Origin of the sequence: Bradyrhizobium sp. 195 (genome assembly GCF_023101665.1) — a bacterium.
In the GTDB taxonomy this organism is placed as follows: Bacteria; Pseudomonadota; Alphaproteobacteria; order Rhizobiales; family Xanthobacteraceae; genus Bradyrhizobium.
The window spans coordinates 6,082,504-6,192,523 of sequence record NZ_CP082161.1 but is presented as its reverse complement, the minus strand read 5'-3'; the positions used below and the strand labels follow the sequence as shown (position 1 = coordinate 6,192,523).

117 protein-coding genes and 2 pseudogenes (1 of these 119 cut by a window edge) are annotated in these 110,020 nt (G+C 64.1%); 53 read left to right on the top strand and 66 right to left on the bottom strand.

Annotated features, from left to right (window positions below; genetic code table 11):
- From hutI to IVB26_RS29020, 4 genes and pseudogenes are all read left to right on the top strand, one after another.
- Positions 1-187 carry the 3' end of an imidazolonepropionase gene (gene hutI, locus IVB26_RS29035; RefSeq protein WP_247968508.1) on the top strand. The gene continues 1,028 nt to the left of window position 1, outside the view, so 187 of the gene's 1,215 nt are visible here — the last part of the coding sequence; its start codon lies beyond the left edge, outside the window; it ends in the stop codon at positions 185-187.
- The gene (hutH, locus tag IVB26_RS29030) at positions 184-1,743 is read left to right on the top strand and encodes a histidine ammonia-lyase (protein ID WP_247968507.1); all 1,560 of its coding nucleotides are present in this window, start codon (positions 184-186) and stop codon (positions 1,741-1,743) included. The genes hutI and hutH overlap by 4 nt, the downstream gene beginning before the upstream one ends.
- A gap of 9 nt (positions 1,744-1,752) precedes the next feature.
- Complete coding sequence (hutU, locus tag IVB26_RS29025; protein ID WP_247968506.1) at positions 1,753-3,423, top strand: urocanate hydratase; 1,671 nt, start codon at positions 1,753-1,755, stop codon at positions 3,421-3,423.
- Between the two features lie 179 nt (positions 3,424-3,602).
- A pseudogene (locus tag IVB26_RS29020) lies at positions 3,603-4,239 on the top strand (ABC transporter ATP-binding protein); the annotation flags it as partial.
- A gap of 2 nt (positions 4,240-4,241) precedes the next feature.
- Here IVB26_RS29020 and IVB26_RS29015 read toward each other — a convergent pair.
- The 3 genes from IVB26_RS29015 to IVB26_RS29005 form a co-directional block, all read right to left on the bottom strand.
- Entirely contained in the window at positions 4,242-6,251 is a 2,010-nt protein-coding gene (locus tag IVB26_RS29015; RefSeq protein ID WP_247968505.1) for a putative bifunctional diguanylate cyclase/phosphodiesterase, read from the bottom strand.
- A 310-nt stretch (positions 6,252-6,561) separates the two neighbouring features.
- Positions 6,562-6,843 (bottom strand): Plug domain-containing protein, encoded by a 282-nt coding sequence (locus IVB26_RS29010; protein ID WP_247968504.1) that lies wholly within the window; start codon positions 6,841-6,843, stop codon positions 6,562-6,564.
- Positions 6,844-6,906: 63 nt separating this feature from the next.
- Positions 6,907-7,968, bottom strand: a complete 1,062-nt coding sequence (locus tag IVB26_RS29005; protein WP_346732836.1) for a hypothetical protein — start codon at positions 7,966-7,968, stop codon at positions 6,907-6,909.
- A 402-nt stretch (positions 7,969-8,370) separates the two neighbouring features.
- Here IVB26_RS29005 and IVB26_RS29000 point away from each other — a divergent pair, with 402 nt between their 5' ends.
- Complete coding sequence (locus IVB26_RS29000) at positions 8,371-8,706, top strand: hypothetical protein (RefSeq protein ID WP_247968502.1); 336 nt, start codon at positions 8,371-8,373, stop codon at positions 8,704-8,706.
- Between the two features lie 81 nt (positions 8,707-8,787).
- Here the strand turns inward: IVB26_RS29000 and IVB26_RS28995 are convergent, their stop codons facing one another.
- Positions 8,788-9,087 (bottom strand): hypothetical protein, encoded by a 300-nt coding sequence (locus IVB26_RS28995; RefSeq protein WP_247328424.1) that lies wholly within the window; start codon positions 9,085-9,087, stop codon positions 8,788-8,790.
- Positions 9,088-9,249: 162 nt separating this feature from the next.
- On the opposite strand from IVB26_RS28995, the gene IVB26_RS28990 reads away from it, so the two are divergent.
- Entirely contained in the window at positions 9,250-10,059 is an 810-nt protein-coding gene (locus tag IVB26_RS28990; protein WP_247968501.1) for an ABC transporter substrate-binding protein, read from the top strand.
- On the opposite strand, the gene IVB26_RS28985 is transcribed toward IVB26_RS28990, so the two are convergent.
- The 3 genes from IVB26_RS28985 to pstS form a co-directional block, all read right to left on the bottom strand.
- The gene (locus IVB26_RS28985) at positions 10,033-10,731 is read right to left on the bottom strand and encodes an ABC transporter permease (protein WP_247968500.1); all 699 of its coding nucleotides are present in this window, start codon (positions 10,729-10,731) and stop codon (positions 10,033-10,035) included. The genes IVB26_RS28990 and IVB26_RS28985 overlap by 27 nt on opposite strands.
- Before the next feature lie 239 nt (positions 10,732-10,970).
- Positions 10,971-11,393 carry a type 2 periplasmic-binding domain-containing protein gene (locus IVB26_RS42965; protein WP_253075760.1) on the bottom strand — a complete coding sequence of 141 codons (423 nt, stop codon included), beginning with the start codon at positions 11,391-11,393 and terminating at the stop codon, positions 10,971-10,973.
- A 37-nt stretch (positions 11,394-11,430) separates the two neighbouring features.
- Positions 11,431-12,027, bottom strand: coding sequence for a phosphate ABC transporter substrate-binding protein PstS (pstS, locus tag IVB26_RS42960; protein WP_253075746.1), 597 nt, complete (start codon positions 12,025-12,027; stop codon positions 11,431-11,433).
- Between the two features lie 400 nt (positions 12,028-12,427).
- Here pstS and IVB26_RS28975 point away from each other — a divergent pair, with 400 nt between their 5' ends.
- Both IVB26_RS28975 and IVB26_RS28970 read left to right on the top strand, forming a co-directional pair.
- Positions 12,428-13,279 carry a 3-hydroxybutyryl-CoA dehydrogenase gene (locus IVB26_RS28975; RefSeq protein WP_247968499.1) on the top strand — a complete coding sequence of 284 codons (852 nt, stop codon included), beginning with the start codon at positions 12,428-12,430 and terminating at the stop codon, positions 13,277-13,279.
- Between the two features lie 269 nt (positions 13,280-13,548).
- Entirely contained in the window at positions 13,549-14,013 is a 465-nt protein-coding gene (locus IVB26_RS28970; RefSeq protein ID WP_247968498.1) for a group III truncated hemoglobin, read from the top strand.
- A gap of 25 nt (positions 14,014-14,038) precedes the next feature.
- On the opposite strand, the gene IVB26_RS28965 is transcribed toward IVB26_RS28970, so the two are convergent.
- Complete coding sequence (locus IVB26_RS28965) at positions 14,039-14,191, bottom strand: hypothetical protein (protein ID WP_247968497.1); 153 nt, start codon at positions 14,189-14,191, stop codon at positions 14,039-14,041.
- 85 nt (positions 14,192-14,276) lie between these two features.
- On the opposite strand from IVB26_RS28965, the gene IVB26_RS28960 reads away from it, so the two are divergent.
- Entirely contained in the window at positions 14,277-14,927 is a 651-nt protein-coding gene (locus IVB26_RS28960; protein WP_247968496.1) for a QcrA and Rieske domain-containing protein, read from the top strand.
- Positions 14,928-15,057: 130 nt separating this feature from the next.
- Entirely contained in the window at positions 15,058-16,785 is a 1,728-nt protein-coding gene (locus IVB26_RS28955) for a methanol/ethanol family PQQ-dependent dehydrogenase (RefSeq protein WP_247973295.1), read from the top strand.
- A gap of 311 nt (positions 16,786-17,096) precedes the next feature.
- On the opposite strand, the gene IVB26_RS28950 is transcribed toward IVB26_RS28955, so the two are convergent.
- The 7 genes from IVB26_RS28950 to xoxF5 form a co-directional block, all read right to left on the bottom strand.
- Complete coding sequence (locus IVB26_RS28950) at positions 17,097-17,357, bottom strand: hypothetical protein (protein WP_247968495.1); 261 nt, start codon at positions 17,355-17,357, stop codon at positions 17,097-17,099.
- 54 nt (positions 17,358-17,411) lie between these two features.
- A complete protein-coding gene (locus IVB26_RS28945) occupies positions 17,412-19,724 on the bottom strand; it encodes a xanthine dehydrogenase family protein molybdopterin-binding subunit (RefSeq protein WP_247968494.1) in 2,313 nt (770 codons plus the stop codon).
- A 1-nt stretch (position 19,725) separates the two neighbouring features.
- The gene (locus IVB26_RS28940; RefSeq protein WP_247968493.1) at positions 19,726-20,178 is read right to left on the bottom strand and encodes a (2Fe-2S)-binding protein; all 453 of its coding nucleotides are present in this window, start codon (positions 20,176-20,178) and stop codon (positions 19,726-19,728) included.
- Between the two features lie 648 nt (positions 20,179-20,826).
- A complete protein-coding gene (gene gfa, locus IVB26_RS28935) occupies positions 20,827-21,390 on the bottom strand; it encodes an S-(hydroxymethyl)glutathione synthase (RefSeq protein WP_247968492.1) in 564 nt (187 codons plus the stop codon).
- 33 nt (positions 21,391-21,423) lie between these two features.
- A complete protein-coding gene (locus IVB26_RS28930) occupies positions 21,424-22,533 on the bottom strand; it encodes an S-(hydroxymethyl)glutathione dehydrogenase/class III alcohol dehydrogenase (RefSeq protein ID WP_246918087.1) in 1,110 nt (369 codons plus the stop codon).
- A gap of 64 nt (positions 22,534-22,597) precedes the next feature.
- Positions 22,598-23,128 (bottom strand): c-type cytochrome, methanol metabolism-related, encoded by a 531-nt coding sequence (locus tag IVB26_RS28925; RefSeq protein ID WP_247968491.1) that lies wholly within the window; start codon positions 23,126-23,128, stop codon positions 22,598-22,600.
- A 71-nt stretch (positions 23,129-23,199) separates the two neighbouring features.
- The gene (xoxF5, locus tag IVB26_RS28920) at positions 23,200-25,005 is read right to left on the bottom strand and encodes a lanthanide-dependent methanol dehydrogenase XoxF5 (protein ID WP_247973294.1); all 1,806 of its coding nucleotides are present in this window, start codon (positions 25,003-25,005) and stop codon (positions 23,200-23,202) included.
- A gap of 513 nt (positions 25,006-25,518) precedes the next feature.
- Between xoxF5 and IVB26_RS28915 the strand changes: the two genes are divergently transcribed.
- Positions 25,519-26,487, top strand: coding sequence for a helix-turn-helix domain-containing protein (locus IVB26_RS28915; protein WP_246918083.1), 969 nt, complete (start codon positions 25,519-25,521; stop codon positions 26,485-26,487).
- A 64-nt stretch (positions 26,488-26,551) separates the two neighbouring features.
- Here IVB26_RS28915 and IVB26_RS28910 read toward each other — a convergent pair whose 3' ends face one another.
- From IVB26_RS28910 to IVB26_RS28885, 6 genes are all read right to left on the bottom strand, one after another.
- The gene (locus IVB26_RS28910) at positions 26,552-26,977 is read right to left on the bottom strand and encodes a hypothetical protein (RefSeq protein WP_247968490.1); all 426 of its coding nucleotides are present in this window, start codon (positions 26,975-26,977) and stop codon (positions 26,552-26,554) included.
- 126 nt (positions 26,978-27,103) lie between these two features.
- The gene (locus IVB26_RS28905) at positions 27,104-28,105 is read right to left on the bottom strand and encodes a Bug family tripartite tricarboxylate transporter substrate binding protein (protein ID WP_247968489.1); all 1,002 of its coding nucleotides are present in this window, start codon (positions 28,103-28,105) and stop codon (positions 27,104-27,106) included.
- 108 nt (positions 28,106-28,213) lie between these two features.
- Positions 28,214-29,227, bottom strand: a complete 1,014-nt coding sequence (locus IVB26_RS28900; RefSeq protein ID WP_247968488.1) for an FUSC family protein — start codon at positions 29,225-29,227, stop codon at positions 28,214-28,216.
- Between the two features lie 263 nt (positions 29,228-29,490).
- Complete coding sequence (locus tag IVB26_RS28895) at positions 29,491-30,420, bottom strand: type 2 periplasmic-binding domain-containing protein (protein ID WP_247968487.1); 930 nt, start codon at positions 30,418-30,420, stop codon at positions 29,491-29,493.
- The gene (locus IVB26_RS28890; protein ID WP_458309294.1) at positions 30,417-30,761 is read right to left on the bottom strand and encodes a c-type cytochrome; all 345 of its coding nucleotides are present in this window, start codon (positions 30,759-30,761) and stop codon (positions 30,417-30,419) included. Before IVB26_RS28890 ends, IVB26_RS28895 begins: the two co-directional genes overlap by 4 nt.
- Positions 30,762-30,784: 23 nt before the next feature.
- Positions 30,785-32,449 carry a methanol/ethanol family PQQ-dependent dehydrogenase gene (locus IVB26_RS28885; RefSeq protein WP_247968486.1) on the bottom strand — a complete coding sequence of 555 codons (1,665 nt, stop codon included), beginning with the start codon at positions 32,447-32,449 and terminating at the stop codon, positions 30,785-30,787.
- A gap of 343 nt (positions 32,450-32,792) precedes the next feature.
- Here IVB26_RS28885 and IVB26_RS28880 point away from each other — a divergent pair, with 343 nt between their 5' ends.
- The 5 genes from IVB26_RS28880 (at position 32,793) to IVB26_RS28860 (ending at position 35,235) form a co-directional block, all read left to right on the top strand.
- Positions 32,793-33,185: an EF-hand domain-containing protein gene (locus IVB26_RS28880; RefSeq protein ID WP_247968485.1), complete on the top strand. Its 393-nt coding sequence runs from the start codon at positions 32,793-32,795 to the stop codon at positions 33,183-33,185.
- Between the two features lie 141 nt (positions 33,186-33,326).
- Complete coding sequence (locus IVB26_RS28875; RefSeq protein WP_247968484.1) at positions 33,327-33,656, top strand: hypothetical protein; 330 nt, start codon at positions 33,327-33,329, stop codon at positions 33,654-33,656.
- A 228-nt stretch (positions 33,657-33,884) separates the two neighbouring features.
- Complete coding sequence (gene pqqA, locus IVB26_RS28870) at positions 33,885-33,965, top strand: pyrroloquinoline quinone precursor peptide PqqA (RefSeq protein ID WP_008562446.1); 81 nt, start codon at positions 33,885-33,887, stop codon at positions 33,963-33,965.
- 24 nt (positions 33,966-33,989) lie between these two features.
- Complete coding sequence (locus tag IVB26_RS28865; protein ID WP_247968483.1) at positions 33,990-34,895, top strand: hypothetical protein; 906 nt, start codon at positions 33,990-33,992, stop codon at positions 34,893-34,895.
- Positions 34,896-35,025: 130 nt separating this feature from the next.
- Complete coding sequence (locus IVB26_RS28860; protein ID WP_247968482.1) at positions 35,026-35,235, top strand: hypothetical protein; 210 nt, start codon at positions 35,026-35,028, stop codon at positions 35,233-35,235.
- Positions 35,236-35,244: 9 nt separating this feature from the next.
- Here the strand turns inward: IVB26_RS28860 and IVB26_RS28855 are convergent, their stop codons facing one another.
- From IVB26_RS28855 to IVB26_RS28835, 5 genes are read right to left on the bottom strand one after another with little or no spacing between them, the layout of a single operon-like run.
- A complete protein-coding gene (locus tag IVB26_RS28855; RefSeq protein ID WP_247968481.1) occupies positions 35,245-35,592 on the bottom strand; it encodes a hypothetical protein in 348 nt (115 codons plus the stop codon).
- Positions 35,593-35,618: 26 nt separating this feature from the next.
- Positions 35,619-36,413, bottom strand: a complete 795-nt coding sequence (locus IVB26_RS28850; RefSeq protein ID WP_247968480.1) for a pentapeptide repeat-containing protein — start codon at positions 36,411-36,413, stop codon at positions 35,619-35,621.
- 48 nt (positions 36,414-36,461) lie between these two features.
- The gene (locus IVB26_RS28845) at positions 36,462-37,202 is read right to left on the bottom strand and encodes an ABC transporter ATP-binding protein (RefSeq protein WP_247968479.1); all 741 of its coding nucleotides are present in this window, start codon (positions 37,200-37,202) and stop codon (positions 36,462-36,464) included.
- Positions 37,192-37,929, bottom strand: coding sequence for an ABC transporter permease (locus tag IVB26_RS28840; protein ID WP_247968478.1), 738 nt, complete (start codon positions 37,927-37,929; stop codon positions 37,192-37,194). The genes IVB26_RS28845 and IVB26_RS28840 overlap by 11 nt, the downstream gene beginning before the upstream one ends.
- A 1-nt stretch (position 37,930) precedes the next feature.
- A complete protein-coding gene (locus IVB26_RS28835; RefSeq protein ID WP_247973292.1) occupies positions 37,931-38,929 on the bottom strand; it encodes an ABC transporter substrate-binding protein in 999 nt (332 codons plus the stop codon).
- Positions 38,930-39,016: 87 nt separating this feature from the next.
- Here IVB26_RS28835 and IVB26_RS28830 point away from each other — a divergent pair, with 87 nt between their 5' ends.
- Positions 39,017-39,376 (top strand): hypothetical protein, encoded by a 360-nt coding sequence (locus IVB26_RS28830; protein WP_166468550.1) that lies wholly within the window; start codon positions 39,017-39,019, stop codon positions 39,374-39,376.
- A gap of 185 nt (positions 39,377-39,561) precedes the next feature.
- On the opposite strand, the gene IVB26_RS28825 is transcribed toward IVB26_RS28830, so the two are convergent.
- Together IVB26_RS28825 and IVB26_RS28820 are read right to left on the bottom strand one after the other, a co-directional pair.
- Complete coding sequence (locus IVB26_RS28825; protein ID WP_247968477.1) at positions 39,562-40,380, bottom strand: quinoprotein dehydrogenase-associated SoxYZ-like carrier; 819 nt, start codon at positions 40,378-40,380, stop codon at positions 39,562-39,564.
- 54 nt (positions 40,381-40,434) lie between these two features.
- Positions 40,435-41,361, bottom strand: coding sequence for a quinoprotein relay system zinc metallohydrolase 2 (locus tag IVB26_RS28820; protein WP_247968476.1), 927 nt, complete (start codon positions 41,359-41,361; stop codon positions 40,435-40,437).
- Positions 41,362-41,482: 121 nt separating this feature from the next.
- Between IVB26_RS28820 and IVB26_RS28815 the strand changes: the two genes are divergently transcribed.
- Positions 41,483-42,364, top strand: a complete 882-nt coding sequence (locus IVB26_RS28815) for a substrate-binding domain-containing protein (RefSeq protein ID WP_247968475.1) — start codon at positions 41,483-41,485, stop codon at positions 42,362-42,364.
- 10 nt (positions 42,365-42,374) lie between these two features.
- A complete protein-coding gene (locus tag IVB26_RS28810) occupies positions 42,375-42,932 on the top strand; it encodes a PQQ-dependent catabolism-associated CXXCW motif protein (protein WP_247968474.1) in 558 nt (185 codons plus the stop codon).
- A gap of 223 nt (positions 42,933-43,155) precedes the next feature.
- Here IVB26_RS28810 and IVB26_RS28805 read toward each other — a convergent pair whose 3' ends face one another.
- The 6 genes from IVB26_RS28805 to IVB26_RS28780 all read right to left on the bottom strand — a co-directional run bounded on the left by IVB26_RS28805 (position 43,156) and on the right by IVB26_RS28780 (position 48,169).
- Positions 43,156-43,455: a copper-binding protein gene (locus IVB26_RS28805; RefSeq protein WP_246918049.1), complete on the bottom strand. Its 300-nt coding sequence runs from the start codon at positions 43,453-43,455 to the stop codon at positions 43,156-43,158.
- Between the two features lie 117 nt (positions 43,456-43,572).
- Positions 43,573-44,181, bottom strand: coding sequence for a hypothetical protein (locus IVB26_RS28800; protein ID WP_247968473.1), 609 nt, complete (start codon positions 44,179-44,181; stop codon positions 43,573-43,575).
- The gene (locus tag IVB26_RS28795) at positions 44,178-45,026 is read right to left on the bottom strand and encodes an ABC transporter permease (RefSeq protein WP_247968472.1); all 849 of its coding nucleotides are present in this window, start codon (positions 45,024-45,026) and stop codon (positions 44,178-44,180) included. The genes IVB26_RS28800 and IVB26_RS28795 overlap by 4 nt, the downstream gene beginning before the upstream one ends.
- A complete protein-coding gene (locus IVB26_RS28790) occupies positions 45,023-45,829 on the bottom strand; it encodes an ABC transporter ATP-binding protein (RefSeq protein ID WP_247968471.1) in 807 nt (268 codons plus the stop codon). The genes IVB26_RS28795 and IVB26_RS28790 overlap by 4 nt, the downstream gene beginning before the upstream one ends.
- Positions 45,826-46,764, bottom strand: coding sequence for a YVTN family beta-propeller repeat protein (locus IVB26_RS28785; protein WP_247968470.1), 939 nt, complete (start codon positions 46,762-46,764; stop codon positions 45,826-45,828). The genes IVB26_RS28790 and IVB26_RS28785 overlap by 4 nt, the downstream gene beginning before the upstream one ends.
- Before the next feature lie 223 nt (positions 46,765-46,987).
- On the bottom strand, positions 46,988-48,169 hold the full coding sequence (locus IVB26_RS28780) for an ABC transporter substrate-binding protein (protein ID WP_247968469.1): 1,182 nt from the start codon (positions 48,167-48,169) through the stop codon (positions 46,988-46,990).
- 59 nt (positions 48,170-48,228) lie between these two features.
- Between IVB26_RS28780 and IVB26_RS28775 the strand changes: the two genes are divergently transcribed.
- Positions 48,229-48,801, top strand: coding sequence for a DUF3280 domain-containing protein (locus IVB26_RS28775; protein ID WP_247968468.1), 573 nt, complete (start codon positions 48,229-48,231; stop codon positions 48,799-48,801).
- Positions 48,802-48,988: 187 nt separating this feature from the next.
- On the opposite strand, the gene fghA is transcribed toward IVB26_RS28775, so the two are convergent.
- Together fghA and IVB26_RS28765 are read right to left on the bottom strand one after the other, a co-directional pair.
- Positions 48,989-49,834 carry an S-formylglutathione hydrolase gene (fghA, locus tag IVB26_RS28770; RefSeq protein WP_247968467.1) on the bottom strand — a complete coding sequence of 282 codons (846 nt, stop codon included), beginning with the start codon at positions 49,832-49,834 and terminating at the stop codon, positions 48,989-48,991.
- Positions 49,835-49,907: 73 nt separating this feature from the next.
- A complete protein-coding gene (locus tag IVB26_RS28765) occupies positions 49,908-50,528 on the bottom strand; it encodes a response regulator (RefSeq protein ID WP_157326983.1) in 621 nt (206 codons plus the stop codon).
- Between the two features lie 194 nt (positions 50,529-50,722).
- Between IVB26_RS28765 and IVB26_RS28760 the strand changes: the two genes are divergently transcribed.
- The 5 genes from IVB26_RS28760 (at position 50,723) to IVB26_RS28740 (ending at position 55,999) form a co-directional block, all read left to right on the top strand.
- Positions 50,723-52,081, top strand: a complete 1,359-nt coding sequence (locus tag IVB26_RS28760; RefSeq protein ID WP_247968466.1) for a histidine kinase — start codon at positions 50,723-50,725, stop codon at positions 52,079-52,081.
- Between the two features lie 163 nt (positions 52,082-52,244).
- Positions 52,245-54,716, top strand: coding sequence for a TonB-dependent receptor (locus tag IVB26_RS28755; protein ID WP_247968465.1), 2,472 nt, complete (start codon positions 52,245-52,247; stop codon positions 54,714-54,716).
- Between the two features lie 145 nt (positions 54,717-54,861).
- Complete coding sequence (locus IVB26_RS28750; protein WP_246930364.1) at positions 54,862-55,224, top strand: hypothetical protein; 363 nt, start codon at positions 54,862-54,864, stop codon at positions 55,222-55,224.
- A gap of 140 nt (positions 55,225-55,364) precedes the next feature.
- Positions 55,365-55,532, top strand: coding sequence for a hypothetical protein (locus tag IVB26_RS28745; protein WP_212092075.1), 168 nt, complete (start codon positions 55,365-55,367; stop codon positions 55,530-55,532).
- Positions 55,533-55,591: 59 nt separating this feature from the next.
- Positions 55,592-55,999: a hypothetical protein gene (locus tag IVB26_RS28740; protein ID WP_247968464.1), complete on the top strand. Its 408-nt coding sequence runs from the start codon at positions 55,592-55,594 to the stop codon at positions 55,997-55,999.
- 69 nt (positions 56,000-56,068) lie between these two features.
- Here the strand turns inward: IVB26_RS28740 and IVB26_RS28735 are convergent, their stop codons facing one another.
- Entirely contained in the window at positions 56,069-56,644 is a 576-nt protein-coding gene (locus tag IVB26_RS28735; protein WP_247968463.1) for a YybH family protein, read from the bottom strand.
- Between the two features lie 80 nt (positions 56,645-56,724).
- On the opposite strand from IVB26_RS28735, the pseudogene IVB26_RS28730 reads away from it, so the two are divergent.
- The 4 genes and pseudogenes from IVB26_RS28730 to IVB26_RS28715 all read left to right on the top strand — a co-directional run bounded on the left by IVB26_RS28730 (position 56,725) and on the right by IVB26_RS28715 (position 61,414).
- Positions 56,725-57,679 (top strand): annotated as a pseudogene (locus tag IVB26_RS28730) (LysR family transcriptional regulator).
- A 165-nt stretch (positions 57,680-57,844) separates the two neighbouring features.
- Positions 57,845-59,308: a GH1 family beta-glucosidase gene (locus IVB26_RS28725; protein ID WP_247968462.1), complete on the top strand. Its 1,464-nt coding sequence runs from the start codon at positions 57,845-57,847 to the stop codon at positions 59,306-59,308.
- 225 nt (positions 59,309-59,533) lie between these two features.
- The gene (locus IVB26_RS28720) at positions 59,534-60,766 is read left to right on the top strand and encodes an acetyl-CoA C-acetyltransferase (protein WP_247968461.1); all 1,233 of its coding nucleotides are present in this window, start codon (positions 59,534-59,536) and stop codon (positions 60,764-60,766) included.
- Between the two features lie 345 nt (positions 60,767-61,111).
- Entirely contained in the window at positions 61,112-61,414 is a 303-nt protein-coding gene (locus tag IVB26_RS28715; RefSeq protein ID WP_094891268.1) for an HU family DNA-binding protein, read from the top strand.
- Positions 61,415-61,486: 72 nt separating this feature from the next.
- Here IVB26_RS28715 and IVB26_RS28710 read toward each other — a convergent pair whose 3' ends face one another.
- The 5 genes from IVB26_RS28710 to IVB26_RS28690 all read right to left on the bottom strand — a co-directional run bounded on the left by IVB26_RS28710 (position 61,487) and on the right by IVB26_RS28690 (position 65,457).
- A complete protein-coding gene (locus IVB26_RS28710; RefSeq protein WP_247968460.1) occupies positions 61,487-61,642 on the bottom strand; it encodes a hypothetical protein in 156 nt (51 codons plus the stop codon).
- Positions 61,643-61,647: 5 nt separating this feature from the next.
- A complete protein-coding gene (gene lon / locus IVB26_RS28705; protein ID WP_247968459.1) occupies positions 61,648-64,029 on the bottom strand; it encodes an endopeptidase La in 2,382 nt (793 codons plus the stop codon).
- A gap of 8 nt (positions 64,030-64,037) precedes the next feature.
- Positions 64,038-64,421: an Hsp20/alpha crystallin family protein gene (locus tag IVB26_RS28700; RefSeq protein WP_247328029.1), complete on the bottom strand. Its 384-nt coding sequence runs from the start codon at positions 64,419-64,421 to the stop codon at positions 64,038-64,040.
- A gap of 151 nt (positions 64,422-64,572) precedes the next feature.
- Positions 64,573-65,139 carry a YciE/YciF ferroxidase family protein gene (locus IVB26_RS28695; protein ID WP_247968458.1) on the bottom strand — a complete coding sequence of 189 codons (567 nt, stop codon included), beginning with the start codon at positions 65,137-65,139 and terminating at the stop codon, positions 64,573-64,575.
- A gap of 111 nt (positions 65,140-65,250) precedes the next feature.
- On the bottom strand, positions 65,251-65,457 hold the full coding sequence (locus IVB26_RS28690; protein ID WP_247968457.1) for a hypothetical protein: 207 nt from the start codon (positions 65,455-65,457) through the stop codon (positions 65,251-65,253).
- Between the two features lie 88 nt (positions 65,458-65,545).
- On the opposite strand from IVB26_RS28690, the gene IVB26_RS28685 reads away from it, so the two are divergent.
- The 3 genes from IVB26_RS28685 to IVB26_RS28675 all read left to right on the top strand — a co-directional run bounded on the left by IVB26_RS28685 (position 65,546) and on the right by IVB26_RS28675 (position 68,781).
- The gene (locus IVB26_RS28685; protein ID WP_247968456.1) at positions 65,546-66,172 is read left to right on the top strand and encodes a MarC family protein; all 627 of its coding nucleotides are present in this window, start codon (positions 65,546-65,548) and stop codon (positions 66,170-66,172) included.
- Between the two features lie 161 nt (positions 66,173-66,333).
- Positions 66,334-66,981 (top strand): L-fuculose-phosphate aldolase, encoded by a 648-nt coding sequence (locus tag IVB26_RS28680; RefSeq protein ID WP_247968455.1) that lies wholly within the window; start codon positions 66,334-66,336, stop codon positions 66,979-66,981.
- Between the two features lie 12 nt (positions 66,982-66,993).
- Positions 66,994-68,781: a chloride channel protein gene (locus tag IVB26_RS28675; protein WP_247968454.1), complete on the top strand. Its 1,788-nt coding sequence runs from the start codon at positions 66,994-66,996 to the stop codon at positions 68,779-68,781.
- A gap of 47 nt (positions 68,782-68,828) precedes the next feature.
- Here IVB26_RS28675 and IVB26_RS28670 read toward each other — a convergent pair whose 3' ends face one another.
- Entirely contained in the window at positions 68,829-69,086 is a 258-nt protein-coding gene (locus IVB26_RS28670) for a DUF2798 domain-containing protein (RefSeq protein WP_247327906.1), read from the bottom strand.
- A 314-nt stretch (positions 69,087-69,400) separates the two neighbouring features.
- Between IVB26_RS28670 and IVB26_RS28665 the strand changes: the two genes are divergently transcribed.
- From IVB26_RS28665 to uraD, 5 genes are all read left to right on the top strand, one after another.
- Positions 69,401-69,823 (top strand): hypothetical protein, encoded by a 423-nt coding sequence (locus IVB26_RS28665; protein WP_247968453.1) that lies wholly within the window; start codon positions 69,401-69,403, stop codon positions 69,821-69,823.
- A gap of 1,494 nt (positions 69,824-71,317) precedes the next feature.
- Positions 71,318-71,581, top strand: coding sequence for a hypothetical protein (locus IVB26_RS28660; protein ID WP_247968452.1), 264 nt, complete (start codon positions 71,318-71,320; stop codon positions 71,579-71,581).
- Positions 71,582-71,670: 89 nt separating this feature from the next.
- On the top strand, positions 71,671-72,084 hold the full coding sequence (locus tag IVB26_RS28655; RefSeq protein ID WP_247968451.1) for a DUF3830 family protein: 414 nt from the start codon (positions 71,671-71,673) through the stop codon (positions 72,082-72,084).
- The gene (puuE, locus tag IVB26_RS28650; RefSeq protein WP_247968450.1) at positions 72,085-73,020 is read left to right on the top strand and encodes an allantoinase PuuE; all 936 of its coding nucleotides are present in this window, start codon (positions 72,085-72,087) and stop codon (positions 73,018-73,020) included.
- Between the two features lie 5 nt (positions 73,021-73,025).
- Positions 73,026-73,913 (top strand): 2-oxo-4-hydroxy-4-carboxy-5-ureidoimidazoline decarboxylase, encoded by an 888-nt coding sequence (gene uraD / locus IVB26_RS28645; protein WP_247973291.1) that lies wholly within the window; start codon positions 73,026-73,028, stop codon positions 73,911-73,913.
- Here the strand turns inward: uraD and IVB26_RS28640 are convergent.
- Positions 73,910-76,636, bottom strand: coding sequence for a molybdopterin-dependent oxidoreductase (locus IVB26_RS28640; RefSeq protein WP_247968449.1), 2,727 nt, complete (start codon positions 76,634-76,636; stop codon positions 73,910-73,912). The genes uraD and IVB26_RS28640 overlap by 4 nt on opposite strands.
- Positions 76,633-77,460, bottom strand: coding sequence for an FAD binding domain-containing protein (locus IVB26_RS28635; protein ID WP_247968448.1), 828 nt, complete (start codon positions 77,458-77,460; stop codon positions 76,633-76,635). The genes IVB26_RS28640 and IVB26_RS28635 overlap by 4 nt, the downstream gene beginning before the upstream one ends.
- A gap of 144 nt (positions 77,461-77,604) precedes the next feature.
- Here IVB26_RS28635 and IVB26_RS28630 point away from each other — a divergent pair, with 144 nt between their 5' ends.
- Positions 77,605-78,954, top strand: a complete 1,350-nt coding sequence (locus tag IVB26_RS28630) for an 8-oxoguanine deaminase (RefSeq protein WP_247968447.1) — start codon at positions 77,605-77,607, stop codon at positions 78,952-78,954.
- Between the two features lie 107 nt (positions 78,955-79,061).
- Here IVB26_RS28630 and IVB26_RS28625 read toward each other — a convergent pair whose 3' ends face one another.
- The 4 genes from IVB26_RS28625 to IVB26_RS28610 form a co-directional block, all read right to left on the bottom strand.
- Entirely contained in the window at positions 79,062-80,138 is a 1,077-nt protein-coding gene (locus tag IVB26_RS28625; RefSeq protein WP_247968446.1) for a BMP family ABC transporter substrate-binding protein, read from the bottom strand.
- Between the two features lie 76 nt (positions 80,139-80,214).
- Complete coding sequence (locus IVB26_RS28620; protein ID WP_247968445.1) at positions 80,215-81,132, bottom strand: ABC transporter permease; 918 nt, start codon at positions 81,130-81,132, stop codon at positions 80,215-80,217.
- Entirely contained in the window at positions 81,119-82,210 is a 1,092-nt protein-coding gene (locus tag IVB26_RS28615) for an ABC transporter permease (protein ID WP_247968444.1), read from the bottom strand. Before IVB26_RS28615 ends, IVB26_RS28620 begins: the two co-directional genes overlap by 14 nt.
- Entirely contained in the window at positions 82,194-83,783 is a 1,590-nt protein-coding gene (locus tag IVB26_RS28610; protein WP_458309293.1) for an ABC transporter ATP-binding protein, read from the bottom strand. Before IVB26_RS28610 ends, IVB26_RS28615 begins: the two co-directional genes overlap by 17 nt.
- A gap of 528 nt (positions 83,784-84,311) precedes the next feature.
- On the opposite strand from IVB26_RS28610, the gene IVB26_RS28605 reads away from it, so the two are divergent.
- On the top strand, positions 84,312-85,415 hold the full coding sequence (locus IVB26_RS28605) for a hypothetical protein (protein WP_247968442.1): 1,104 nt from the start codon (positions 84,312-84,314) through the stop codon (positions 85,413-85,415).
- A 179-nt stretch (positions 85,416-85,594) separates the two neighbouring features.
- Here the strand turns inward: IVB26_RS28605 and IVB26_RS28600 are convergent, their stop codons facing one another.
- Positions 85,595-86,077, bottom strand: a complete 483-nt coding sequence (locus IVB26_RS28600; RefSeq protein WP_247968441.1) for a nucleoside deaminase — start codon at positions 86,075-86,077, stop codon at positions 85,595-85,597.
- 221 nt (positions 86,078-86,298) lie between these two features.
- Here IVB26_RS28600 and IVB26_RS28595 point away from each other — a divergent pair, with 221 nt between their 5' ends.
- Positions 86,299-87,672 carry a hypothetical protein gene (locus IVB26_RS28595; protein ID WP_247973290.1) on the top strand — a complete coding sequence of 458 codons (1,374 nt, stop codon included), beginning with the start codon at positions 86,299-86,301 and terminating at the stop codon, positions 87,670-87,672.
- Positions 87,673-87,726: 54 nt separating this feature from the next.
- On the opposite strand, the gene IVB26_RS28590 is transcribed toward IVB26_RS28595, so the two are convergent.
- A complete protein-coding gene (locus tag IVB26_RS28590; protein ID WP_247968440.1) occupies positions 87,727-87,948 on the bottom strand; it encodes a hypothetical protein in 222 nt (73 codons plus the stop codon).
- A gap of 346 nt (positions 87,949-88,294) precedes the next feature.
- Between IVB26_RS28590 and IVB26_RS28585 the strand changes: the two genes are divergently transcribed.
- Positions 88,295-88,477: a hypothetical protein gene (locus tag IVB26_RS28585; RefSeq protein ID WP_247968439.1), complete on the top strand. Its 183-nt coding sequence runs from the start codon at positions 88,295-88,297 to the stop codon at positions 88,475-88,477.
- A 33-nt stretch (positions 88,478-88,510) separates the two neighbouring features.
- On the opposite strand, the gene IVB26_RS28580 is transcribed toward IVB26_RS28585, so the two are convergent.
- The 3 genes from IVB26_RS28580 to IVB26_RS28570 all read right to left on the bottom strand — a co-directional run bounded on the left by IVB26_RS28580 (position 88,511) and on the right by IVB26_RS28570 (position 91,188).
- Complete coding sequence (locus IVB26_RS28580) at positions 88,511-89,887, bottom strand: vWA domain-containing protein (RefSeq protein WP_247968438.1); 1,377 nt, start codon at positions 89,885-89,887, stop codon at positions 88,511-88,513.
- A gap of 5 nt (positions 89,888-89,892) precedes the next feature.
- On the bottom strand, positions 89,893-90,840 hold the full coding sequence (locus IVB26_RS28575; protein WP_247968437.1) for an AAA family ATPase: 948 nt from the start codon (positions 90,838-90,840) through the stop codon (positions 89,893-89,895).
- A gap of 147 nt (positions 90,841-90,987) precedes the next feature.
- The gene (locus tag IVB26_RS28570) at positions 90,988-91,188 is read right to left on the bottom strand and encodes a hypothetical protein (protein ID WP_246930757.1); all 201 of its coding nucleotides are present in this window, start codon (positions 91,186-91,188) and stop codon (positions 90,988-90,990) included.
- 222 nt (positions 91,189-91,410) lie between these two features.
- Between IVB26_RS28570 and IVB26_RS28565 the strand changes: the two genes are divergently transcribed.
- A complete protein-coding gene (locus tag IVB26_RS28565; RefSeq protein ID WP_247968436.1) occupies positions 91,411-92,385 on the top strand; it encodes a quinone oxidoreductase family protein in 975 nt (324 codons plus the stop codon).
- Positions 92,386-92,423: 38 nt separating this feature from the next.
- Here IVB26_RS28565 and IVB26_RS28560 read toward each other — a convergent pair whose 3' ends face one another.
- Both IVB26_RS28560 and IVB26_RS28555 read right to left on the bottom strand, forming a co-directional pair.
- Positions 92,424-92,699: a hypothetical protein gene (locus tag IVB26_RS28560; RefSeq protein WP_247968435.1), complete on the bottom strand. Its 276-nt coding sequence runs from the start codon at positions 92,697-92,699 to the stop codon at positions 92,424-92,426.
- A gap of 108 nt (positions 92,700-92,807) precedes the next feature.
- Positions 92,808-93,416: a S24 family peptidase gene (locus IVB26_RS28555; protein ID WP_247968434.1), complete on the bottom strand. Its 609-nt coding sequence runs from the start codon at positions 93,414-93,416 to the stop codon at positions 92,808-92,810.
- Between the two features lie 166 nt (positions 93,417-93,582).
- Here IVB26_RS28555 and IVB26_RS28550 point away from each other — a divergent pair, with 166 nt between their 5' ends.
- Positions 93,583-94,113 carry a GcrA family cell cycle regulator gene (locus IVB26_RS28550; protein ID WP_247968433.1) on the top strand — a complete coding sequence of 177 codons (531 nt, stop codon included), beginning with the start codon at positions 93,583-93,585 and terminating at the stop codon, positions 94,111-94,113.
- A 46-nt stretch (positions 94,114-94,159) separates the two neighbouring features.
- Positions 94,160-94,735, top strand: coding sequence for a hypothetical protein (locus IVB26_RS28545; RefSeq protein WP_247968432.1), 576 nt, complete (start codon positions 94,160-94,162; stop codon positions 94,733-94,735).
- A 43-nt stretch (positions 94,736-94,778) separates the two neighbouring features.
- Here the strand turns inward: IVB26_RS28545 and IVB26_RS28540 are convergent, their stop codons facing one another.
- Complete coding sequence (locus IVB26_RS28540; protein WP_247968431.1) at positions 94,779-95,135, bottom strand: hypothetical protein; 357 nt, start codon at positions 95,133-95,135, stop codon at positions 94,779-94,781.
- Between the two features lie 114 nt (positions 95,136-95,249).
- Between IVB26_RS28540 and IVB26_RS28535 the strand changes: the two genes are divergently transcribed.
- The 3 genes from IVB26_RS28535 to IVB26_RS28525 all read left to right on the top strand — a co-directional run bounded on the left by IVB26_RS28535 (position 95,250) and on the right by IVB26_RS28525 (position 96,471).
- Positions 95,250-95,390: a hypothetical protein gene (locus IVB26_RS28535; RefSeq protein ID WP_247968430.1), complete on the top strand. Its 141-nt coding sequence runs from the start codon at positions 95,250-95,252 to the stop codon at positions 95,388-95,390.
- Between the two features lie 399 nt (positions 95,391-95,789).
- Positions 95,790-95,975, top strand: coding sequence for a hypothetical protein (locus IVB26_RS28530; RefSeq protein ID WP_247968429.1), 186 nt, complete (start codon positions 95,790-95,792; stop codon positions 95,973-95,975).
- Between the two features lie 154 nt (positions 95,976-96,129).
- A complete protein-coding gene (locus tag IVB26_RS28525; RefSeq protein WP_094891303.1) occupies positions 96,130-96,471 on the top strand; it encodes a phasin in 342 nt (113 codons plus the stop codon).
- 236 nt (positions 96,472-96,707) lie between these two features.
- On the opposite strand, the gene IVB26_RS28520 is transcribed toward IVB26_RS28525, so the two are convergent.
- The 4 genes from IVB26_RS28520 to IVB26_RS28505 form a co-directional block, all read right to left on the bottom strand.
- Entirely contained in the window at positions 96,708-97,025 is a 318-nt protein-coding gene (locus IVB26_RS28520) for a c-type cytochrome (protein WP_247973289.1), read from the bottom strand.
- Between the two features lie 36 nt (positions 97,026-97,061).
- Positions 97,062-97,217 carry a hypothetical protein gene (locus IVB26_RS28515; RefSeq protein WP_247968428.1) on the bottom strand — a complete coding sequence of 52 codons (156 nt, stop codon included), beginning with the start codon at positions 97,215-97,217 and terminating at the stop codon, positions 97,062-97,064.
- Between the two features lie 76 nt (positions 97,218-97,293).
- Entirely contained in the window at positions 97,294-98,124 is an 831-nt protein-coding gene (locus IVB26_RS28510; RefSeq protein ID WP_247968427.1) for an alpha/beta hydrolase, read from the bottom strand.
- Positions 98,125-98,277: 153 nt separating this feature from the next.
- A complete protein-coding gene (locus IVB26_RS28505) occupies positions 98,278-100,074 on the bottom strand; it encodes a ShlB/FhaC/HecB family hemolysin secretion/activation protein (protein WP_247968426.1) in 1,797 nt (598 codons plus the stop codon).
- Positions 100,075-100,204: 130 nt separating this feature from the next.
- Between IVB26_RS28505 and IVB26_RS28500 the strand changes: the two genes are divergently transcribed.
- Positions 100,205-101,452, top strand: a complete 1,248-nt coding sequence (locus tag IVB26_RS28500) for a FecR family protein (protein ID WP_247968425.1) — start codon at positions 100,205-100,207, stop codon at positions 101,450-101,452.
- A 61-nt stretch (positions 101,453-101,513) separates the two neighbouring features.
- The gene (locus tag IVB26_RS28495; protein ID WP_247968424.1) at positions 101,514-104,255 is read left to right on the top strand and encodes an EAL domain-containing protein; all 2,742 of its coding nucleotides are present in this window, start codon (positions 101,514-101,516) and stop codon (positions 104,253-104,255) included.
- A 17-nt stretch (positions 104,256-104,272) separates the two neighbouring features.
- Here IVB26_RS28495 and IVB26_RS28490 read toward each other — a convergent pair whose 3' ends face one another.
- Positions 104,273-104,533: a hypothetical protein gene (locus IVB26_RS28490; RefSeq protein ID WP_247968423.1), complete on the bottom strand. Its 261-nt coding sequence runs from the start codon at positions 104,531-104,533 to the stop codon at positions 104,273-104,275.
- Between the two features lie 258 nt (positions 104,534-104,791).
- On the opposite strand from IVB26_RS28490, the gene rocF reads away from it, so the two are divergent.
- The gene (rocF, locus tag IVB26_RS28485; RefSeq protein WP_246923836.1) at positions 104,792-105,769 is read left to right on the top strand and encodes an arginase; all 978 of its coding nucleotides are present in this window, start codon (positions 104,792-104,794) and stop codon (positions 105,767-105,769) included.
- Between the two features lie 156 nt (positions 105,770-105,925).
- On the top strand, positions 105,926-106,210 hold the full coding sequence (locus IVB26_RS28480; RefSeq protein WP_247968422.1) for a hypothetical protein: 285 nt from the start codon (positions 105,926-105,928) through the stop codon (positions 106,208-106,210).
- Between the two features lie 5 nt (positions 106,211-106,215).
- Here IVB26_RS28480 and IVB26_RS28475 read toward each other — a convergent pair whose 3' ends face one another.
- The 4 genes from IVB26_RS28475 to IVB26_RS28460 all read right to left on the bottom strand — a co-directional run bounded on the left by IVB26_RS28475 (position 106,216) and on the right by IVB26_RS28460 (position 109,099).
- Positions 106,216-107,502 (bottom strand): NRAMP family divalent metal transporter, encoded by a 1,287-nt coding sequence (locus tag IVB26_RS28475; protein WP_247968421.1) that lies wholly within the window; start codon positions 107,500-107,502, stop codon positions 106,216-106,218.
- A 235-nt stretch (positions 107,503-107,737) separates the two neighbouring features.
- Positions 107,738-107,923 carry a hypothetical protein gene (locus IVB26_RS28470; RefSeq protein WP_247327799.1) on the bottom strand — a complete coding sequence of 62 codons (186 nt, stop codon included), beginning with the start codon at positions 107,921-107,923 and terminating at the stop codon, positions 107,738-107,740.
- A 216-nt stretch (positions 107,924-108,139) separates the two neighbouring features.
- Complete coding sequence (locus IVB26_RS28465; RefSeq protein WP_247968420.1) at positions 108,140-108,766, bottom strand: general stress protein; 627 nt, start codon at positions 108,764-108,766, stop codon at positions 108,140-108,142.
- A 12-nt stretch (positions 108,767-108,778) separates the two neighbouring features.
- A complete protein-coding gene (locus IVB26_RS28460; protein ID WP_247968419.1) occupies positions 108,779-109,099 on the bottom strand; it encodes a hypothetical protein in 321 nt (106 codons plus the stop codon).
- Between the two features lie 393 nt (positions 109,100-109,492).
- Here IVB26_RS28460 and IVB26_RS28455 point away from each other — a divergent pair, with 393 nt between their 5' ends.
- Positions 109,493-109,696, top strand: coding sequence for a hypothetical protein (locus IVB26_RS28455; RefSeq protein WP_247968418.1), 204 nt, complete (start codon positions 109,493-109,495; stop codon positions 109,694-109,696).
- 43 nt (positions 109,697-109,739) lie between these two features.
- Positions 109,740-109,874 (top strand): hypothetical protein, encoded by a 135-nt coding sequence (locus IVB26_RS43045; RefSeq protein ID WP_256468877.1) that lies wholly within the window; start codon positions 109,740-109,742, stop codon positions 109,872-109,874.
- Positions 109,875-110,020: the final 146 nt, after the last annotated feature.

Here is a 110,020-nt window from a genome sequence, read left to right as displayed (position 1 = left end):
TGTGGCCGAGTGCCTTGCGGGCGTCACCCGTGAAGGCGCCCGGGCGCTCGGTGTGCTCGATGAAACCGGCACGCTGGAGGCCGGCAAATGGTGCGATCTCGCGGTCTGGGACATCGAGCGGCCCGCTGAACTGGTCTATCGCATCGGCTTTAATCCGCTGCAGCGGCGGGTGTGGAGGGGGCAGTGACGGAGCAGGGCGCAGCGATCGTCGTCAAGCCGGGAATGGTCAGCCTCGACGATCTCGCGTGCGTGCTCGCAGGCGCGCCTGTCGTGCTCGACTCTTCGTTCTGGCCGCGTGTGGAGGCGGCTGCCGAGATCGTCGCGAAGGCGGCGCGGGCTGACGCTCCCGTCTATGGGATCAACACGGGGTTCGGGAAGCTGGCGTCGAAGCGCATTCCGCCGGACCAGACCACGCTGCTCCAGCGCAATCTCATCGTCTCGCATTGCTGCGGCGTCGGCCCCGCAACACCCGAGCCGATCGTTCGCCTGATGATGGCGTTGAAGATCGTCTCGCTTGGGCGCGGCGCCTCCGGTGTGCGCCGCGAGGTGATCGAGCAATTGCAGGGGATGCTGGCGCAGGGCGTCTATCCGCTGGTGCCGCAACAGGGCTCGGTCGGCGCCTCCGGCGATCTTGCGCCGCTGGCGCACATGACGGCAGTGATGATCGGCGAAGGGCAGGCGATCGTTGATGGGAAAACTATATCAGGCACCGAGGCGCTCAAGGTCGCCGGCCTCTCGCCGCTGATACTCGGCCCCAAGGAAGGCCTCGCGCTGATCAACGGGACACAGTTCTCGACCGCCTACGCCATATCAGGCGTGCTGCGTGCCTGCCGCCTGGCGCGGGCCGCGCTCGTGACCGGTGCATTGTCAGTGGATGCGGCGATGGCATCGACGGCGCCGTTCCGTCCCGAAATCCAGGCGTTGCGCGGTCATGCCGGGCAGATCGCAGCGGCGGCGACGCTGACGGCGCTGCTCGAGGGCAGCGACATTCGGCTGTCGCATCTCGACGGCGACGAACGCGTGCAGGATCCCTATTGCCTGCGGTGCCAGCCGCAGGTCGCGGGCGCGGCGCTCGACCTGATTACGCAGGTTGCGCGCACGCTGATCGTCGAGGCCAACGCCGTCACCGACAATCCGCTGGTGCTGGTCGAGAGCGGCGAGATCGTCTCCGGTGGCAATTTCCACGCCGAGCCGGTGGCCTTTGCAGCCGATGCCATCGCCCTGGCGCTGTCCGAGATCGGCGCGATCAGCGAGCGTCGCATTGCGACGCTGGTCGATCCCGCGCTCAATTTCGGCCTGCCGCCGTTCCTCACGCCTGATCCCGGCATCAATTCCGGCTTCATGATCGCCGAGGTGACAGCGGCGGCGCTCTATGCCGAGAACAAGCAGCGCGCTTCTGCCTGTTCGATCGACTCGACACCGACCAGCGCCAACCAGGAAGATCACGTCTCGATGGCGGCGCACGCCGCGCGGCGCCTGTCCGACATGGCCGACAATCTCGCCGCCATTTTGGGCATCGAGCTCCTGGTCGCGGCCCAAGGCATCACCCTGCGCGCGCCGCATGCGACGAGCCTGCCGCTCGCTGCCGTCATCGCCGCGTTGCGCGAGCAGGTGCCTGCACTCGGCGCCGACCGCTATATGGCCGGCGATCTCGCCAAGGCGGCTGCACTGGTCGAGGCCGACGCGTTGCCGGCGATCGCGATCACCGCGCTTCCATCCGATCCGTTTCCGAGACTTGATTGAGAGGTCCGCATGAACCGCCGACTGGACAATGACCGCACCATCCGCGCTCCCCGCGGCAGCGATATCAGCGCCAAGAGCTGGCTGACGGAAGCTCCCTTGCGCATGCTCATGAACAATCTCGATCCTGACGTCGCGGAGCGCCCGAGCGAACTCGTCGTCTATGGCGGGATCGGCCGCGCCGCGCGCGACTGGGAGAGCTTTGACCGGATCGTCGCGGCCTTGCGCAAGCTCGATGGCGACCAGACGCTGCTGGTCCAGTCGGGCAAGCCAGTCGGCGTGTTCCGCACCCATGCCGACGCGCCGCGCGTGCTGATCGCGAACTCCAACATCGTGCCGCACTGGGCGACGCTCGACCATTTCAACGAGCTCGATCGTCAGGGCCTGATGATGTACGGCCAGATGACGGCGGGTTCCTGGATCTATATCGGCAGCCAGGGCATCGTGCAGGGCACCTACGAGACCTTCGTCGAGGTCGGCCGGCGCCATTACGGCGGCAGCCTCGCCGGCAAATGGATTCTCACCGCAGGTCTTGGCGGCATGGGCGGTGCGCAGCCGCTGGCCGCGACCATGGCCGGCGCGTCCATGCTCGCCGTCGAGTGCCAGCCGAGCCGCATCGAGATGCGGCTGCGCACGGGCTATCTCGACCGCCAGGCCGCAACGCTCGACGAGGCGCTCGCGATCATGGCGGAGGCCGCAAGGACAAAGAAGGCCGTCTCGGTCGGCCTGCTCGGCAATGCCGCTGAAATTTTCCCGGAGCTGGTGCGCCGCGGCGTCAAGCCGGACGTCGTCACCGACCAGACCAGCGCGCACGATCCGGTCAACGGATACTTGCCGAAGGGTTGGACGCTCGCCGAGTGGGAAGCTAGGCGCGGCTCCGATCCGAAGGCGGTCGAGCGCGCCTCCAAGATCTCGATGGTCGAGCACGTCCAGGCCATGCTGGACTTCCACGCACAGGGCATTCCGACGCTCGACTACGGCAACAACATCCGCCAGATGGCGCAGGACATGGGCCTGAAGAATGCCTTCGATTTCCCCGGCTTCGTTCCCGCCTATATCCGCCCTCTGTTCTGCCGCGGCGTCGGGCCATTCCGCTGGGCCGCGCTGTCGGGCGATCCCGAGGACATCTTCAAGACCGACGCCAAGGTCAAGGAGCTGATGCCCAACGACAAGCATCTGCACAACTGGCTCGACATGGCGAAGGCGCGCATCAAGTTCCAGGGCCTGCCGGCGCGGATCTGCTGGGTTGGCCTCGGCGACCGTCATCGGCTCGGCCTTGCCTTCAATGAGATGGTGGCGCGCGGCGAATTGAAGGCGCCGATCGTGATCGGCCGCGACCATCTCGACAGCGGCTCGGTGGCGAGCCCCAACCGCGAGACCGAGGCAATGAAAGACGGATCGGACGCGGTGTCCGACTGGCCGCTGCTCAACGCGCTGCTCAATTGTGCGAGCGGTGCGACCTGGGTGTCGCTGCATCACGGAGGCGGTGTCGGCATCGGCTATTCCCAGCATGCGGGCATGGTGATCGTCGCCGATGGCACGCCGGAAGCGGCCAAGCGGATCGAGCGCGTGCTCTGGAACGATCCCGCCACCGGCGTCATGCGCCATGCCGACGCGGGCTACGAGGCCGCGATCGACTGCGCCCGTGACAAGGGGCTCGACCTGCCGAGCCTTGCGAAGTAGCGCGTTGGCCATTTCGAGTACGATGAGTTTTGTGTAGCGCGGACTTCGCCGCGAGCTCGGTCAACCTCTCCCGCTTGCGGGGGAGATCGGCGCGGAGCGCGGGGTGGGGGCTCGAGCGACATTGGGAGTGTTCATTGTGGAGACACCCCCACCCCAGCCCTCCCCCGCAAGCGGGAGAGCAGGTGAAGGAGGGCGAAGTGGTCGCGCTTGTCGGCCGCAATGGTGCCGGAAAGACCACGACCTTGCGGGCGATGATGGGCCTGATGCCGAAGGCGACGGGCCGCGTGCACTTCGCGGGCAGGGAGCTCCTGCCATTGCGCGCCCATCAGCGCTTCCACCTTGGTCTCGCCTACGTGCCCGAGGAGCGACGCATCGTCCCCGGCCTCTCCGTGCGCGAGAACCTCCGGCTCGGCCTCGTCGCAGCCGGCAGCGACATCGAGGAGCGCACGGCGATCGACGATCGCCGAGACCTTTCCGCGCCTGAAGGAGCGCCTCGACCAGGAGGGCGTGACGCTGTCCGGCGGCGAGCAGCAGATGCTGGCGATCGCGCGGGCGCTGATCGGCAGGCCCAAGATGATCCTGCTCGACGAGCCCTCGGAAGGCATCATGCCGGTGCTCGTCGAGGAGATGGGAGTTCTGTTCCGCCGGCGGCGCGACGAGGGCAAGACGCTGCTGCTGGTGGAGCAGAACGTCGAATGGGCGCTGCGGCTCGCCGATCGCGCCGTGATCATCGATCAAGGCGAGGTGGTACATCAGAGCAGCGCTGCGGCGCTGCTCGCGGACAAGGGCATCCAGGAGCGCTACTGCGCGGTGTGACGTCAGGCCACGACCTTGGCCCCGGCGCCGTCGAGGCGAAGTCCTTCCTTGGCCAGATAGTCGCCGATCGCATCGCCCGGCATGGGCTTTGCGAAATAATAGCCCTGGATGAAGTCGCACCCCAGGCGGCGCAGGGTGTCGAGCTGGGCGCGGGTCTCGACGCCCTCGACGACGCAGGCGATCTCCATGTCGTCGCACAGGCCCGTGAGCGACTTGATGATCTTGTAGCTCACCGGATTGTCGTTGATGTCGGAAACGAAGCTGCGGTCGACCTTGATCTTGTCGAGCGGCAGCCGGTGCACATGGCTCAGTGAGGAATAGCCGGTGCCGAAATCGTCCAGCGAAACGCCGCATCCCATCGCCTTCAGCGTCGCGATCGATTGCTGCGCGCGCACGAAGTCGAAAGTGACCGCAGTCTCGGTGATCTCGAAATCGATCCGGTGCGGCGGCAGCCCGCTCTTCTCAATGATGGAAATCAGCGGCAGGATGCCTTCGGCCGCACAGACGTCGTGGGCAGAGAGGTTGAACGACAGGCGGATGTGATCGGGCCAGGTTCTGGCGGTTGCGAGCGCGCGGGCCAGCAGGGCCTGCGTCAGCGGCCGGATCAGGCCGATGCGTTCGGCGGCTGGAATGAAGTCTGCCGGCGAGACCTGGCCGAGACGGGAGCTGTGCCAGCGCGCCAGGACCTCGAAGCCGGCGGTGTGCTCGCTCATGGCGTCCACGATCGGTTGGAACACCAGGTCCATCTCGGTGCTGAAATCGGCGCTGCGAAGCAGATTCTCGATCACGCCGCGGCTGCGGATCTCGGCCTCGAGCTCGTTCGAGAAGATTACGGTGCGGCCGCGAAGATGGCGCTTGGCGTGGTAGAGCGAGTAGTCGGCACATTCATAGAGCGCTTCCGACGTCGTCGCGGAGTCCGGGAACAATGCAAAACCGATCGAGCAGGACAGCCCGGTATGGGCGGTGTCGAGCTGGTAGGGCAGCCTGACCTGATTGCCGATGCGCTCGCCGAGCCGCATCAGGTCCGCGTCCTCGGGATCGCCGCACACGACGAGACCGAACTCGTCGCCGCCGAGCCGGGCCAGCTCCACGCGCTGCGGGCCAAAGCCCTCGCAAACCTCGCGGATGCGCCGGCCCGCTTCGATCAGGACGCGGTCGCCGACCGAGTGGCCATAATTGTCGTTGATCGGCTTGAAGCCATCGAGGTCGATGATCCCGACCGCGACCCGAACGTTCCTGCGCTCGGCGTCGGCAAAGGCGCTGGACAGCTCGGCGAAGAAACGGCGCCGGTTCGGCAGCTCGGTAAGGGAATCGAGATTGGCAAGGCGGAAGTTCTCGTCCGAGAGCGCCTGCGTCGCCGCCTGCTGTGCAAGCAGTGACTTGCGGTTCGCGACGAGATCGGCAAAGTCGCGGTAATAGATGAACAGCACCGTCACCATCGCGCCGGAGACCAGCAGGTTGTTGACGGCGATCGCCTTCAGCGTCGGCTCGCCCGTAGCGAAGAAGAACAGCACATAAGGTACGTCGACGATCAGCGTCACGATCAGCGCCGCCGAGCGCAGATGCATCAGCGAGAAGATGCAGCCGATCACGGTGACCGCCATGTAGAAAGCGACCTGGCTCTTGGCGAAGGGATCACCGTAGGGGTAGAGCGCGAAGGACCAAGCCGTGAAGCCGGTGCCGATCGGCAGGGTCAGCCAGTTGGTGGCGCGCAGATTGCGCAGGATGTAAGCGTCGCTGCGCACGAGATGCCGTTGGCGCAGCCACCAGAAGGTGCGAAGCGCGGCGAGTACCGTCAGCACGGACGGCACGATCAGCGTCAGCCAGTCCGGCGCCACGTTCACATAGGTGTAGGCGACCGCGATGGAGTTGCTCATGAGCAGGAAGTAGAGCAACGGAACCTGCTTGGAGAAGGCGTCGAACTGCGCGCGCGTCAGATCCGGGTTGTCGGCCGGCACGCGAAACAGCCGCATTGAGGCGGCGACATGAGACTTCACATTCGTGACAGGCATTGCAATACGAGCCCTGGATCCCTTCAAAACCGGGCGATCTTGCACAGCGCGGGTAAAGGTCGCGTTAGGTGGGTTCCGCGGAAAAGGCTAGCGCAGGTTGCACGCTACCCCGTTATTTTCCGGCCGCGTGTATTGGTGAGGCTCTGTTAAGGATGCGCGACGGCAACGACGGGCGTTTCGGCACTGTCGTGCCATTTGCGGCTACGTCCTGCTAACCATGCGCCTCCGCGCAGCGCATCGCCGAGGGCGCGAGCCGGCACGCGAGATCACCTCTCCCCCGCCGGGGAGAGCGGAAACCCGCGCGGGACGCCTAGCGCCCGATCGTCACGCCGGCGGTCGAGCGCATGGCGCCTCTCAGGCTGGTCGCGTTCATGTCGTCGAGCACCTGTCGCGTCAGCACGGTGGTCTGGCCCGGCGTGTCGAGGATCGGCTCTCCGCGCGAGGAAGAGAGCCTGTCGGCCTTGTAGGACGCGGCCGGATCGGTGGCGGGAACGGCAGCGACCGCATGACGTGGCTGTTTGCCCGCAGCAATGGCTGTCTGCGAGACGCAGACAGCGGCGATCACGATCAGAAGCAACGAGCTTGCGCGCATATGCGATCTCCCATGTCGGGATATCAGCCTAGCACATCATGACAGCGATCGCGGGAGAAAGGATCAGGCGAGGGCGGCCTGGCGTTCCCGCGCTGGTTCGCGGACGCGCTCGATTTTCGAGGGCTCGGCGAGCCGCGTGAAACTGCGATGGCTCGCCTGCGCGGGGGCCTCGACGATGACGCCTTCACAGACGATCTGTCCGCCGAGCATCTTGAATTCCAGCTTGTCGTATCGCGGCATCGTCTCGCCGGGCTCAGGCGGCAGCAGCCCGACGCTTCCCTGGATGTTCAGCGTAGCTTCGCCGGTGCCGTGCAGCCGCGGATTCCACATTCTGATCCCGGTTTCGGCCCAGCGCTGCCGGATCAGCGCGGTGCGATCGGCAGGTTCTGCGGCTCTTGCGCGAACTTTCGGTGCGCTGCGGCTCTCGGGAGGAGGAGACACGAGTGCCGGAGCCGGCTCGATGTCGGTGACGATGCTGGCTGTGTCGGCGGAACACTGCGCGGCTACCGCTGTGACGGGTGCAGCAACGTCCGCCGCAGCCGGCTCGATTGCCACCTCGGCACTGGGGCAGGGATCTCTGTCGAAGCAAGTCTCAGGGGCTGGCTCTGCCAGGACTTCGCTACCGACAGACGTGACAGACAGCTCGCTTACGGTCGCCTCAACATCCACGATGACGTCAGGGGAACGGTGGTCGTTGACGACAAGAGCGGGGGCATCGACCGGAGCGCTCTCGACGCCGATGGAAGACGGCGATGCCTCTTCCGCGACAACGAACTCAGCATCGGTTTGAAGTGCGGGAAGTGGATCGCTGCAGATGACGAGTTCGGCGTCGATGGGTTCGCTGACGATGTCGATTGCGACCGGCTCCGCGTCGACGGCTTCGACGTTCGCCACCATTTCAACAGCCGGGTCATTGCTGGCGACGGGCTCGGGAACATCGGCTGTCGCGACTTCGACCTCGATGGTCGAGACCGAAGCCTCCTCCACGATGACCGGCTCGATTTTGGAATCGTCGTGGCCGCTGGCGTCGGTGGGCGCTGCCGGCAGGCTCTCCGCCATGACAGCGATCGCGGTATTATCCTCGGCGGACGGAGCCGCGCCAGCGATCTCGGTGTCGTCGCGCACTGAAGCCGTGCTGATATCGATGATTTGAGCCGAAGTCGTTTCCGCGAGGTTCTCAGCCGTGACGTCTTCGGCGATGACAGGCGAGACATCTGCGGCGACCGGAGTGACATCAATGCTGCCGCTATGCGGCACGGGCCGAAGCCCGGTGAATGCCCATTTCACCACGGGGATGCGGCGCAGTAACGATATCAGTCTCGAAAGCACTAGGAGTTGTCCAAGAGGTACTCGGCGTGAGGCAATCGCTGATTCGCCAGCAATGTGAAAAACTGCCCGGCCGTCACCCCCCTGTCAATCTAGGTGAGATCAATTGCAGAACATCCGCAATATGGCGCGGTGTGATCGCAACCACATTGCATCCGACCGAAATGGATAGGCTTCCTTCGAAAGCAAAGGAGAGGGAACGTGATCCGCAAAATCTGTCTGGCTGCGGCCCTTGCCGCATTCGTGGGCGCGCCGGCACTTGCGGACGATCTCACGGCGAAAATTGCCTATCACCTCATTCCGCCCAATGCGGAGATCCACATATCCTGGACCAGCCCCGCGTCCGACCCGCAGGGCCGCTCGATCGAGGTGGCCTGCGGAGAGGTCACGGTTCGCAACGATAGAGGCTTCTCGACATCGACGTTTGCTTATGCCGTCGACGACGACAAGCTTTGGCTGGCCTGGAAGATCGAGTGGATGAAGGAGCCGGAGTCGCTGGGTGTCCGCCGCGTGATGAGATATTGTCCCGGTCGTTGATCGGCCCCCGTCGGTCCGTGCGAGGGGACGACGATCCCCTCGCGGAATCTCCGATCTTCCGACTATTTTCGATCTTTCGACCTATTTGCCCGAGCCGGCCCCGCTGCCGGAGCCTGCGCCGCCCGAGCCGCCGCCGGCCTGGCTGCCCATGTTGTTGGTGTTGGTGCCGCCGGCCGACGGATGCTGCGCGCCCTTGCTGTCGCTGGCCTCGTTCTGCATGTTCGACGAACGTCCGGTCGTCATGCCCTTGGTGGCGGGACCTCGCGATGAGGGGCCGACGTCGCCCTGGCCGGAGGCGCCCGGAGCGGGTTGTGTCTGCGCGACGGCGCCACCGGTCGCCAGTGCCATGATGCATGCGGATGCCAAGATGATCTTCTTCATTGGATTCTCCTTGACTTTACATGCCCAGACAATCCGCCTGCGCCTACGACGTTCCTGTCGCTTTGCAGCCACCCGTTCAACTCTATGCGGCCCAACGTCGGGGTTCCCGTCTTCATCGACAGCGGCTATTCAGGACCTCCATTGTTGGTTGAGGAACGACGCATGAGGAAGATTGTCACCCTGGGAGCGATTCTGCTCTGGTCCACCATCGCGTTCGCGCAGGATCGCACCATCACGGTAGCCTCGACCACGTCGACGGAACAATCGGGCCTGTTTGGCCATCTGCTGCCGCTTTTCACGAGGGCCGAGGGCATTAGCGTGAAGGTCGTCGCCGTCGGCACCGGTCAGGCGCTGGATATCGGGCGGCGCGGCGACGCCGACGTGGTGTTCGTCCATGACAGGCTCGCCGAAGAGAAGTTCATGTCGGAAGGACAAGGCGTGAAGCGCTTCGACGTCATGTACAACGACTTCGTCATCGTCGGCCCGAAAAGCGATCCCGCAAAGATTGCCGGCGGCAAGGACGTTGCGGACGCGCTGCGCAAGATCGCGGCGGCGAAGGCGCCGTTCGTCTCGCGCGGCGACAAGTCCGGCACGCATGCCGCCGAGCTCCGGCTTTGGAAGGAAGCGGGCGTCGACCTCGGCGCGGCAAAGGACAATTGGTATCGCGAGATCGGCCAGGGCATGGGCCCGGCGCTGAACATGGCCTCGTCGTCGAACGCCTATCTGCTGTCGGACCGCGGCACCTGGCTGTCGTTCAAGAACCGCGGCGAACTCGCCATCCTGACCGAAGGGGACAAGCGATTGTTCAACCAGTACGGCGTCATGCTGGTGAATCCCGCCACGCATTCGAACGTGAAGGCGAAGGACGGGCAGGCCTTCATCGACTGGCTCGTCTCGCCGAAGGGGCAGGAGGCGATCGCCGGGTACAAGGTCGGCGGCGAGCAGCTATTTTTCCCCAACGCGTCCCACTAGCAGGAAGGCGACGGTCGACACCGCCACGCTAAGCGCAAGCAGAATCAGCCCGAGCCCGAGCGCCAGCGGCAGGTCGCCCTTGCTGGTCTCCAGCGCGATCGCGGTAGTCATCGTGCGCGTGAAGCCGCGGATGTTGCCGCCGACGATGATGATGGCGCCGACCTCGGCGATGGCGCGCCCGAATGCCGCGAGAAACGCCGTCAGCAGCGAGGTCCGGCCGAGCGCGAACAGAAGCGCCATGCTGCGGAAGGCCGAAAGGCCGTCGATCCGGGCCAGATCGCCATACTCCGCCCACAGCAGGCTCGCGGGCCGGTGCACCAGCGCCACCACGATCGGGGTCGCCAGCAGCGTCTGCGCGATCACCATGGCGGCCGGGGTGAACAACAGTCCGGCCACCCCGAGCGGGCCGGACCGCGACAGCAGAAGATAGAGCGCGAGCCCGACCACGACCGGCGGAAGGCCAAGCAGTGCATTGGTCAGCACGATGATGACCTGCCGCCCCCGGAAACGGGTGATCGCGAGCATGGCCCCGAGCGGCGCACCGATCATGAGCGCGATGAAGCTTGCGGTCAGGCTGACACGCACCGAGAGGCCGACGATGCCGAGCAGCTCGGCGTCGGCTGCGCCGATGAGCGTGAAGGCGGCAGCGATGGATTGCGCGAAGTCGTTCATCCGAGTCTGGACGTCGGCGCCAGCCGGAGTGCCTCGGGGGCGTCGGGGTCGGGACTGCGAAGGCGTTTCACGTAAAATTCCCTGCGAGGATCCTGGTGCAAAGCAGCCGCGCGGTCGCGTTCCGCAGGCACCTTGTGGCTTCGCCTGCCGCTAGGAAGGGGTTTCCCGGCGTCACGCCGATCACAGAATACTCACATGGAGCGATTTTGAAACCGGATTTCGCCGGGTCGCGTTCGGCCTCAGCGTTTGGCGCTTGCCGATGCCGAAACCGTCGAGGCTGCCCCAATGCTCTCCCGCCAATAGCGTTCGACCTGGTCGATCAAGGCAGGCGGGAGCGGGACGTAGTTGAGCGTCTCGGCCTGGGACTTGCCGTTCTCCAGCGACCAGCGGACGAAGTCGATGGCGGCTGCGGAGCGCTCCGGATATCTAGGGCTCTTCGGCATCAGCACGAAGGTCGTCGCCGTGATCGGATAGGCGTCTTCACCAAGCGCGTTGGTGAGCACGAGGTGGAAATCCTTCTCCGCCTTCCAGTCCGCGCTGGAGGCCGCGGCCTGGAAAGACGCGGCGTCGGGGACGACGAAATTGCCGGCGCTGTTCTGCACGATTCCGAAGGAAATCCGGTCGAGCCGTTGCAGCGCGTAGGTATATTCGAGATAGCCGATCGCGCCGGGAATAAGACTGACGAGCGAGGCGACGCCGTCATTGCCCTTGCCGCCGAGGCCAAGCGGGCCACTCGACGGAGGTGCCTTCGCCCACGCTTGCCCTCCATTGCGGGCTGACCTTCGAGAGATAATTCGACCAGTTGAACGTCGTGCCTGAGCCGTCGATGCGATGGATCACCGTGATCGGCACGTTCGGCAAGCTGATGCCCGGATTGATCGCGTGGATCGCCGTATCGTTCCAGGATTTGATCCTGCCGAGATAGATGTCCGCGAGCACCTGCCCGGTGAAGCGGATCTGGCCGGGCTTGATGCCGTCGATATTGACCACCGGCACGACGCCCCCGATCACGATCGGGAATTGCATCAGGCCGAGCTTGTCCAACTCCTTGGGATCGAGCGGCATGTCGCTTGCGCCGAAATCGACGGCCTCTTTCTTGATCAAGCCGATGCCGATGCTCGAGCCGACCGCTTGATAGCTGACGGCGTTGCCCGTCTTCGCCCTGTAGGCGTCGGTCCATTTCGCCATCACGGGCGAGACGAAGGTTGAGCCGGCTCCTTTGATCTCGGCCGCCAGACTTTGCGTGGTGACGAGCAGAGCGGTGAGGATGATTGGTAGTCCAATATGTTTTTTCATCTGCGCAAAGCTAACAGGTCGGGCACGAAGCCGATGTGGTCCATGTCACAATTGCATCGCGAGGCGTTCGCGATGGCCCATTGCGCATCGGTTACAGCACACCGTCCGCCTGCGCCCGCATCATCCGATTGATGTAAATCGAGGGTGATCCGTGCCGGACCCAGCCGCCCGCCAGGCGCCGGGCAGGAAGCTGCCGCCCAAATTTCGAGGGCGGACCGCCTGCCAGGTCGCCAGATTCATGCCGTTTCGCGACTGAAAGGCGGCTTTATTCCGGCCATGGATGCTTTAAGGAAGGGGCAGGATCCAGGTCGCAGCCGCCCGGTGGCGGTGCTAGACCCTGGTACAGGAACAAGGGCCGTGCCGTGCCGGCGCGGGCCGCTAGGATGAAGGATATGAGGCAATGATCCAGACCGTTGGCATCATCGGGGCAGGGACCATGGGAAACGGCATCGCGCAAATCTGCGCGGCAGCCGGGCTCTCGGTCGTAATGGTCGATATTTCCGATGCGGCGGTGAACCGCGGGATTTCGACCGTCGGCGGCAGCCTCGAGCGCCTGGTCAAGAAGGAGAAGATGTCGGCGGCCGATCGCGAGGCGACGCTCAAGCGCATCACCGGCACCACCGACCGGGCGAAGCTGTCGGGTTGCGACCTGGTGATCGAGGCCGCGACCGAGAATGAGGAGCTCAAGGTCAAGATCCTGAAGGATCTCTGCGCGACCTTGTCGCCGCGCACGCTGGTCGCGACCAACACCTCGTCGATCTCGATCACCAAGCTCGCCGCCGCGACCGACCGTCCCGACCGATTCATCGGCATGCACTTCTTCAACCCGGTGCCGGTGATGGCGCTGCTCGAGCTCATCCGCGGCCTGCAGACCTCGGACGACACCCACGCCAAGGCGCTCGATTTCGCCCAGCGCGTCGGCAAGGTGGCGATCACGGCGAAGAACAGCCCGGGCTTTGCCGTCAACCGCATCTTGTGCCCGATGATCAACGAGGCGATCTTCGCGCTCCAGGAGGGGATTGCGACGGCGGAAGAAATCGACGCCGGCATGAAGCTCGGCTGCAACCATCCGATCGGGCCGCTGGCTCTGGCCGATCTCGTCGGGCTCGACACCATGCTTTCGGTGATGGAGGTCTTTTACAAGGGCTTCAACGATCCTAAATATCGGCCAGCGCCACTGCTGAAAGAGATGGTCGATGCCGGCCATCTCGGCCGCAAGACCGGGCAGGGCTTCTACAGCTACGGCACGTAACCACGGAACCGGGTGCTAAGGACCCGCAGTGCCGTAGGGTGGGCAAAGCGAAGCGTGCCCACCTTCTGTTGCCGCATTGGACTGATGGTGGGCACGGCGCAAGTGCGCCTTTGCCCACCCTACGATACTGATCAAGGTGCAAGCGGACGGGCTCGAAATGCCCGCCGCTCCATCCCGCACTTTGCGCTGCGACAAAGACGCCGCGCGCGATTGGCCCGACAATGTCGAACGGGCGGCCCGCGGGAACAACGGAACGGATTTCGAAGGATATGTCGGATCGACTGAAGGCCGAGCGCGAGGCGGCGGCCGCGCGGCGGAACCTGTTGACCCAGGATGCGATCGAGCGCACCGGGATCACCGAGGAGATGATCGGGGAACTCGTCACCCGCTTCTACGGGCGCGTGCGCGAAGATGCAAAGCTGGGCCCGGTGTTTGGGGTCGTGCAGAACTGGGACGAGCATCTCGCCAAGCTCAAGGACTTCTGGTCTTCGGTCGTGCTGATGAGCGGCCGCTATCACGGCTCGCCGATGCGGGCGCATCTGCCGCTGAGTCTGGTCGGCGATCATTTCGACCGCTGGCTCGATCTGTTCGAGCAGACCGCGCGCGAGGTCTGCCCACCGCCGGCGGCTGCGCTGTTCATCGACAAGGCGCGTCGCATCGCCGACAGTTTTGAAATGGCATCGGCGACCGTCGCTGGTTCTATCGCCGCGCCGCGCCACGTGCTCAGGTCCTGACGACGACCGACTGCCTGCAGAGTGTTCAAGCATGTCGCGCTGCGTTTGCGCCGCGCGAGCGATAGCGCGCCGCACCAATTCCGACATCATCGGTCTGATCTGCAAAATCATCATGCCGATCGCGCGGCGTGCCGTTGATTTTGCGAAAACGCGTTTGAATGCGTTCATTCTCGTTCAATCAACGCGAGTGAAGCCATATTGATGCACTGCGGCGCCAATTCTTCGCCTTGTTTTCGGCAGAGTTCCAGCGCCTGCTTGTGGACATGTCCCGCGCATCATTCACGACCGACTCCTCATCATCCGAGAACTCCACGGAGCCAAACGCCGACGCGTGCACCGAGCAGACGCGGCGAACTGTGCTGCTCGGTGCGCTTGCCACCACTGCCTGCCTCGGCTGTGCGCATGCGCGGGCGGATGATGATGCGCCCGGCTCCGACGAACGACCCCAGAAAGGCGATGTGCTCGTCTTCTCCGGAGGCGACAAGGAGGGAAAGCTCGTCACCGCGGCCGACCTGCCCGCTGGCGGACCGCCGGTGCATGCCTGGCCGAAGGATCCCAAGACATCGGTGGTGCGCAGTGCCTCCCGACTCAACGAGATCCTGATTATCAGGCTGGATCCCGCCGAACTCGACGAGAAGACCCGCGCGCGCGCCGTCGACGGCATCATCGCCTATTCGGCGATCTGCGCTCATGCCGGCTGTCCCGTCACCGCCTGGGTCAAGAGCGATGTCGGCGACAAGGAGGTGTTCAAGTGCATGTGTCACAACTCCGAATACGATCCTCGTGCGGGCGCACAGGTCGTGTTCGGACCGGCACCGCGACGGCTCGCGGCGCTGCCGCTGGCGCTCGCTGACGACTCGCTCAGCGTCGCCGGCAACTTCATCGGAAAGGTAGGTGGCGCGCAGCCGGGATGATGGACAGTGCGGGCCCGCGCCCGCGTCACGAGAGGCCGCATCCGCCGATGGGCGGACGGCGGGACGAACGACAAGAATTCAACACAAGAATTCAAACGGATGAAAAAGGGGAACGTCCATGAAAACGTCCATGACCAGGAAGCAATGGTTACTGTCCGGCTTTGTCGCCTTCACCTGCCTCGTTTCGACCGCCGCCGTGTCGGGCCCGATCGAGAATTACGCACCGGTCACCGCGCAGCGGCTGGAGAATCCGGAGCCAAGCAACTGGATGCTCTATCGGCGCACTTATGACGGGCACGGCTACAGCCCGCTCGACCAGATCAACACCTCCAACGTGAAGAACCTCACGCCGGTCTGGACCTTTGCCACCGGCGTCGTCGAAGGCCACGAGGCGCCGCCGATCGTCAACAACGGCGTGATGTTCGTGGCGACCCCGATGGGGCAGGTGATCGCTCTCAATGCCAAGACCGGCGACGAATACTGGCGCTACAAGCGGCAGCTTCCCGACGATCTGTTCCAGCTGCATCCGACCAGCCGCGGCGTCGGCCTCTGGGAGGACAAGCTCTATCTCGCCACCACGGACGACCACGTCGTCGCGCTCGATGCCAAGACCGGCAAGGTGGTGTGGGACACCAAGGTGCAGGACTACAAGAAGGGGCAGTACATGACCCTGATGCCGCTGATCGTCGACGGCAAGGTCATCGTCGGCGGCTCGGGCGGCGAGTTCGGCGTGCGCGGCTATATTGCCGCCTATGACGCCAAGGACGGCAAGGAGCTGTGGCGAACCTTCACCATTCCGGGCGAAGGCGAGCCGGGCCACGACACCTGGCAGGGCGACGACTGGAAGAACGGCGGCGGCTCGGCCTGGATGACCGGCAATTACGACAAGGAAACCAAGACGATCTATTGGGGCGTCGGCAACGCTGCGCCATGGCCCGGCGAGACCCATCCCGGCGACAATCTCTACACTTCCTCGGTGCTTGCGCTCGATCCCAACACCGGCAAGATCAAGACCTATCACCAGTATCACCAGAACGATTCCTGGGACTGGGACGAGGTCGACGCGCCGATGCTGATCGACCTGCAACGCGACGGCCGCAACATCAAGAGCCTGGTCCATCCTGGCCGCGACGCGATCTTCTGGATACTCGAACGCACGCCGACCAAGATCAACTATGTCGCCGGCTGGCCGTTCGTTTCCACCGACGTCTGGAAGGGGATCGAACCCGAGAGCGGCAAGCCGATCGTCGACCCCGCGCACAAGCCGGTGATCGGCAAGCGCGTCGAGTTCTGTCCGTCGCTGTGGGGCGGCAAGGACTGGCCGTCGGCGGCCTACAGCCAGAAGACAGGCCTCGTCTACGTTCCCGCCAACGAGAATTTCTGTGGCGGGTTCACCGGCGAGAAAGTCGCGCTCAAGCCAGGCGAGCTCTGGCTTGGCACCAAGCCGGAGGACATCGGGCTGAAGACAAAGCCGGGCGCGGATCACTTCGGCGAACTGCAGGCCTGGGATCCCGCGACGGGAAAGAAGGTGTGGCAGCACAACTTCCCGAAATCGCAGCTGTTCGGTTCGGTGACGGCGACCGCGGGCGATCTCATCTTCGTCGGTGGCACCAATGACCGCAACTTCCGGGCCTTCAATGCCAAGAGCGGCGAACTCCTTTGGGAGCAGAAGACCAACTCCGGCATCATGGGCATGCCGGTGTCCTATGAGATCGACGGCACGCAGTACATCGCGATCCAGTCGGGATGGGGCGTGGACGCGCAGCGCATCCAGGATGCGCTGGTGACCAACAACATCGGGATCGAAGCCAACGTGCCGCAAGGCGGCGTCATCTGGGTGTTCGCGCTGAAGAAGTAGCTCCGCGGGCGGATCGAAAGAAGCGGAGCAGCAGGGGGGTGGCGAATGCGGCGGATGGCAACGTCCGCCGCATTTTTGCTGTGGATGTGCCGAGCGCGCACTCTCCTCCCTTCTCCTCTTGTGGGAGAAGGTGGCGCGAACCGCCGGATGAGGGGTTCTATCCGCGCACCATATTGCCCATGACTCGCGAAGACAAACCCCTCACCCAAACGAGGTTGTGACGACCAGCGTCGCTGCCCTCTCCCACAAGGGGAGAGGGCACATCAATGCGCACCGCCGACGGCGGTCACCATGATGGTGCACTCAAGGGCTCACTTCCCCTGACGGTCGACCTTGTCCTTTTCCTTCTGGTTCATCTCGCGAATCTTGGGATCCGGATTGTGCTGCCCGGTGGTCTGCGTGGTCGAGGCGGGTGGGGCGTTGGCGTTGGGAAGCGAGTTCTGGTCCGGCGCGGTGGGGCGCGTCGCCGTTGTCGGCGGCGTCGTATTGCTCTGGGCGAATGCGCCCGCCGCGGCTGTCAAAAGAAAGGCGCTCGACAGCGAGACTGCGAGCGCCCTGGAAATGTTGGTCATCGATCTGCTCCTGTCAGATCGATGGAAACGGCGGGAGACCGCTTGTGTTCCGACTCAGGCCTCCAATTGCTTGCCGATCGGTAGCGAGCGGATACGTTTTCCCGTCGCGGCGAAGATCGCGTTGATCAGCGCCGGCGCGAATGGCGGCACGCCGGGCTCGCCGACGCCGCTGGGCGGCGTGTCGGGCCCGGGCGGCACGATGTAGACGTTGGTCACGACAGGAGATTCGTCGATCCTGACGACCTGGAAGTCGTCAAAATTCTTCTGCTGCACCTTGCCGTCCTTGAAGCTGATCTCGCCGTATTTGGCGAGGCTCAGCCCCATGATCGCGGCGCCCTCGATCTGCGAGGCGATGCGTTCCGGGTTGACATAGGTGCCGCAGTCGATCGCCGTGTCGACCCTCGGCACCGTCAGCTTGCCCTTGTCGTCGACGGCCACCTCGATGATGGTCGCGATGTAGCTGACGAAGCTGCGGTGCACCGCAATGCCGAGACCGTGGCCCTTCGGAACCTGACGACCCCATCCGCCCTTCTCGGCGACCAGTTCGACGACCTTGCGAAGGCGCGCGGTGTCGATCGGGTAGCTGTCCTCGGGTTCGCCATAGTTCCAGAGGTCCTTCACGTTAGGCTTGACGATGCGGGGCGAGCCGATCAGCTCGAGCAACATGTCTTTCTGGTCGCGCCCTGTCGCCTGCGCGATCTCGCCGACCATCGACTGCACCGCGAAAGCGCGCGGAATGTTCGAGACCGAGCGGAACCAGCCGATGCGGGTATGCGCGGCGGCCTCCGGATTCTCGCACGAGATATTGGCGATCTCGAACGGCATGTCGACGAGGCCCATGCCGATCTCGAACGGCGCTTGATGCACAGTGCCGGCGGCAAAGGTCGAGGCGATGCTGGGCGCCACGCTGCGGTGGCGCCAGGCAATCACCTTGCCGCTCTTGTCGATGCCGGCCTCGATCCGCTCGACCGAGACCGTGTGCAGGAAGCCGTGATGGATGTCGTCCTCCCGCGTCCACTGCACCTTGACCGGTGCGCCGAGCTCCTTCGACAGCAGGGCGGCCTCGAGTGCAAAGTCGCATTTCGACTTGCGGCCGAAACCGCCGCCGAGCAGCGTCACGTTGACGGTGACGTTGCCTTCGGGAATGCCGAGTGTCTTGGCGACGTCTTCGCGGGTGCCGCCCGGGCTCTGCACCGGCGCCCAGATCTCCGCCTTGTCGCCCTTGACGTCGGCGACCGCCACCGGCGGCTCCATGCTGACATGGGCAAGATGCGGGACGTAGTACTCGCCGACGATCACCTTGTCCGCGCCCTTCAGCGCAGCATCCGCATCGCCCTCCTTGCGCAGCACGAGGCCGGGCTTGCGCGAGGCCTCCTCGAGCTCCTTGCGGTAGGCGACCGAGTCGTATTTGCCGTTGGCCCCGTCGTCCCAGACCAGCTTCAGCGCATCGCGGCCCTTGATCGCCGCGCCGGTGTTGCGCGCGATCACGGCAACGCCGCCGAGTGGCTGGAACTTCGACGGCCACGGCCAGCCTTGAACCTTCATCACCTTCTCGACGCCGGGGACCTTCAGTGCCGCGTCCGGATCGAACGAGACCAGCGTGCCCCCGGTCACCGGCGGGCGCGCGATCACGGCATATTTCATGCCCGGCAGCCGCACGTCTGCGCCGTAACGCGCCTTGCCGGTGGTGATGTCGTGCAGGTCGACCATGCCGACCTGCCCCTTGGTGAGATAGCGGAAATCCCGGGGGTCCTTCAGCTTGAGGCCTTCGATGCTGGGTACCGATTCCTTGGCGGCGTCGGCGGCGAGCTCGCCGAAGCCGAGCTTGCGGCCGCTGGCGCTGTGGACGACCTCGTGATTGACCGCCTTGACCTCCGTCGCCGGCACGCCCCAGCGCTTCGCCGCGGCCTGCTCCAGCATGGTGCGGGCCGAAGCGCCGATCTGGCGCATCGGCATCAGATAATGCCGCGTGCTGCGCGAGCCGTCGGTATCCTGGTTGCCGAACTTCACCTCGTCGCCATGGGCCTGCTGCACCTTGACCCTGGACCAGTCGGCTTCCATCTCCTCTGCCACGATCAGCGGCAGGCTGGTGCGCACGCCGGTGCCCATTTCCGAACGGTGCCCGACGATGGTGACGATGCCGTCCGGGGCGACCGAAACGAACACGCGCGGATCGACCACGACGCCATGCGGCATCTTGCCGGCACCGGTCTCATAGGCAAGCGCCTGGCGCGACATCACGGGCGCGGCGAGCACGAAGCCGCCGGTGACGCCGAGCCCCTTCAGGATACTGCGGCGCGAGACCTTCTCGACCCTGACGTGCTTCTCGAAACCGCGAAGCTTGCGGGGATTGTCGATGAAATTCATGTCACACTCCCGTCGATGCGAGATGGACCGCGTTCTCGATGCGTTGGTAGCAGCCGCAGCGGCAGATGTTGCCGGACATCGCCTCGCGGATCTGGTCATGCGAGGGCTTTGGGTTCTCCATCAGAAGCGCGGCGGCCTGCATGATCTGGCCGGTCTGGCAGAAGCCGCATTGGGGCACGTTGACCTGGCGCCAGGCCTTTTGCACCGGATGATCGCCGTTCGGATGCAGCCCTTCGATCGTGGTGACCTCGCGGCCGGCGACGTCGTTCACCGACGTGACGCAGGCCCGTACGGCCTCCTTGTCGACGATGACGGTGCAGGCGCCGCACAGGGCCTGGCCGCAGCCGTATTTGGTGCCGGTCAGCCCGGCCTCGTCACGCAGGAACCAGAGTAGCGGGAGATCCGGGTCGCCGTCCCAGCTCTGTTCCTGGCCGTTGATCTTCACCTTGATCATGATCGTCCCTCGCTCTTCATAAGCATGCCAAATTCAGAACCCGCCGACGCCAGTCGGCGCAATGCCAGTTGCGTCGCGTCGTCACATTCCGGCCCAGGATCCTGCACGGGCAGATCCCGGCAGGGGCAGGAATGTGAATCTCGATGTCTGGATGTGTGTTCGATACCTCCGGTTTTTGTTCTTAATTGATTGTATTTCGCGCGGCATCGTGACGGCGCGATCCTAACAGGGATCGCGCCGGTCCGGCGTTCACAGCCGGGTGTTCTCACCGGGAAAAGATTGCATCGATGGTTTGTCAAAAGCAGGGCGCGTCATCGCGCCGCGTGCATCGCGCGTTCGCAAACAGGCGGTGCAACGAAAAAAGCTTCGTCCGCCAGAAAGACTGCGCGGACGAAGCAGGATGCCTCAGTCGAGGGAGGGAGAAACGCAGGGCCGGGACTTCAAGACGGAAGTTGGCGGCGCCGCGCAGTCATTCAGAGACCAGGACTGAGGGAGCTAGTCACCCTCGTATACGCGTAGATTGCAGAGGCGGCGGCATCGCCGTGATCGTCCCGGGGCCGCAACCCGTCCGGTTCGTTGGCACTGGTCGAGGCCAGCGAGCGGACGGGGTTCGGCGAACGTCTGGCGGCCTTGCTTAAGCAGCCTTGCTTAAGCAGCCTTGGCTTTGGCGACGTGGGTCGCGAGCGCGTCCATCAGCGCCGGCGACAGGCAATCATAGGGCTCGAGCCCGATTTCCTTCAGCCGCGAACGGATGCCAGCCATCTGCTCCGGCTTCACGCCCGCTTCGATCACCGAGGAGACGAAGGCGGCGAATTGCGGCGCCTGCGAGCCCTGCTCCTGGAACAGCTCGGGATGAATGAAGTCGAGACCGTAGAACGCGTGGCCCGTGTTCTCGATGCGGCCGTACATGTGCGTGCCGCAGGCCTTGCAGGCGTGGCGCTGGATCACCGCGGAGGGATCGACGACCTGGAGCTTGTCGCCGTTCTCGAGCACGGTGACGTTTTGGCGCGGCACCACGGCGACGACGGAGAACGTCGCGCCCTGCGGCTTCCAGCACTTGGTGCAGCCGCAGGCGTGGTTATGCGCGACGTCGCCCTTGATGGCGACCTTGACCTGGTGGTCCTTGCATTTGCAGGCCAGCGTACCGCCGGCGAAGCTGCCGCTGCCCTGTTTGAGGCCGTTGTCGATCGTAGGGTGGAGTGCAACAGTCATGGGTCGATCCTCCTTGGGGGTGACGCTTTCGAGCTAGAACACGACGACTGAACGGATGGATTTGCCCTCGTGCATGAGGTCAAAGCCCTTGTTGATCTCCTCGAGCTTGAGCACGTGGGTGATCATCGGATCGATCTGGATCTTTCCGTTCATGTACCAGTCGACGATCTTCGGCACGTCGGTGCGGCCGCGCGCGCCGCCGAATGCCGTGCCGCGCCAGTTGCGTCCGGTGACGAGCTGGAACGGCCGGGTGGCGATCTCCTTGCCGGACTCGGCAACGCCGATGATGATCGAGGTACCCCAGCCGCGATGGCAGGCTTCCAGCGCCTGGCGCATCACCGTGGTGTTGCCGGTGCAATCGAAAGTGTAGTCGGCACCGCCGTCGGTGAGGCCGACGAGATGCTGGACGATGTCGCCGGTGACCTTCTTGGGATTGACGAATTCAGTCATGCCGAACCTGCGGCCCCAATCCTCCTTGGCGTCGTTGATGTCGACGCCGATGATCTTGTCGGCGCCGGCCATCTTGGCGCCCTGGATCACGTTGAGGCCAATGCCGCCGAGGCCGAACACGACCACGTTGGAGCCTGGCGTGACCTTCGCGGTGTTGACGACGGCGCCGACGCCGGTGGTGACGCCGCAACCGATGTAGCAGCTCTTGTCGAAGGGGGCGTCCTCGCGGATCTTGGCGACCGCGATCTCCGGCAGCACGGTGAAGTTCGAGAAGGTCGAGCAGCCCATGTAATGGTAGACCGGCTTGCCCTTGTAGGAGAAGCGGCTGGTGCCGTCGGGCATCACGCCCTTGCCCTGCGTCGCGCGGATCGCGGTGCAGAGATTGGTCTTCTGGCTGAGGCAGCTTTTGCACTGCCGGCATTCCGGCGTGTAGAGCGGGATGACGTGGTCACCCGGCTTCACCGAAGTCACGCCGGGACCGATCTCGCGGATGATGCCTGCACCCTCATGGCCCAGGATCGACGGGAAAATTCCCTCGCTGTCGAAGCCGTCGAGCGTATAGGCGTCGGTATGGCAGATGCCCGTCGCCTTGATCTCGACCAGGACTTCGCCGGCCTTCGGGCCTTCCAGATCGAGTTCGACGATCTCGAGCGGCTTCTTGGCCTCGAAAGCGACGGCGGCACGTGTCTTCATCGTAAACTCCTCAGATTCTCGTGGGGCGCCAAGAAGTCGTCTCGGCAGTCCTCGTAGCGTAGCTTCACTTCTTGCCCATGCAGGCGTCTTCCGCCTTGGTGTAGGCCTCTGTCTTCTCATCCTTCTTGGAGGGACGCTGCCGGCCCCATGCTTCCGTGGAGCGGGCGCGCAGATAGACGTACAGGTCGTCCATGTAGCAGGCGACGTTCGGATTATCGCCGAAGGCCGGCATGACGTTCTCCTGCGCGGTCGAGATGTTCTTGCGACCCGAGGCGACCACGCCGAGGAAATCGCCATAGCTCATCGTCTTGACGGAATCCTTGAGCGCCGGCGCGTAGGTGGAGCCCATGCCGTCGGGGCCATGGCAGACGTGGCAGTCGGAGTGATAGCGGCGGTAGCCGGAATAGGTGAACCAGTCCACGGTGCCGTCCGCCAAAATCTTGTAGGTCGGAATTCCTTCCTTATCGAGCCACTTTCCGTCGTCTTCCTTCTTCACGGCGGTCGGGTCGCCCGGATCGTCCGCGACCGCAATTCCTCCGGACGCAACCAAGATCGTCGCAGCAATGACAGAGCAGATTTTACGCAAGAGATTCATCCTCGAAGGAACCCGGGGGAGACGAGCCGGCGCGTGGAGTTAATCCACGCGCCGGAGCGATGCTGTTGGGCCTAGTTCGGCAGCGCGAACACGGTCAGCGTACCGCCGAGTGCCGTGTAGTTGCTGAGGGCCGCGTAGCCACCGACTGCGCCGAGACCTGCGGTCGGATCGGTCAGACCGGCCGCCAGACCGATGCCGGCCCAGCCGCCGACGCCGGAGAGCACTGCGACATACTGCTTGCCGCCGTTCTCATAGGTCGTGACGTTGCCGATGATGCCGGAGGGAGTCTTGAACTTGTAGAGCTCCTTGCCGGTCTTGGCGTCGACCGCCTTCAGGTAGCCTTCGAGCGTGCCGTAGAACACCACGTTGCCGGCAGTGGCGAGCGCACCCGACCAGACCGAGAACTGCTCCTTGTTCGACCAGACGATCTTGCCGGTCTTGCCGTCCCAGGCGATGAAGTTGCCCATGTGGCTTTCACCCTGCGGCGGATACATCGAGAGCGTCGCGCCCACATAGGGCTGGCCCGCGGTGTAGCTCACCTTGAACGGCTCGTAGTCCATGCAGACGTGGTTGGTCGGAACGTAGAACAGCTGCGTGTCCGGCGAGTAGGCTGCCGGCTGCTCGTCCTTGGTGCCGAGCGCGGCCGGGCAGATGCCCTTCACGTTGTGGTCCTCGCCCGCCTTGTCGGTCGAAGCTGCGTCGAGCACCTTCGGACGGCCGTAGGTCGGCGAGTTCTTGTCCATGTCGACGCCGGAGGTCCAGTTCACCTTCGGATCGTACTTTTCGGCGACCAGAAGCTCACCGTTGACGCGATCGAGGGTATAGGCGAGGCCGTTACGATCGAAATGCGTCAGCAGCTTGCGCGGCTGGCCGTTGATCGCCTGATCCGAGAGGATCATCTCGTTGACGCCGTCATAGTCCCACTCGTCGTGGGGCGTCATCTGATAGACCCACTTGGCAACGCCGGTATCCGGGTTACGCGCCCAGATCGTCATCGACCATTTGTTGTCGCCGGGACGCTGTTTCGGATTCCAGGTCGAGGGGTTGCCCGATCCGTAATAGACGAGGTTCAGCTCGGGATCGTAGGAAATCCAGCCCCAGGTGGCACCGCCGCCGATCTTCCACTGATCGCCTTGCCAGGTCTTGAGGCTCGAGTCCTTGCCGATCGGCTTGCCGAGCGCGGTGGTCTTCTCGGCGTCGACCAGAAGCTGGTCATCCGGGCCTTCCGAATATCCGCGCCATGCCAGCTTGCCGGTCTTGATATCGTAGGCCGACATATGAGCCTGGACGCCGAACTCGCCGCCGGAGATGCCGATCAGCACCTTGTCCTTGATGACCATGGGCGCCGACGTGCCGGTCTCGCCCTTGCTGGGGTCGCCATTCTTGACGGTCCATGCGACCTGACCGGTCTTGACATCGAGCGCGACGAGGGTGGTGTCGGCCTGATGCAGGAAGATCTTGCCGTCGCCGTAGGCCAGGCCACGGTTAACCGTGTCGCAGCACATCACCGGGATGACGTTCGGATCCTGCTTCGGCTCGTACCTCCAGACGATCTTGTTCTCCTGCGAAAGGTCAATGGCGTAGACCTTGTTCGGGAACGGGGTGTGGACGTACATCATGTTGCCGATGATCAGCGGGCCGCCCTCATGGCCGCGCAGCACGCCGGTCGAGAAGGTCCAGGCAACCTGGAGCTTGCCTACGTTCTGTGCGTTGATCTGGTTGAGCTTGGAATAGCGGGTATTGGCGTAGTCACCGGTCGGCATCACCCAGTCTTTCGGGTTCTGCGACATCTTGATCAGCTCGTCATTGGCCGACGCGCTCCCGACGGCGAGAGCCGCCGCTGAGCCAAGAAAGGTCGCCAGTAGCACCTTGCGCATAGTCATTCCTCCGTTGGTCTCGTTTATTGTTTCCGAAGCATTAGTGATTCACCGGGCTTCTCGTCCGGCGTCTGCTCGTGCAGGGCGGTCACGTTTGGGACCAGAAACGATGCTGGGCTGTCTCCTCCTCCTGATGAGAGCCACGGGTCCGCGTGCAGGGCGGCCCGTTCTTTTTGTTCCTGCCGCAATCCCTAACGACTTCGTCAACGGGAAACTTGCCCAAGAGAGAAGCCGGTTTGCTTGACAGCGCACGGAGGAAAAGATTTTGATTTTGCAGTAGCGAATTCAGCGGCTTCCGCGCGGCATCGAGGCCGCTTTCAACGGTCAGGTTCCCCTTGACGGCGCTGCAACTAAGGCGGAGGATTAACTTTCAAGGGTGGCAATGGAACGATGGCGCTCGTGCCAAGAGACCGCTCAAATTCGAGGTAAACGTCACGCAATCACGGCTGAGGGCTCCGGCAGCGCTGGTCGCGATTCGCGTCGAATCTCCGGATCAAACCAGTGGCTGGATTAATGTCCGACACCATTCACACGCTCTCGACGACCGGTATGACGCCGAAGCGCCAGATCCAGAGCTGGATCGACGGGCTGACGAGCCTGTGTGGGCATTTCGACGTCGATCCGCTGGAGGCGTCCTCGCTCGAAGGCCGCATCGACTATACGAGCGTCTCGCGCCTCAAGCTCTGCCAGATCGAGGTGAGTCAGCATCGCATCGCGCACACGCTGGCGCGCGCCAAGGCCAATGAACACCCCTACATCAAGATCCACTTCCAGACCTACGGCGTGTCCTATTTCGAGCAGGAAGGCCGTCACATCGAAATCAATCCCGGCGATATCATCGCCTATGACGTCTCCTGCCCGCATTCGATCATCAGCCCGGCCTTCACGCGTCACGACGTGGTGATCGTGCCGAAGGCGCTGCTGCGCGACCGCGGATTCCCGTCGCAGCGAATGCCCGCCTGCAAGCTGTCGTCGAAGACGGGCACGGGGCGGATCGCCCACGATTTCGTCCATGCGACCTTCGACGAGGCGGCCAAGCTGTCGGCGAACAGTGCGGTCGGCGTCGCCGATTCGCTGATCGACCTGTTGCTGCTGCCGCTGCGCGAAGCCGACACGATGTTCGACCGGGTCGGGCCCGAGGCGATGTATGTGCGCGCGCAGTTCTTCATCCGCGAGCACCTGCGCGATCCGGATCTGTGCATCGACCAGATATCGACCGAGCTCGGCTGTTCCAAGCGCTATTTGCATATGCTGTTCTCGGAGCGCGGCACCACGGTGAGCGACTACATCTGGCAGGCGCGCCTGCAGAACTGCCGCCAGGAGCTCGAGGCCCACGCCGGCAAGACCATCACCGACGTCGCGTTCTCCTGGGGCTTCTCCAGCTCATCGCATTTCAGCCGTGTGTTCCGGAAATACTTCGGCGTGGTGCCGTCCTCGATCCACAAGGCCCAGCAGGGCGCGGCGGCCTCGGGCGAGCATTAGGCGCTTTTCGAGCGCATGCTCTAGGCGGTGATAGTCGGCGCCGTCGCGCGGCGGTGGCGCTATTTCACGCGGACGTGGCGATATAGGGAATGCCGGCCACGAGGGCGACGAGCACCACCGCGTTCCCCAGCATTCCGCTCCAATGCAGCCGGCGCAACCGACGCGGGGCGTCCGCATCGCCAGCGTCCCTCGCGCTGAGCTGGTCGTCCACTCTTTGCATGAACCAGCGGCGTCCCCAGATCGCCAGGGCAGCGATCATACCCACGCCCAGCGCGGCAAGCAGGCGGCCGTCGAGGAGGAGGGCCACGGTTCCAATGACGCCGGCGACGCGCATCACCAGAAAATGGGCGTTGAACATTCCGCGCAGCAACTGGGCGACGGGCTGAATATCGAGCCTCACCAGCAGGAAGGCGGGCGAGGCCAGCGTGAAATAGCCCATCGGAAACAGCAGAATGACCATAACGGCAACGGCGACTGCATCCGGTGTCATGCGATCGGCCCTTCTCGTCCACAGCGGCGCGCAATCATAGCGGGAAAGTGTGCTTGCGACACTAGGCTTTGGTCGGACTCCGGGTTGGAAAGGGAGCAACCGGCGCGCCAGCCACGGCTCCGAAGCTTAGGCCGGCTCGAGGCCGAGCGACTTTGCGCTCTCGATCCAGATCGGCAGTTCGCGCTGATACAGTTCGTTGGTCTCCTTGAAGCCGATCGCGGGTTCGAGCACGAAAGTGGCGAGAACCTCCTTCACTTTCGGATCGTTGTTGGCCGCGACGCAGAGCTCCGCCAGGCGGTCGACAATCGGCTGCGGCGTTGCCTTGGGCACGGCCCAACCCGAAAAGCCGCTCACGGTGAAGAATTTCGAGGTGGCGCCCTGCTCCGGAAGGGTCTTGATGGCAGGGATCGCGTCGACCTTCTTCGAATGCACCGCGAACACGGTGCCGCGGTCGCTTTGGAGGACCGACTGCGCCGCCGTGTAGCTGCCCATCGCGGCATCGAGCGTGCCTTCGAGCATCCCCGTCCACATCGGGGCCTCGCCGCGGTAATGGACCGGCTCGATGTTGAGGCCGTACTGCTTGTTGAGCTCGTGGATCGTCATGTGCGGGGCCGAGCCCGCGCTATAGGTGCCGAAGTTCACCCTGCCGCTCTTGCGCGCGAAGGCGACGAAATCCTCCAGCGTCTTGACGCCGGTCTTGGGGTTCGCGACCAGCAACAGGCCGGCGCCCGGGATGACGCTGACGAGCGTCAAATCCTTGTCCATGTCGTAGCCCGGATTCTTCATCACCACCCGGTTCATGATGTAGGTGGTCGAGATCGAGCACAGCATGGTGTGGCCGTCGGGCTCGGCGCGGGCGACCTCCGCCGTGCCGATCGCGCCGGATGCACCGGGCTTGTTCTCGATGACGACGGTCTTGCCGACCTGCTTGGAGATGAACTCACCATAAGCGCGCGCGAGCAGGTCGGTCTGCCCGCCGGCGGGATAGCTGCAAATCATGCGAATCTGCCGCGCCGGCCAAGTGCCTAGTGATGCAGCCTGCGCCGAGGCGCTGCGCGGGACGAAAGGCATCGCGAACGCGCCGGCTCCGGCAGCGATGAAGTGGCGGCGATCGATTTTTGTGGACATGATTCTCTCCCGGTTCCGGGCAAGGTACTGCACCAGGCTGGCGCTGCCATGGCCATCAGGCGAGACAGATTGGCGCATTCGAAAGGCTGTGCTGCGTCTGTTCGGGCGTCATCCGGACGATTGCACCTTTCGCATGACACGCTGCCAGACGATTTCGGTCAGGGCCACCGCAATCAGGCCAAAGGTGCCGCCGATCAGCACGTTGGCGATACGCTCCTCCGCGATTCCGCTGGCGCCGCCGGCGAAAGAAGCGGCCAGCGCAATGAAGAAGCAGCGCAGGCCGAAGCCGACGATGTAGCGGGAGAAAGAGATCAGCGTGAGGGTGGCGGCGAGAACCGCGAGGGCATAGCCGACCCGGCTTTGCGGCAGCACGATTCCGGCGAGGAAGCCAAGCGGCACGCCCACAAGCGCGCCGATCGCGCGCTGCTTCAGCTTGTCGGTGGAGGCAACGAGATCGCCGACCACGACGCTCGCTGCCGACCACATCACCCATTGCCCCTGCGCGAGGTCAAGGATCTCGACCAGCACCGCCGCGGCGAACACCGCCATGGCCGTTGCCGTCGCAGGGAGAAACCATCCGGCGGCGGGCAACCCGAACGAGGTCGCCGTGCCATCGCGTTGCTGGTCGTAGATCCGGATACCGCAGACCAGCGCCAGCGCAATCGGAGAGGACGCGATGATCAGGCCGGCATGGCGCAGCGCTTCCGACGCGCTTGCGCCCTCCCGCACTTCGCAGGCGAGATAGACCGCGGGGATGAATACCCAATTGCCCAGTGTGCGGAAATGCTCGCCATGGCGCGTCGCCGCCACCGCGAGGAAACCGGCGAGCGCCGTCAGCACTGCGAAGAGCGGCTTGACAGGGCTTGCGAGGAAAAGCGCGGCAAAGGTAACGAGGATAGCGAGATAGTGCCAGGCGATGACCTTTGGCGGCAGCTTCAGCCTGAGCGCCGGAATGAGCAGGGAGACGGCGACCAGCCCGAGATTGAGCAGTGCCGTTTCACGCGCGATGAAATAGGCGCCGACCATCGGGCCGACGACGATCAGCGCTCGCGCCAGTTCGCCGGGCTTGAGCTCGCGGGAGAGGACGTCGCGCAGGCCTGCGGCGGAGGTTGGCGAATTCACAGGGCACCAAAGGGCGAAATGAAACCGCAGGCATCTTACGGTTCGCCGCATGGCCAGACCAGCTTGGAGACGATGCTCTTTGCTCCGTCATTGCGAGGAGCGAAGCGACGAAGCAATCCAGAGTATCTCCGCGGAGAGATTCTGGATTGCTTCGCTGCGCTCGCAATGAGGATGGAGGGGCAGTGCGAGCGCCGTATCTCGCACTTCTTTCCCGGCTCTGCGGAGCGTCACTGCGTGCCGCACCGCGTCCGGACAAGAGAGCCTCACCGCTGAATGATCTTCGTCCAGACGTCGCCCAGAATCGCCGGCTCGCGCGGCGGCAGATAGGTGAGGCCGGCTTGTCTGCCGAATTCGGCGATCCTGCCCTCGGCCGCGAGGGCGCTCAGCGCCTTGTTGACGGCATCGATCAGCGCGCCATCGCTGGCAAGACCGACATAGCCGCGATTGGCGCCGATCGGGTAGTAATAGCCGGACGCCGTGAGCGCACTGTCGGGGTGCGCGGCGCGATGGGCGTCGAAGCGCGCAAGGTCGATCAGCGTCGCGTCATGGTCGCCGCGCTGGAGCGCGCCGAGGAGATCGTCGCGGCCGGGGACGAGATGGGTGATGCCGTCGATCAGCCGCCCCTTGTCGAATGTCATCAGGATGGCGTCGCCGAGCGAGCCGCTTTCGATGACCAGACTAAGCCCAGTGAGATCGCCGATGTCGCCGATCTTGCGGCCGCTTGCCTTCGGCCCGAGCACCACCGTCATCGGCGAATAGACGTAAGGCTGGCTCGGGGTGAGCACGCCGAGCGCGACGCGGCGCCGCCGATCGTCGCGTGTGGCCCCGGCGAAGTCCGGCAAGCGCGCCGTCTTCATCCCGGGGACGACGAGCGAATCCTGCGTCAGCGCGTAGCCGCCGACGAGCGAGCAGCGCCCATCCGAGAGCAGCGCGTTGGCCTCGAGCTGTGGACTGGAATCCTCGTCCAGCTTGCTCTCGAACCACTGGATCGCCAGCGGCCGTCCGAGCCGCTCCGCGATCGCCTGCGCCAGCAGCACGTCGAAGCCGGCATCCGGCTTGCCGCGCTGATGCATCGAGAGCGGCGGCCGGTCCTCGTCGAGACAGATCTTCAGGGGATCGTCGGCCGCAAGCGCGACCGACGCCATCGTCGACAGAACGGCGGCGAGGCAACATGCTGCATGCCGGCCCCTCATGGTTTTCTCCGGCTGGAGATGAAGGCCCAGAGATCCCCGATCTGGTCGTCGCTGAGGATGTCGCCCCAGGGCGGCATCTTGTTGTTCTTGCCGTTCTTCACCGTGGTGACGAAGCGCGTCTTGTCGTCGGGGAAGACGCGCAGATCCGGTGTGATGGTCCCGGAGTTCATCAGGTTCGGGCCATGGCAGTGCGAGCATTTCTCGGCATAGGTCGACTTGCCGTGGTCGATCTGCGCCTGCATGGGATTGCCGGTTGGCTCGTCGGCGGCACGAACGGTCGCCGCAAGCGCGACCGTCAGCACCAGGGCGGCGGCGAAAATCGCCGCCGTCCTGTCAAACATGTCTCTCAGCATCATGCCGCGGATTACTGCTTGACCGCAAAGACCCACAGCGAGCCGCCGGGCGGCACCTTGGCAAGCCGCTCGTCGCCGGAGAACAGCGAGTAGACGCCGCCATAACCGCTGGTCACCGCGACATACTGCACGCCATCCTGCTGCCAGGTCACCGGCTGGCCCTCGATGCCGGAGCCGGTCTGGAACTGCCAGAGCTTCTTGCCGGTGTCGGCGTCGAATGCCTCGAACTCGCCGGTCAGTGCGCCCGAGAATACGACGCCGCCCGCGGTCGACAGCACGCCCGAGAAGCGTGGAATGTCGCTCGGCGCTTCCCACTTCGACTTGCCGGTCATGGGATCGATCGCCTTGAGGTGACCGCGCGGTCCGTCCCCGAACTCCCAGGGATCGGTCAGGTCCATGCCGAGATACCATTCACCCTGCTTGAAGGTGACGGGCTCGGCCTTGTACCTGCCGCCGAAGGCGAGCGTGTTGGCGTAGGCAAGGCCGGTCTGTGGATTGAACGACATCGGCTCCCAGTTCTTGCCGCCGAGGATGGAGGGATAGACCGTCACCTTCTTGCCCTCGCGCGCCTCCTTGGCGACGTCGGTTTCGATCGGACGGCCCGTCTTCATGTCGACGCCGGTCGCCCAATTCACCTTCACGTAAGGATTGGCCGCCAGCAGCTTGCCGTTGGTGCGGTCGAGAACGTAGAAGAAGCCGTTGCGGTTGGCATTCATCAGCGCCTTGGTCGGCTTGCCCTCGACGTTCACATCCGCGAGCACCATCTCGGCGACCGCGTCATAGTCGAACGGATTGTTCGGTGAGAACTGGTAGTGCCACTTGATCTTGCCGGTCTTGGGATCCATCGCCAGCACGGAGCAGGTGTAGAGGTTGTCGCCGGGGCGCACCGCCGAATTGAACGGGCCGGGATTACCGATGCCCCAATATACGGTGTTCAGCTCGGCGTCATAAGAGCCGGTGATCCAGGTCGAGCCGCCGCCGAGCTTCCAGGTGTCGCCCTTCCAGGTGTCGCCGCCGGGCTCTTCCGGCGCGGGAATGGAATGGGTGCGCCACAGGTGCTTGCCTGTCGCCGGATCCCAGCCGTCGATGAAGCCGCGCGTGCCGAACTCGGCGCCGGAGATGCCGGTGATGACGACGCCGTCGGCGACCAGCGGGGCCACCGTCATCGAATAGCCTTCCTTGATGTCGGCGGCCTTCTGACGCCAAAGCTCCTTGCCTGTCTTTGCGTCAATCGCGATCACGTTGGCATCGAGCGTCGTACGAAACAATTTGCCTTCGTGGATTGCGACGCCGCGATTGATGATGCCGCAGCAGACGATTCGGGGGGTCTCGGCGGGATATTCGATCTTGCTCTTCCAGATCTGCTTGCCGGTCTTGGCATCCACCGCCATGGTCGCATTGTGCGAGGTCACGTAGATCACGCCCTGATAGACTATGGGCTGCGATTCCTCGCTGCGATCGTCGTTGAAAGAGTAGTTCCAGACCGGGACAAGGTTCTTGACGCTGTCCTTGTTGATCTGGTTCAGCGTCGAGAAGCGCTGCAGATTGTAGCCCATCCCGTAATTGAGAACGTTCGATGTATCGGTCGCGCCTTTGACCAGTTGCTCGGTGGTCTGTGCGCTTGCACAAGTCGATGCAAGCATGACGAGGCTCGCGGCCATCGCAAAGCGTTTCATCCGTTCCTCCCAATATGCGCGCCTTTTGACGCCGCGGAAGCAAATCTCCGTCGGAAACCAAAACGCGTCAATACGAAAGTCGCATGCGTCGTGCCGATATCGTTGAACGCAGGTGATGGTCACCTTACGGAAACCTGACGCAGCAAGTCCCACTTGTGCGGAGACGCTGGGAAATTCCGCGCCACGAAGCAGCTCCGTCCGGTCAAAGTGGTCCGGGCGAGCGGTCGGATTCCGCGAGTTGTGGCGCGCGCAAGTTGTATTCCGGACTTGAACCGGGAGCCGCTTGTGGATTTACCTCGTTGCTGCTTCGCCCCGCACCGGGGCTCCAGTCTGGGAGGTCTTGATGATTTCGCGTCGCTCAATTGCGCTTGCGCTCACGATTGCACTGTTGTCCGGTCCGGCATGGTCCGCCGCCGGCAACGCGGTCAAGTTGTTCGATACCGACAATGACGGCACGCTCGATCTTGCCGAGGTGAAGAAGGCGGCCGCCGCATTGTTCGCAAAGCTCGATCCCGATCATGACGGCACGCTCGATGCGCGCGAATTGCGCGGACGGTTGACGGCGAAAGAACTCGCCGCGGCCGATCCCGACCAGGATGGGACGCTGACGCTCGACGAATATTTGTCCGTGGTCGAGCGGCGCTTCAATGCAGCCAATCCCGACAAGGATGGAACGCTGGATGCGAAGGAGCTGAACTCGCGCGCCGGCCGCGCGCTGCTGCGATTGTTGCGGTGAGCGCAACGGAACAGACCTGAGGCGGGCGGTTTTTGCGAGCATTTCCGCTCCGACACTCGGAACATCGGGCAGTTCGGCCTGTTCTCTTCGCGATGTCCTGCCAGGCGCCGGGGCAGCGCCGCGGGAGAAGAGGAGATGCAGATGAACACGAAACGTTCCGTTCTTGCCGCCTGCGCGATCCTGACGTTGAGCGCCGGCGTCGCCATCGCCGGCCCATGCAACACGGGCAGCGCCAGCACTGACAAGGATGCTGGTTCTGGTCCGGTCACCGTAGGCTCGGCGCAGTCGCACTCGTCCAGCTCAGCGGGCGACAGCAGCCAGCATCCGCCGACCAGCACGATGAATCGTGCGAGCGGTGAAACGCCGGCGTCATCCGAAGATGCGCAGCGGCAGATGCAGAGCCAGCCGACGGCGGCTCAGCGGGCCGACGGTGCCAAGCCGGACGCCGCGATGGCAGACAAGGGCTGCTGACGGCGCGGCGCCGTTGGTGTCGATTCGACGCGCGGTGCGTCGCACAAGGCAGTGTCTTGCAGGTCGTGTTTGACCAAGAGGGAACTGGCTTTGTCCCAGAGCGAAATGCAGTCGCGAAGAATCGACACAGACGCGCTCGACAACCGAATCGAGGCTTGAACTGCACCTGACGCAGCCCTAGGTTTTGCGCCGCGCGATGTCGCGCTCAATACCTTGGGGAGACCCCGAATGGCTTGGAAAGCTCCGAAGATCGTGGAAGTGCCGGTCGGCATGGAAATCAACATGTACGCCTGCGCTTCGCGCAAGTAAGACTGACGACCTGCCGCGGCTTCGATGGCAAACGCCGTCGAAGCCGTGGTAGTGTCAGGAATGCGCGCGAGAGCCAACAGCTTCTGGACTATTGCTGCCTGCACGGTCGCGCTTCTACCCGCACGCGTCAGCGCCGAAGAGAGCTTCGATACCGAGCACATCTTCGGCTTCATGATCGGCACCGATGTCGGCAATCCCGGCGAACGTGAATTCCAGACCCAGACGACAGGGCGCTTCGGCAAGGGCGGCGGCACATATCGCGCCCTCGAGCACGAGTTCGAGATCGAAGTCGTGCCGCTGCCGAACTTTCGCGTCGAGGTCGGCGGTACGGCCAGCTTGCACGACATCACCGGCGTCCGCGATATCGACGACCGCCGCCAGCTCAACTTCCAGGGGGCTTCGTTAGACCTGCGTTATCGCCTGCTCGACCGCGAGCGCGCGCCGTTCGGTCTCACCATCGCCGCCGAGCTCCATGGCGACCGCATCGACGAGACCAGCGGCGCGAAAGGGCGGATGTACGGCACCGAATTCACCCTCGCCATCGATCGCGAGCTCATCCCGAACTTCGCCATCGGCGCGCTCAACCTGATCTATCAGCCGGAATGGGCGCGCTTCGAGGTGACGGGGCAGTCCGAGAAGAGCTCGACGATCGGGGCGGCGTTTGCCGGCCTGGTGCGCGTGCGGCCCAATGTTCTGCTCGGCGGCGAGCTGCGCTACTTCAGGCAATATGAAGGCATCGGCCTCGGGGAGTTTTCAGGCCAGGCGCTGTTCGTCGGCCCGACCGCATATTTCCAGCTATCCGAGCGCTCACGGCTCACCTTGAGCTGGAGCATGCAGGCCTGGGGCCGTCCGGCCGGGTCATCCGCAAATCTCGACCTCGTCAATTTCGAACGCCACCAGGCCCGGCTGGTGTTCGGGGTGAATTTTTAGTCCCACGAGGGGAGAGGGGAATCTGAGCCTCGGCCTCCAGTTCCCGCCCCATCCCCGCAAAATGAAACTTCCCCCTCCGCGGAACGTAACCTTTCGTGCTAATCTCGATTGCCCTTGCAAGGATCCCGGCATGAACCCGATTGATCTGGTGGTGACTGTGTGTGCGGTGCTCTCGCCTGCGACCTGCGAGGAGCAGCATCTGATGTTCAACTATGGTGGGTCGCCGCGGCAATGTGCGATGGCCGCGCCGCCCTATATCGCGCAATGGGTCGGAGAGCATCCGAAGTGGCACGCGGTGCGGTGGCGCTGCGAATATCCGCACCCGAACGACAGGGCGTAAGGCGTCCCTTTACTTGGTGCAGTCCTTCAGATCCTTGTCGGCGATCGAGAACACCGCATCCGCCCTGATCTCGATGTCGCGAACGACGCACTGCCGTGCGTTGGGATAGCTGACCTTGGCGTCATAGCGGCCCGGCTCGACGCCGGTGATGCGCAGCCTCTCGTCGTGATCGACCTCTTTGTCCTTGTCGTTCAAGCACTGGTTCGGGCCCCATTCGGTCTTGCCGGCGGGTGAGAGCTGGAAGCCGGAGATCGTCTCCGTCGTCAGGTTCCAGAGCCTGATGCCCTTGCCTTTGCCTTGCGCGGCGGCTTCGCCGGCAAACGCCAGCAACGCGATCAAAACCAGAGCCCAACGCATCAAATCGTCCTCCCAAGGCGACGCCGCTATTGTCTGATCAGGCGCTCGCGGTTCTTTGCCTTGTCGAAATTCTTGGCGCGGTCAAGGCCGATCGGTGCAATCAGCTTGGCGGAGGTGAGGTCGGCGCCCTCGAAATCGGTGTCGATGACGGTTGCCCCGGTCAGGTCGGCGCCGCCGAGCTGGGCGTTCCGGAGTGACGCGCCGGTCAGGTCGGCCCCCTTGAGGGAAGCAAATTCGAGATCGACCCGGGACAGGTCGGCGTTGCGCGCGTTCAACTGCGCCAGATTGGCCGATCGCAGCACGGCGCGCATCAGTCCCATCGACTGGTTGCGCATGTCGGCGCCGAGATGCGCATCCGCGATCGTCGCGCCGACCAGGCTCGCGCCGCTGAGATCGGCCGCAATGCGCGCGCCAGTCAAATCGGCGCCGTCGAGGTGAGCGCGCGCCATCTGCGCAGCGAACAAATTGGCGCCCTTCAGGCTTGCGCCCGTGAGATCCGCATCCAACAGCCACGCCTGATCGAGGATCGCCCCGTCGAGCCGGGCGCCGGCGAGTTTCGTCTTGTTGAGCCGTGCCGTGCGGAGAATTGCCTTGGTCAGGTCGAGACCACTGAGATCGAGCCCCGATAACCGCCTGCCGGTCAAATCGGCCGGCGCGCCGGCGCTCGCATTGGCCAGCGTAGCCTCGACCTCCTGCCGGCTCATCTCGGCGGAGACCATGGCGGGTGAGGTGAGGTCGACGTCACGCATCATGTCCTGAGCGCTCGCCATGGTCGCGACGAGCGCGAAGCCAAGCGTCATCAGAGCAACGGTTCGTCTCATCGTCAGGCTCCGCTACCGGCCTGTTTAGCACACGCGCCGCGCGGTTGCCTATGAGGCATCCCGCCCGGAGCGTTCGCCGCCCGGTTCACCCTGGGCTCGCTGCGCAAGTCCGGCTTTGATCGCGGCAATCTCGGCGTCGCCGCGTGCCTCGCGCGGGATGCCGATGGGGACCTCGGCCAGAATGCGCGCGGGGCGCGGCGACAAAAAGAACAGGCGATCGCCGAGCCGGATCGCATCGTCGAGACTGTGGGTGACGAGCAGCGTCATCACCGGACGGCTCGCCACCAGCGTTGCGATCTCGTCGCGCAAGCGGCCGGCGAGCGCGTCGTCGAGCGAAGCGAGGGGCTCGTCGAGCACCAGCAGATCAGGCTCGACGGCGAAGGCGCGGGCGAGCGCGACGCGCCGGGCAAGGCCGAGCGACAACTCGCCGGGAAAGTGGCTGCGATGCGCCTCCAGCTCCAGAATCCTGAACAGCTCCGACAGCTTTGCCTCGGTCACGTCGGGCGCCGCCAGCCGCACATTCTGCTCGACCGAGCGCCACGGCAGCAGCCGCGGCTCTTGGAATACCATTCCGATCCGTGCCTGTGGTGGACGCGCGACGTGGCCCCTGAAATCGCCGTCGAGCCCGAGGATGATGCGCAGCATCGTGCTCTTGCCGCAGCCGGACGGACCGATCAGTACGCCGACCTCGCCGGGGCAAAGCGCGAATTTAAGCGGCGCGAGCACCTCGTGCGTTCCGCCCGCGGCACTCCTGAACGTCTTGCCTGTGATATCGACCTCAAGCCGCACGTGGCCGCCACCGTGTTGCGCGGGCTTCGAACGGCTGCACCAGCAAGGTTTCGATCACGAGCACGACCGCGGCGAATGTCAGCGAATAGGCCAGCAGCCGCGGCGTGTCGAACAGCTGAAAGGCGACGCCGATCTCGAAGCCGACGCCGTTCGGACGCCCGAGCAGTTCGGCGACCAGCACGATCTTCCATACCAGCGACAGTCCGGAACGGGCCGCGGCGGCGATGTAGGGCGCAAGCTGCGGCAGCACGACATGGCGGAACGCGCGCCATCGCGGCATCGCGAACACGCTCGCCATCTCGTCGAGCGAGCGGTCGAGCGCGCGGGTGCCCTCGCGCAAGGTGACGACCGCGGTCGGCAGCTTGTTGATGGCGATTGCCGCGATCGCTGCGGTCTCGGTGAGGCCGGCCCAGATATAGGCCAGAACGATCACGACCAGCGCGGGTAGGTTGAGCAGCAGGATCAGCCAGGGATCGCCGAGCCGGTCGGCGAGCCTGACCCGTCCCATCAGGTAGCCGATGGCGCTGCCGAGCGACATCGCCAGCACGAAGGCGAGGGTGACGCGCGCCAGCGTGGCGCCGAGATGCAGGAACAGCGCACCCGATGAGGCTTCCGAGATCATCACCTCGAGCACGGCCGGCGGCGAGGGCAGCTTCGCGCCGCCGACGAACAGCGCGGCAATCCACCAAATCGCGAGGAACAGGGCGAACGACAGAAGACGCAGCACCTCAGTCTCCAGGCACGGCGTGATAGAACGTGCCGGGATCGAGCTCAGCGGCGGGGCCGACGAGGTCGCGGCCGCCGGTCTCGGCCAGCACGCGGTAGAGCACGCGCGCGTCTTTTTCCTCGTCGTCGACGCTCCGGCGCGGAATGCCGTCGCGATAACGGTCGCGATAGGTCTTGAGCAGGGTGGCATCGCTGGTGCCGGTCAACGGCGCGATCTTGTCCCAGGCCGCATCCGAGCTCACCAGCAGCTGCTTGGCCTTGCGGGTCATCGCGATGAAGCGCGCCACCGCTTCGCGATGGCTCGCGGCCCAGCTCTCGTCGAAGACATACCCGACCGCGGAGACCGCGCCCTTGGCGCCGAGCTTCGGCAGGATGTCCTCGATGCCGGCGAGGCGCCTAAAACCCTTGGCTTCGAGCTGGGCGCAGAAATTCCAGAAGTTGAGGCTCGCATCCATCTCGCCGTCGAGTGCCTTGGCGGTGATCAAGGGCGGGGCGCCATAGACGATGGTTGCCTCCGACTTCAGGTTGATGCCGTCCTGCTTCATGCGCGCCTGGAGCAGCAGCCAGCTCTTGTCGATGGCTCCGCCGGCGACGGCGAGCTTGCGGCCCTTCAGGTCGGCGAGCGACTTGATCGGCGACGAGGCCGGCACCATCACTGAGCCGAGCGCACTGGAGTAGGGATAGAAGGTGAGCTTGGCGCCAAGCGCCCGCTCGCGCGACACCCACAGCCAGTCCGACAGGATAATGTCGGCGCTGCCCGCGCGCATCGCGATCTTGCCGGCTTCGGTGCTCGCGAGCTCGGTGACTTCCAGCGCGAGGTCCGCTTCCTTGTCGAGACCGCTCGCACGGATCGCGGCCAGCTCCCAGGAGAATGTTCCGGTCTTCTGCACCGCAAGGCGGATGGTATCCGCGGCGCGGCCGGGTGCGGCGAGCGTCAGCGCCAACGTCGTTGCGAGCGCCAATGTTCGACCAAGTGCCCTTATCACACCGAGTGCTCTCATCACCTTGTGAGCCGTTTCCTCTGACAGAGTGCTTTTCAGGACAATACGCATAGCATAGCTTTGGTCGCAACCAGCGGGAGGATGCGCATGAAACTGGCCGGACAGCTACGACCGATTGTCGCCGCATTGACGGTGCTGGCGGCGACGGCGTGCGTGGCGCGGGCCGAGGAAGCCAACGATTATCCCACGTCTGCGCGCGCGGAGTACGTCTATGGCTGCATGAAGGCCAATGGTGAGAGCCGGCAGTCGATCGAGCAATGTTCCTGCTCGATCGACGTGGTGGCCTCGATCGTCCCCTATGAGCGCTATGTTACCGCGGAGACCGCGCTCAGCATGTCGCAGGTGCGCGGCAATCTCGGCGTTCAGTTCCGCACCTCGGAGCAGGCGAACACGGCGGTGAATGATTTAAGGCGGGCGCAGGCGGAAGCTGAAGTGAGGTGTTTTTGATCTAGCCGCGGTGTCTTACCCTCCCCTGGAGGGGGAGGGTCGATCGCGCGTAGCGCGAGCGGGGTGGGGTGATCTCTCCACTCGGGCACAGTCGGATGGGGAGAGACCGTCACCCCACCCCGTCTGACATTTCGCTACGCTCAATGTGAGTCGACCCTCCCCCTCCAGGGGAGGGTACTCCGTCCTCAAGTCCCCGGCTTCTCCACGTCCCACTCATTCCGGAACACATGTCCGTCCGTGTCCTTGGCTTCCGCGCGGAAACGCCTGGCGCCGTTGGAGACGTAGGTGAAGCGCAGGTTAGGATCTTCCGAGATCGAGATGCCGCCTTCCATCGACAGCACGGGGCTGTCGTCCTGCGTCAGCTTCAGCTGGTTGATGAAGAACGCGGGAATGTAGAGCTGCGTGACCTGGTCCATCTGCAGGCCGGAATTGTTGGGATGGCCGATCATGATCTGCGCTTCGCGGATACGGCTCGCCGGCGCCTCCTCGCGCGCGAACTGCCGGTAGCGCATCTTGCCGAGCCTGCTGTTGGCTTCCTCGGCGTTCTTTCCAGCCGGTGCCGAGCAGCCGCCGGAGGCCTTCACATAGACTTTCGAGACATAGAGCTGGCCGTCGCTGAGCTCGGCCACCGCATGGACATCGGTGTAATTGTTGACGCGCACGCGCGTCGAGATCTCGGTGACATTGGCATCGGAGCCGAGCTCGAACTTCGCCGCCATCGGCGCCGGGTTTCGGTCGATCACGAGCGTTATCGAACGGATCCGGCGGCCATCTGCGGGCGACAGCTTGCTGCGCAAAGTCACCGGCACGATCGCCGCGTCCTCTGCGCGATACGGCATCTCGATGCCGACGACGGCACTGCCGTCATTCATCGGGCGATTGTTGAAGATGTCCTGCACCAGGCCCGGCCAGGGATCGTCGGCCTCTTCAGCCTGCGCCGGCACGGCGAAGGCGATGCCGAGCAGCGCGGCGATCAGGGGCAGGCGGCGTGTCCATCTGGTCATGATCATGGTCCCGGAGTCAGCGAAGCTGATCTCTTGCTCATGATAGCGCGCCCGCTACTCCCATTCAATTTCCGAAAATGCTGCAGTTGCGTTGCGGGCATTGTAATCGCCGAACAATTCCCAACCCGGCTGCTCCTCAGCCGCGGCCTTATTGGCGGCGGCTCGGATCGGTTCGCCGTTCTTGTTCAGTGCACGCACGTCGGACAGCAGCGTTGACAAGTAACGACGTTCATCGGTCAGCGCGGCAGGCCAGTCGCTCACGGGGCCGTGACCGGGAACGACGCGTCGCGCGGGTATGGTCTCCAATGCCTTCAACGTGTCGAGCCAGCCGCGGATGCTGCCGTCCATGACCGGAATGTGGCGGAGAAAGACGAGGTCGCCTGCGAACAGGGTTTGGGTCGTTTCGTCGTATACGGTCACATCGCTGTCGCTGTGCCCGGTCCGCCAGGCGCGCAAGGTCAGTCGGCGCGACCCGAGATCAAGCGTCATCGCGTCCGAAACCAGCAGGGTGGGGGCGATGATCTTCACGGGATCTATCAACTCATTGCCCATGATCCGGCGAAAATTGTCGAGATAGTAGGGCCCGCGCGTGGCGAGCGCCTGCGGCAGCTTGCTATGGCCGACGAAGCTCGTTTCTGCGGTGGCGAAGGCCGCATTGCCGAAGACATGGTCGGGATGGCCATGGGTGTTGATGACATAGCGGATGGGCTTGGGCGTGCGAGCCCGCACGGCGGCCAGCAGGGCCTCGCCTTCGCGGAGGCTGCCGCCGGTGTCGATGACGGCCACGGCGTCATCGCCCACGATGAAGCCGACATTGGCAATGTCGCCCTCGTTCTCGCGGGTCATCAGGGCAATGGCCCCGGAGTGTACGAAGATTCCCGGTGCGACTTCGCTCACAGGCAATTCGGCCGCCCCGGCCCGTGCTAGCGTTGCTATCCCCAGCAGGGACAAGGCTGCGATCACTCGAGCGATGCGAAACACTTTTCCGCCTCAGTTTAAAGGGTTTGCTGCACTGCAACAAAGCGAAGCCAGCGAAGTCTGGCAAACATGGTGCGTCATGCGTTGCATGGATAGCATTCAAACAAAACGAGGAGGAAGCACGATGACGGAGGCCGGACGACATCGTCGCTGGTTGTTTTCAATGTGGGTCCTGGTTGCGTCCTGCGCGCTCGGCGACGTTGCCGTGGCGCAGACCAATGACAGCGGCGACCTCTCGTTCGAGCTGGTCGACCCGCACGTGCTTCGTGTCTGCGCCGATCCGCGCAATCTGCCGTTCTCGAACGAGAAGGGCGAGGGGTTCGAGAACAAGCTGGCCGAGCTCTTTGCCGACAAGCTCAAGAAGAAGCTCGATTACGTCTTCTTTCCGCAGGCCACCGGCTTCGTGCGGATGACGCTGGGTGCGCATCGCTGCGACGTCATCATGGGCTTTCCGCAAGGCGATGACGTCGTGCAGGGCACCAATCCCTATTACCGCACCAGCTATGCACTGGTTGCCAAGGCGGGCAGCGGGCTCGAGGACGTCGATACGCTCGAGGATCCGAAGTTGAAGGGCAAGCATGTCGGCATCGTCGCCGGGACGCCGCCGGCGACCAACATGGCCATTGCCGGCCTGATGAGCACTGCAAAGCCCTATCCGCTGATGGTCGACACGCGCTACGACAATTCCGCGCAGGCCATGATCGACGATCTCACTGCCGGCAAGATCGACGCGGGCGTGCTGTGGGGGCCCATGGCCGGCTATTACGCGAAGAAGGTCGGCTCGCTCCACGTTACGCCGCTGGTGAAGGAAACCACGGGGCCGAAGCTGGTCTATCGCATCGGCATGGGCGTGCGTCCCGCCGACCAGAACTGGAAGCGGCAGCTCAACAAGCTGATCCAGGAGAACCAGGCCGAGATCAACAAGATCCTGGTCGACTTCGGCGTACCGCTGCTCGACGAGAGCGATCGGCCGCTCAGTGCGGAGACGGCCAAGAAGACGCCATGAGGTAGACGCCATGAGGCGGCTTCGTGCCGGTGCGCTCGTCGCTGCCCTGCTGGCGGCGCCGGTTCTGGCGCAGCAGCAGGAGCCGTTCGAGCCCGAGAATTACCGCGCCGACAATTATCGCGCGCCGGTGCCGGCGACGCTTGCTGGCGCGCGCGTGCTCACCACAATGGAAGCCGAAGCGATCTGGCGCGCCAGAAGCGGCGCGTTCATCGACGTGCTGCCGCGCCCGCCGAAGCCGAAGAACCTGCCGGAAGGCACGGTGTGGCGCGATGCGCCGCGCAGAAACATTCCGGGCAGCATCTGGCTGCCCGATACCGGCTACGGCAATTTGCCGCCGGCCATGGAGGATTATTTCCAGCGCGGGCTCGCGCGTGCCTCGGGCGGCGACAGGGCCGCGCTGGTGGTGATCTATTGCCTCGCCGACTGCTGGATGTCCTGGAACGCTGCCAAGCGCGCGCGGGCCTATGGCTATTCCAACATCGCCTGGTACCCAGACGGCACCGACGGCTGGGAGCGTGCGAAGCTTCCCACCGAAGAGGTGCAGCCGGAGCCCCGGCCGGAGCAATGAGGGACCTGATTGGCTCCGCAGCTACAGCCTAAGAGAGGCTCAACTCCCTCCACGTCATTGCGAGCGCAGCGAAGCAATCCAGAATCTTTCCGTGGAGGTATTCTGGATTGCTTCGTCGCAACGGCTCCTCGCAATGACGATGTGGCGCAATATCGCCTCGATCGACGTGGGTGAGCTCGCGGAGTGCGCCTCTCCCTGCAAGCAGGAAGAGGCGACCCCAGCCCTACTGCTTCTGCAGCTTCGTCAGCGTGCCGGTGCCGTTATTGTCGGTCGCGGAATAGTTCACCCTGTCGCCGGCATGAACGGCGTCCAGCATCGCGGCGTCCTTGGCCTTGTACTCCTGGAGCGCGCCGGCGCTGCCAGTGCTGGCGCCGACCGTACCCTTCTGCGTCTGCTGGATCGAGATCGTGCCGTTGAGCCGATCGATCCGCATGACCATTCCGGTCAAATCGTCAGCAAGAGCGCTGGTTGCGAGCATGCTGAGGGCCGCAGCGCCCGCAAAGATGAATCTTGTAGTTCCCATCGAGGCCTCCCGACGTCTTGGAGTTCACTTCGACAAGCCATCCTAGATCGATTTGGTTCCGGCAGATAGCAGGGCAAAGGTTAACGATGCTCGGGAACCCATCGGGAGTGCAGGGCGCTATTCCATTTCCTGCTGGATCACGCGGCCGAGCGCGAACAGGCGCTGGTCGATCGTGGTCGGAACCTCGCAGACGAATCGCACCACCTTGTTGCGGTCCTCGAAAATCCGGGTCTTCCAGATCAGCTCGTTACCGAGCGTCTCCACCTTGGCCTCGTCACGCGGGGTGGCACCCTGAAGCGCCTGGAGCTGAATTGTCTCCTCGCGGATCTTGTCGGCGGCCTCCCGCTGCTTGCGGCTGACGCGCTCGAGCCCGCTCATGACCTGGGAGCGCTGGGCGTTGAGCGTGTCGAACAGGCCGGCGAACAGCAGCTTTGCATTCGCTGTCTTGTCGGCGGAAGAGGCGGCCAAGAAGTCCTTCACAGATTTCTCGGCCTCGTCCATCGATGTCTTGCGCGCCGACAGCTTGGCGACCAGCGCGGTGATCTTGGTGTCGTTCTTCCACTTGGTCTCGGCGTCGTCGAGCGCAGGACCAGCCCAGACGGCCGCGAGCGAGATCTCCGGCACCTTGGCCTGCGTGCAGGGCCAGTGGGGGTAGCGCGGATCGGCCGCGCGGGTGGCCGTGCCCGACAGCGCGAGCACTAGTGCAGCCATCGCCAGAACCTTCATCCTTCGCCTCCTGCAGGCCCCCGTCGCGCCAGCCCACGCGAGGGATCATAGGCCCAAATCGCGCCGATCATGAAGACGATTGTGCAAGCGGCGACCACCGCCAGCGAGATCCAGTTGATCTGTCCGTACAGTGCAAACCGGATCAGCTCGACCGCATGGGTGAACGGATTGGCCTCGCAGAGATAGTACAGATAAGGGCTGCCCTCCTGCACCCGCCAGAGCGGATAGAGCGCGGAGGAGGCGAAGAACATCGGGAAGATCACGAAATTCATCACGCCGGCGAAATTTTCCAGCTGCTTGATGCCGGAGGAGATCAGCATGCCGAGCGAACCCAGCATCAGCCCGGACAAGATCAGCGCCGGCAGCACGGTGAGATAGCCCGATGACGGCGGGGTGATGTCCCAGAACCAGGCGATCAGGAGGAACGCATAGACTTGCAGCAGCGACACCGCGGTGCCCGCCAGCAGCTTGCAGAACAAGAGAAAGCCGCGCGGCAGCGGGCTCACCAGCAGCGTGCGCATGTTGCCCATTTCGCGGTCATAGACCATCGAGAGCGAGGATTGCATGCCGTTGAAGAGCTGGATCATCGCCATCAGCCCGGGCGCGATATAGACCTCGTAGAGGATGTAGGTCTCGTAAGGCGGGATGATGGAGATGCCGAGCACCTGGCGGAAGCCGGCGGCGAAAATGAACAGCCATACCAGCGGCCGCACCAGCGCCGAGACGAAGCGCTCACGCTGATGCAGGAAGCGCAACCCCTCGCGCCAGACGATGCCGGTGAGGCATGTCATATACTCGGCAAATGAGAAGCCGCGCGGCGCGTCACGCGTGGTGATGCTGCTCATGCGCCGCCTCCCGGCATGGTTTGCGCGCCGGTCAGGCGCATGAAGGCGGTGTTGACGTCCTGCGCGCCGGCTTCGGTGATGACGCGGCTCATCGGCCCCCGCGCCAGCACCTTGCCATGGTGCAGCACCACGAGGTCGTCACTGGGCATGATCTCGTCGAACAAATGCGTGGCCCAGAGCACGCCGATGCCTTGCTCCGTCACGAGCTGGCGGACCTGGCTGATGATGTCGGCGCGCGCCTTGACATCCAGGCCGACGGTCGGCTCGTCGAGCAGCAGCAGTCGCGGCCGGTGCAGCAGCGCCCGGGCGATCTCGAGCCGCCGCATCTGCCCGCCCGAGAGATCGCGCACCTTGCTGCCGGCGCGGTCTTCGAGTCCGATGCGGCCGAGCAGCTCGGCGCTACGCGCAGCGGCCTCGCGGCGGCTGATGCCGTGGAGTGCGGCGTGGTAGAGCAGGTTCTGCGTCAACGACAGGTCGAGATCGAGCGTGCGCGGCTGGAACACGACCCCCAGCAGCCGCAGCGCCTCGCCGGGGCTCTTGCTGATGTCGTGGCCGAAAATGCAGACCCGGCCGCTTTGGATGCCGAACAAGCGCGTGATCAGCGAGAACAGCGTGCTCTTGCCGGCGCCGTTGAGGCCGAGCAGGGCCGTAAAGCTCGCCGGCTGCACGTTGAAGGAGACGTCGATCAACGCGCGGCGCGGCCCATAGGCATGGCTGACGCCGTCGATCGACAGCGCCGGCGCCGCGGCCGCTTCCAGCCTCGGCGCCTCCTGTGGTTCGGGAATCGGAGCAGGGCTGGTCATGGCGCGATCGTGATGCCCCAGGGCAGTTCGCCGACCTGAATGGTCTTGATCACCTTTTGCGCGGCGACGTCGATGACCGAAACGTCGTTCGATACGCCGTTGGTGGTCAGCAGATATTTTTCATCGGGCGTGAACGCCATGTGCCAGACCCGCTGGCCGACCAGGAGATATTTCGTCACCTTGCGCGAGGCGACATCGACCACGGCGATGCGGTTGGCCGGCCCGAGGGCGATGAAGGCGGTCTTGTCGTCCTTGGTCATGCCGATGCCGACCGGCTGGATCGCCTCTTTCCGCAGGCCAGGAATCTCGAACGTGACCTTGCCGATCACCTCGTGCTTTTTCGGGTCGATCACCGAGACGGTGCCGCCGATCTCGGAGGACACCCACACTTCCGAAGAATCGTGCTTGAACTCGGCAAAGCGCGGCCGCGCATCGACCAGCACGTTGGCGACGATCTGGCGCGACGAGGTGTCGATGAAATGCGCCATGTTGGTCGTTTCCGAGGTGTTGATCAGCGTCTTGCCGTCGGGGCTGATGGTCATGCCCTCGGGCTCGACGCCGACCTGGATGTCGCCGAGCCGCGTGCGCTTCTCGAGGTCGATCACGGTCACCGTGTTGTCGTTCTCGTTGGCGACGTAGAGGATCTTGCCGGCGGCATCCTGGGCGAACAATTCCGGGTCGGGTCCGGAGGGCAGGCTGTCCACCACGCTCTGCGTCTTGGCGTCGATCACCTGAATGGTGTCGTCGTCGCCGACCGCGACCATCACGAACTTGCCGTCCCGTGTGAAATCGATGCCGCGCGGGCGCTGGCCGACCTTGATGGTCTTGGTCACGGTCCAGCTGTCGGTGTCGATCACCGTCACCGTATTGCTCTTCTCGTTCGAGACATAGGCGATGAACGCATGCGCGGGCGCTGCGGTTGTCGCCAGAGCCATAAGCAACGCTGCTCTTAGCATGTGCGATCTCTGTCCGCGGGCGGTCTTCACCTCCCCCGCTTGCGGGGGAGGTCGTATCGCATCGAAAGATGCGATACGGGTGAGGGTTTTCTCCTCTTGGGGGTTCTCGCGAGCGGAGACACCCTCTCCCCAACCCTCCCCCGCAAGCGGGGGAGGGGGCGCAGCGTCGTCGCCGTGACAGCTTGAACTCATCTCACAATGCTCATTTCAACTTGCATTTGCTCTCCGGACGATCATAGCCCAGCGTGTCGAGCTCGGAGACCTGGTGCAGGAATCCCTCCTGCGGCGACACCGACACCACCATGCGGCCGTCGACCAGCAGGATCGGCTGACGCAGCTGCCAATTCCAGTCGCGTAAGGTCAATCGCGTGCCCTTGAAGGCGGCGACCGAGAAGTCCGGGCCCTTGATGAAGTCCGTCACCTTCTTGACGTCGCCGGAATTGGTGCGCGAGGTGGCTTCGCCGATCATTCGGGCGGCGGTCCAGGCCTGCATGTCGAGCGCGGTCATGCGCCGCGAATTCAGCTTCATGAAGCGGTTCTGCATCTGGATCGCGCCCCACTGGTCCTGTGCCGCGTCCCAGCTGCGCGGCACGAGCCCGGCCGAGCCCGCAACGGGCCGTGGATCCCAGGTGCGGTAGGGCAGATAGGCCGCGAATACCTCGCTCTCGTCGGCGGCGACCAGCACGTCGTAAGCGGGTGCGCCTTGCGTGAACACCGGCATCTGGCGCTGGATCAGCGTGACGCCGCTGTCGGTGCGTCGCGCGCCGCCTTTGTCCTCGAAAGTCTTCTCCTGCACGATCTTGGCGCCGAACCGCGTGGCGGTGCGCCTCAGTGCTTCGGCGAACAGCTTGTCCTCGTCATGCGAGCCGACCACCAGCAGCCAGCGTGACCACTTCTTCCAAACGAGATATTGCCCGAGCGCATCGGCCAGCATCGCGCGCGTCGGCGCGGTGTGGATGACATTGGCGCGGCAATCGGCCTCGCGCAGCCGCTCGTCGATCGCGCCCGTATTGAACAGCAACGTGCCGCGCTCGCGCAGGGCGTCCGAGACTTTCAGCAGCGCATCGGCGGGCAGGTCAGCGATGATGAAGCCGTTCTTCTCCGCGAGCGCGGTCGCGGCCTGCACCGGATCCTCGCCTTCCTTGATGCGGCGCTCTTCCAGGGCAAAGCGCTGACCCAGAAATTTCCCGGTGGTGTTGTTGTCCTCGATCGCGAGGCGCGCGCCGGCGAGGCCGTCATTCTCCGCGGGCTGATCGACCAGCGACAGCGTCGATCTGGTACCGGCGACGCCGAGATAGCCGACGCCGATCAGGGCAGGCTCCGCCGCGAGCGCGCTCGTCGCAGCGAGACCAAAGCCGATCAGACCGGCCAACCATCGGATCATGTTTCCTCCAGGCGCTCTCCCCCGCTTGACCGCCGGTAGAGAATTGTCTCTGCTAAAGCATGACCAATTTGTCAGGGCATGCAACCCCGCATTTCGTCCCCGCGCGCATGAGGACTGGAATCACGATCATGCGAGCGCTGATATGTTTCGCCGCTTTGCTGTTGACGGGGTCGGTCGCGCGCGCCGACCCGCCGAAACTCGCAGTGTTCGATTTCGAGCTGATCGACACGAGCCTGCCCGGCGAGTTCTACGGCTCCAGGCCCGAAGAGGCGCGGCTCGTGCGCATCAGCGAGCAGCTCCGCAAGGAATTGACGGATTCCGGCAGGTTCCAGGTGCTCGACATCGCGCCGGTCAGGGACGCGGCCCGCCACGCCAACTTACAGGCCTGCGGCGGCTGCGATCTCAAGCTCGCCGGGGAGTTAGGAGCAGACCTGGAGATCACCGGCATGGTGCAGAAGGTCTCGAACCTGATCATCAACCTCAACATCTATCTGCGCGACGTGAAGACCGGCAACATGATCGCGGCGGCCAGCGCCGACATGCGCGGCAACACGGATGAAGCTTGGACGCGCACGATGAGCTATCTGATCCGCAATCGCCTGCTGGCGCCGAATTACGGGAAGCGGGAGTGATTCTTTCTCTCCGCGTACGCCACTGCACCCTCTCCCCTTGTGGGAGAGGGTGGCTCGCCGCAAAGCGGCGAGACGGGTGAGGGGTTTCTCTCCGCGAGTCCATTCATCCCATTGAATGCGCGGATAGATACCCCTCATCCGGCGCTTCGCGCCACCTTCTCCCACAAGGGGAGAAGGAAGAAAGACATCACCCCTTCAATCTCTCTGCATGCCAGTGCAGATGGTCGCCCATGAAGGTCGAGATGAAGTAATAGCTGTGATCGTAACCCGCCTGACGTCGCAGCGTCAGCGGGATGCTCGCCTTGGTGCAGGCGGCTTCGAGCAGCTCCGGCTTGAGCTGCTCCTTCAGGAAATTGTCGGCCTCACCGACATCGACCAGAAAGCCGGAAAACTTCGCGCCATCCTCGATCAGCGCCACGGTGTCGTGGCCGCGCCAGGCGTCCTTGTTCGGTCCGAGATAGCCGGTCAGCGCCTTGGTGCCCCAGGGCACGAGCGAGGGCGCCACGATCGGCGCGAATGCGCTCGCGGCGCGATAGCGGTGCGGATTGCGCAGCGCCACCGTGAGCGCGCCGTGACCGCCCATGGAATGGCCCATCACCGATTGACGCTTGGCATCGACGGGAAAATTTCCCGCGATCAGCTTCGGCAGCTCGTCGGTCACATAGCTCCACATCCGATAATTGCGCGCGAACGGCTCTTGCGTCGCATCGACATAGAAGCCGGCGCCGAGGCCAAAATCGTAGGCGTTGTTGGCATCGCCCGGCACGTCGGGCCCGCGCGGTGAGGTGTCGGGTGCGACGAAGATCAGGCCGAGCTCGGCGCAGGCTTTGCGGAATTCGCCCTTCTCGGTGACGTTGGCATGCGTGCAGGTAAGCCCGGAGAGGTACCAGACCACGGGCAGCTTGGCGCCGTCGGCATGCGGGGGAACATAGACAGAGAACACCATGTCGGTTCCGGTCGCCTGGCTCGCATGGCGATAGACACCCTGCACGCCGCCGTAGGATTTGTTCGTCGAGTCAGTCTGAATCGTCATGCCTTCACTCCGTGGCATCTCACCACATCAATATTGCAACGCTTGTGTGACCGAATTTGTGGCAGCTGCCGCGTCAGGCGACACCGCTGTCGATCGCCAGCCGCACCAGCTCGACCGAGGTCTTCACTCCGAGCTTCTGGCGCATGATGGACGAAGTGTTGGCGACCGTCTTGTAGGACGATTGCACCAGCCAGGCGATCTCTGACAGGCTCTTCCCGGCGCTGAGCAGCCGCAGGATCTCCATCTCGCGCGCGTTCAGCTTCGACAGCGGGCTTTGCGCCAGCGCAGGTCCCGCAAAGGCGATGCTGCGCGCGATCGCGCTCGGCAGGTACGTGCCGCCGCCGCCGACGGCGCGGATCGCCTCGACGAGGTCGTCGGGATCGCCGGTCTTGGAGACGTAGCCCTTGGCGCCGCATTCAATCGCGCGCGCGGCAAAGGCCGGGTCGTCGTTCATGCTGAACATGATGATGCGGGCCTCGGGCGCGCGCTCGAGGATGCGGCGCGCGAGCTCGAATCCGGAGACGGTCGGCAAGTTGATGTCGATGATGCAGAGGTCGGGGCGTTCGACAATGAAGACGCACTCGCCGTCTTCGGCGTCGGCGGCCTCCAAAATCTCGATCTCGCCCTCGTCGGCCAGCACGGCGCGGCAGCCGGAGGCGACAATGGGATGATCGTCGACGATCAGAATGCGCATAGGCGTTCCCCGTGACAGCTCCGGCCTGTTGTCGTGCCGCATGATACCGAACAAGGAGCCGCATGCGTCTCATGTCGGATCATGCAACCCGGCCGGGATTGCTGTACGCTTTCGATTAGATATCCGCCGCTTCGCCCCTGTCAACGTCATCGGGCAGGCGCGGGCCAAACCTTCGCGGGGCACGAGCGATACCCATGTGGCAAAACCTATCCTTGCGCGGGCGCATCAACCTGTTGCTGGCGCTGCTGCTGGCCCTGGGGCTCGCCGTCAATATCGGCCGCCAGGTGGCGGAGGCAGGTCCCCGCGTGCAGGCCGAGGACCAGAGCGTGATCCGGCTCGCGCGCGAGTTCATCGAGATGATCGTGGCCGATCTCAACGAGGCGCCCGATCCGGATGCCAGGCTGAACCAGATCGCGCGCGACCTCAGCCGTCTGCGCCATGTCAGCATCACGCTCCGGGATGCCGGCGGCAATCCGCAGACGCCGCCCCGGCTTGACACTGACGCCGACACGCGCGGGCCGCCGGCCTGGTTCGTCAGCCTGGTTCATCCCGAGCAAACCGCGGTGAGTGTGCCGGTTTCGATCCAGGGCAGGCCCGGCTCGCTCCTGATCACCTCACATCCCGATGACGAGATCGCGGAGATCTGGGACGGCATCGTGACCCAGCTCGAGGTCGGCTCGGCGATCGCGCTGGCGCTGTTTCTGGTGATGATGAATGTGGTCGGCCGGGCCCTTGCGCCGCTGCAGTCCCTTGCGGATGTGATGGCCGAGCTCGAAGCTGGGCGCTATCAGGCCCGCGTCGCGCCGGGCGGCGCGCCCGAGCTCGCCGCGATCTGCACCAAGCTCAACCACCTTGCGGCAACGCTGGGCGAGGCGGTCGAGGACAAGCGCCGCCTCGCCGAGCGAGCAGTGTCCCTCCAGGACATCGAGCGCAAGGAGATCGCGCGCGAGCTCCATGACGAGTTCGGGCCGTATCTGTTCTCGCTGCGCGCGCATGCCAGCGCGCTCGCCAAGCAGGCGGACGGACGCGTTCCCAGCGCCGACGCAGTGCGAAAACATGGCAGTGCCATGCTGGAGCAGATCAACGCGCTGCAGCAGTTCAATCGCCGCGTGCTGGAACGCCTCCGCCCCGTCGGTCTCGCCGAACTCGGCCTGCGGCAGGCGCTCGAATCGCTGTCGCGGCTGTGGCGGGAGTCGCATCCCGATGTCGCGATCGAGACCGTGATCTCGCCCTCGCTTGGGGTCACCGGCGAGACCGCCGATCTAACCATCTACCGCATCGTGCAGGAGGCGCTCACCAACGTGTTCCGCCACGCCGGGGCGACCTCGGTCAATGTCGTCATCGAGCCGGTGGAGCAGATGGCGCACGACGGCCGAGGCTGCGCCCGGGTGCGGGTCAGCGACAACGGCCGCGGCATGGAGCCGGGCCAGAAGCTCGGCTTCGGCCTGGTCGGCATGCGTGAGCGGATTCTGGCGCTGGGTGGCACGCTCAACGTCGTCTCCGATGCCGGCGGCTTGACCGTGGAAGCGCTGGTTCCGACGGCGGCTGCCTGATCGCGCCCGACGTGGTCGGGAAAAATTCCCGATTTGGTCGGGAAAACGGGAGCGGATATTGCCCGACCTTTTGTGACTGGCGCACCCATTGCGGCCGAATACACTCGTCTCGACCAATCGGCGAAAATCAAAACAGCCGGTGGTCACGGATGGGAAGGCGGGGATGGGCAAGGTTCTTTCGTTCAAGCGTCGTTTGTTGATGGCCTCGGTCTCGACCGGTCTCGTCTCCGGGATGGTGTTCGCGAGCCCCGCGGGGGCCGCGCCGGACGAGGAGACCAACGTCCAGAATTTGCCGCCGGTCGAAGTGACGGCGCCGCCGCCGTCGGTGGCAAGGCGTGCCGCACCGACGCGGCCGGTCGCGCGCATCGGCGCTGCGTCGTCCGCCAGTCCCCGAACGCGCATCTACGTCTACCCGACTGCGCCGGGCATCGGCAGGGGCCTCGATGTCGACAAGGTGCCGTCGGCGATCAATGCCGTCGACTCGAGCCAGATCAAGCGCACCGGCTCGCTGAACGTCACCGACGCGCTGCGCGACAACATCGCCGGCGTCAACATCACCGAAGTCACCGGCAATCCGTTCCAGCCGGACGTCGAATTCCGCGGCTTCGTCGCTTCGCCCGTGACGGGCACGCCGCAAGGCCTTGCCGTGTATCAGAACGGCGTACGCATCAACGAAGCCTTCTCGGATGCCGTCAATTGGGACCTGATCCCGACCGCCGCGATCAGGTCGGTGACGCTGGTGACCAACAATCCCGCCTTCGGCCTCAATGCGCTGGGCGGTGCGATCAATCTGCAAATGAAGGACGGCTTCACCTATCAGGGCGCCGAGATCGACGTGATGGGCGGCTCGTTCGGCCGCGTCCAGGGCTCGGCGCAATGGGGCAAGCAGGTCGACAAGAACTACGGTGTCTACGCCGCGCTCGAAGGCCTGCGCGACAACGGCTTCCGCAATTTCTCGCAATCGACCGTGCGGCGCTTCTACGGCGATGTCGGCTACAAGGCGGGCGACAGCGAATTCCACGCCAATATGGGCGTCGCCAAGAACGATTTCGGCGCCAGCGCCACCGTCCCCGCCGAGCTGCTCGATAAATATTGGGGCGCGACCTACACCACGCCGCAGACCACGTCCAACCGCGTCGGCTATCTCAATCTGACCGGCAAGGCCGAGCCAACGCCGACCTGGACCCTCGAAGGCGCCGCGCATGTGCGCAGGTACGAGCAGAAGCTCGTCGACGGCAATCCGACCGACGTGCAAGAATGCGCCGTCCCGGGGCTGCTGTGCTTCGGCGACGATGCGACGCCGGCGAATGGCGCGAACGGCGCGCAGCTCGTCAATCCGTATCCAACGGGAACCATTCTTGGCGAGATCGACCGGAGCACGATACGTTCGACCAGTTTCGGCGTGTCAGGGCAGGCCACCAACACCGATCAGTTGTTCGGCCACGACAACCGCTTCGTGATGGGTGCGAGCTATGACGCCGGCGTGACGCGCTACACCGCCACCGCCGAGATCGGCTCGATCGGAGAAAACTACGTCGTCAGCGGCAGCGGCCTCTTCCTGGGGCCGACCGGCCAGCCGACGACGGTTGCCGGTCCCGTCTCGCTGCGGACCGTCAATCAATATAACGGCCTGTATGCGATGGACACGTTCAACGTCACGGATGCCTTCGCCATCACCGGCGGCGGCCGTTTCAACGTGGCGCGGATCTCGCTGGAGGACCAGCTCGGGACCGATCTCAACGGCGATCATACCTTCATGCGCTTCAATCCGGTGATCGGCGGCACCTACAAAATCACGCCGGAACTGACCGCCTATGCCGGCTATTCCGAAGCCAACCGCGTGCCGACACCGCTCGAGCTCGGCTGCTCCGATCCAGCCCGCCCCTGCCTGATCGCCGCGTTTCTGGTCTCTGATCCGCCGCTCAAGCAGGTCGTCTCCAAGACCGTGGAGGCCGGCTTCCGCGGCACCAAGGAGCTGAATATCGGCACGCTCGGTTGGAAGATTGGCGGCTTCCGCGCCACCAACCACGACGACATCATGGCGGTGCCGGTCGTTGGCCGGACCGGCTTCGGCTATTTCACAAATGTCGGCCGGACAAGGCGGCAAGGGCTCGAGGCCGAAGTCAACATCAAGTCTCCGACGCTTCAGTTTCAGGCAAGCTACGCCTTCGTCGACGCACGCTACCTTGACCCGCTCGAGCTTGGCTCCGAAAGCCCGTTTGCCGATCCGGCCACCGAGACGATCCAGGTCAGGCCGGGCAACCAGATCCCCGCGATCCCGCGCCACCGCGTCAAGGTCGGCGTCGACTATGCTGTGACCGACGTCTGGAAGGTCGGCGGCAATGCGCTGTTCGTCTCCAACCAGTTTCTAGTCGGAGACGAGTCGAATCAATTCGCGAAGCTGCCGTCCTATACGGTCTTCAATCTCCACACCTCCTATCAGGTCGCGAAGAACATCCAGCTCTACGGCCGCGTCGACAATGTGTTCGACAAGCGCTACGTGACCTATGGCCAATTCTTCGACCGCGATGCCTTGCCCAATTTCACCAATGGCGGGGCCGACTTCACCGACCCGCGCTCGCTTAGCCCTGCAAGGCCGCGCGCGTTCTACGCCGGGATGCGGGTGACGTTCTAACGACGGGTGCCCGCGTCTGCACGGCCCGGGCCAGTAGTCGGTAAGGCAAGCTGCCGGAAGTCCCGGCACCGAGCGCCGAGGCCGGAGACCGCGCCCTTGTTCCGCGATGGCGCTCGCTGAGCTTGCAGAATATTTCGCCTCCGGCATGATGGCTTCGGAGGCCTGTTTTGCCGTGTCGTTGAAGAATCCGGATGCCGTCGCTTCGATCGTTTCAGCGCTTCGGCACGTCTACGGTGACGAGGTCGCGCGATTCATGCTCGTCGAGGGCATGAGCCTCGCCGACTTGATCGATGCGATGTTTTCCGCGCCCTTGACGCACCGCGAGGCCGTTCGAGATATCACCGACGGATTGGACGATTTTGTCATTTCACCGGACCTGGGTCTCGTGTGGCACCTCAGGTACATCTATGGAGACGAGCCCGGTTCCCTGCATGTCGTGGACATGGAGATCGCCACGCCGGATGGCACGCTGGCAAGCAAGGACGTCTGGCTTCGTCTGTCCTCCTAAAGGCGAGGCCGCCCTTGGGATGATTTGGCTCCGCTCCGCGCGGCGTTGTCTTTACCAATCAGAAACCATCTCAAATGATCCGAAAATTTTAACGAAACCGCTTGGGCGTCTCCGCGTCAGTTTGTCGGAGGGCCGGTGTGATGACAGAGCGCCAATTGAGAGAGCAGGAATGCCAGATCGCGCGTTATCGGCGTTTGGAGCGGGAGGTTACGGACCCGCTCGCCGCGTGTCTGCTTCACGGCATCGTCGAGGAGCTTGAAGCCGAGCTGCGTAAGCAGCGTCCGGAATGGCACGGGCCACGTGATTAACGCTTTCTTAGCGCTAGTCATGCGGATTATTGCGGGGGATGCCAGGGGAGACTGCTCCCATGCTGAAGGACGGGACATATGCGGCGTGGTACAAGACGCCGCTCGACCAGGGGACTGGGATCGTCCATGTCGCGGACGGACAGATTTGGGGCCGTGACAGCCTGATGACCTATCACGGCTCGTGTCAGGTCGATGGAGATCGCTTCACCGCCACGGTGTCGACGAAGCGTCATACCGACGGACGTGCCACGGTGTTCGGCGTGGACGACGAGCTCATTTTGGATATCGAGGGAAACTGCCCCGGCAAGATCGCGACTTACACCGCGACGGCACAGCAGGTGCCGGGAATGGTCCTCCAGGGAACGCTCATTCTCACCGAACAGCAGCCGCCGGCACATGACCAGGCCGAGCAGCGCCCGGCCTTCAACCCCGGCAAGCTGCCAAAGTTGCCGAAGCGCTCGCGCTGAAAAATGTCTCGCGGACTGCTGGTGACATTCTGAATCAGCTGGCCGGCTGCTCCAGCGAAGCAAGGGACATCATTTGTCCTCCAGCCAGCCTCGGGCCAGTATCGCCGCTTGCTGCAAGGTGATGCTGCGGACCAGCGGATCCGCATGACGGTGCACGAGCTGCCAATCCGTGCCGTCCTTGCAGTAGACTTCAGTAACGCGCAGCGACCAGTCTTGAGCCGCCAATCCGCCTACTTCGGCCCGCTGGTGTTCCATCATGACGAGAACGACGAGCGCGTCCGATGCATAGGCTTGCACGACCTCAAGGTGAGTTTCCCCTTCTCTGAAGTATCGCGATAGGTCAGCCAAGCGTTTGGGGCTAGCGTCAAATCCGCGACTGGCAGGGCCGCCGAAAGGCTGCATCAACGTGAAATCCGGTGCAATGCGGACAAGCTCGAACCAGCGATCCATGTCGCCCCGCATGAAGGCGGCATTCTTCTGGCGGGCGCGCTCGATGAGGCTGGCTATCGCATCGTTCCCAGCGGCCGCATCGGCCGAAAGCTGAACCGACAGAGGAATTGCAGCCGTCGCGGCCATCATCGAGCGCCGCGACATCTTTTCCTGCCTGCATGGCCATCTGTTCTGCCCGGACGTTTTCTTGGTCATTTCACAGCTCCTGATCGAACGACGAGCCCGATTCAATGAAGCCTTGATCTTGATGAATCCAGCGATATGATTTCAGCAATATGCTGAACCAAATTGATCTATCCAGGATTGATCTGAATCTCCTCGTGCTCTTCCGCGTGGTGCTGGAAGAGCGCCATGTCGCCCGTGCAGCCGCTCGGTTGAGCCTGACGCCGTCGGCTGTAAGCCATGCGCTTGGCCGGCTCCGGCTTTTACTGAACGACCCGCTGTTTCTGCGGACACCGAAGGGTGTGGTCCCGACGGCGCGGGCGTTGGAGCTTGGGGAGCCGGTGGTCGAGATCATCGCACGTGTCGAACAACTGATCGGCTCGGCTGCACCGTTCGACCCTGAGAAGACTAGTCGCCGATTCACGATTGGCGCTCCCGATGCCGTACTGGTCTCGGCAATGGGTCCGCTCTTGCGGTCGATCGCGACTGCGGCGCCCCACATCGACATCGGGCTGATCCACCTGATGCCTGCGCCGCGCGGCGGCGCGATTGGAGAGCCTTGGCAGCAAAACCTCGATATGCTCGAAAGACGCGAGCTCGACATCGCAATGCTGCCGCTGCCGGCGGTATCACCTCGTTTCGAGGCGCGCAGGCTTTACGAGGAGGAGTTCGTGCTGGCCATGCGCAAGGGACATCCCTTGGCAAATGCGCCAAGCCATGCTGCATTCGCGCAATCACAGCACCTGCTGGTCTCTCTCAGTGGTGAACCGCGCGGTTTCGTCGATGAGATGTTGGCCAAGCGCGGCCTCGAACTGCCGCATTGCGTTGACTGTTCCGAATTTCATGATGGCGCTGGCCCAGCTTTCAGGGTCTGATCTGATCGCAGCATTGCCACGCCGACTGGTGGAGCAGCACGCCGGCCGCTTCGGCTTGGTGTTCGCCGAACTGCCTTTCACGCGCAAAGCGGATACAATCCGGGCCATCGCCACCAAGGCGGCGATGAGAGACGCTGGCATCGCGTGGTTGATGCAAGTTGTGGTCGGTTCAATCGGAACAAGCCGACGCTAGAATCGCCAGTTGAACCCGAGAGGCGTTCATCTCGGGATTAGGCGCGGCATTTTGCCCGCCGTGCCGTCTACGCCAGCTGATCTGGGGTGCTTCGGCATCGCTTCTCAAATGGGCCGGACCTGTTCATTGTGCCGGTCCGAAATGAAGAGAACAGGAGCATCATTGATGACGGACAGGGTCTCGCGCCGCCGGTTTGCCAAACTGGCGGGGTTGTCCGCAGCCGGGATTGCGAGTCCTCTTGGGGCCGTCGAGGCCAAGCCGGCAGCGTCGTCGCGCAACACGGCCGGCTTTCCGGCGGGCTTCGTCTGGGGCACGGCGACCTCGTCCTACCAGGTCGAGGGCGCGGTCGACGAGGACGGGCGAGGGGCCTCGATCTGGGACAAGTTCGTGCGCATCCCCGGCAAGATCGAGGACGGCACCACGGGCGACCGCGCCAACGAGCATTATCACCGCTACAAGGAGGACATCGCGCTCATCAAGGCGCTCGGCTGCAAGGCCTATCGCTTTTCGGTGGCCTGGCCGCGGCTGTTTCCGGACGGCGACGGCAAGCCCAACCCGAAGGGGCTCGACTTCTACAATCGGCTCATTGATGAGCTCCTGAAGAAGGGCATCGAGCCGTGGCTGACGCTCTATCACTGGGACTTGCCGCAATCGCTCCAGGATCGCTTTGGCGGCTGGCGCTCGACGGAGACCTGCAAGATCTTCGGCGACTATGCGGCCTATGTCGCCGAGCATCTGACCGACCGCGTCAAAAACGTGTTCACGCTGAACGAGAGCGGCCGCTTCGTCTATTTCGGTTACGGCATCGGCATCGACGCGCCGGGCCTGACGCTGCCGCAAGCCGAGGTCAACCAGATCAGGCACAACAGCGCGCTCGCGCACGGGCTCGCGGTGCAGGCGGTGCGCGCCCATGGCCGCCGTGGCACCAAAGTGGGGCCGGCGGAGAACGTCGATGCCTGCGCCCCTGCGATCGACACGCCGGAGAACGTCCGTGCTGCCGAGATCGCGCTGCGCGAGATGAATGCCGGTTATCTCAACGTCATCATGACGGGCCGCTATACCGACGCCTTCCTGAAATTCGCCGGGCCGAACGCGCCGAAATTCACCGATGCGGAGCTGAAGACCATCTCATCGCCGGTCGATTTCCTCGGCCTCAACATCTACGCGCCCCAGAACTACGTGGTGGCCTCCGACCAGGGCGCAGGCTTCATGCCGCTGCCGATCCCGAAATCGTTCCCGCACATGAATTCGGACTGGCTGCGCGTCGGGCCGGAGACGCTCTATTGGGTGCCGAAGCTGGCGGCAAAGATCTGGAAGACGGATGCGATCTATATCAGCGAGAACGGCGCATCCGGCGACGACGTCGTGACGCCGGACGGCAAGATCTACGATACCGACCGCATCATGTACCTGCGCAATTATCTCGCCCAGCTTCAGCGCGCCACCAATGAGGGCGTGCCGGTGCGCGGCTATTTCCTCTGGAGCCTGATGGACAATTTCGAGTGGGTGTATGGGCTGAACAAGCGTTTCGGACTGTACCACGTCAATTTCGACACGCAGGTCCGCACGCCGAAACTCAGCGCCAGTTTTTATCGCAACGTGATCGCGAAGAACGCGGCGGGGGCGTGACCGCTTCCCTCGTGTAGAGGTCGTCATACCCGGGCTTGTCCCGCTTGCGCGGCCGAAGCCGCTTCGGCCGCGCAGGCGGAACAAGCCGGCCACGACGTCGCTGAGGCTTTCGCGTAGCGGAAAATCCGGGTGAGGGGCGGGAGAGGGCGTGGCCGCCCCGCATTGACTCTCCTCTCCGCCTTATTCAGAACCGTCCTCAACACTCACAACAAGAGGACAACGCCAATGGCTGACGCGCTGATCATCGATGCCTGCCGTACCCCGCGCGGCGTCGGCAAGGCCGGCAAGGGAGCGCTGTCGGGCATTCATCCGCAGCAGCTCGGCGCAACCGTGCTGCGCGCGCTCGCGGCGCGCACCGGCATCAACACGGCCGACGTCGACGACATCGTCTGGGGCTGCAGCGCGCAGGTCGCGACACAAGGCGGCGATCTCGGCCGGATGTCGGCGCTCGATGCCGGCTATGACGTGCGCGCGAGCGCCGTGACGCTCGACCGCTTCTGCGGAAGCGGCATCACCAGCGTCAACATGGCGGCAAGCTCGATCATGGCGGGCGCGGAAGACCTCGTCATCGCCGGCGGCTGCGAGATGATGTCGATGGAGGGACGCCGCGGCTCGGGTCCGATGATGATGGACAACGGTAATCTGCGCCTGCGCGCGCGGCATCCGCAGTCGCATCAGGGCGTCTGTGCGGACGCGATCGCGACGATGGAAGGCATCACGCGAAGGGACGTCGACGCGCTCGGGCTGGAGAGCCAGAAGCGCGCGGCGCACGCGATTGCGAACGGGCACTTCACCAAGAGCCTCGTGCCCGTTCACCGCGAGGACGGCAGCCTCGCGCTCGACCACGAGGAGTACCCGCGGCCGCAGACCACGATGGAAGGCCTCAGCAGCCTGAAGCCGGCATTCCCCGCGGTCGCGGACTACGCGCTCGACGACAAGGGCACGACCTATCGTGGCCTGATCCTGCAGCAGTACCCGGACCTGAATATCGATTTCGTCCACCACGCCGGCAACTCGTCCGGCGTCGTCGACGGCGCCGCCGCGATCCTGCTGGCCTCGCCGGCTTACGCCAGGGCGCATGGCCTTAAAGCCCGCGCCCGAGTCGTCGCGATGGCGAACATGGGGGACTCGCCGACCCTGATGCTGAACGCGCCGGTGCCGGCCACGCGCAAGGTGCTGGCGAAGGCGGGCCTCACCGTCGACGACATCGACCTGTTCGAGATCAACGAGGCCTTTGCGGTGGTGGCGGAAAAATATATCCGTGACCTCAAGCTCGATCGCGCCAAGGTCAACGTCAATGGCGGCTCGATCGCACTCGGCCACCCCATCGGCGCCACCGGCTCGATCCTGATCGGCACCGTGCTCGACGAGCTCGAACGGCGCGATCTCAAGCGTGGTCTCGTCACCATGTGCGCCGCCGGCGGCATGGCGCCCGCCGTCATCATCGAACGCGTCTAGCCAATCTCCCCCTCACTTTCTCCCTGCTTTTACGGGGAGGAAGAGCGGCTGCGTGCGATCTAACCCTTATTTTTCAGGGTGAAACGCGCGCCTCCTTGCACAAAGAGGCTGGTCGCCGCTTGTCGAAAGCGGCGAATCAGCTTTAGCAAGATGGCGTGCGGGCCTTTGAAACAAGGCAAAATCCGCTGCCCGAGGCTTCTTCCGCGCCGGAAGTAGCTAAAAAGCAGGGTTTTTTGCTACAGAGGGCCAAAAAAGCCCGTAAAACCGCGACAAAACCGTGCAGAAGGCTATAGGCCTTCGCCGGTTGGTCTAATATGCAACCGCCAACGAATCAGAGGAGACACGATGGCAACCCAAATGTCCAAATCGCAGTTGATCGAAAAGATTGCGACCGCCACCGAGCTTTCCAAGCGCGACGTCAAGAGCGTCATGGAGACGCTGACCGACGTCGGTCACAAGGAGCTCAAGAAGAACGGCCTGTTCCTGGTGCCGGGCTTCGCCAAGTTCGTGGTCATCAAGAAGCCCGCGACCAAGGCACGCAAGGGCACCAACCCGTTCACGGGTGAAGAGATGATGTTCAAGGCCAAGCCGGCCCGGAAGATCGTCCGCGCCCGCCCGGTCAAGGCCGCCAAGGACGCCGTGGGCTAACGACGCAAAGGCCCCCTCGGGTAGGAGGGGGCCTTTTGTTTGGGGCAGCCGCGAGGGCCTGAGACGGAGGGCTCAACCCTTGCGGCGCTTCACCCGGACCGGGATGGGTTGAAGCTGCGGCCCGGGCGCCGCCAGCGCATCGCGAACCCGGTCGATCGCGCGATCGAGCAGCTGGCGCAGCCGCTGCGTTTTCCGAGATCGCTTCGCTTTTTCCGGCAGTTTCTTCATCGCATTCACTCCGCCGCCTCGACCTTTGCCTCGGCCGGCTCGAGCGCCGCGGCGATGGCTTCGTCGACGCGCTCCAGCCAGATGAATTCGAGGTTGTCCCGCGCGCTCTTCGGGATGTCGTCGTAGTCCCGCTTGTTGCGCGCCGGCAGCATCACCCGCTTCAAGCCGGCAGCAGCCGCAGCCACCACCTTCTCCTTGATGCCGCCGACCGGCAGCACCAGGCCGCGCAGCGAGATCTCGCCGGTCATCGCGGTGTCGCTGCGCACCGTGCGGTTGGTGAGCAGCGACGTCAGCGCCGTGAACATCGCAACGCCCGCGCTCGGCCCGTCCTTCGGGGTCGCGCCCGCGGGAACATGAACGTGGATGTCGCTCTTCTCGAACACCTGGGGATCGATGCCGAGCTGCGGCGCCTTGCTCTTCACCAGCGTCAGCGCAGCCTGCACGCTCTCGCGCATGACCTCGCCGAGTTGGCCGGTCAGGATCATGCCGCCGCGGCCGGGCACACGCGAAGCCTCGATGAACAGGATGTCGCCGCCGACCGGCGTCCAGGCAAGGCCGGTGGCCACGCCCGGAATGCTGGTGCGCTGTGCGATCTCGCCTTCGAAGCGCGGCTGGCCGAGCACGGTGGCGATGTCCTTTGCCCCCACCACGACCTTCGCGGCCGTGCCCTCGGCGACCTGCACCGCGGCATGCCGGAACAGCTTGCCGATCTCGCGCTCGAGGTTACGCACGCCGGCCTCGCGGGTGTAGCCCTTGACCACCAGCTTCAGCGCCTCCGGCTCGATCTCGGCCTGCTCGGCCGTCAGGCCGTTGGCCTCGAGCTGCCGCCGCACCAGATAGCGCCGCGCGATCTCCAGCTTCTCGTCTTCGGTGTAGCCGGCGAGGCTGATCAGCTCCATGCGGTCCAAGAGCGGACCCGGGATCTGGTCCAGCATGTTGGCGGTCGCGATGAACACCACGCGCGACAGGTCGAAGGGCACGCCCAGGTAATTGTCCCGGAACGTCCCGTTCTGCTCGGGGTCGAGCACCTCCAGCATGGCAGCCGACGGATCGCCCTGCACGCCGCGGCCCATCTTGTCGATCTCGTCCAGCATCATGACGCAGTTGCGGCTGCCGGCCTTCTTGATGCCCTGGATGATGTTGCCGGGCAGCGCGCCGATATAGGTGCGCCGGTGGCCGCGGATCTCGGCCTCGTCATGCACGCCGCCCAAGCTGACGCGCACGAAGGGGCGATCCATCGCGCGTGCGATGGATTGGCCGAGCGAGGTCTTGCCGACGCCGGGCGGGCCGACGAAGCACAGGATCGGGGCCTTGCCCTGCGGCGCGAGCTTGCGCACCGCCAGATATTCGATGATCCGGCTCTTGATCTTCTCCAGGCCGAAATGGTCGGCATCCAGGATGGCTCGCGCCTCCTTGATGTCGATCGGCTTCTCCGCGGGCAGCGCCCAAGGCAGCTCGATCAGCCAGTCGAGATAGGTGCGGACCATGCCGGCTTCGCCGGCGGCCTCAGGCATGCGTTCATAGCGGCGCAGCTCCTTCCTGGCGTGCGCGTCCGCCTCGGGCGGCATGTTGGCCTTGGCAATGGCGGAAGTCAGCTCGGTGACCTCGGCCGCCTTGCCGTCGCCTTCGCCGAGCTGGCGCTGGATGGTCGCCATCTGCTCACGCAGGATCGCCTCGCGCTGCCGCTCGTCGAAAGAGGCCTTGGTCTTCTGGCCGATCTCGTTGGAGATGCGCAGCACCTCCAGCCGCTCGGCCAGATGCTTGGACACCTTCTCGACGCGCAAGGCGAGGTCGATGGTCTCCAGCACCTCCTGCTTGTCCTGCGGCTTGATGTCCATGAACGAGGTCGCCAAATCCGCCAGCGCGCCGGGCGCACTGGTGCCCTGGAACATCGCGGCCAGCTCGGGCGGCGCCTGCGGCAACAGCTCGATCGCCTCGATCGCCTGGCGCTGCAGATTCAGCGCGCGCGCCTCGATCTCGGGCGAATTCGCGGTCGGCTCCGGAATCTGCTGGATCCGCGCGGCCGGGAACGGCGTCCCCGGCAGGAAGTCGAGGATGCGCGCGCGCTGCACGCCCTGGCAGACGATGTGATGGGTGCCGTCGGGCGCGGTGATGTAGCGCACGATGTTGGCGATGGTCGCAACGCGATAGAGGTCGTCCGGTCCGGGCTCCTCGGTCTCGGGGCTGCGTTGCAGGACGATGCCGACCGGCCGCTGCTCGCGCAGCGCCTGCTGCGCGGCGGCGATGGACTTGGCCCGGCCGATCGTGATCGGTGCGATGGCGCCGGGGAACAACACCATTTCGCGCACGGGGATGACGATCAGCGCGTCGTCGGGGATCTTCACGTCGCTATTGGTCTGTTCGTTGTTCATCTGTTCGGTGGCCATGATCGACCTCAGGATTTGGCAAGGCGCAGCGCGACGCAGCCGTCCATCACGAAGCGGCTGATGGCGTAGCGGCCGAGGGGCAATGCAATGCGGCGCTCAAAACGCCCCTGCGGCAGCTCGAGCCGGTGGATGCGGGCGTTGCGGAGTTCCGGCGGAAGGGTGCGCTGACCGGAGATGACGAGCACGCCGTCATGGATGACAGTCTCGACATTGTCCGGATTGACGCCGGGAAGCGCCACCAGGATCAGCAGCTCATGCTCGGTCTCGAGCACGTCGATCGGCGGCTCCCAGCAGGCTTGCTGGCGGCCGAACTGCTGGCGCAGCCGTTCGGCGCGGGTCAGCGAGTCCAGGGCTTCGGACAGCATCCAGTCGAGGGGATTTTTCGGTTGCATGATGCGGGCTCGGCGGTGGGGAAGCCTGCATATGGGGCTGGTTCCCGGGAAATCCAGCCCGGCGGCGCGCACGTGCCATGCGCCGTCGTGCGATCCGAAAAGCGAACGCCGCGGCATGGCCGCGGCGTTCTGTCATAGAGCGGGCACGGCATCAGGCCGCGGCGCGGTACTCTTCCTCCGCTTCGAGGTTGATCACGGACGTCGCGAGCTCCGTCAGCGCGTGATCAGTCGCCTCTTCCTCGTCCAGCGTCGCCTGCAGCAGCCTTGCTGCGTCCTGCATGCCGAGCTCCTCGGCCCAGGTGCGCAGCGTGCCGTAGCGGGAGATCTCGTAGTGCTCGACCGACTGGGCGGCCGCGAGCAGACCGGCATCGAGCGCCGGCGCGCCCTTGAACTCCTTCATGATCTCGGCGCCCTCGTCGGTAATGCCGTTGATGGCTTCGCACGGCTTGCCGCGTGCAGGCTTGCCCAGCATCCTGAAGATCTGGTCCAGCCGCTTGACCTGGCCCTGGGTCTCACGCAGGTGCTTGTTGAAGGCGGCGGCCAGCTCTTTCGACTGCGCTGCCTTCGCCATCTTGGGCAAGGTCTTGATGATCTTGTTCTCGGCGAAATAGATGTCCTTCAGCGTCTCCAGAAACAGGTCGCTGAGCATCTTCGGCGCCTGACGCGGCCGCCGCGCCGCCGTCTTCTTGGTTGTGCGCTTCTTGGTTCGTTTGGCCATACGTCCTCCTCTTGAGGTGACACGGGAAGGCCTCGCCCTCCTCAATCCTCAGGCGATCAAAGCAGTTTGGTGAACGAAAGTTCCAAACCGCAACGCGCGCGTGGCGGTCGCTCAAGTCGGGCGCTTGTAGGGATCTTCCTGGCGCTGCCGCTCTTTCGTTGCCTGATCGAGCCGTGCGCGCTCGCCGCGGCGCAGGTGGCCGGCCTTCATCACGCCATAGACGAGAACCCCGCCGAGCACGAAGGCTCCGATGAACCAGAGCCAGAGCAGATTGGCCGAGAGCTGGCCAAGAAGCATTCCGATTCCACTATCGCTCATTGTCGTCTCCAGTGATTTGCAAAGCGGTGGCGCTGGGCTAAGTCTGCCCGGAAGCCATCGTTCCAGCGTCCGGGGACCACGCCGACACATGCTCGACTTCGCCCTGTCCGCCTTCGTGACGCTGCTGCTGGTGGTCGATCCGGTCGGCCTCGCGCCGGCCTTTCTGGCTGCCACCGGCGGCATGCCCGACAAGGTCAAGCGTACGATCGCGCTGCGGGCGCCGCTGATCGCCGCCTCGATCCTGGTGGTGATCGCGCTGGTCGGAAACTGGCTGCTGCGCCAGCTCGGGATCGGCATCCCCGCCTTCCAGATCGCCGGCGGGCTGCTGTTGTTCGGCGTGTCCTACCAGATGATCTTCGGCGATCGTCCGCATCGCGAGGCCCGCGAGGCCGACAAGGCGACGTCCGAGCACGCTTCCGACGTCGCGGTGTTTCCCCTGGCCATCCCCATGATGGCCGGCCCGGGCGCGATTGCGACCACGCTGCTCCTTTCCGGCGATGCCGGCCATGGAGCGAGGCTCGCGATCATCATCGCGGTCGTCGTCTCGGTCTGCCTGCTCTGCATGCTGTGCTTCGTCTCGGCTCAGCTGATCGCGCGCACCCTCGGGCGCACCGGCAATGCCGTGCTCTCGCGCGTCCTCGGCATGCTGCTCGCCGCCTATTCCGTGCAGTTCGTGATCAACGGGATTGCGGCCGTCCGGACCAGCCTGTCATAGGGCTGCGATATCAAGTGAATCCGTTGAATTTGCCGTCCATTTCACGGTTTGGCAGGAGCCTCGCCAAGGCGGCACCGGATCCAGGCCGCTTTCGCTTGCACTGCCATGTTGCTTTGACGTACTTCGGGTCTAACAAGACCACGTCAGGAAATCGGGATGCGATGACTGCGGACGAGCTCGCCAAGAGACAGGCCATCATCGACGCTTGCCGGCGCATGAACGCGCTCGGCATCAACCAGGGCACCTCGGGCAATATCTCTGTCCGGCATGTGGACGGGCTTCTGGTCACGCCGACCAGCGTGCCCTATGAGGCCATGACGCCGGACCAGATCGTCTTCATGGCCATGGACGGCGCACACGCGCCCGATCAGAAGCCGTCGAGCGAATGGCGGTTTCATCGCGACATCCTGAAGTCGCGTCCCGACGTCAACGCCGTGGTGCATGCGCATCCGACCTATTGCACCATCCTGGCGATCATGGGGATGGAGATCCCGCCCGTGCACTACATGATCGCGGCAGCTGGCGGCGACAGCATTCGCTGCGCGCCCTATGCCACCTTCGGCACGGTGGAGCTGTCGGAACATGCGGTGCGGGCGCTGGAGGGCCGCCTTGCCTGCCTGCTCGATCATCACGGCATGATCGCGATCGGCAAGACCCTGGACAAGGCGATGTGGCTCGCCGTCGAGATCGAGACGCTGGCCCGGCAATATCACGGCTGCCTCCAGATCGGACAACCGCCGCTGCTCCCCAGTGACGAGATCGAGCGGGTCCGCCAGCGCATGGCCGGCTACGGCCTGTCGGAAGAGTAGGGCAGGTAGAAGGTGTTCGCGCGGATCAGGCATCTCGTCGAACGCAAGGGGACGAACCGCACCATGGTTCGGCTGCGCGCTCTCTTGCGCAGCAACGAGTTCTACCTGATCCCGCTCGCGCTGGTGATCGGCACGCTGGCCGGTGCGGTCGTGACGCTGATGGCCCATATCGCGCAGATCGCGCATGTGGTGATCTACGGAATTCCCGTTGATGTTCACTTGTCGGCCCACGCGAGCGTCAGTCCGTGGGCGGCACTGATCGCGCCTGCACTCGGTGGGCTGTTGCTCGGAATCATGGAATGGTCGCGGCGGCGCATGAAGATCTCGAATGCGGTCGACCCGATCGAGGCGAACGCGCTGCGCGGCGGCAATCTCTCGATGCGCGACAGCATGGTGGTGTCGAGCCAGACCCTGATCTCCAACGGCTGCGGCGCCTCGGTCGGCCTCGAGGCTGGCTATACGCAAATCGGCTCGGGGATCGCCTCGCTGCTCGGCAAGTTCTTCAATCTGCGCCGCAACGATTTGCGCCTGATGGTCGGCTGCGGCGCTGCCGCCGCGATCGCAGCGGCGTTCGGCGCGCCGATCACCGGCGCCTTCTATGCCTGCGAGCTCATCGTCGGCGTCTATGCGGTCGGCAGCGCCGCCCCGATCCTGGCGGCTTCGCTCGCGGGCGCCCTGACCGCGCAATGGCTCGGTGGCGCGCCGTACTCGCTGGAGATACCCAAGGTCAGCGCCGTCGGCGTCGAGCAGTATCTGGCACTGATCGGGCTCGCGCTCATCACCAGCGGCGTCGGCATCGCCGTGATGCGCTCCTCGCCGATGTTCGAGCGCTTGTTCGCCTGGATGCCGGTCTGGCTGCGTCCGGTGATCGGAGGTCTCATCGTCGGTGGCTTCGCCATCATCACGCCGCAGGTGCTGGCAGCCGGGCACGGCGCCATGGTGCTCGATCTCTTTCACGACATGACGATCGGCCTGATCGCGCTGATCATCGCCTTGAAAGTGACCGCCTGCCTGATCTCGCTCGCCTCGGGCTTTCGCGGCGGGCTGTTCTTCGCCTCACTGTTCGTGGGCAGCCTGATCGGAAAGTTCTTTGCTGCGGTGCTGCTCTTGATCAGTCCGAACTTCGCGATTGATCCGCTGGTCGCAATGCTGACGGGCATGGCGACGCTCGGTGTCGCCATCGTCGGCGGTCCCCTGACCATGTCGTTCCTGGTGCTCGAGATGACCCGCAATGTCGACGTCACCGCCGTGGTGCTCGCCGGCTGCATCGTCACCTCGATATGCGTCCGCTTCATGTTCGGCCACTCCTTCTCGACCTGGCGCCTGCATCTGCGCGGCGAGACCATCCGCAGCGCCAACGACGTCGGCTGGCTGCGCAATCTCACCGTCGAGCGGCTGATGCGCTCCGACGTCGGCAAGGTGCCCTCCACCACGACGATTGCCGCGGTGCGCCGCGAGTTCGCGCTGGGCTCGCGGCCGGGAATCGTCATCGTCAACAATGCTGACGAATATGTCGGCCTCGTCCTGCTGCCCGATTTGTTCTCCAGCGACCTCGATACCATCGCCGACGACATCCAGGTGATCGAGCTCGCCCGCCTGATCGACATCGTGTTGATCCCGGAAATGAACGTGAAGTCGGCGATGGCGGTGTTCGACGAGGCCGAGGCCGAGATGCTGGCGGTGGTCGATTCCACCGACAGCCGCAAGGTGGTTGGATTCCTCACCGAGAACTTCGTCCGCCGCCGCTATGTCGAGGAGATCGACAAGGCGACGCGCGGCGTGCTCGGCGCGCTGTCGTAAGGTCGATTGGAAGCGGGGCGGCAGGTTCAATCCGCCGCCCGCGCCGGTCATCGGCCTGGTTGTGATGGGGACGCGACGAGCAGCGTCACGATGCGCCGGACCATCGGCAGCACCACGAGCAGCGTTGGAAAGGCGACCAGCCAGGACAAGGCCCAGGCGCCGGGCCACGTCGCGAGGAACGCCGGCGTTGCCCCTAAGCTCCGAAGCGTTGAAATGACGGACACCACGGCCGTCATGAGGATGGACAGCACGAATGGCATCACGATCGGCGCATAACGCGCCGGCAGTTTGCGAACCGCAATCATCTGATTTCTCTTGGGGAAAAGGACGCGTCGATCACGGTGAACCCTCAAATGGCATCGATCCCGACGGCGTCGGTTGATGCGTTGGTTCACGTAAAACGCTTACGGCGACCGAAAAACGGCGCGCCTGTTCATTATCCGCTCAGGTTCGGTGGTTCAAGGTGCGATTTGGTCGTTCGTTTACAATCGTTCAAAGCGTGGCGGATTGCCGCGAACGTGAAACCATCTCAATGGTTTGCGCATTAAACAGGGTTTGCATATCTCTTCGTTGGGCAAGAATTAGGCAAGAACTTAGGCAAGAGCATAGGAAGGTCAAAATGACTGTTGGACCCATGATTTCTGCAGCCGGCCGCAACATGGTGCTGGCCGCGTTCACAGGCCTGGCATTGGTCGCAAGCTCCATATCGCCCTCGGCTGCGGCGTCCCCGGGACCGGCTGAGCCGATGTCCGCAAAGCCTGTCACGGCCGGGCAGGGCTCCTCCGACGTCACCGATTTCAGCGCAGTCCGCCGTCGCTACTATCGGCGCGGGTCGAACGCTGCCGGTCTCGCCTTCATGGGCCTTGCGGCGGGTGTGATCGGTGGTGCGATCGCCGAGAGCCGGCGCCGCGACTATTACGAGAACCGCTATTATTACGGCTCGCGTCCTTACTACGGCGGCCAGGGCTATTATGGTGGTCCGGGCTACGGCGGCGGCAGTCCGTTCTATTACGATCCGGGCTACCGTTCCGGGCCGTATTGACGATCGTTTTCGACGCTGCCCGGATTGGGTTGCGCGAAAGAGGGCGGTGCTTTGTGCCGCCCTTTTTGCTGCGTTGTAGCTCGGATGGAGCCAACGGGTCGGCGCGAAGCGCCGCCCGATGACAGGCTCCGCGCAATCCGGGGCCGCTCGCCCGGCCTCTCGCACCGTCCCGGATTACGCTTGCGCTCCATCCGGGCTACGGCTCCATCACCGTCACCCTGAGGCGCTCGCCTCTTCGGCGAGCCTCGAAGGGCGACGGCCCGGCTGTGGCCGTTCATCCTTCGAGGCTCCCGGCGCGATGCGATGCGCATCGCGCCACTCGCACCTCAGGATGACGGAACGAGCGGCACCCTGTGTCGCCCTCTGTCAATCCACCTCGGCAAAAATATTCCACTTTACCGAAATTCGGTTTTGTCGTATGTGTCGCTCATCCCGGCTCATCCAAGAGGGGCGATCTTGTGTCGTCACTATCGCGAGCCGGGCTTGCGGTGGACGCGGCAGCGGCGGCACGAGATGGGGCGGGCGGGGCGGGTAGTCCCTGTGAGCTCGAAACCCGCGTGCAGACGAGCGGCGCTGTCAGGTTCGTCTCGCCTGTAAGTTTTCGGCTCCGTCGACAGGGCTGGAAAAACTGCGGCGACATGGCGGGCCGTGCGTACGGCAAAACCGTGTGGTCCTGGCCGTCGTTGCTACGGTCAAGCTTTTCGCGAAGGTGCGAGCGAGCCCAACCGGGCAGACTGCATCATCCAATTCGCGGGGCGAGGGAGGCCAGAGGAAAGTTCGGCTCCCGGGAGATCACGGCATAAGCCGTCCGACCATCGCGCAGGGAAGGCCGAGTGTTCGGCACCACCTGTATGCTGCTGTGCGGTCTCCTTTGCGCATTATTCGCGCAGCAGACCGCGGGTGCCTGCCGGCACCCGGCCTTCCCTGTGCCCTCTTGGATTTGAGAGGGGGACGAGACGAAGCAAAGCTCGGGTGGTTCAAGCCGCGAGATCGAAGAGCCATGTCCGCAACCACACACGCGGTGTCATCGCCCGGCTTGACCGGGCGATCCAGTACTCAGAGACGGCCGTGATTGAACCGAGAAGCCGCGGCGTACTGGATTCCCCGCCTGCGCGGGGAATGACAGCGTCAGTTGGAGGACGAGCTATCGCCTCATTCTCCGTCATTGCGAGCTCAGCGAAGCAATCCAGAATCCTTCTGCGGAATGACTCTGGATTGCTTCGTCGCAAGGGCTCCTCGCAATGACGGGTAGAGAGCGCGCGCGCTACACTCCGCTCGCGTGCCCCGGACGCAGCGCAGCGCTCCCCCCCCCGGCTCTGCGCCGCAACGCCAGGAGGCGTTGCGGCTTGTCCGGGACACGAGTCTTGCCCAAGACCGTGCTCAAATCGGTTGGCACATGCCGGCCAATTATTCGGCAATCGCGCCCGCTGGCGCCGATGGACTTGCCTGCTGCAATCCGGTTCAATGGGGCCGATGCTCCGTAAGGCGACAACGATGTCGAGATATCTGCTGATCCTGCTGCTGCTGGTGTCCCCGGCGGCCGCGCAAGCCAAAACGCCGAAGACCAATGCGGCGCATTCCGATCCCTGCGCCCCGATCGGGCGTACCGCGGATGGCAAGCTGGTCTACGCCATGACATGCGAGACCCTGCCGGCGCCCCCGCAAGCGGAACTGAAGGAGGCGCCGCTGCCCGCCGCCGAGCCGGAACCGGAGACGCGGCGGAGCGGCATTTTCGGCTGGTCCTACGACCGCAGGTGATGCGGCCGCGGCACTTGCGCGAAGCTGTCGGGAGTGCTCTTTGCTTGAAAGTGTTCCGTGGGCCACCGGCCCCGATTCAGAGAGATGAGATGGGCAAACTCGCTATCCGTGCGGGCGATTTCAGCTTCGATGCCCGCTTCGAGGAGCAACTGGCACCCAAGACCGTCGCCGCCTTCCGCAAGGTGCTGCCGTTCGAAAGCCACATCATCCATGTGCGTTGGAGCGGCGAGGGGGTGTGGATGCCGCTCGGCGATCTCGACTTCGGCGTCGGCTACGAGAACCACACGAGCTACCCCGCGCCCGGTCAGATCGTCCTCTATCCCGGCGGCATCAGCGAGACCGAGATCCTGCTGGCCTATGGCAGCGTGCACTTCGCGAGCAAGATGGGCCAGCTCGCCGGCAACCACTTCATCACGCTGACCTCGGGCCTGGAGAATCTTGCGACGCTGGGCAAAAGCGTGCTGTGGAAGGGCGCCCTGCCGATCCGCTTCGAGGAAGTCTGAGTGACCGACATAAGCTACCCGCGCGATCTCCGCGGTTACGGCCGCAACCCGCCGCATCCAGAGTGGCCCGGCAACGCACGCGTCGCGGTGCAGTTCGTCGTCAATTTCGAGGAAGGCGGCGAGAACAACATCCTGCACGGCGATCGCGCCTCGGAAGCGTTTCTGTCCGACGTGCTCGGCGCGCAGCCCTGGCCGGGCCAGCGTCATGCCAATATCGAATCGATGTTCGAATATGGCTCGCGCGCTGGCTTCTGGCGGCTATGGCGGATGTTCACCGCGCGCAACTGGCCGACCACCGTGTTCGGCGTCGCCACCGCGCTCAAGCGCAACCCGGAGATCGTAGCTGCCATGAAGGAGGCGGGCTGGGATATCGCCAGCCACAGCCTGAAATGGATCGAGCACAAGGACATGACCGAGGCGCAGGAGCGCGCCGAGATCGCGGAAGCGATCCGCGTCCATACCGAAGCCACCGGTTCGCGCCCCCTCGGCTGGTACACCGGCCGCTCCTCGATCAATACCAACCGTCTGCTGATGGAGGAAGGCGGCTTCCTCTATCTCTGCGACTCCTATGCCGACGATCTGCCCTATTGGATCAAGGGTGCGAGCGGCAAGCAGCTCATCATTCCCTATACGCTAGACGCCAATGACATGCGCTTCATCAACCCGCAGGGCTTTGCCGAAGGCGAGCAGTTCTTCACCTATCTGAAGGATGCCTTCGACGTGCTCTATGCCGAAGGCGAGAGCGCGCCGAAGATGATGTCGGTGGGCCTGCACTGCCGCCTCGCCGGCCGGCCCGGCCGTGCTGCCGGGTTGATCCGCTTCCTGGACTACATCGTCAAGCACGAGCGCGTCTGGGTGCCGACGCGATTGCAGATCGCACAGCACTGGCACGACAAGCATGCGCATCTCGCGACCAATGCGTTCGAGATCGGTTGATGACGATGTCGCAGATCCCGCTGGCCGATCTCAACGCAGCAAGCAACGCCGATTTCGTCGCGGCACTTGCCAACGTCGTCGAATATTCGCCGTGGATCGCCGAGCAGCTTGCCGGCAAGCGGCCGTTTAGCGGTATCAACCAGTTGCACACGGCGCTGATGGCAGCGATCCAGAGTGCTGAGCCGGACGCGCAACTGGCGCTGATCCGGGCGCACCCCGATCTCGCCAACAAAACGCAGCGCGCCGCCGGACTCACGGCGGAATCGACCGACGAGCAAAACAGCGCCGGGCTCGACCGGCTCTCGGATGCCGAGTACGCGGCGTTCGAGCGCGTCAACAACGCCTATCGCGACAAGTTTGGCTTTCCCTATATCGTCTGCGTGCGCCGTCACACCAAGGATTCCGTGCTGCGCGATTTCGAGATCCGGTTGCGCAATATCGTCAAGACCGAGACGCGGCGTGCGATCGAGGAAATCGCCCGCATCTCCGCGCTGCGGCTGGATCAGCTCGTCATTGCCGAAGACAAGTTGAAGGTGCATGGCCAATTGTCGACGCATGTGCTGGACAATCACATTGGCAAGCCGGCGGCGGGCATCCCGATTGAGCTGGTGGAGCTCGCGAGCCTCGGCGAGAGCCGCCTCATCGTGCGCGCGGTGACCAATGCCGACGGTCGCACCGACCAGCCGTTGATCGGCGGCCGCCCGCTGCCGATCGGCCGCTACGAGCTCAGATTCAGCGTCGCCAAATACTACGCCGCACGCAATGTGCCGCTGTCCGACCCGCCCTTCCTCGACGAAATCCCGCTGCGCTTTGCGATCAGCGAGCCGGAAAGCCACTATCACGTTCCGTTGCTGGTCACGCCGTGGAGCTATTCGACCTATCGCGGCAGCTAGCTGCCGAACTTGTCGAGCAATGCCGGAAACAGCCGGTCCGGTTTGAAGGGCGGCGCGGTGAAGCGGATACCGGTGGCGTTGGCGATTGCGTTGCCGAGCGCGGCAGCGACCGGATTGTACGGGCTCTCGCTCATCGATTTGGCGCCGAGCGGCCCGATCGTGTCGGACGTGTCGGCGAAGAACACCTCCGTGCGCGGCACGTCGGCGAAAGAGGGCAGGTGGTAGTCGCGGAATTTCGGGTTGGTGACGCGGCCGTTGGCGTCGATCACCATCTCCTCGTAGAGCGCGGCGCCAAGCGCCTGCGCGACGCCGCCTTCGACCTGACCACGGCACTGCATGGGATTGGCGACGATTCCCGCGTCCGCCGCCTGCACGCTCCTGAGAATCCTGAGCTCGCCGGTGCCCTTGTTCACCGCGACGCGAAACCCCTGGACGTTGAAGCCGACCGATCGCGGCGTGCCCTCGGAATTGCCGCTGGCTGCAAATGGCTGCCCGCGTTCGCGCGCGAGCTTGACCAGCTCCGCAAAAGGCATGCGCCGGACGCCGCTGACGACCGCATTGTCCTCGAGCACACAGGCCTGAACGTCGCACAGCCACGCACCCGCGGCCGCCGCCTTCAGCTCGGTCGCAAGCTGCATGGAAGCCGCATGGGTCGCCTTGCCGGCAACGAAGGTGCCGGCGCTGCCATAGGCGCCGGTGTCGTGGCCGCCATGGGCCGTGTCGGACTGGCGCAGGCGGATCCTGTCGACGGTCGTCGCCAGCGTGGTTGCCGCGATCTGCCGATGCACCGTGCTGGTGCCGTTGCCGAACTCGGCGGTGCCGACGGTGAGGTCGAAACCGCCGTCCTCGCTAAGCGCGATCATGGCGTCGGCGATATGCCCGGCCGGCGGCGCGGAGTCGATCATGGTCAGAGCGATGCCGTCGCCGATCAGCCATTCAGGCGAAAGCTCCGGCTGCGGACCATCGGCGCGCATAGCGCGCTCGACGAGGTCGAGGCACTGGTCGAGGCCGTAAGAGCCGTAGAGCACGTCGTGAAATTCGGATGGCGGCGGCGACAGCATGGGGTCGCCGTCCCTCACGATGTTGCGCCGGCGCATCTCGTAGGGGCTGATGCCGAGCTGCCTTGCCAGCTCGTCGATGGCGGCTTCGATCGCGATCTGGGTTTGGGGCAGGCCGTAGCCGCGAAACGCGCCCGCCGGCACCGTGTTGGTATAAACCGCAAAGCCATCGACCCGCTTGTTCGGACAATTGTAGACGGCGATCGACTCGGACAGCGAGTGAAACATCACGGGGCCGGCATGATTGCCGTAAGCACCGGTATTGGAGAGCACGTCGAGCTTGAGCGCGGTGAGCTTGCCGTCGGCGTCGGCACCGGCCTTGATATGGACCCGCATCGGGTGCCGCGTCGAGGTCGCGATAAACTGCTCCTCGCGGGTGAACTCCAGCTTCACGGGCCGGCCGGTCCTCAGCGCAGCGAGGGCCAGGATGTCCTCCACGAACATCTCCTGCTTGCCGCCAAAGCCGCCGCCGACGCGCTCGCAGAACACGCGGACCTTGTCCATGGGGAGCTCAAAGATGTCCGACAGCGCGCGCCGGGTCAGGAACGGGACCTGGGTCGAGGTGCGGACGTTGAGTACGCCCGCTGGATCGAGCCAGGTGAGCCCGCCATGGGTCTCCAGCGCCGCATGCTGTACGCGATGGCTGTGAAAGGTGGCTTCGTAAGTGACGGCGGACGTCGCGAGCGCCGCCGCGACGTCGCCGAACTCGCCATGGGTCTCCGCCGCGAGGTTGCGCTGGGGATCGGCGATGCGGTTCGCGGTGGTGCGATCAGGGTGAATGATGGGTGCGCCCGACGCCATCGCCTGCTCCGGATCGATCAGCGCGGGGAGAACCTCATATTCGACCTTGATCCGCCGGCACGCCTCCTCGGCGGCGGCTTCGCTCTCGGCGACGATTGCGGCAACCCGCTGCCCGATGAAGCGCACGACGTCGTCGAGGACGCGGGTGTCCTCGGGGTCCATCCAGTCCTTTTCGTGCCGCGCGGTCGAGATCAGGACCGATGGCGCATCCTCATGCGTCAGCACCGCGTGCACGCCGGGAACGCGAAGGGCGTCCGCCTTGTCGATCGCGACGATCCTGGCATGGGCGTGAGGCGACCGCACCAGCTTGATGTGCAGCAGGCCGTCGATGGCGGTGTCGAAGGTGTAGCGGGCCGTGCCACGCACGATGTCGGGACCCGCCGGCGCCGGCAGGCTGCGGCCGAATGCGGCGCCGGCCTCGACGCTTGCCTCGACATTGGTCTTGCCGAGCAGTGCATCCTCGATCGCGCGATAGCCGGTGCAGCGGCAGATATTGCCCTTCAACGCCGCACCGAGATCGGTGCGTTGCGCCTGGTTCAGCGAGGCGCAGGTCAGGATCATGCCGGCGGTGCAGAAGCCGCATTGAAAGCCTTGCGCATCGAGGAAGGCCTGCTGCATCGGATGCGTGCCGCGGTCCCCGCCGAGACCTTCGATCGTGGTCACGGCGCGTCCTTCGGCCCGGAACGCCGGGATCAGGCAGCTGTGCACCGGCTCGCCGTCGAGCAGCACGGTGCAGGCGCCACAGTCGCCGGCGTCGCAGCCCTTTTTCACGCCGAAATGGCCGAGCTCGCGCAAGAACGTGCGCAAGCACTGCCCCGCGCGCGGCGCCTGCGCAAACGTCTGGCCGTTGATCTCGAAGCTCATGACGGCATTGCCTCCAGCAGCTCGCTGCGGATCTCCTCGGCGAGTCGCAGCGTCATGTGCTTGCGCCAGAGCGGCTGGCCGTGGATGTCGGTGTGGTACAGATCATCGGCGATCTGCTGCGCGATCGCGTCGCGAAGCGTACTCGCGTCGGGCGGCTTGGGAAACGACAGCCGGATCGGCCGCACCGTCGAAGCGGTGACCGTCAGGACCAGCGTGCCATCGGCGTCAAGGCTGCCGATGAGCAGCGCTGCCGAACGCCCGACCGGCGCCAGCGAGATCTGGCGAAAGGCCGTGCGGCGCTTCAAGGCGGCAATTGGAATGTCGATCTGGCGAAGCAGATCGCCCGGCATTAGGCGATTGCGCTGGTTGCCGGTGACGAAGTCGACGACAGGAACCTTCTGTTCACCGCCGCCGGTCTTCCAGATGGTGCAGACGCCGTCGAGCGCGGCGGTGAGCGAGATCATCGGTCCCGCCGGCAGCGACATGCAGAGATTGCCGCCGATGGTCGCGGTCCTCCAGATCTTGAACGAGGCAAGAAAAGCGCGGCAGCACTGGTTGATCAGCGGCGCGGCGAGCCAGTCAGACGGGCAGGTGAGACCATCGAGCTCTGCGATGGTGCAGGTGGCGGCGATCGAGAGATGGCCCTCGGTGATCGTCAGCGCCGGCCATTTCAAATCGGTGAGATCGATCAGCCGCGTCAGCTGCGTTTGCGGCTCCGAGAACAGCCAGGTGCCGCCCGCGAGCCAGGCGTCGCCTGCCGTCCAGGCGGGCAGCTGTGCGCGCGTTTGCGGATGGGCGACCGCTGTGATGGTATTCAAATCCATGGCTGCGTCAGCGCTTCCGTCGGGTGAATCGTCCAGGAGAAAGTGTTGCAAGACGGGAGCCAAGTGGCAACAACAAGTCGGAGCAAGGATGCAGTCATCCTCCGCCTTGCGGCCCTATCAGCGGATGTGAGGAGAAGCGGGATCATGAGCGATTCAATGCCGATCTGGATCAGGGATCCCCTGGCCATTCTCGCCGACGGAGCCGAGCGCGGGGTGGTGGTGAAGGACGGCTGGATCGTCGAACTCGTGCCGGCCGGCGGCACGCCTGCGACCGCTGACGTCGCGGTGTTCGATGCGGGCGAACACGTCGTGCTGCCGGGCCTGATCAACACCCATCATCACTTCTACCAGACGCTGACGCGGGCGCTCCCGGCGGCGATGGACCGCGAGCTGTTCCCCTGGCTGCAGGCGCTCTATCCGGTCTGGGCGCGGCTGACGCCTGAAGCGCTGGAGCTCGGCGTCACTGTGGCGATGTCCGAGCTGCTGCTCTCCGGCTGCACCACGACGACGGATCATCACTACGTCTTCCCCGCGGGGCTCGAAGACGCCGTCGATATCGAGGTTGGCGTTGCAAGGCGGCTTGGAATGCGCGTGCTGCTGACGCGCGGCTCGATGAACCTGTCGCAGCGCGACGGCGGGCTGCCGCCTGACAGCGTGGTGCAGGACGAGGACACGATCCTCGCCGACAGCGCGCGCGTGGTGGCGAAGCATCACCAGCGCGGCGCGGACGCGATGGTGCAGATTGCGCTGGCGCCGTGCTCGCCCTTTTCGGTGACGACGTCGCTGATGCGCGCCACCGCCGATCTCGCTGAAAAACTCGACGTGCGCCTGCATACCCATCTCGCCGAGACCGAGGACGAGAACAAATTCTGCGAGCAGATGTATGGCTGTCGCCCGCTCGATTACCTCGAACAATGCGGCTGGCTCACTGCACGAACCTGGCTTGCTCACGGCATATTTTTCAACGGGGACGAGATGAAGCGGCTCGGCAAGGCCGGGACGACCATCAGCCATTGCGCGTGCAGCAATCAGCTGCTGGCGTCCGGCTGCTGTCCGGTCTGCGAGATGGAGGAGGCGGGCGTCGGGATCGGCATCGGTGTCGATGGGTCGGCTTCGAATGACGGCTCGAACCTGATGCAGGAGATAAGGGCTGCGTTCCTGCTGCAACGTGCCCGCTATGGCGTAACGAAAGTCAGCCACAAGGATGCGCTGCGCTGGGCCACCAAGGGTTCGGCGGCCTGCGTCGGCCGTCCCGAACTCGGCGAGATCGCGGTCGGCAAGGCCGCCGATCTCGCGCTGTTCAAGCTCGACGAGCTGCGCTTCTCCGGCCACGGCGATCCCTTGGCCGCGCTGGTGCTATGCGGCGCGCATCGGGCCGACCGGGTGATGGTGGCCGGACGATGGGCCGTGATCGACGGAGCGATCCCTGGCCTCGATGTCGCAGGTCTCATCCGCCGCCACAGCTCGGCGGCGGGGGCCATGCAGGCCGGATAAGGGCAGAAATTGAAAGAGGGGGCGACCACAAGTGCCGGGTGCTTCTGGCCACCCCCTCCGAACCTCCTCCGGGAGGAGCAGGTGATTTGGGTAAAGCAAGAAGCGTGCTACTTGCCCGGCAGCTTGTCGTCGATGCCCTTGACGTAGAAATTCATGCCGAGGATCTGGCCGTCGTCGAGATGATCGCCGCCCTTGCACTCGACCGGCTTGCCGTCCTGCCCAACGATCGGGCACTTGAACGGGTGCAGCTTGCCCGCGGTGATCGCGGCCTGGGCATCCTCCGCCATCTTCTTCACCTCGTCGGGCATGTTGGTATAGGGCGCCATCGCGAACATGTGGCTGTCGAGGCCGCCCCAGCTGTCCTCGGACTTCCAGGTGCCGGCGAGTTCGGCCTTGACGCGCTCGATGTAGTAGGGCCCCCAGGTGTCGAGGATCGAGGTCAGCTGGGTCTTCGGCCCGAACTTGATCATCTCGGAATCCTGGCCGAAGGCGAGCTTGCCGCGTTCGCTGGCAATCTGCATCGCTGCGGGCGAATCCGTGTGCTGCATGATGATGTCGGCGCCCTGGTCGATCAGCGCCTTGGCGGCGTCTGCCTCCTTGCCCGGGTCGAACCAGGTGTTGGCCCAGATGATCTTGACCTTGATGTTAGGATTAATGGTCTGCGCCGCCAGCATCGTCGCGTTGATGCCGGAGACGACCTCCGGAATCGGGAACGAGCCGATATAACCGAGCACGCCCGACTTCGACATCTTGGCCGCGATCAGGCCTTGAATGTAGCGGCCCTGAAACCATTTGGCCGAATAGGTCGACATGTTCGGGTTGCGCTTGTAGCCGGTGGCGTGCTCGAAATGCACGTTCGGATATTTCTTGGCGACCTTCAGCGTCGGGTCCATGTAGCCGAACGAGGTCGTGAAGATCAGCTTGTTGCCGGCGCGGACGAGCTGCTCGATGGAGCGCTCGGCGTCGGGGCCTTCTGGCACGTTCTCGAGATAGGTGGTCTCGATCTTGTCACCCAATTCCTTCACCAGCGCCTGACGCGCGAGATCGTGCTGATAGGTCCAGCCGAGATCTCCGATCGGACCCAGATAGATGAAGCCGACTTTCAGCTTGTCGGCGGCGGAGGCTGCACTGAGGCTCCCGGCGAGCATGAGCCCGGTAGCCAGCGCAAGAAGTGATTTCCTCATCATCGATCTCCAAACATCAGGGGAAAGCCTAGATCCACAACGTGCGCGCCCCATCGCGCCCGTCGGGGAAATGAATTCAGCGGTCAGGTACGAACACGGTGCCGAGCGTGGCCGGTGCGGTCGAGCCGCCGCTGCGCGCGCGGGAGAGCAGAACCAGAACGATGATGGTTGCGAGATACGGCAGCGCCGACATGAACTGCGAGGGAATGCCGATGCCCCAGCCTTGCGCGTGCAATTGCAGGATCGTCACCGCGCCGAAGAGATAGGCGCCGACCACGAGCCGGCCGGGCCGCCAGGACGAGAACACCACGAGCGCCAGCGCGATCCAGCCGCGGCCTGCGGTCATGCCGGGAATGAAGAACGGCGTATAGGCGAGCGGCAGATAGGCGCCCGCGAGGCCGGCGCAGGCGCCGCCGAACATCACGGCGAGGGTGCGGATGCGCAGCACGGGATAGCCGAGCGCATGCGCGGAGACGTGATTGTCGCCGCAGGCGCGCAGGATCAACCCCGCCCGCGTGCGGTACAGGAACCACCAGACACCGATAACGAGTGCAATGGAGAAGTAGACGAAGCCGTCCTCGCCGAACAGCACGCGGCCGACCAGCGGGATGTCGGTGAGGCCTGGAATGGAGAGGTGCACTGCCGGCGTGATGCGCTCGCCGACGAAGCCGGCGCCGATCAGTCCGGACAGCCCGACGCCGAGGATGGTCAGCGCGAGACCCGTCGCGACCTGGTTGACGGCTAGCCCGAGGGCCATCAACGCGAAGATCAGCGACATCATCGTGCCCGCGACGATGCCGAACAGCGCGCCAATGAAGATCGATCCGGTGAGCCAGGCGCCGGCAAAGCCGCAGGCCGCGCCAACGATCATCATGCCCTCGACCCCGAGATTGAGCACGCCGGACCGCTCGGTCACGAGCTCGCCGGTCGCGGCGATCAGCAGCGGCGTCGAGGCGGCGAGCACCGCGAGGATGATGGCCTCAACCAACTCCACGGGGCACCTGTCGGTTCGAAGACACCAGCTTGAAGCGATAGAGGATCAGGGAATCGCAGGCGAGCACGTAGAACAGCAAAATGCCCTGAAACACCTTGGTGACGTCCAACGGGATCTTCATCGCGATCTGGGCCTGCTCGCCGCCGATAAAGGTCAGGGCAAGGAAAAGGCCTGCAATTAATATTCCAAGCGGGTTCAGCCGACCGAGGAAGGCAACGATGATCGCGGTAAAACCGTAGCCAGGTGAGATGCCGGGCTGGAGATGTCCGACGGGCCCCGCGACCTCGATGATGCCGGCAAGGCCCGCGAGCGCGCCTGACACCGCGAAGGTCAGGATGATCAGCTGATTGGCGTTGAAGCCGCCGAACCGTGCTGCACGGGGCGCGGCGCCGACGACGCGGATCTCGAACCCCTTGATGGTGCGAGCGAGCAGGATCGCCGCTGCCGCGACGACGAGCAGGGCGATGATCGAGCCGAGATGCAGCCGGCCGCCTTCTATCAGCAGCGGCACAGTCGCAACTGGATCGAACTCGGCCGTGGTCGGGAAGTTGAAGCCGTGCGGATCGCGCCAGGGCCCGCGCACGAGATAGTCGAGGAAGAGGTCGGCGACATAAACCAGCATCAGGCTGGTCAGGATCTCGCTGGCGCCGAACTTCACCTTGCAGATCGCCGGAATCAGGGCATAGAGCGCGCCTGCCGCGGCGGCGAGCACGAGCATCGCCGGCAGCACCCAAGCGCCTGCGTCGGTGCCTTGAGTCTTCACCGCGATCCAGCTTCCTGCCACCGCGCCGATCAGGAATTGCCCCTCGGCGCCGATGTTCCAGGCGTTGGCGAGATAGCAGAGCGACAGCCCGATCGCGATCATCACCAGCGGCGTCGCCTTCACCGCGATCTCCTGGAGCGAATAGCCGTCGGTCAAGGGCGCGATGAAATAGGCGTGCAAGGCGAGCAGCGGATTCTTGCCGAGGATCGCGAACAGGATGACCATGGTCACGATGGTGAGGCCGATCGCGATCAACGGTGAGACCAGCGCGATCGTGCCGGAGCGCTCGGCGCGCCTCTCAAGCACCAACTGCATGCGCGGCCTCCTTCGGCTCCAGGCTGCTGCCGCCCATGAGCAGGCCTAGTTTTTCGCGGCTCGCCTCGCTTGTGGCGAGCGGCGAAGACAGCTTGCCGTGGAACATGACCGCGATGCGGTCGGCGATCTCCGAGAGTTCGTCCAGATCCTGGCTGGTCACAAGCACCGCAGCGCCTGCGGTTGCGAGATCAAGCAGCGCCTGGCGAATGACGGCAGCGGCGCCGGCATCGACGCCCCAGGTCGGCTGGCTCACCACCAGCACCGCGGGGTTGCGCAAGATCTCGCGTCCCACGATGAATTTTTGTAAATTTCCGCCGGAGAGGGATGCCGCTTCCGGATCGCGCTTGGCCTTGCGCACGTCGAACGTCTCCGTCGCGCGGTCGACGGTCTTCAGCGTGGCGTCGGTATCGATGAAGCCGCGATGGACCATGCCACTGGCCGCATGACCGGTGAGCAGCGCGTTCTCCGACAGCTTCATGCGCGGCGCGGTGCCGTGGCCGAGCCGCTCCTCGGGCACGAAGGCGGCACCTAGCTTGCGCCGCTGCGTGATCGAGAGGTGGCCGGCGGCGATGCCTTCGATCACGATGGTGCCGGGATCCTTCGCGAGCCGTTCACCGGAGAGCGCGGCGAACAGCTCATCCTGGCCGTTGCCGGCCACGCCGGCGATGCCGAGGATCTCGCCGCCCTTCAGCTCGAACGAGATGTGCTCGAGCCGAACGCCATGCGCCTCGCTCGGTGCGAGCGAAAGATCGTTGACGACGAGCCGCGGCACGGTGGTCTTGCGGCCGGATGCGGCCCTGACTTCCCTGATCTCGCCGCCGACCATCATGCGTGCGAGCGAGGCGGCGGTCTCGAGCCTGGGATTGCAGGTCGCCACCTTCCTGCCGCCGCGCAGGATCGTGGCGGTGTCGCAGAGCCGCTTCACCTCCTCGAGCTTGTGGCTGATGTAGAGGATGGCGCGGCCTTCGGCCTTGAGCCGCTCCAGCACGATGAAGAGCTGATCGGCTTCCTGCGGTGTCAAGACGGCGGTGGGCTCGTCGAGGATCAGGAATCTGGGATCCTGCATCAGCGCGCGGACGATCTCGATGCGCTGGCGCTCGCCGACCGACAATTGCCAGACTTCGCGTTTGGGATCGAGCGGCAAGCCATAGATCTTCGACACCTGCTCCAGCCGTGCCGACATGTCCTTGAAGGACTCCTTGCCGTCGAGGCCGAGCGCAACGTTCTCGGCGACGGTGAGATTGTCGAACAGCGAGAAGTGCTGGAACACCATGCCGATGCCGCAGCGGCGCGCGTCCGAGGGGCCGGACAGCACGATCCGTTCGCCCCGCCAGCGAATCTCGCCGGCGCTGGGCTGGATCAGCCCGTAGATCGCCTTGACCAGGGTCGACTTGCCGGCACCGTTCTCGCCGAGCAGGGCGTGGATCTCGCTGGACCGGATATCGATGTCGATGGAATCGTTGGCGAGAAAATCGCCATAGCGTTTGGTGAGCCCAATCGCTCGCAGCAGCGGGGACTCGCCGGAATTCAGGCCGTCAAATGTCGAATCCAACATTCGCTGATGCGCTTGCATGGTGAAGTGTCCCAATAGTGGGCCAGTTTGGACCCCGGCGTAAGATGTGAAAATGCGTCATCCCTTGCTCAACGCTTCGGCAGGCGGGTGGTATCAGCGGCTCGCTGTTCTCGCCGGGGCGAAGAGACGCCTTTCCGTGAAGGGCTGTTGCAGATTTGTGACGGTCCAAGCCAAATCGGAACCCGCTATGCAGACGTGATGTCACGGTGCGCAAAGGCGCGCCACCACGCCTATGCATTGCGGTTCGCCCCTGCATCGGCTCCCGACCGTTCGCTGCCGCAGGATCCGCTCGAGATAAAAGACAAAGGGAAATCAAACGGGAATGTCCGGCAATAGACGGCCTCGCCCGGCCGCATGCCCGGTGATGCTGACGCGCAAAAGCCCTTCAAATCCCACGATGAAACGCCGCCTCGTGCCGAAACAAGCGGCATGCCTTGAAAAAAGTTGAGGCTTCTCACTCCGGGAGATCAGCGCAAGTGTCGCACCCAAGGGCGTTCATTGACGTGTGCAAACTCGGGGGTATTCAGGATGTCGTTTCGTTACACGGCAGTTGCAGCAGCGGCGCTGTCACTTGCTACGCTGGCCAATGGTGGCCTGGCTCAGGCGGCGGATCTGCCGGTCAAAGCTGCCAAGAAAGCGCAGGACCTTCCGTTCTTCCTGGTGATCGATAACCGCGTCACGTTCTCGTACATCTTCAACGCGTCTCAGCCCGGTGCGTGGTCGTTCCGGCCGGATGGGTCGATCAATAGCAAGACCACCAAGCAGGTCTATTCGTTCACCCACTTTGACGCCTGGGCGTACGGCACGAACTTCTTCACCATCTCGATGTTCAAGTCCGATCACAATGACCCGGCCGGGCCCTGCACCAACGCGGGCACGATCTTCGGCGCGCCGGCATCGTGCGCCGGGGCGACGGAGATCTACGGCCTGTTTCGATCGACCTTCGGCTGGAATGAGCTCTTCAATACCAAGGCTTTCAGTGCGGGGCCGCTGCACAACATCTCGTTCGAGGTCGGCATGGATGCCAATACCGAGAACAGGTATTTCGGCGCCGCCAAGCGCGACGTCGTCGGCGGTCTGCAGTTTGCGTTTGATCTGCCCTACAAGGGCTACATCAACGTCGCGCCGCTGGTCTATTGGGAGTTCGCCAACCACAATTCCTTCAGCCAGTGCGGATTGTTCGGTCCGGGCGTTCCCGGCGTCACGTGTCTTGCGGACGGCAATACGTCGTTCAAGCCAACCTGGGCGGTCGAAGTCAATTACTACATGGACCTCGGCTTCCTGCCGCCGAACATGCAGTATTTCTCGATCAGCGGTCGCGCCGGCTGGTACGGCAAGAAGGGCACCGACACCGAACCGCTTCCCTACAGTCCGGCGAACGGAGTCTACAACACAGCGGTGGAGCTGAATTCGGAGCCGATCCGCCTGACCTTCGACGCCTCGAAGGCGGCCTGGGGTGACAAGTACTCCCACTTCGTGGACGTCTGGGTGGCGTACCGTTACTGGCAGAACAAGTTCGGTCTCGATCACAACCTCGCCGTCGGCTGTACCACGGCCGTCGGTGGCCGGACGGTGAGCACCGGGGCCTGCACCGAATCCTCGCTCTACTCCGGCATCAGCGTGAAGTTCTGACCGGCTGAGGTTTCGAGGTTTGGATGGCGCCGCGTGGAAATGCACGGCGCCATTCGCGCTTACTCTCGTAGGGTGGGCAAAGGCGCGCTAGCGCCGTGCCCACGATCTCTGCGTGGATAGCCAACAGGTGGTGGGCACGCTACGCTTTGCCCACCCTACGGTAGCGGTTATCTCGACATCTATTTCGTCCACACGCCTGCATGCAGCGCTTCGGCTTCGTCCTCGAGCAGCGGACCTACGACTACGGTCGGCCGCTGCCCGCTGGCAAAGACTTCACGGCAGGGCAGGTCGAGGGTCGGGTTCTCCGGATGGTTGCCGGTGACGCCGCGCAGGCGATGCTCGCTGAGGCCGTAAACGACGCGGCCGATGCCGGCCCAGTAGATCGCGCCGGCGCACATCGCGCAGGGCTCCGCCGAGGAATAGAGCGTCGCTGCCGCCAGCACCTCGCGGCTGAGTGTGCGGCAGGCCCGGGTGGCCGCGAGACGTTCGGCATGCGCGGTGCCGTCGTGATCCGGCATGTAGCCGTTCTCGGCCTCGATCAGCACCTTGTCGTCCGCCACGATGATGCAGCCGAACGGATGATTGCCATGGGTGAGGGAGCGGCGGGCGACCGCGAAGGAGAGGCGCAGGAAGTGTTCGTCGCGTGCGGATGCGCCGGCCATCAATCCTCCGCGGCTAGTGTTGCGCCATGCGGCGGCCGACCGCGGCGAGATCGGCGTCGCTGGTCTGTACTTCATACACGAATTCGGACGAACATAAAGATTGTCGCCGCTGGGGCTGGTTGAAGATGCCTCGCCGGAGGCCGACACGTCATCTGGACGAAATACGAATCAGCCATGCTTTGGATGGTGGCCGCACCATCGGAGTTAACCCCAGCCCACATATGAATAGCGATATCTCGTTGCCCTCAAATCGCGGAAACCGATTCTACCAAGGTGTGGCTGCGACATTTTTCGCCAACGCCCTCCAGGCGGTCAATTTTCTCGGGGATCGATTCCTGAGAAAATCGCATCATTCGCTATCGGCCCTCGAGGACCTTTACCGGCACTCGATGGACAGCGCCTTTTCGGTGACCGAGGCCTTCCTCGTCACGGGCGCACCCCACGCATCCGCTTACTACCCGCGTGACTTCGCCTGGTTCTACCCCGACGTCCTCGACCCCGAAACCATCATGGATGCACAGGACGCGGTGCGGCGGGCTCGGCTGCTCGACAAGAGCATCCGTTTGTTGCTGGAGGCGGTTCGCGCCGGCGTCGTCACCACGACCATCGTCCCGGCGGGGCGCGGTCGATATCTCGGTGTGAACTACTTCTCGCGTCCGTCGGACACGCTGCTCGGCATTCTGGCCGGCCTGCAGCAGATGATCTCCGCCGACCAGAGGGCGCCGTCCTATCTGGCGATGTCCCAATGCGCGCATGCGGGCCGCCTGCTGCTGGCCGAATATGGCGGTGACCTGAAGCGTGCGATCCTGCAACTCGCAGGCGAGCTCAAGCCGCTCAACGATGGCAGCAGCAGGTATTTGCTGTGTGACGTAAATGCACCTCGCTCCGCCGCAACGGATACCCGTGCCGAGCGCCGGCGTTTCGTGACCAATGCTTGCGTCCATACGACCTTCGTGTGGAGCGTACAGCTCGGTATCGTCGACGAGAACGAATTGAAGCGGCTGCTCGGCTGCGACCTTGCGCAGTACAAGAAGGATCTGCTCCGCCTGTTCGGCAGGAACGGATATATCAGGCATTCCCTGGAAGGTCCGGCGAACTCACCGGCGTCATCGGTCGCGCTGGATTTCGTCGGCGTACATCGCGGCTTCTGGGATCTGACCGATGCGAGCGAGCGGGCACTGTTCGCCGCCACGGCGGATCTGATCATTGCGGAGCCGCGCTTTCGCATCCCTAGTACGTTCCACTTCTTGGTGTCCGCGAATAATCCGCGGAACAAGATGATCCACAAGATTGCGGCTCCCGCCTATCAGGGACGTTCCTCCTGGCCGACATTCAACGTCGAATTCGCGGATCGCATGCTGGACTATGATGAATTCTCCGCAAGCGAGACCTACCGTTCCTGCGCCCAGGGAATCTTGAAGGACATTCGCGCCGCGACCGAGCTCCACGGCGGATATCAGGAGCTGATCTCAGAGCATGGTCTGAAATATCGCACCTGGGCCTATAAGGGCGCGGTGGCGCACTCCTGGTTTCCGCGTTTCCTGTCGGTCTGGAGAAGGGCGTATGGATCGCCGCTCCTCCAGTGGAATGACTGACCCACGCGGCGATGTGCCAGCGGGGGAATGGCGCAGACGATCAGCGCGAACCTGTCACGCAACGAGATCCAGCAGCCGGCACGACCCGCGCACGAGCACCTTGCGGCCGGCCGGCGTCATCTCAGGCACGCCGTCATTGATGACAACGAGGCCGAGTTCGACGAGGCTTGCGACGAGATAGGGCTTCGAGAGGCGGCCGTTCGACGGCGGGTTGCGAAGTGTGCGCAGAGCTTCCCATTGGTCCGGCGCAAGTTCGAAGTCGAAATCGTTGGTCATGTTGCCTCAAGCGATAGTGCGCGTTGGCGCCTCTGTTAGCGACGCTGCATGAAGACCGTGCGACGACAATGAGTCGGGAATTCGGTGAGCTGTTTAGAACTTCTCTTCACAAATTGCCGCAGTTCGTTGCGACACGAGAGCTAGATCGCTCAATCGCGAACATCGCGCCGCACCGCGATCACTAATTGATGATCCGCAGTTGATGCTGCGCTGCAAGCGCCGCGGTGCACGGGAAGCATCGCTGTCCCATTCTGTGTCGCGAGATGCCTGGAAATCATGAGGCGAGCAATCGGGATTCTGTTACGTTGATTCGCGGGAATGACTTCACGAGGCAGGAGTGGAGTGCATGAACAGGCTGGTTGAAATTCGCAGTCAGGAATCCCTATGTCGGGAGCGTGCGGCGCTCGATTTTGAGCGCCGGATTTTCTGGCTCGCGCAAGCCCAGGAATGGGAGCAGCGTGCGCTCGACGAAATTGCCTATCACTTCCGGGAGTGTAACGTCGGCCAGGCGGAGCTTGCGCGAAGCTGACGTTTCACAACTGAGGTTGGCCGCGAGCGAGACTTACTGATAAGTCGCCACGATATCGGACACGGCGCGCTCGAGCTGTTGCGCGGTGGCGCATTGACGTACGACGCTGCAAAAGGTCGCGTAGCGCGGCATCTCGGAATCGCCAAAGCCCCAGGCGAGTCGTCCTTCGGGATTGAGCCAGACCAGCCGCTTCGAGCGTTCGGAGATGCGGCGCAGGATGTCGGCACGCGGGTCGAGATTGTTGCTGCGGGCATCGCCGAGCACGATCACCGTGGTCTGCGGCGTCAGCGCGCTCATGAAGTCCTTCTCGAAATCGACCAGCGAAGAGCCGTAGTCGGACGAGCCGAAGCCGACCTTGGACATGATCTCGGCCATCGCCTCTTCCGGCGAGTTCTTCTCCAGGATCTCGCTGACCTCGATCATGTGCGAGGAGAACGCGAAGGAGCGGACGTCGTCGACCACCTCGTGCAGCGAGTGGATCAGGAGCAGGAAGAAATCGGAGACTTGCGCGACCGACCCGGAGACGTCGCAGAGCGCTACGATCTTCGGCCGATCGCGATGCTTGCGCTTCCATGCGGTCAGGAACGGCACGCCGCCCCAGGCCGCATTGCGGCGGAGCGTGCGGCGGACGTCGAGATGGCCGCGGCGCTGGCGCTTGCGCGGCTTCGAATAGCGCTCGCGCAGGCGGCGCGCGATCTGGCGGATGAGGGCGCGCATCTCGGCGACCTGGCGACGCTCGATGCGCGCGAGCGGTGCATTGCGCAGGATCTCGTTGCGAAGATTTTCGGCCTCCTCGCGGGCGTAGAGGGCAAGCCCCTGGGAGACCGTGTCGCGCACCGCTTCGCGCAGCGCATCGAGCGCAGCGCGCAGACGCTCGGCCAGTGCCGGGTTGGTCGCGGTCAGCTCGTCGAGCTCGTCGCGCAGGCGCTGGAGGCCCATGGCGTCGAGGATGCGGCTGGAGAAGATGCCGCGCTGGGTGGAGTAGCGGATGTCTGATAGGGAGGCAGTCCCGGAGGCGCTGGCGATGGCGGCTGCGATCGCATTGCGGTCCTGCGACAGCAGCATCTGCGCAAGCTGGCCCAATTCCTGGGGATGCTGGCTTTCGCCCAGCTCGCCAGCCGCCTCAGAGGAGGGCGACTGATCCGAATCCTGCGAAGCGTTCTCGCTGTCGGCTTCGGGCTGATCCTGTCGCGGCTCCGGCTGGCTGAAGAACAGGTCAAAACAGTCGCCGAGTGCGAGCTTCTCGTCCTGGGACTTGGCGAGCGTCAGCAGCAGTGAATCGCGCAGGATGGCCCGGTCGGAAAAACCGACCTGCTTGACCGCGCGCATCGCATCGATGCTCTCCGCAGGCGAGACGTGAACGCCGACGCCCCGTGCTGCCCGAAAGAAACGATGGAGGTTCTCGCGCATCGGCGTCAACCGAAGACGTTGGACCGTGCCGCCTTGGCAATGAAGGTCGTCACCTGCGGCCTTGCTGCCTCGATGTCGGCTTCGTATTTCAGGAGCACGTTGAGCGTGTCCTTGACGATATCGGTGTCGAGCTCCGACGCCTGGAGCAGCACCAGGACGCGCGCCCAGTCGATGGTCTCGCTGACCGAGGGAAGCTTCTTCAGATCGAGCGAGCGTATCTCGTGGATGAAGCCGACCATCTGCCGGCGCAGCGTCTGCGAGATGCTGGGCACGCGGCTTTCGACGATGCGCTCCTCGAGCCGCTGCTCGGGAAAGCCGATATGCAGATGCAGGCAGCGGCGCTTCAAGGCGTCGCCGAGGTCGCGCTCGCTGTTGGAGGTGAGGATCACGGTGGGCGGTGTGATGGCCGAGACAGTGCCGAGCTCGGGGATCGTGACCTGGAAGTCGGACAGGATCTCCAGCAGCAGCGATTCAAATTCCGCGTCCGACTTGTCGATCTCATCGATCAGCAGTACGCAGCCGCCCGGCTGCTCCAGCGCCTGGAGCAGGGGGCGCGGCTCGACGAACTCCTTGGAGAAGAACACGTCGCCGAAATCATGGAGCTGGTCGAGCGCGGCATGCAGCGTCTGCGCGCCGCCCAAGACTTCGCCGAGCTTGTCCTTGAGGATCTGGGTGTAGAGAAGCTGCTTGGCGTATTTCCACTCGTAGAGCGCCTTGGCCTCGTCGAGGCCCTCGTAGCATTGCAGGCGGATCATCTTCATGCCGCGCCAGGCCGCGATCGCCTTGGCAAGCTCGGTCTTGCCGACGCCCGCGGGGCCCTCGACCAGGATCGGCTTCTCGATCTGCTGTGACAAATAGACGGCGGTCGCGATCTGCCGGCTCGCGATATAGCCCTGCGCGGCGAGGCCGCTCTCCACTGCCTCGATCGAGGTCGAGGCCTTCTGTTCAGCCACGAAAGGGCGCTCCCAAAGGTCTTGCTTGAGGCTTGTTCTGCCTGCGTTCCCGGCAAAGAACAAGCCTCGTTTGGGAGGCAGCAGACCCGCGCGGACCGCGCTTTTTCCGCTTAGCGCAAATAGTCGAGCGGTTCGCCGTTCGCGCGATCAGTGCCGCAGCAGCTCCGGCTTGCGGATGGTCTGTCTGACCTCGGCGCCGCAATCGGCGCATTCATAGACAAAGTCGATCTTGGCAAGGCTCCAATGCGGTTCGACCTCGCGCACATACATCGGAAGGAACCCCATGCAGGAGGGGCAATTCACGGGCGCGATTTCGACATCCTGATGATGCTGTACATAAGCTGGCATCTCGGCTCTCCTACGCAGGCGACCACCAAACCCGCGCCGAAGCTACTGCCGGTTGCTCCGGGCGCGTCATCAACTCTTTCGAACGGAGATGGAACGGCGGAGGTTTGTCGCTCGCTGTGACATTCTTGTTACGGGTCCGTACTGTAACGGGCGGACTGAATGCCTATTTCTGCGGCCAATCCGGCTCTTCGGATCTCACCCAACGATAAGGGAGCAACGCCCATGACGCATGCCATTCGCTTTCACAAGACCGGCGGTCCGGAAGTCCTGGTCTGGGAGGAGGTCAGCGTCGGCAAGCCCGGACCGGGCGAGGCGCGAATCCGCCACACCGCCGTCGGTCTCAACTTCGTCGACATCTACAACCGCTCGGGCCTTTACCCGGCGCAACTGCCGAGCGGGCTCGGCAGCGAAGCGGCCGGCGTAGTTGAGGAGGTCGGCCCAGGTGTCACCGATCTGAAGCCGGGCGATCGTGTCGCTTATGGCGCCTCGCCACTCGGTGCCTATTCCGAGGCGCGGCTGATTCCTGCGGACCGCCTGCTGAAGCTGCCCGATGGCGTCGACGACAAGACCGCGGCGGCGATGATGCTCAAGGGGCTCACCACGCAATATCTGATCCGGCAGACCTATCGGGTGAAGGCCGGCGATACCATCCTGCTGCATGCCGCGGCCGGCGGCGTCGGTCTGATCCTGGGCCAATGGGCCAAGCACCTCGGCGCGACCGTGATCGGCACCGTCAGCAATGACGAGAAGGCCAAGCTTGCCAAGGCGCATGGCTGCGACCACGTCATCATCTACACGCGCGAGGATTTCGTGAAGCGGGTCGACGAGATCACGGGCGGCAAGAAGGTCCCCGTGGTCTATGATTCCGTCGGCAAGGACACGTTCCTGAAATCGCTGGATTGCCTCGCGCCGCTCGGCGTCGCTGCGCTGTTCGGTGCGTCCTCCGGCGCCGTCGAACCGCTCAATCTCGGCCTGCTCGCGCAAAAAGGCTCGCTCTACGTCACCCGGCCGACGCTGTTCACCTACGCCGCCAAGCGCGAAAATCTGGTCGCGATGGCGAATGAGCTGTTCGACGTCGTCAAGTCCGGTGCAGTCAAGATCGAGGTGCACCAGACCTATCCATTGAAGGACGCCGCAAAGGCGCATGCCGATCTCGCCGCACGCAAGACCACGGGATCGACCGTCCTGCTGGTGTAATGTCCGGGCGGACGGTGGCGCAGGCTATCCGGTCTGCGTCACGTCCGTTCGTGCTTGCGCAGATCGCGGGCGTGATCGAGGCGGGATGCCTGGAGGTCGACATCCTCCGGCGGGACCTGGGGCAGGGCGGCCTCGGTGAGGATGGCCTCGGTGACGTCCTCGACCGAATTCTCTGCAATTTCGTGGATGAACGAGACATTCCGATATTCACCCGAGGCGATGCGGGAGATGACCTCACGCCTCGTGATCTCAGGATCGACGACCGCCTCGCGGCCCCGCCGTCCATAGTCGATCATCACGACGAAATACTGCATGAAAACGAGCCTGCCGCGTCCTGTTGTCGGGCGCGGCAGAGTATTTCCGAAAAACGGAATCAAGTCAAGTCTGATTTCTAGAAAATCGAAATCAGCCGGCCAAGGCCCTCACTTCCCCTTCTTGCGGGGGCGCGCCGATTTCGCGCGCAGCCGCTCGAGCTGCCCTTTGGGCATCGACAGGCAGATCTCTCCGACCCACTCCAGCTTCACGCCGACGATCGGCTTGGCATTGAAGCTGTTGAGATTGACGACGGACGGGCTTTTCCCCCGCTCGATGGTCTTCAAATAGCGTTCGCCGGTCTTGAGCCGGACCACGGCCTCTTCGCCGTAGAAGCTCGACAGCGGATGGCGCTGGTCCTTGTAGACCACGATCACGTCGCCGCTTTCGTATTTGGGCAGCATCGAATCGCCCACGATCTCGAATGCGACGGTCTCTTCCATGATCGGGAAGGGCAGCGCGATGTCGCCGAGCCCTTCCGGCGGAACCTGCTCATAATCCGGCTCGATCACGGCGCCGGCGCCGACGCGGCCCATGATCGGCGCGAGATTGAGCTCGAGATATTCCATGATCGGAATGATTTCCGAGGCCTTCACCAGGCGTTCGCCGCCGAGGATCTCCGAGACCGCGCCGGGCCGCACGCCCATGGCCGCCGCCAGGCCGCCCTTGCTCTTGCCCGTCTTCTCCAGGCCCCGCTCGATCATTGCAACGTCCAACATGGTGATTCCCTCGATTGCGCACCGACTTGCCTCTTGTAATCCGAAATTCGGAATTATTGCAATTATGAATATCAGAATTATCGCTTGACTTGATCTTCGGAATACCGGAATGTGCGTTTCGCCTCCCGGTCATGCGATCGGAGGAGGCGCATCACAGGACAGCAACATGGAACCGGGCCATTGGCCGTCGGAGCATTCCGACGCGCTTCGCGACTATTTTCGCAAGGGCATGTCTTATGCGGAGATCGGACGACAGATTAACGCAAGGTTTGGAACGGCTTACACGCGCAATGCGGTGATCGGCCGCGCCAAGCGGCTCCGGCTCGTGATACCGGAATGGATCGCGAGCCCGTCGATCGCGCCGTATTTGCCTGGTGAAGCTCCGGTTTCGCCGCGCCGCGCGGTGTTGCCGAACCTGAATGTGCCGCCGAAGTCCGCAATGAAGCCTGCGGTGCCGGTGAAGTTGCGCTGCGTCGGGATTCAGCCGCGCCTGATCCAACTGGTTGAACTCGAGCCGGCCGACTGCCGCTATCCCTATGGCGGCGAAAAGGACGGGGAGGCGATCACCTTCTGTGGCCATCCGCGCCAGCCGGGCTGCAGCTATTGCGCGCCGCATGCGCGCCTGGCGCACCGCTCCCGTGCTGCGTCCGCCCGCGCGCCCGGTCCGGTCGTGCTCAAGCTGGTCTCGGTTGCCTGAGCTTGTGGCCCCCCGTTCCATCGATAATTTCGCAAGGAGTATCCGAGTGGCTCGTGTCCGACGCAATAAGTCCTACAAAATGACGCAGATCTACGACCGGCGGTCCCGCGAGTTGCCGTTCAATGCCGAAGTGGCGGAGGTCGAGGTCGACAATCCGCTGGCGCTCGATTCCGGTGAGAAGATCGTGGCTATCCGGTCGATCCGTCGCGATCCCCTCGGCCGGCTGCAGGCACACCACCAGATCGACGAGGCGCAATACCGCGGCGGGCGTGCCTTCCAGAACGATTGGGAGAGGGCGGAGCGGGGCCCTCAGGCGATGGATCCGACCCGGGAATATGTCGATGGCGCGCGCACACGTGAGCCCGTCACCGAGAGCCAGCGCCAGGCGGTGTTGCGGCTGAATCGGGTCGAGCGCGAACTCGGCACCGACGGTGCCGCGCTGGTGCACGACGTGCTGATACTGGGCCTGACCATGGATCAGATCGGGGAGCGTCGCGCCGTCCGGACGCAGCGCTGGAACGATTATTTCGCGCGGCGTTTTCGCGAATGCCTGGACCGGCTGGCGCTGGTCTACGGCTTTGCGACGGAAACGGGGACACAACGGGCAGAGCGGCGCAGATGAACGGCACGCCGGCGGCCTCGGCTGCCGGCGCGCCAGTCTGTTGCTAGGGATGCGGTACGATCTGGTAAGGCGTCGTGTAGGGCTCGACGCGGAGCGAGGCGTTGGCCAGAAGCCCGATCTTGGCGGTCGGCGCCTGCTGCAATTCGCCGTTCGGGCCGCGATGCACGTTGTATTGCCACACCGTGAGATCGCCCTTCTGCGCCAGCGCGTGCGCAACCGCGCTCGCATCATTGCCGCCAAGCGCCTTGAGTTCCTCTGTCGATAACCCGACGACGATCTCGTCCTTGACGGTGATGATCTTGAACAGGTTCATCTTGGTCTCCTGCGCCCAGGCGCCTTGTATCGAGAGGGTGAAAAGCGCAGCCGCGGCGCCCTTGATGAGATCGCAGCGAGAAAGCATGCCGTCGTCCTTTGGTGCTGACGCGCGCCCGAATCGAAGAGTCTTCAGCCATGGCGCCGTCGTCTGCGTGGCCGTGTCGCAACGGCTTGGTCGTTCGCTCATGGACAAAAGTTCATGGGCGCAAAGCATTTCCGGACCAATGAATCCCGAGGCGACGGCCGCGCCGAGATCAGGACGCTGGAGATCGGCTGCCAGATCAGCCTTCATTTTGCCGCGGTCACAACCGCCGAGGGCGGACGCAACAATTGCGTGTAAGCGCTGGAAAGCCGCTCATTCGCAGCGAGCGTCCATTCATATCGGAAACATGCCGAAACGTTGCACCGATTGACAGCGACCGAGGCTGTGTGCGTGATTGATGCCGCTTCTTGACGCAGGTGGGTGACGGCGGTCGATATTCCTGTTATCCGGAATTGCCATGGTGCGATGCAGACGAGGCATCGCTACAGCCATCGTTGGACTTGCCGGATTGGTTGTTCTTTGACATACTTGCAACCCTCTGGTTGAGCCCGTGGTTTGGGACATGTCGTTCAGCGTGCCAACCGGTCGGGGCCATCCGGTCGAGAGTTCGTCGCGATAGGGTCCTGTTGTGGCGTCTTGTCGTGGCATTCGGTTCTTGAGTGGATTACGAAGGCCGATGCTTGTCATAGGTGCGAGATGAAAAACCTCAATTTCGCGACTGAACTGCACCTCAAGCTCGGCGTGCCCGCGAGTGGCACGGTCGAAAGTTTGCGCCTGCTCCGTGCGTTCCTGAAGCTCGCACCTCGACAGCGTTTCGAGGTCATCAAGCTGGTCGAAGACCTCGCCACCGAGGAAGCTCTTCCCGAACTCCCCTTGTCCTGAGCCCGGCCGCGCGCCGGCCTTGCGCCGTCTCCTTCGTTTTTCCGCTACGTTTTCCTGCCGGAGCCGGACTGCCGGCGACGTTTCCCCAAGGCTGGCGCTGGAAGGCGATCCGCCAAGTGTGGTATTCAGTTGGGAAAACGGGAGGAGTGCGACCATGATCGAACCGAAACTCGAAGTTCCGGCCGAACTGCGCGACTTGGCCGAGAAGACAATAGACCAGGCGGAAAAAGCATTCGGGATGTTTTTCGAAGCCGCCACCAAATCGATGTCGTCAGTTCCAGGCGCGGGGACGGACGTGTCGAAGCAGGCGCTGGTTTTCACCGAGCAGAACATGAAGTCGGCCTTCGAGCACGCACGCAAGCTGGTTCATGCCACCGACCTCCAGGAAGCGATGCGAATCCAGTCCGATTTCCTGCGCAGCCAGTTCACCAGCGCCGGAGATCACATGCGCCAGATGACCGGCAGTCTCATGCAACCGGGTAAGGGCAAGTCCTGATTCTGGGCCTGTGCACAGCGTGCCCATAAATTGAACTTGCATGGCGTGGCGATCCGCACTTCGATGCTGGCGCGGATCCATGCCGGGCCACCGACTGACCTCATTCGCCGTCTGGCATCCCTTCTGCTGATCCCTGTCGGTCCGCCGGCAGGGATTTGCATTTGTGGCAGATGTGTGCGGGCGCGCTACCGTTTCGCACTTTGGGCTAACGCGGCCCTTCGCGTGCGGATCATGCGCTAGCGCAGCGATGCGATGTAGGCCGCGATGTCGCCGGCTTCGGTCCGGCTCAAGGGGAAATTCGGCATCTTCGGGTGCGGATCGAGCAGGAAAAAGGCGAGCCTTTCCGGATTGAAGTCCTGCCTGCGCGCAACGGAGGCAAAGGAGGGAACGTCGGCACTCGCTCGGGTCTGGCTGTTCGCGACGACATGGCAGCTTGCGCACCAGCGCTTGGCGAGGTCGGCACCGTGATCGGCATCGGCGGCGAGCGCGGACGATGTGCCGACGCTCGAGGTTACGGCAAGCAGCAGGCAGATTCGTCTCAAATGCTGGTGCACAGGGTAACCTTCATGCATTCGTTCGCGTCGCCATGCTTATCCGCAGCACGATCCCGGAAATTGCGAGAGATCAATGCGGGCGATGATCGAGCGCAGCAGCTTGCGGACCGAACGATAGAGATGCCGTACGGGTGCCGGCATCCTCGCGGCGGGCAGACCTTTCGTATCAAGGCTTTCGATATAGTGCGACACGTGACTCTCCGAGGCCATACGGTTCTTCTATCCCGCCGCCCCGGAGCCGCCTTGATCTGCCGCAAAGCGCTCCCGGCTAATAATCGCCCGGATTCATGATCATCGGGCTCTTCGTGTCAGCCGGCGCGAGCGCGCTGCTGGCGCTGTCACGCAGGAAGCGGTCGAGCGTTTCCTGGATCTTCTCCTTGACCGAGTTGGGGCCGCGATCACTCATCTCCGTGTGCTGGGCGCCGGTGTGGACGATGTCGATACCACGCGCCTTGGCCTCTTCGGGCGTCGGCAGCACGCCGGGATCGGTCACGAAATGCGGATCTTTCGACCTGAACGATAGGATCTTCATGCCGTCGCTGAGCACGAAAGGCACCCGCTGATTGTCGAGGGTAATCACCTTCGACACCAACTCCGGGTGCTGGTGGGCGACATACATCGAGACATCGCCGCCGTTGGAATGGCCAACAAGGGTGACGTGGTCGTAGTCGACGTTCTCCTGCCGCCTCTTCAGTTCGCCCAACACGAAAAGAATGTTGGCCTCACAGCGGATATAGACGTCACGCCGGCCGACATATTGCTGACCGACACGGGTCATCAACGGCGGATCGCTCGGCAGGTCCTGCTGGATGCTGACAACCAGATAGCCGCGCGCGGCGAGCACGTTGGCGAGGAAGGAATATTCGGTGGCCCTGACCGTGTTGCCGTTGCTGATGATGGCAACGGGGAGCTTCCAGAGGCCGAGATTGGCCTTGGTCTCGTAGTCACGCCGCACTGCCACGTCGACGGCGATCGGCCGCTGACGCGAGGCGTCGAACAGCGCCACGGCCTCATGGCGGATCGCGAACCGGCTGACGAGGAAATACTCCCCGACGCCGAGGACGCAGAGAAACGCCAGGATTGCAAACACTCTCTTCATGGTTGCGTCTCAAAGCATGTTCGGCTGAACATGGTCATCGGAACTCTCGGATCGAGCGATCGTGAGCAGGTTAGGGGATTAAATTTAGGCAAGTCTGTGAGCAAGGCGGCAAAAGGGCCGGATCCGGGGGGACCACTCGCGCATGGCGGGCGGCTAGAGACAGCCGGTTTTGCCGCGTTTGGGGCAGAGCCGGAATGCGCTCGACAGCGTGAACAGGAAACGGGGACTGCGGCGCGCGTTGTCCGGTGCCCGGTAGCTCAAGGGCACGGCCACGCCGAGATCTGCCTGGAGATCGTCTGGCAGGAAGAATCGCACACCGGCGCCGGCCGATGTGAGCGACAGGCCCTCGCTCAGGCGGTAACCGTCGTTCCAGACGGCGCCGGCGTCGCCAAAGGCGTAGAGCTGATAGCCGGTCCAGTAGCGGAAATTGAGCTTCTGGTCGAAGCGCAGTTCGAGCGAGCCGGCAAGGCCGTTGTCGCCGCTGATCTCGGCTGCGCCGTAGCCCCGGCCGAAGGCCGCGCCGCCGAGATAGAATTGCTGCGAGGTGAACAGCGGCCGCGAGGCTGTCTGGCTCGCCGCGGCGAGCTTGAGCGACCAGGCATCGTTGAGTGTCTGGTAGCGTGTGAACCAGAGGTTCAGCACCGAGAAGTTCGACGAGGCGCCGTCGCGCGACAACAGAGCGTCGTCGAAATGCGAAGCGCCGAAGATGTCGAGACCCTGGCGGTAGGTCAGCGTTGCGAAATTGGTGCCGCCGAAGTGATCCTGCAGCCTGTAGTCGGCGGTCAGGCTCGCCGTCCTGATGTGGTCGTTGTACCAGGGACCGTACAGGTCGTGCTCGGATACATTGCTGAAGGTTGTCGCCGCAGTCAGCGTGAGCGCGGAGGACTGCGATTGCAGCGGAACGATGCTGGCGCGCAGCTCGAAGGCCTCGGTCGTCGTGATGTCGCTGTCGAGGCGGCGGGCATCGCCCGGCCGGACCGCGCTGTACAGCACGGAGCCGCCAAAGCGGAAACCACCGACACCGACGGGCGTGTCGTAAGATAGCCGCGCAAAGCCGAGCTGGCGCGGATCGTTGGCAATGGTCGACAGGTTGACCGCCAGCGTATCGCCGGGCGTGAGATAGGAGTTGAACGCGCCGGTGGCGTAGGTCTGCCACGGACCGACCGAGGATGATCCGAGATTGTCCAGGCCGAACGAGGAGAAGACGTGCCAGGTCTTCAAGTGGATTGTGAGACGGAAACGGCCGGACGCGCCGCCGATCTCCTCGAGCGCGGTATCGGTGATCCGGACGCCCGGCCTGCCGTTGATGAGGAAGAGCTGGCGTTCGAGCGTCGGGAGGCGCGACGGCTGCTCGGCCAGAACCGGCCCGAGCATCGGCCTGACGCCGAACTGCTCGGCGCCGTCGCCTTTCAGCTCGACCTGCACGATGGCGCCTTCGATCACCTGGATCCGGACCCGGCCGTCCGCAATGTCCTGCGGCGGCACGATGGCCCGGCTCAGATGGAAGCCGTCGGCGCGGTAGAGATCGCTGATCGCACCTGCGATCCCGGCGAGATCCGCCTGCGAGACTCTCTTGCCGAGATACGGCTGATACACCGCGGCAATGCGATCGGGGGAGACGGTGTGGGCGCCGCTGACGTCGACGCCGCGCAGCACGAATTGCGGCTTGGTATCGCCGCCGGTGTTGGGCTGGCCGACCGTCGGCAGCCTGACCGGCGGACGGTTCAGCGTTTCCCGCTCGGTTTGGTTTTCAAAGTGTTTCTCGGGTTGACGCGGATCGAAACCCGGCTGGTTCGCCTGTTGTGCGAACGCCTGGGAAACTCCCGCAAGAATTGGTGCCAATAGCACCAGCGCGGTAAGGACATGCCGCCTCTCAACGCACGCAGCGAATCTCTCCCCGTAGTTTGACGGAGAAATTGCCGCGGGGCGGTAAGCGTTCATTAGCCTCATGATTTTTCTTAGTTTTTTATGGTCAATGATTGGTTAAGGCGGCCGCTTGGCTGGCCTTCACCTGCTAATTCTCTCTTGAGTGATTTCGGATACGCCACAGGTCTGGCTGTAACCCGGACTGAGGATCGTGATGCTCGGCAGAATTGGAATGCGGTGCGCCTTCGCGGCGGCACTGATCCTGGCAATGGCATCCGGTGCATCCGCTGCGGAGGATGGTGTCTGGTCGGTCAGCAAGGCCACCGGTGAGGTGTGGATCGCGACCGACGGGGTGCAACAGGTCTCGCTGAACCAGGACGAGACGCTCAAGCCTGGCAATACCATCCGTACCGGACGCAACGGCCGGGTGCTGCTCGTCCGCGGTGAGGAAACGATTCTGATCTCTCCCAACTCCGTGGTCGGCTTGCCGGCGGAGAAGAAGGAGGGGCTCTCGACCACCATCATCCAGCAGGCAGGTTCGATCCTGCTCGAAGTCGAGAAGCGCAACGTCAAGCATTTCGAGGTCGAGACGCCCTATCTCGCCGCCGTGGTCAAGGGAACGCAGTTCAGCGTCACCGTGGGAGCCGGCAGCACCAAGGTCGGCGTGCTGCGCGGCCAGGTCGAGGTCTCCGACTTCAGGACGGGACAGATTGCCCAGGTCATGCCGGGACAGGCGGCCACCGTCTTTGAGCACGGCAAGCCCGGTCTCAGCCTGAGCGGTGCAGGCACGTTCAATCCGATCGAGCACGGCAAGCCGCGCGCTCCCGCGATCGAGCGTGTGCCCGTACCGAAATCAGGCCTGTCGGCGCCGCGCAACGCTGCGAACGGACATGCGATCCACGCGCTCGGTCCGATCGACAAGGGGACCAAGGCGGCGGGCGTGCCGAAGCCGTCTCATCAGGCGGCAGGAGATCATGCATCCAGGGCCGGTGTGGTGCGCATCTCGAGCTCGCTCGGCGAGGTCAAGCTGAACTTCCACACGGTGACACGCGGGCTCGCCCACGGCGCCGTTGCTCCCGCCCATGCGCGTAACGCGAACGCCGGTACCGAGACGGTCTGGAGCGATGGCAAGTCCAGCACGACAGCGCCCAACAGCTCCGTCCAGACTGCCGTGACGACAAGCGGTGCGTCGTCGGCCGGTAACCCGTCGAGCGCCGGCGCGGCAATAGCCGCCGCGGCTGCGGGCGCTTCCAGCGACAGCCCTGGAGCCAGCAACGGAAACTCCGGTGGCAACGGCAACAACGGAAACAGCAATAACGGAAACGGTAACAACGGCAATAGCGGAAATCACGGCAACCATGGTGCTACCGGCAACGGCAGGGGCAACAATGGCGACGGCAACGGGAATGGCGGCGGCAATGGCCACGGCCATGGCAACGGCTACGGCCACAACCGACACTGAAGCGGTTTCCTAGGGGATGAGTGGGGCGCACCTGCAGGAGCGGGTGCGGGGGAGGATCGGAGTGAAACGCTATCGGCCGCATATTCTCGTCGTGATCGCGCTTGCGATCGTGCTGTCCACGGGATGGCATGGTTCGCTTCGCAACGCGCTCACCGATCTGCGGTTCGCCTGGCAATCGCGCGACGCCAGCGGCAAGGTCGTCGTGGTGGCCATCGACGCACCGTCCATCGATCAGATCGGGGTGTGGCCCTGGCCGCGCCGGCTGCACGCGGAGCTGTTGCACAGGCTCGAGGCCGCGGGAGCGGGGGACATCGCCTTCGATGTCGATTTCAGCACGCCGTCGGATCCGGCGTCCGACGAGGCCTTCGTCAAGGCCCTTCGCGAGGTCGGGGGTTCGACGATCCTGCCGTCCTTCAAGCAGCCGACGCCGAATGGTGGCGCGGCGCACGTCAATCGCCCCCTGAAGCCGTTCGCCAACCAGTCCTGGCCGGCCGTCGTGAACGTCGCAGTCGAATCCGACGGACTCGTTCGCCGCTATCCGTTCGGCGAGAAGCTCGGCGATTCCTTGATGCCGTCGATGGCTGTCGTGCTGGCCGGTCAGGACGCCAACCGGCGGCTGCCCTTCCTGATCGATTTCAGCATTCGCGCAGCCTCGATTCCAACCGTCTCCTATGTCGACGTACTGCGCGGCGATACCGCGACTCTCGACAAGGTCAGGGACAAGAAGATCATCGTGGGGGCGACCGCGCTCGAGCTCGGCGACAGGTTTAGCGTTCCAAATGGACGTATCCTTTCGGGGCCGGCTCTGCAGGCGCTGGCGGCAGAATCGATCCTGCAAAACCGGATGCTGCGCGGGACATCCGACATCGGCATGATCCTGGGCCTCGGCGCAATCTGCCTTCTGATGATGTATTCGTGGCGCCGCTTTTCACCAGGTATGCGCGTTGCAATCCTGATCTCGGCCGGGGCAGCCATCGAGCTGGTGGCAGTCCTTGTCCAGGCTAAATGGCCGCTCATCATCAACACGTCGCTGTTCCACATTGCGATCATCGCTTATCTGACGGCGATCGCCCTGGACGAGATCGATTTCCGGAGTCTGCTGGGACGCATCGCCGAGAGCCGCTTCCATCGCATCGCGATGTCGCTGGGCGACGGTCTCGTCTGCACCGACGAGAACCACCAGATCACGGTCTGGAATCCCGGCGCGAGCGCGATCTTCGGCTACATGCCGGCCGAGATGATCGGCCGTCCATTCGAAATGTTGTGCGCGGTGCTGGCGGACGGCGATGCAAGGCCGTCCATGCATGACGCCGCGCGCCAGGCACTCCTGGTTCCGGGCGGGGCGGTCGTCGTCGAGTTCGAGGGCCGGCGCAAGAATGGGGAAACCTTCCCCGTCGAAGCGAGCTTCTCGGGCTGGCAGGGAACGGATGGCTTTCAGTACGGCGCGATCCTTCGCGACATCTCGGTGCGCAAACGCGAGGCCGAACGCGTCAAATACCTCGCCGAACATGACGCGCTGACCGGTCTTGCCAATCGCAACACGCTGCATGCCGAGCTGGCCGGCATGATTACGGATGCGAGGCGACAGCCCCGCGAGGTCGCGTTGCTCGTAATCGGGCTCGACGGCTTCCAGCAAATCAACAACATGCTTGGACATTCAGCCGGTGACCGCGTGCTGCGGGCCGTCGCTGAGCGTCTTCGGATCGAGGCCGATGGCAAGGCAGTCGTGGCCCGCCTCAGCGGCGACGAATTCGCCATCGCGCTTGATTGTGCCGAGGCCGGCGAACCGATCGCGGTGTTCGCCGAGCGGATCGCGCAGGCGTTCGAGGCGCCGCTTGCGACCGGCACGCGGCAGCACCGCGTCAGGATCAGCATCGGAGTTGCCGTCTATCCTGAAGGCGGACACAACGCTGACGATCTCCTGAGCAATGGCCATCTCGCGTTGAGCCGGGCCAAGGCGACGCGGCGGGGCGGCCACGTCCTCTTCGAGGCTGCGATCCGGCAGGAGCTCGAGAACCGGCTGACGCTGGAGAGCGAGTTGGCGCTTGCCGCAGATCGCGGTGAGTTCGAGCTGTTTTACCAGCCCCAGGTTCGTCTGATCGACGGCAGCCTTGTCGGGGCCGAAGCGCTCATCCGTTGGCAACATCCCGTGCGCGGCTACGTCTCCCCCGGAGAGTTCATGCCGGTGGTCAACACTTCGGCCCTGTCCGAGCGGATCGCGAATTGGGTGATGGAGACCGCCTGCCGTCAGGCGCGTGCCTGGGAATTGTCGGGCAACGGCGTGCGCGTTGCGATCAACCTCTCGCCCTCGCAGCTTCAGTCCGGCGATCTCGCGCATGCGGTTGCGGCGCTGCTCGATGCGACGGGGCTCTCGCCCTCGCTGCTTGAGATCGAGGTCACCGAAGACATTCTGCTCCACGATGAAAGCCGCGTGCTCGACATGTTCAAGCGGATCCAGCAGCTGGGTGTCCGCGTCCTGTTCGACGATTTCGGCACGGGCTATGCAAGCCTGAGCTATCTGAAGAAGTTTCCGCTCGACGGGCTCAAGATCGACCGGTCGTTCGTGTTCGGTCTGCTCGAGAATTCCGACGATGCCGCGATCGTCGGCTCGACCATCGGGCTCAGCAAGCAGCTCGGCCTCACGGTCGTGGCGGAAGGCATTGAGAACCGCGCAACCGCCGACTTCCTGGTCAGCATGGGATGCGAGGATGGGCAGGGGTATTACTTCGGCCGTCCGATGCCTGCCGAGGCATTCGAAAAGCAATTCCTCGCGGCAGAACTCGTCGCGGTCAGCGCTGCCTGAGCAGGGTCGTCGGTTATCTATCGCCGCCGTGCGACTGCGACGCCAAAGAGGAAAGCGACGAACAGGCTGGAAAGCGGTGCTTCGCGCGTGATCGCCGCGACCGTCGCGAGGGCTCCGCCGGGCTTGCGCGATTCCTCGATTGTAGAGGTCAGACGGTCGACTGCTGCGTGCAGGCCACCGGCGACTTCACCGATCGTGCGGGAGACATCGGCTGCCGTATCGATGGCACGCTCGGCCACGCCGGGGTGAGAAGGGGATTGCGGTAAGTCCGTACTCAAGTGCGCGACCTCCAAGCCTGATGGCGGAGGCCGGCACCTTTGGCTATCCGCGCGAGCGCTCGTTTAGAACAGCGGGTCTGACGACCTTTGGCTATCCGCGACAGGCGCCGTGATTGACGGCGGGTGCCGGCCTTGAATGGGCAATTCAGCGCACGGGATTTTGTTCCGAGGTGATCCGCCGACAGCGGAGGGACCGGGAAACGACGGGTGCGAATCTCTGTTAGGCTTGCGGTGGCCGTGTTGACGCAGGAGGCAGCCGTGACCGATCAGGCTATGACGGATCGAACCCGGCGCATCGCCTTGCTCGGTGCTCCCATCGACATGGGCGCGTCGCAGCGCGGCACCTTGATGGGCCCTGCGGCGCTGCGTACCGCGGGCCTTGCGACACTGCTCGAAAGCCTGGATTTCGAGGTCGTTGACTACGGCGATCTTTCCGCAAGCGAGGTCCGGGATCTCGCCGACAGGCCGCCGGAAAGAGCCAATCACTACCGGGAGATCCAGCGCTGGACGCGCGTTCTAAGCCAACGAGGCCATGAGATCGCGAAAACCGGCGCGCTGCCGATCTTCCTTGGCGGCGATCACACGCTGTCCATGGGATCGGTCAATGCCATGGCGCGCCATTGGCAGGAGCGAGGACGGGAGCTGTTCGTGCTCTGGCTCGATGCCCATGCCGACTACAACACGCCGGAGACGACGATCACCGCGAACATGCACGGCATGTCGGCCGCGTTCTTGTGCGGCGAACCTGGCCTCGACGGCCTGCTTGGCGAAGAGCCGCGCGCTTCGATCGGCCCTGACAGGCTCGATCTGTTCGGCGCGCGTTCGATCGACAAGCTCGAAAAGGAGCTGATGCGCGCACGTCGGATCAGGGTCGTCGACATGCGCCAGATCGACGAGTTCGGCGTCGCCGTGTTGATCCGGCGGGTCATCGAGCGGGTCAAAGCGAGCAACGGCGTACTGCATGTCAGCTTCGACGTCGACTTCCTCGATCCATGCGTGGCGCCGGGTGTCGGCACCACGGTGCCGGGTGGCGCGACCTATCGCGAGGCACATCTGATCATGGAGCTATTGCACGATTCCGGCGTGGTCGGATCGGTCGACATCGTCGAGCTCAATCCCTTTCTCGACGAACGCGGTCGGACGGCGCGCACTGCTGTCGAACTGATCGGCAGCCTGTTCGGCCAGCAGATCACCGACCGGCCGACGCCGAGCAACGCGATCGCTCCGGGCGAGTGAATCGGCGGACGGCGCTTGTGCGCTGCAAGGGAAATGGCCGCGGGCGCTTTGCTGCCGCAGAAGCGCCATGCTGGCCTGGAACATGCCGGGAGAGATGCGGGAACCGGGAGGGGCGGTTTTGAATTAACCTGCGAGAGGACAATAGCGGATCCTTCGATGACAAGTGGTCGTTTCGCGAGCTCTATTTCCAGCGCCCTCCGCCATCCCGGCGTGATCGCGCTCATCGTGGCTGGTGTGACGATTGCAGCAATGCTGATCGTCGACCACGGCCCATGGAATCGCGCCAAGACCCAGCCAGCCCATGTTGCGATGTATGCAACCACGGGAGAGGCAGCACGGGCCGCTGGCGCCGCGGTGCTCCCGACCAGACCGAAGTCGCCGATCGAGCCGGCGCGGCCGGGGCCAAATACGTCGCCAACCGTCAATCCGGTGACGCCGTAGCTTCGTCAGCCCATCATCGACGAGCCGAGCAGAGCGAGAACGGCCAGCGCCATCAGCGCGGTGCCGAGCCAGCCGAGCGCAATCAGCCATGACCGGGCCCTGAAGCGACCCATGATCGCGCGGCTCGACACGATCAGCATCATCATCGCCATGATGGGGACGGCGACGATGCCGTTGAGCACCGCGCTCCAGACCAGCATGTGGATCGAGTCTATGCCCGTGAAGCCGAGGCCGAAGCCGATGATGGTTGCCGCGGCAATGATGGTGTAGAAGCCGACCGCCTCGTCGGGCTTGGCCTCCAGCGTGGCGCGCCAGCCGAAGATCTCCGAGACGCCATAAGCGGCCGCGCCCGCCAGCACGGGGATCGCGAGCAGGCCCGTGCCGATGATACCGAGCGCGAACAGCGCGAAGGTGAAGTCCCCGGCGAGCGGCCGCAACGCTTCGGCCGCCTCCGTCGCCGAATTGATTTTGGTGACGCCGTTGGCGTGCAGCACCGACGCGGTGGTCAGAATGATGAAGAAGGCGATGCCGTTGGAGAGCAGCATGCCCGATATGGTGTCGGTCTTGATGCGGTCGAGCTCGTGCGTGCCGCCGCGCTTGAGCTCGCGCAGGGGCTTGTCGCGATCGCCCTGGTTCATCTCCTCGACCTCCTGCGAAGCCTGCCAGAAGAACAAATACGGGCTGATCGTGGTGCCGAGCACAGCCACCACCATCATGAGATAGTCGGCGCTGACATTGGCCTTGGGCCAGACCGCGGCGAGCAGCGCCGTGCTCCACGGGATCTTGACGGTGAAGGCGGTCGCGACATAGGCAAACAGCGCCAAGGTGAGGAATTTGAGCACCGGCGAATAGCGGCGATAGGGCAGAAACACCTGCAGCAGGGTCGAGCCCGCCGCGAAGATCAGGGCGTGCTCGTGGTTGAGCCCGCCGATGACGAGCGAGAGCGCCTCGGCCATCGCGGCGATGTCGGCGGCGATGTTGAATGTGTTCGCGGCGACGAGCATGGCGACAAGCGTCAGCACCGCCCAGCGCGGCGCGACCTTCATGACGTTGGCCGCGAGCCCCTTGCCGGTGACGCGGCCGATCTGCGCGCTGACGAGCTGGATGGCGATCATGAACGGTGTGGTCAGAAACACCGTCCAGAGCAGCCCATAGCCGAATTGCGCGCCGGCCTGGGAATAGGTGGCGATGCCCGACGGATCGTCGTCGGCAGCGCCGGTGATCAGGCCCGGCCCGAGCCTCTGCAACAGCGTCGGCGAGGGTTTCGTCGGGTTGACGGCGCTGTCGCTCATGGAAGGGAAGACCTCGATCGGTGGCGGTGTTCTCACTAGCAAATGCTAATGAGAGAACGAATGTTCCTACCATGCCGGAGATCGTCGTTTCGGATAAGTCTAATTCAACTTGACCGTGGGGCAAAACACCTGTAGAGTGCCATCATCGCAAGAATTCTCGAACGCCTCCGGTCCCGGCGCAGGCCTCGCGTCCAGGCGCGGACTTGAACGCAGCGATGGAAGTCTTGCGCGCTCGCTACTTGACGCTGACGAACATGCCCCAGGCGGCGGCCAGCGCCGCGCCGGAAAAGACGATCAGCGGGTTGTCGCAGAACCGGCTGCCATAGGTGCACATGGTGACGCCGAGCGAGCCGATCTCGTGATGGCTCGCGGAATAGAACAGTCCCGACAGCACCAGCAATGCGGCGGCGACGTAATACATGGCGATCTCTCCGAAGCTCTCCCGATTGCGTCCGCGCAAGCAGAGCGAGCGACATGCTTCAGCATGGCGCGAAGAGATTTCATTCCGCCGAATCCGATGCGGCGGATTTGGCTAAATTTGGTGCCAAATGCCTGTTTTTCCCGACGCGGCAAGGTGGTTCGCCTCACGAAAAAAGGCCCCGCACCGCGGGGCCTTTCGAGTTGGGTCTGACGAGAGCTATCGCCGCGTGCCCGCGCCGTAAAGCTCGCGCTCGCGGCCGATGTCATCCGGAGACAGCGGGGGGCTTGCGGCATCGAAGTCGGTCCAGCCGGACTTCTGCCAGGCCGCGCTGCGATCTCCAAGGTTCACGGACTTCTCGTGCAGAAGTGCATCGAGCCGCGTGCGGTCCTGATCGGGCACCTTCGCCGACACCAGCGTGCCGCCGCGGCGAACGCCCTCGGCATAGCGCGAGGCATCCTCCTTGGACACGCCGGCCTGCGTCAGGGCGCCGACGATTCCACCCGTGGCCGCACCGGCGGCTGCGCCGGCTGCGGTCGAGGCCAGCCATCCTGCAGCCACGACCGGCCCGAGGCCGGGAATGGCGAGCAGGCCGAGGCCGGCGAGAAGGCCTGCGGCGCCGCCGAGGCCGGCGCCGATGCCGGCACCGGTGCCGGCGCCTTCCGCACGATCGTCGGTGCCGTCGCGGTCACGGTCGACCTTGCCGCGCTTGGAGCCGTACCAATTGTCCGAATTGTTGGCGACGATGCTGATGTCGGAGTGCGGCACGCCGGCCGCCTCGAGCCGGGTCACGGCGCGCTCGGCGTCGGAATAATTGTCGTAGAGGCGGGAGATGGTGATGGTCATGTCTGGGATTCCTTACTTGGTGGGGTTCACGTTGCCCTGGAAGTCCAGGCTGACGTCGGTCTTGGTGCCGCCCTTGTCGGCCTTGCCGCGCCAGACGCCCTGGTCATCCTTCTGCAGGCCGGAGACGTTGGAATATCCGGCGCCCTCGATCCGCGACTTCGCCTGTCCCTCGGTGAAGCTGTTGCGGCCCTCGACCGGCTTGTTCGAGTTTTTCTGGTCCGAACTGTTGACGGCGTTGTTGCCCGGCCCGCTTTGCGCAGGCTGCGACTGGGCGCCCGCGGGCACCGAGACGAGCAGCAACAAGGTTGCGGCGAGTAGAGTTAGACGTGTCATGTTGTTGTCTCCTGCAAGTGATTGTGCCGGCGACAACAAGCGAGATTCGAATTGGTTTCTCGGGTTCGAAGCTGCCGAGTGCCGCAGCACGGCCAAGCTTCGATCGCGCTCGCGCAGGTGAGTCCGTGAGGAACGATTGCCACGATGTCCCGTTTGCCCGCTTCGCCTTCGCCTTGCATCGAGCTCGGCCTGCCGTTTGCGTCCACAGGCTGAGTGCGGCATGGGCGCGAAAGCGAAACCCATCAAAGCCCCGCTGACGAAGCAGATCGGCTTCGGAGGTGCTCTCCCCATCCCACGCACTGAGTCCAAATTTGCTACTTTAGTAGGTTGCTGGAACACTTGGACTGAAGCTCCATTGATCCGCATGAACGGACCACTTCAGGGATTGGCGTCATGGGTATCGAGCGTATGCACCCGCCGAAGTACTGGCGCATGCGAGCGGAGGAGTTTCGCACCAAGGCCGACAATTGCGAGCATCACCAGGCGAAGGAAAGCTTGCGCGAGGTCGCCAAGACCTATGACGAGCTCGCGCGTCGCGCCGGGCAAATCCGCACCGTGCAGGACGCAGCGGAGCAAAGACCGCCTCAGCTTGGCTGAGCTAGATCAAACCTCTCGGCCTGCCCGGGCAGATCGTTAGGCTATGCCCGCTCCTGACAAGCAGACTGAGGCTGAGGAAACCAAGTCGTCGCGCTTGGAGGAGGCGCGCCGGGTCATCGAGGAGTACGCGGCCGATCTTCGGGAGATCATCAAGCAGCTACGGCGCAAGATGAACTGAGGCCGCCTCAGTGGCGGCCTCTTGCTTTTCAGGCCGGCTCCTCTTGGGCCTGACCCCGCTAGGGCGAACCGGCCATGTCCAGACTTTAAAATTAGGACAGGAACATTCCTGCAATTGCCGAGTTTTCCCGGTGCCCTTCCCCAAGG

Bases quoted from the DNA above. Each gene is read 5' to 3' on its own strand.
- uraD (WP_247973291.1), top strand. From the start codon at position 73,026: ATGTCGCAGATCCCGCTGGCCGATCTCAACGCAGCAAGCAACGCCGAT.
- IVB26_RS28550 (WP_247968433.1), top strand. From the start codon at position 93,583: ATGGAACCGGGCCATTGGCCGTCGGAGCATTCCGACGCGCTTCGCGAC.
- IVB26_RS28725 (WP_247968462.1), top strand. From the start codon at position 57,845: ATGACGGACAGGGTCTCGCGCCGCCGGTTTGCCAAACTGGCGGGGTTG.
- IVB26_RS28855 (WP_247968481.1), bottom strand. From the start codon at position 35,592: ATGCGTTGGGCTCTGGTTTTGATCGCGTTGCTGGCGTTTGCCGGCGAA.
- IVB26_RS28795 (WP_247968472.1), bottom strand. From the start codon at position 45,026: ATGAGCAGCATCACCACGCGTGACGCGCCGCGCGGCTTCTCATTTGCC.
- IVB26_RS28665 (WP_247968453.1), top strand. From the start codon at position 69,401: ATGACTGTTGGACCCATGATTTCTGCAGCCGGCCGCAACATGGTGCTG.
- IVB26_RS28480 (WP_247968422.1), top strand. From the start codon at position 105,926: ATGACAAGTGGTCGTTTCGCGAGCTCTATTTCCAGCGCCCTCCGCCAT.
- IVB26_RS28805 (WP_246918049.1), bottom strand. From the start codon at position 43,455: ATGGGAACTACAAGATTCATCTTTGCGGGCGCTGCGGCCCTCAGCATG.
- IVB26_RS28700 (WP_247328029.1), bottom strand. From the start codon at position 64,421: ATGCAACCGAAAAATCCCCTCGACTGGATGCTGTCCGAAGCCCTGGAC.
- IVB26_RS28985 (WP_247968500.1), bottom strand. From the start codon at position 10,731: ATGAACGACTTCGCGCAATCCATCGCTGCCGCCTTCACGCTCATCGGC.
- IVB26_RS28760 (WP_247968466.1), top strand. From the start codon at position 50,723: ATGTGGCAAAACCTATCCTTGCGCGGGCGCATCAACCTGTTGCTGGCG.
- IVB26_RS28830 (WP_166468550.1), top strand. From the start codon at position 39,017: ATGAAACTGGCCGGACAGCTACGACCGATTGTCGCCGCATTGACGGTG.
- IVB26_RS28925 (WP_247968491.1), bottom strand. From the start codon at position 23,128: ATGAATCTCTTGCGTAAAATCTGCTCTGTCATTGCTGCGACGATCTTG.
- IVB26_RS28670 (WP_247327906.1), bottom strand. From the start codon at position 69,086: ATGATTGCGGTTCGCAAACTGCCGGCGCGTTATGCGCCGATCGTGATG.
- IVB26_RS28610 (WP_458309293.1), bottom strand. From the start codon at position 83,783: ATGCAAGCGCATCAGCGAATGTTGGATTCGACATTTGACGGCCTGAAT.
- IVB26_RS28625 (WP_247968446.1), bottom strand. From the start codon at position 80,138: ATGAGGAAATCACTTCTTGCGCTGGCTACCGGGCTCATGCTCGCCGGG.
- IVB26_RS28940 (WP_247968493.1), bottom strand. From the start codon at position 20,178: ATGATCAAGGTGAAGATCAACGGCCAGGAACAGAGCTGGGACGGCGAC.
- IVB26_RS28960 (WP_247968496.1), top strand. From the start codon at position 14,277: ATGTCCCGCGCATCATTCACGACCGACTCCTCATCATCCGAGAACTCC.
- IVB26_RS28590 (WP_247968440.1), bottom strand. From the start codon at position 87,948: ATGACCAACGATTTCGACTTCGAACTTGCGCCGGACCAATGGGAAGCT.
- IVB26_RS28930 (WP_246918087.1), bottom strand. From the start codon at position 22,533: ATGAAGACACGTGCCGCCGTCGCTTTCGAGGCCAAGAAGCCGCTCGAG.
- IVB26_RS28785 (WP_247968470.1), bottom strand. From the start codon at position 46,764: ATGGCTCTGGCGACAACCGCAGCGCCCGCGCATGCGTTCATCGCCTAT.
- IVB26_RS28635 (WP_247968448.1), bottom strand. From the start codon at position 77,460: ATGGATTTGAATACCATCACAGCGGTCGCCCATCCGCAAACGCGCGCA.
- IVB26_RS28600 (WP_247968441.1), bottom strand. From the start codon at position 86,077: ATGGCCGGCGCATCCGCACGCGACGAACACTTCCTGCGCCTCTCCTTC.
- IVB26_RS28535 (WP_247968430.1), top strand. From the start codon at position 95,250: ATGGGCGCAAAGCATTTCCGGACCAATGAATCCCGAGGCGACGGCCGC.
- IVB26_RS28970 (WP_247968498.1), top strand. From the start codon at position 13,549: ATGTCGGATCGACTGAAGGCCGAGCGCGAGGCGGCGGCCGCGCGGCGG.
- IVB26_RS28990 (WP_247968501.1), top strand. From the start codon at position 9,250: ATGAGGAAGATTGTCACCCTGGGAGCGATTCTGCTCTGGTCCACCATC.
- IVB26_RS28740 (WP_247968464.1), top strand. From the start codon at position 55,592: ATGCTGAAGGACGGGACATATGCGGCGTGGTACAAGACGCCGCTCGAC.
- IVB26_RS28565 (WP_247968436.1), top strand. From the start codon at position 91,411: ATGACGCATGCCATTCGCTTTCACAAGACCGGCGGTCCGGAAGTCCTG.
- IVB26_RS28780 (WP_247968469.1), bottom strand. From the start codon at position 48,169: ATGATCCGATGGTTGGCCGGTCTGATCGGCTTTGGTCTCGCTGCGACG.
- IVB26_RS28680 (WP_247968455.1), top strand. From the start codon at position 66,334: ATGACTGCGGACGAGCTCGCCAAGAGACAGGCCATCATCGACGCTTGC.
- IVB26_RS28915 (WP_246918083.1), top strand. From the start codon at position 25,519: ATGTCCGACACCATTCACACGCTCTCGACGACCGGTATGACGCCGAAG.
- IVB26_RS28540 (WP_247968431.1), bottom strand. From the start codon at position 95,135: ATGCTTTCTCGCTGCGATCTCATCAAGGGCGCCGCGGCTGCGCTTTTC.
- pstS (WP_253075746.1), bottom strand. From the start codon at position 12,027: ATGAAAAAACATATTGGACTACCAATCATCCTCACCGCTCTGCTCGTC.
- IVB26_RS28655 (WP_247968451.1), top strand. From the start codon at position 71,671: ATGGGCAAACTCGCTATCCGTGCGGGCGATTTCAGCTTCGATGCCCGC.
- IVB26_RS28735 (WP_247968463.1), bottom strand. From the start codon at position 56,644: ATGACCAAGAAAACGTCCGGGCAGAACAGATGGCCATGCAGGCAGGAA.
- lon (WP_247968459.1), bottom strand. From the start codon at position 64,029: ATGGCCACCGAACAGATGAACAACGAACAGACCAATAGCGACGTGAAG.
- IVB26_RS28860 (WP_247968482.1), top strand. From the start codon at position 35,026: ATGAACCCGATTGATCTGGTGGTGACTGTGTGTGCGGTGCTCTCGCCT.
- IVB26_RS28615 (WP_247968444.1), bottom strand. From the start codon at position 82,210: ATGCAGTTGGTGCTTGAGAGGCGCGCCGAGCGCTCCGGCACGATCGCG.
- fghA (WP_247968467.1), bottom strand. From the start codon at position 49,834: ATGACGATTCAGACTGACTCGACGAACAAATCCTACGGCGGCGTGCAG.
- IVB26_RS28895 (WP_247968487.1), bottom strand. From the start codon at position 30,420: ATGAGGGGCCGGCATGCAGCATGTTGCCTCGCCGCCGTTCTGTCGACG.
- IVB26_RS28510 (WP_247968427.1), bottom strand. From the start codon at position 98,124: ATGAAGAGAGTGTTTGCAATCCTGGCGTTTCTCTGCGTCCTCGGCGTC.
- IVB26_RS28475 (WP_247968421.1), bottom strand. From the start codon at position 107,502: ATGAGCGACAGCGCCGTCAACCCGACGAAACCCTCGCCGACGCTGTTG.
- IVB26_RS28720 (WP_247968461.1), top strand. From the start codon at position 59,534: ATGGCTGACGCGCTGATCATCGATGCCTGCCGTACCCCGCGCGGCGTC.
- IVB26_RS28595 (WP_247973290.1), top strand. From the start codon at position 86,299: ATGAATAGCGATATCTCGTTGCCCTCAAATCGCGGAAACCGATTCTAC.
- IVB26_RS28560 (WP_247968435.1), bottom strand. From the start codon at position 92,699: ATGCAGTATTTCGTCGTGATGATCGACTATGGACGGCGGGGCCGCGAG.
- IVB26_RS28815 (WP_247968475.1), top strand. From the start codon at position 41,483: ATGACGGAGGCCGGACGACATCGTCGCTGGTTGTTTTCAATGTGGGTC.
- IVB26_RS28470 (WP_247327799.1), bottom strand. From the start codon at position 107,923: ATGTATTACGTCGCCGCCGCATTGCTGGTGCTGTCGGGACTGTTCTAT.
- IVB26_RS28460 (WP_247968419.1), bottom strand. From the start codon at position 109,099: ATGACACGTCTAACTCTACTCGCCGCAACCTTGTTGCTGCTCGTCTCG.
- IVB26_RS28745 (WP_212092075.1), top strand. From the start codon at position 55,365: ATGACAGAGCGCCAATTGAGAGAGCAGGAATGCCAGATCGCGCGTTAT.
- xoxF5 (WP_247973294.1), bottom strand. From the start codon at position 25,005: ATGCGCAAGGTGCTACTGGCGACCTTTCTTGGCTCAGCGGCGGCTCTC.
- IVB26_RS28715 (WP_094891268.1), top strand. From the start codon at position 61,112: ATGGCAACCCAAATGTCCAAATCGCAGTTGATCGAAAAGATTGCGACC.
- IVB26_RS28750 (WP_246930364.1), top strand. From the start codon at position 54,862: ATGATGGCTTCGGAGGCCTGTTTTGCCGTGTCGTTGAAGAATCCGGAT.
- IVB26_RS28905 (WP_247968489.1), bottom strand. From the start codon at position 28,105: ATGTCCACAAAAATCGATCGCCGCCACTTCATCGCTGCCGGAGCCGGC.
- IVB26_RS28910 (WP_247968490.1), bottom strand. From the start codon at position 26,977: ATGACACCGGATGCAGTCGCCGTTGCCGTTATGGTCATTCTGCTGTTT.
- IVB26_RS28765 (WP_157326983.1), bottom strand. From the start codon at position 50,528: ATGCGCATTCTGATCGTCGACGATCATCCCATTGTCGCCTCCGGCTGC.
- IVB26_RS28975 (WP_247968499.1), top strand. From the start codon at position 12,428: ATGATCCAGACCGTTGGCATCATCGGGGCAGGGACCATGGGAAACGGC.
- IVB26_RS28850 (WP_247968480.1), bottom strand. From the start codon at position 36,413: ATGAGACGAACCGTTGCTCTGATGACGCTTGGCTTCGCGCTCGTCGCG.
- IVB26_RS28465 (WP_247968420.1), bottom strand. From the start codon at position 108,766: ATGACCATCACCATCTCCCGCCTCTACGACAATTATTCCGACGCCGAG.
- IVB26_RS28835 (WP_247973292.1), bottom strand. From the start codon at position 38,929: ATGAGAGCACTCGGTGTGATAAGGGCACTTGGTCGAACATTGGCGCTC.
- IVB26_RS28505 (WP_247968426.1), bottom strand. From the start codon at position 100,074: ATGAGGCTAATGAACGCTTACCGCCCCGCGGCAATTTCTCCGTCAAAC.
- IVB26_RS28790 (WP_247968471.1), bottom strand. From the start codon at position 45,829: ATGACCAGCCCTGCTCCGATTCCCGAACCACAGGAGGCGCCGAGGCTG.
- IVB26_RS28825 (WP_247968477.1), bottom strand. From the start codon at position 40,380: ATGACCAGATGGACACGCCGCCTGCCCCTGATCGCCGCGCTGCTCGGC.
- IVB26_RS28690 (WP_247968457.1), bottom strand. From the start codon at position 65,457: ATGAGCGATAGTGGAATCGGAATGCTTCTTGGCCAGCTCTCGGCCAAT.
- pqqA (WP_008562446.1), top strand. From the start codon at position 33,885: ATGGCTTGGAAAGCTCCGAAGATCGTGGAAGTGCCGGTCGGCATGGAA.
- IVB26_RS28875 (WP_247968484.1), top strand. From the start codon at position 33,327: ATGAACACGAAACGTTCCGTTCTTGCCGCCTGCGCGATCCTGACGTTG.
- hutU (WP_247968506.1), top strand. From the start codon at position 1,753: ATGAACCGCCGACTGGACAATGACCGCACCATCCGCGCTCCCCGCGGC.
- IVB26_RS28865 (WP_247968483.1), top strand. From the start codon at position 33,990: ATGGCAAACGCCGTCGAAGCCGTGGTAGTGTCAGGAATGCGCGCGAGA.
- IVB26_RS28455 (WP_247968418.1), top strand. From the start codon at position 109,493: ATGGGTATCGAGCGTATGCACCCGCCGAAGTACTGGCGCATGCGAGCG.
- IVB26_RS28585 (WP_247968439.1), top strand. From the start codon at position 88,295: ATGAACAGGCTGGTTGAAATTCGCAGTCAGGAATCCCTATGTCGGGAG.
- IVB26_RS28570 (WP_246930757.1), bottom strand. From the start codon at position 91,188: ATGCCAGCTTATGTACAGCATCATCAGGATGTCGAAATCGCGCCCGTG.
- IVB26_RS28580 (WP_247968438.1), bottom strand. From the start codon at position 89,887: ATGCGCGAGAACCTCCATCGTTTCTTTCGGGCAGCACGGGGCGTCGGC.
- IVB26_RS28955 (WP_247973295.1), top strand. From the start codon at position 15,058: ATGACCAGGAAGCAATGGTTACTGTCCGGCTTTGTCGCCTTCACCTGC.
- IVB26_RS28555 (WP_247968434.1), bottom strand. From the start codon at position 93,416: ATGTTGGACGTTGCAATGATCGAGCGGGGCCTGGAGAAGACGGGCAAG.
- IVB26_RS28640 (WP_247968449.1), bottom strand. From the start codon at position 76,636: ATGAGCTTCGAGATCAACGGCCAGACGTTTGCGCAGGCGCCGCGCGCG.
- IVB26_RS28630 (WP_247968447.1), top strand. From the start codon at position 77,605: ATGAGCGATTCAATGCCGATCTGGATCAGGGATCCCCTGGCCATTCTC.
- IVB26_RS28810 (WP_247968474.1), top strand. From the start codon at position 42,375: ATGAGGCGGCTTCGTGCCGGTGCGCTCGTCGCTGCCCTGCTGGCGGCG.
- IVB26_RS28685 (WP_247968456.1), top strand. From the start codon at position 65,546: ATGCTCGACTTCGCCCTGTCCGCCTTCGTGACGCTGCTGCTGGTGGTC.
- IVB26_RS43045 (WP_256468877.1), top strand. From the start codon at position 109,740: ATGCCCGCTCCTGACAAGCAGACTGAGGCTGAGGAAACCAAGTCGTCG.
- IVB26_RS28530 (WP_247968429.1), top strand. From the start codon at position 95,790: ATGAAAAACCTCAATTTCGCGACTGAACTGCACCTCAAGCTCGGCGTG.
- IVB26_RS28800 (WP_247968473.1), bottom strand. From the start codon at position 44,181: ATGAAGGTTCTGGCGATGGCTGCACTAGTGCTCGCGCTGTCGGGCACG.
- IVB26_RS28695 (WP_247968458.1), bottom strand. From the start codon at position 65,139: ATGGCCAAACGAACCAAGAAGCGCACAACCAAGAAGACGGCGGCGCGG.
- IVB26_RS28660 (WP_247968452.1), top strand. From the start codon at position 71,318: ATGTCGAGATATCTGCTGATCCTGCTGCTGCTGGTGTCCCCGGCGGCC.
- IVB26_RS28710 (WP_247968460.1), bottom strand. From the start codon at position 61,642: ATGAAGAAACTGCCGGAAAAAGCGAAGCGATCTCGGAAAACGCAGCGG.
- IVB26_RS28880 (WP_247968485.1), top strand. From the start codon at position 32,793: ATGATTTCGCGTCGCTCAATTGCGCTTGCGCTCACGATTGCACTGTTG.
- IVB26_RS28995 (WP_247328424.1), bottom strand. From the start codon at position 9,087: ATGAAGAAGATCATCTTGGCATCCGCATGCATCATGGCACTGGCGACC.
- IVB26_RS28755 (WP_247968465.1), top strand. From the start codon at position 52,245: ATGGGCAAGGTTCTTTCGTTCAAGCGTCGTTTGTTGATGGCCTCGGTC.
- IVB26_RS28885 (WP_247968486.1), bottom strand. From the start codon at position 32,449: ATGAAACGCTTTGCGATGGCCGCGAGCCTCGTCATGCTTGCATCGACT.
- IVB26_RS28950 (WP_247968495.1), bottom strand. From the start codon at position 17,357: ATGACCAACATTTCCAGGGCGCTCGCAGTCTCGCTGTCGAGCGCCTTT.
- gfa (WP_247968492.1), bottom strand. From the start codon at position 21,390: ATGACTGTTGCACTCCACCCTACGATCGACAACGGCCTCAAACAGGGC.
- IVB26_RS29010 (WP_247968504.1), bottom strand. From the start codon at position 6,843: ATGCGCGCAAGCTCGTTGCTTCTGATCGTGATCGCCGCTGTCTGCGTC.
- IVB26_RS28525 (WP_094891303.1), top strand. From the start codon at position 96,130: ATGATCGAACCGAAACTCGAAGTTCCGGCCGAACTGCGCGACTTGGCC.
- IVB26_RS28500 (WP_247968425.1), top strand. From the start codon at position 100,205: ATGCTCGGCAGAATTGGAATGCGGTGCGCCTTCGCGGCGGCACTGATC.
- IVB26_RS28775 (WP_247968468.1), top strand. From the start codon at position 48,229: ATGACCAATTTGTCAGGGCATGCAACCCCGCATTTCGTCCCCGCGCGC.
- IVB26_RS28890 (WP_458309294.1), bottom strand. From the start codon at position 30,761: ATGTTTGACAGGACGGCGGCGATTTTCGCCGCCGCCCTGGTGCTGACG.
- IVB26_RS28945 (WP_247968494.1), bottom strand. From the start codon at position 19,724: ATGAATTTCATCGACAATCCCCGCAAGCTTCGCGGTTTCGAGAAGCAC.
- IVB26_RS29015 (WP_247968505.1), bottom strand. From the start codon at position 6,251: ATGCCTGTCACGAATGTGAAGTCTCATGTCGCCGCCTCAATGCGGCTG.
- IVB26_RS28605 (WP_247968442.1), top strand. From the start codon at position 84,312: ATGTCGTTTCGTTACACGGCAGTTGCAGCAGCGGCGCTGTCACTTGCT.